This is a genomic window from Hymenobacter sp. B81 (assembly GCF_044628455.1).
Lineage (GTDB): Bacteria > Bacteroidota > Bacteroidia > Cytophagales > Hymenobacteraceae > Solirubrum.
In genome coordinates this window covers 1,219,029-1,334,371 of sequence record NZ_JBIYZW010000002.1, presented here as the reverse complement: position 1 = coordinate 1,334,371, position 115,343 = coordinate 1,219,029, and the positions used below count along the sequence as shown (strand labels likewise).

At 64.8% G+C, this 115,343-nt stretch carries 86 protein-coding genes, 3 tRNA genes and 1 riboswitch (1 of these 90 only partly in view); of the genes, 51 read left to right on the top strand and 38 right to left on the bottom strand.

Features of this window, described 5'->3' with window-relative positions; genetic code table 11:
* Window positions 1-31: 31 nt before the first annotated feature.
* The 9 genes from ACE191_RS16850 to rpmH form a co-directional block, all read right to left on the bottom strand.
* Entirely contained in the window at window positions 32-1,303 is a 1,272-nt protein-coding gene (locus tag ACE191_RS16850; protein WP_400193406.1) for a serine hydrolase, read from the bottom strand.
* Between the two features lie 57 nt (window positions 1,304-1,360).
* Complete coding sequence (locus ACE191_RS16845) at window positions 1,361-2,566, bottom strand: hypothetical protein (RefSeq protein ID WP_400193405.1); 1,206 nt, start codon at window positions 2,564-2,566, stop codon at window positions 1,361-1,363.
* Window positions 2,567-2,664: 98 nt separating this feature from the next.
* Window positions 2,665-3,999 (bottom strand): APC family permease, encoded by a 1,335-nt coding sequence (locus ACE191_RS16840; protein ID WP_400193404.1) that lies wholly within the window; start codon window positions 3,997-3,999, stop codon window positions 2,665-2,667.
* A gap of 154 nt (window positions 4,000-4,153) precedes the next feature.
* Window positions 4,154-4,663: a DUF2480 family protein gene (locus ACE191_RS16835; RefSeq protein ID WP_400193403.1), complete on the bottom strand. Its 510-nt coding sequence runs from the start codon at window positions 4,661-4,663 to the stop codon at window positions 4,154-4,156.
* A 348-nt stretch (window positions 4,664-5,011) separates the two neighbouring features.
* Window positions 5,012-5,701 carry a tRNA (adenosine(37)-N6)-threonylcarbamoyltransferase complex dimerization subunit type 1 TsaB gene (gene tsaB, locus ACE191_RS16830; protein WP_400193402.1) on the bottom strand — a complete coding sequence of 230 codons (690 nt, stop codon included), beginning with the start codon at window positions 5,699-5,701 and terminating at the stop codon, window positions 5,012-5,014.
* A 270-nt stretch (window positions 5,702-5,971) separates the two neighbouring features.
* Window positions 5,972-6,511 (bottom strand): hypothetical protein, encoded by a 540-nt coding sequence (locus tag ACE191_RS16825; RefSeq protein ID WP_400193401.1) that lies wholly within the window; start codon window positions 6,509-6,511, stop codon window positions 5,972-5,974.
* Between the two features lie 75 nt (window positions 6,512-6,586).
* Window positions 6,587-8,293 (bottom strand): S41 family peptidase, encoded by a 1,707-nt coding sequence (locus ACE191_RS16820; RefSeq protein ID WP_400193400.1) that lies wholly within the window; start codon window positions 8,291-8,293, stop codon window positions 6,587-6,589.
* 29 nt (window positions 8,294-8,322) lie between these two features.
* Window positions 8,323-8,757 (bottom strand): ribonuclease P protein component, encoded by a 435-nt coding sequence (locus ACE191_RS16815; protein WP_400193399.1) that lies wholly within the window; start codon window positions 8,755-8,757, stop codon window positions 8,323-8,325.
* 40 nt (window positions 8,758-8,797) lie between these two features.
* A complete protein-coding gene (rpmH, locus tag ACE191_RS16810; RefSeq protein ID WP_151080736.1) occupies window positions 8,798-8,956 on the bottom strand; it encodes a 50S ribosomal protein L34 in 159 nt (52 codons plus the stop codon).
* 165 nt (window positions 8,957-9,121) lie between these two features.
* Between rpmH and ACE191_RS16805 the strand changes: the two genes are divergently transcribed.
* Both ACE191_RS16805 and ACE191_RS16800 read left to right on the top strand, forming a co-directional pair.
* Window positions 9,122-10,852: a M61 family metallopeptidase gene (locus ACE191_RS16805; protein WP_400193398.1), complete on the top strand. Its 1,731-nt coding sequence runs from the start codon at window positions 9,122-9,124 to the stop codon at window positions 10,850-10,852.
* 56 nt (window positions 10,853-10,908) lie between these two features.
* The gene (locus tag ACE191_RS16800) at window positions 10,909-11,733 is read left to right on the top strand and encodes a hypothetical protein (RefSeq protein WP_400193397.1); all 825 of its coding nucleotides are present in this window, start codon (window positions 10,909-10,911) and stop codon (window positions 11,731-11,733) included.
* A 76-nt stretch (window positions 11,734-11,809) separates the two neighbouring features.
* Here the strand turns inward: ACE191_RS16800 and ACE191_RS16795 are convergent, their stop codons facing one another.
* The 4 genes from ACE191_RS16795 to ACE191_RS16780 all read right to left on the bottom strand — a co-directional run bounded on the left by ACE191_RS16795 (window position 11,810) and on the right by ACE191_RS16780 (window position 14,612).
* On the bottom strand, window positions 11,810-12,112 hold the full coding sequence (locus tag ACE191_RS16795) for a hypothetical protein (protein WP_400193396.1): 303 nt from the start codon (window positions 12,110-12,112) through the stop codon (window positions 11,810-11,812).
* A 62-nt stretch (window positions 12,113-12,174) separates the two neighbouring features.
* On the bottom strand, window positions 12,175-13,101 hold the full coding sequence (locus tag ACE191_RS16790; protein ID WP_400193395.1) for a PfkB family carbohydrate kinase: 927 nt from the start codon (window positions 13,099-13,101) through the stop codon (window positions 12,175-12,177).
* 97 nt (window positions 13,102-13,198) lie between these two features.
* Window positions 13,199-13,272: transfer RNA gene (locus ACE191_RS16785), tRNA-His, on the bottom strand.
* A gap of 83 nt (window positions 13,273-13,355) precedes the next feature.
* Window positions 13,356-14,612: a hypothetical protein gene (locus tag ACE191_RS16780; RefSeq protein WP_400193394.1), complete on the bottom strand. Its 1,257-nt coding sequence runs from the start codon at window positions 14,610-14,612 to the stop codon at window positions 13,356-13,358.
* A gap of 128 nt (window positions 14,613-14,740) precedes the next feature.
* Between ACE191_RS16780 and ACE191_RS16775 the strand changes: the two genes are divergently transcribed.
* On the top strand, window positions 14,741-16,162 hold the full coding sequence (locus tag ACE191_RS16775) for a DEAD/DEAH box helicase (protein ID WP_400193393.1): 1,422 nt from the start codon (window positions 14,741-14,743) through the stop codon (window positions 16,160-16,162).
* Window positions 16,163-16,230: 68 nt separating this feature from the next.
* Entirely contained in the window at window positions 16,231-16,812 is a 582-nt protein-coding gene (locus ACE191_RS16770) for a PAS domain-containing protein (protein ID WP_400193392.1), read from the top strand.
* 21 nt (window positions 16,813-16,833) lie between these two features.
* Here ACE191_RS16770 and ACE191_RS16765 read toward each other — a convergent pair whose 3' ends face one another.
* From ACE191_RS16765 to ACE191_RS16755, 3 genes are all read right to left on the bottom strand, one after another.
* Window positions 16,834-17,286 (bottom strand): hypothetical protein, encoded by a 453-nt coding sequence (locus ACE191_RS16765; protein WP_400193391.1) that lies wholly within the window; start codon window positions 17,284-17,286, stop codon window positions 16,834-16,836.
* A gap of 98 nt (window positions 17,287-17,384) precedes the next feature.
* Window positions 17,385-18,062 carry a uracil phosphoribosyltransferase gene (gene upp / locus ACE191_RS16760; RefSeq protein WP_400193390.1) on the bottom strand — a complete coding sequence of 226 codons (678 nt, stop codon included), beginning with the start codon at window positions 18,060-18,062 and terminating at the stop codon, window positions 17,385-17,387.
* Window positions 18,063-18,233: 171 nt separating this feature from the next.
* The gene (locus ACE191_RS16755) at window positions 18,234-18,782 is read right to left on the bottom strand and encodes a YceI family protein (RefSeq protein WP_400193389.1); all 549 of its coding nucleotides are present in this window, start codon (window positions 18,780-18,782) and stop codon (window positions 18,234-18,236) included.
* Between the two features lie 685 nt (window positions 18,783-19,467).
* Between ACE191_RS16755 and ACE191_RS16750 the strand changes: the two genes are divergently transcribed.
* The gene (locus ACE191_RS16750; protein ID WP_400193388.1) at window positions 19,468-20,163 is read left to right on the top strand and encodes a hypothetical protein; all 696 of its coding nucleotides are present in this window, start codon (window positions 19,468-19,470) and stop codon (window positions 20,161-20,163) included.
* 70 nt (window positions 20,164-20,233) lie between these two features.
* Here the strand turns inward: ACE191_RS16750 and ACE191_RS16745 are convergent, their stop codons facing one another.
* Window positions 20,234-20,782, bottom strand: a complete 549-nt coding sequence (locus tag ACE191_RS16745) for a hypothetical protein (RefSeq protein WP_400193387.1) — start codon at window positions 20,780-20,782, stop codon at window positions 20,234-20,236.
* 214 nt (window positions 20,783-20,996) lie between these two features.
* Window positions 20,997-22,943 carry a 1-deoxy-D-xylulose-5-phosphate synthase gene (dxs, locus tag ACE191_RS16740; RefSeq protein WP_400193386.1) on the bottom strand — a complete coding sequence of 649 codons (1,947 nt, stop codon included), beginning with the start codon at window positions 22,941-22,943 and terminating at the stop codon, window positions 20,997-20,999.
* A 252-nt stretch (window positions 22,944-23,195) separates the two neighbouring features.
* Here dxs and ACE191_RS16735 point away from each other — a divergent pair, with 252 nt between their 5' ends.
* Entirely contained in the window at window positions 23,196-24,269 is a 1,074-nt protein-coding gene (locus ACE191_RS16735; protein WP_400193385.1) for a lysylphosphatidylglycerol synthase transmembrane domain-containing protein, read from the top strand.
* On the opposite strand, the gene ACE191_RS16730 is transcribed toward ACE191_RS16735, so the two are convergent.
* Entirely contained in the window at window positions 24,256-26,730 is a 2,475-nt protein-coding gene (locus tag ACE191_RS16730) for an erythromycin esterase family protein (protein ID WP_400193384.1), read from the bottom strand. The two genes, ACE191_RS16735 and ACE191_RS16730, sit on opposite strands and share 14 nt — an antisense overlap.
* Window positions 26,731-26,952: 222 nt before the next feature.
* Complete coding sequence (locus tag ACE191_RS16725) at window positions 26,953-27,366, bottom strand: hypothetical protein (RefSeq protein ID WP_400193383.1); 414 nt, start codon at window positions 27,364-27,366, stop codon at window positions 26,953-26,955.
* A 192-nt stretch (window positions 27,367-27,558) separates the two neighbouring features.
* Between ACE191_RS16725 and ACE191_RS16720 the strand changes: the two genes are divergently transcribed.
* From ACE191_RS16720 to ACE191_RS16700, 5 genes are all read left to right on the top strand, one after another.
* A complete protein-coding gene (locus tag ACE191_RS16720) occupies window positions 27,559-27,855 on the top strand; it encodes a LysM peptidoglycan-binding domain-containing protein (protein ID WP_400193382.1) in 297 nt (98 codons plus the stop codon).
* 228 nt (window positions 27,856-28,083) lie between these two features.
* A riboswitch (SAM riboswitch) is annotated at window positions 28,084-28,204 on the top strand.
* A gap of 417 nt (window positions 28,205-28,621) precedes the next feature.
* Window positions 28,622-30,076, top strand: coding sequence for an O-acetylhomoserine aminocarboxypropyltransferase/cysteine synthase family protein (locus tag ACE191_RS16715; RefSeq protein ID WP_400193381.1), 1,455 nt, complete (start codon window positions 28,622-28,624; stop codon window positions 30,074-30,076).
* Window positions 30,001-30,162: a hypothetical protein gene (locus tag ACE191_RS16710; RefSeq protein ID WP_400193422.1), complete on the top strand. Its 162-nt coding sequence runs from the start codon at window positions 30,001-30,003 to the stop codon at window positions 30,160-30,162. The genes ACE191_RS16715 and ACE191_RS16710 overlap by 76 nt, the downstream gene beginning before the upstream one ends.
* Before the next feature lie 217 nt (window positions 30,163-30,379).
* Entirely contained in the window at window positions 30,380-31,414 is a 1,035-nt protein-coding gene (gene metX, locus ACE191_RS16705; protein ID WP_400193380.1) for a homoserine O-acetyltransferase, read from the top strand.
* A complete protein-coding gene (locus ACE191_RS16700; RefSeq protein ID WP_400193379.1) occupies window positions 31,392-32,657 on the top strand; it encodes a homoserine dehydrogenase in 1,266 nt (421 codons plus the stop codon). Before metX ends, ACE191_RS16700 begins: the two co-directional genes overlap by 23 nt.
* A gap of 291 nt (window positions 32,658-32,948) precedes the next feature.
* Here ACE191_RS16700 and ACE191_RS16695 read toward each other — a convergent pair whose 3' ends face one another.
* Window positions 32,949-34,166 carry a carboxylesterase family protein gene (locus ACE191_RS16695; RefSeq protein ID WP_400193378.1) on the bottom strand — a complete coding sequence of 406 codons (1,218 nt, stop codon included), beginning with the start codon at window positions 34,164-34,166 and terminating at the stop codon, window positions 32,949-32,951.
* 78 nt (window positions 34,167-34,244) lie between these two features.
* The gene (locus ACE191_RS16690; protein WP_400193377.1) at window positions 34,245-34,910 is read right to left on the bottom strand and encodes a hypothetical protein; all 666 of its coding nucleotides are present in this window, start codon (window positions 34,908-34,910) and stop codon (window positions 34,245-34,247) included.
* Between the two features lie 126 nt (window positions 34,911-35,036).
* Here ACE191_RS16690 and ACE191_RS16685 point away from each other — a divergent pair, with 126 nt between their 5' ends.
* Window positions 35,037-35,957 (top strand): LD-carboxypeptidase, encoded by a 921-nt coding sequence (locus tag ACE191_RS16685; protein WP_400193376.1) that lies wholly within the window; start codon window positions 35,037-35,039, stop codon window positions 35,955-35,957.
* On the opposite strand, the gene ACE191_RS16680 is transcribed toward ACE191_RS16685, so the two are convergent.
* From ACE191_RS16680 to ACE191_RS16665, 4 genes are all read right to left on the bottom strand, one after another.
* On the bottom strand, window positions 35,954-37,441 hold the full coding sequence (locus tag ACE191_RS16680) for an alpha/beta hydrolase fold domain-containing protein (RefSeq protein WP_400193375.1): 1,488 nt from the start codon (window positions 37,439-37,441) through the stop codon (window positions 35,954-35,956). The genes ACE191_RS16685 and ACE191_RS16680 overlap by 4 nt on opposite strands.
* Before the next feature lie 137 nt (window positions 37,442-37,578).
* Complete coding sequence (locus ACE191_RS16675) at window positions 37,579-38,907, bottom strand: M28 family peptidase (protein ID WP_400193374.1); 1,329 nt, start codon at window positions 38,905-38,907, stop codon at window positions 37,579-37,581.
* A gap of 235 nt (window positions 38,908-39,142) precedes the next feature.
* Window positions 39,143-40,642, bottom strand: a complete 1,500-nt coding sequence (gene cysS / locus ACE191_RS16670) for a cysteine--tRNA ligase (protein ID WP_400193373.1) — start codon at window positions 40,640-40,642, stop codon at window positions 39,143-39,145.
* A 150-nt stretch (window positions 40,643-40,792) separates the two neighbouring features.
* The gene (locus ACE191_RS16665; RefSeq protein ID WP_400193372.1) at window positions 40,793-41,809 is read right to left on the bottom strand and encodes an endonuclease/exonuclease/phosphatase family protein; all 1,017 of its coding nucleotides are present in this window, start codon (window positions 41,807-41,809) and stop codon (window positions 40,793-40,795) included.
* A 214-nt stretch (window positions 41,810-42,023) separates the two neighbouring features.
* On the opposite strand from ACE191_RS16665, the gene ACE191_RS16660 reads away from it, so the two are divergent.
* The 10 genes from ACE191_RS16660 (at window position 42,024) to ACE191_RS16615 (ending at window position 57,125) form a co-directional block, all read left to right on the top strand.
* Window positions 42,024-45,530 (top strand): gliding motility-associated C-terminal domain-containing protein, encoded by a 3,507-nt coding sequence (locus ACE191_RS16660; RefSeq protein WP_400193421.1) that lies wholly within the window; start codon window positions 42,024-42,026, stop codon window positions 45,528-45,530.
* A 102-nt stretch (window positions 45,531-45,632) separates the two neighbouring features.
* A complete protein-coding gene (rimP, locus tag ACE191_RS16655; RefSeq protein ID WP_400193371.1) occupies window positions 45,633-46,106 on the top strand; it encodes a ribosome maturation factor RimP in 474 nt (157 codons plus the stop codon).
* Between the two features lie 119 nt (window positions 46,107-46,225).
* Window positions 46,226-47,521 carry a transcription termination factor NusA gene (gene nusA / locus ACE191_RS16650; protein ID WP_400193370.1) on the top strand — a complete coding sequence of 432 codons (1,296 nt, stop codon included), beginning with the start codon at window positions 46,226-46,228 and terminating at the stop codon, window positions 47,519-47,521.
* Window positions 47,522-47,667: 146 nt separating this feature from the next.
* Window positions 47,668-50,730, top strand: coding sequence for a translation initiation factor IF-2 (gene infB / locus ACE191_RS16645; protein WP_400193369.1), 3,063 nt, complete (start codon window positions 47,668-47,670; stop codon window positions 50,728-50,730).
* Window positions 50,731-50,881: 151 nt separating this feature from the next.
* Window positions 50,882-53,938: a 7TM diverse intracellular signaling domain-containing protein gene (locus tag ACE191_RS16640; protein ID WP_400193368.1), complete on the top strand. Its 3,057-nt coding sequence runs from the start codon at window positions 50,882-50,884 to the stop codon at window positions 53,936-53,938.
* Between the two features lie 263 nt (window positions 53,939-54,201).
* The gene (locus ACE191_RS16635; RefSeq protein WP_400193367.1) at window positions 54,202-54,666 is read left to right on the top strand and encodes a hypothetical protein; all 465 of its coding nucleotides are present in this window, start codon (window positions 54,202-54,204) and stop codon (window positions 54,664-54,666) included.
* Between the two features lie 273 nt (window positions 54,667-54,939).
* The gene (locus tag ACE191_RS16630; RefSeq protein WP_400193366.1) at window positions 54,940-55,722 is read left to right on the top strand and encodes a hypothetical protein; all 783 of its coding nucleotides are present in this window, start codon (window positions 54,940-54,942) and stop codon (window positions 55,720-55,722) included.
* Window positions 55,723-55,753: 31 nt separating this feature from the next.
* A complete protein-coding gene (locus tag ACE191_RS16625) occupies window positions 55,754-56,371 on the top strand; it encodes a hypothetical protein (RefSeq protein ID WP_400193365.1) in 618 nt (205 codons plus the stop codon).
* 54 nt (window positions 56,372-56,425) lie between these two features.
* A complete protein-coding gene (locus tag ACE191_RS16620; RefSeq protein ID WP_400193364.1) occupies window positions 56,426-56,944 on the top strand; it encodes an OmpA family protein in 519 nt (172 codons plus the stop codon).
* Between the two features lie 31 nt (window positions 56,945-56,975).
* Complete coding sequence (locus tag ACE191_RS16615) at window positions 56,976-57,125, top strand: hypothetical protein (RefSeq protein ID WP_400193363.1); 150 nt, start codon at window positions 56,976-56,978, stop codon at window positions 57,123-57,125.
* A 224-nt stretch (window positions 57,126-57,349) separates the two neighbouring features.
* Here the strand turns inward: ACE191_RS16615 and ACE191_RS16610 are convergent, their stop codons facing one another.
* From ACE191_RS16610 to mscL, 3 genes are all read right to left on the bottom strand, one after another.
* Window positions 57,350-57,793 carry a hypothetical protein gene (locus tag ACE191_RS16610; RefSeq protein ID WP_400193362.1) on the bottom strand — a complete coding sequence of 148 codons (444 nt, stop codon included), beginning with the start codon at window positions 57,791-57,793 and terminating at the stop codon, window positions 57,350-57,352.
* Window positions 57,794-57,894: 101 nt separating this feature from the next.
* Window positions 57,895-58,863, bottom strand: coding sequence for a DUF3078 domain-containing protein (locus ACE191_RS16605; RefSeq protein ID WP_400193361.1), 969 nt, complete (start codon window positions 58,861-58,863; stop codon window positions 57,895-57,897).
* Between the two features lie 116 nt (window positions 58,864-58,979).
* Window positions 58,980-59,408 (bottom strand): large conductance mechanosensitive channel protein MscL, encoded by a 429-nt coding sequence (mscL, locus tag ACE191_RS16600; RefSeq protein ID WP_400193360.1) that lies wholly within the window; start codon window positions 59,406-59,408, stop codon window positions 58,980-58,982.
* Between the two features lie 289 nt (window positions 59,409-59,697).
* Here mscL and ACE191_RS16595 point away from each other — a divergent pair, with 289 nt between their 5' ends.
* The 9 genes from ACE191_RS16595 to ACE191_RS16555 all read left to right on the top strand — a co-directional run bounded on the left by ACE191_RS16595 (window position 59,698) and on the right by ACE191_RS16555 (window position 70,249).
* Window positions 59,698-61,116 (top strand): MBOAT family O-acyltransferase, encoded by a 1,419-nt coding sequence (locus ACE191_RS16595; RefSeq protein WP_400193359.1) that lies wholly within the window; start codon window positions 59,698-59,700, stop codon window positions 61,114-61,116.
* Window positions 61,117-61,129: 13 nt separating this feature from the next.
* Complete coding sequence (locus tag ACE191_RS16590; protein WP_400193358.1) at window positions 61,130-62,086, top strand: hypothetical protein; 957 nt, start codon at window positions 61,130-61,132, stop codon at window positions 62,084-62,086.
* 113 nt (window positions 62,087-62,199) lie between these two features.
* A complete protein-coding gene (locus tag ACE191_RS16585) occupies window positions 62,200-62,988 on the top strand; it encodes an enoyl-CoA hydratase/isomerase family protein (protein WP_400193357.1) in 789 nt (262 codons plus the stop codon).
* A gap of 37 nt (window positions 62,989-63,025) precedes the next feature.
* On the top strand, window positions 63,026-64,537 hold the full coding sequence (locus ACE191_RS16580; protein ID WP_400193356.1) for a polysaccharide biosynthesis C-terminal domain-containing protein: 1,512 nt from the start codon (window positions 63,026-63,028) through the stop codon (window positions 64,535-64,537).
* A gap of 36 nt (window positions 64,538-64,573) precedes the next feature.
* Window positions 64,574-65,011, top strand: coding sequence for a dUTP diphosphatase (gene dut, locus ACE191_RS16575; protein WP_400193355.1), 438 nt, complete (start codon window positions 64,574-64,576; stop codon window positions 65,009-65,011).
* A gap of 141 nt (window positions 65,012-65,152) precedes the next feature.
* The gene (locus ACE191_RS16570; protein ID WP_400193354.1) at window positions 65,153-66,163 is read left to right on the top strand and encodes a sugar phosphate nucleotidyltransferase; all 1,011 of its coding nucleotides are present in this window, start codon (window positions 65,153-65,155) and stop codon (window positions 66,161-66,163) included.
* A 109-nt stretch (window positions 66,164-66,272) separates the two neighbouring features.
* Window positions 66,273-68,105: a tetratricopeptide repeat protein gene (locus tag ACE191_RS16565; RefSeq protein ID WP_400193353.1), complete on the top strand. Its 1,833-nt coding sequence runs from the start codon at window positions 66,273-66,275 to the stop codon at window positions 68,103-68,105.
* Window positions 68,098-68,877: a DUF4292 domain-containing protein gene (locus ACE191_RS16560; protein WP_400193352.1), complete on the top strand. Its 780-nt coding sequence runs from the start codon at window positions 68,098-68,100 to the stop codon at window positions 68,875-68,877. Before ACE191_RS16565 ends, ACE191_RS16560 begins: the two co-directional genes overlap by 8 nt.
* Window positions 68,855-70,249: a murein hydrolase activator EnvC family protein gene (locus ACE191_RS16555; protein WP_400193351.1), complete on the top strand. Its 1,395-nt coding sequence runs from the start codon at window positions 68,855-68,857 to the stop codon at window positions 70,247-70,249. The genes ACE191_RS16560 and ACE191_RS16555 overlap by 23 nt, the downstream gene beginning before the upstream one ends.
* Window positions 70,250-70,505: 256 nt before the next feature.
* Here ACE191_RS16555 and ACE191_RS16550 read toward each other — a convergent pair whose 3' ends face one another.
* On the bottom strand, window positions 70,506-71,459 hold the full coding sequence (locus ACE191_RS16550) for a LytTR family transcriptional regulator DNA-binding domain-containing protein (RefSeq protein ID WP_400193350.1): 954 nt from the start codon (window positions 71,457-71,459) through the stop codon (window positions 70,506-70,508).
* A 320-nt stretch (window positions 71,460-71,779) separates the two neighbouring features.
* On the opposite strand from ACE191_RS16550, the gene ACE191_RS16545 reads away from it, so the two are divergent.
* From ACE191_RS16545 to ACE191_RS16525, 5 genes are all read left to right on the top strand, one after another.
* Complete coding sequence (locus tag ACE191_RS16545) at window positions 71,780-71,974, top strand: twin-arginine translocase TatA/TatE family subunit (RefSeq protein ID WP_400193349.1); 195 nt, start codon at window positions 71,780-71,782, stop codon at window positions 71,972-71,974.
* 16 nt (window positions 71,975-71,990) lie between these two features.
* On the top strand, window positions 71,991-72,401 hold the full coding sequence (gene tatA, locus ACE191_RS16540) for a twin-arginine translocase TatA/TatE family subunit (protein WP_400193348.1): 411 nt from the start codon (window positions 71,991-71,993) through the stop codon (window positions 72,399-72,401).
* Window positions 72,402-72,417: 16 nt separating this feature from the next.
* Window positions 72,418-73,863, top strand: coding sequence for an Asp-tRNA(Asn)/Glu-tRNA(Gln) amidotransferase subunit GatA (gatA, locus tag ACE191_RS16535; RefSeq protein WP_400193347.1), 1,446 nt, complete (start codon window positions 72,418-72,420; stop codon window positions 73,861-73,863).
* Between the two features lie 6 nt (window positions 73,864-73,869).
* Window positions 73,870-75,879, top strand: a complete 2,010-nt coding sequence (locus ACE191_RS16530; RefSeq protein WP_400193346.1) for a LysM peptidoglycan-binding domain-containing protein — start codon at window positions 73,870-73,872, stop codon at window positions 75,877-75,879.
* Between the two features lie 481 nt (window positions 75,880-76,360).
* Complete coding sequence (locus ACE191_RS16525) at window positions 76,361-76,960, top strand: hypothetical protein (RefSeq protein WP_400193345.1); 600 nt, start codon at window positions 76,361-76,363, stop codon at window positions 76,958-76,960.
* Window positions 76,961-77,075: 115 nt separating this feature from the next.
* Here ACE191_RS16525 and ACE191_RS16520 read toward each other — a convergent pair whose 3' ends face one another.
* On the bottom strand, window positions 77,076-79,049 hold the full coding sequence (locus tag ACE191_RS16520; protein ID WP_400193344.1) for a hypothetical protein: 1,974 nt from the start codon (window positions 79,047-79,049) through the stop codon (window positions 77,076-77,078).
* A gap of 262 nt (window positions 79,050-79,311) precedes the next feature.
* On the opposite strand from ACE191_RS16520, the gene ACE191_RS16515 reads away from it, so the two are divergent.
* From ACE191_RS16515 to ACE191_RS16490, 6 genes are all read left to right on the top strand, one after another.
* Window positions 79,312-81,582, top strand: coding sequence for an NADP-dependent malic enzyme (locus ACE191_RS16515; RefSeq protein WP_400193343.1), 2,271 nt, complete (start codon window positions 79,312-79,314; stop codon window positions 81,580-81,582).
* A 230-nt stretch (window positions 81,583-81,812) separates the two neighbouring features.
* A complete protein-coding gene (gene ruvA / locus ACE191_RS16510) occupies window positions 81,813-82,418 on the top strand; it encodes a Holliday junction branch migration protein RuvA (protein WP_400193342.1) in 606 nt (201 codons plus the stop codon).
* 36 nt (window positions 82,419-82,454) lie between these two features.
* Entirely contained in the window at window positions 82,455-89,957 is a 7,503-nt protein-coding gene (gene sprA / locus ACE191_RS16505; protein WP_400193341.1) for a cell surface protein SprA, read from the top strand.
* Window positions 89,958-90,164: 207 nt separating this feature from the next.
* Window positions 90,165-90,545, top strand: a complete 381-nt coding sequence (gcvH, locus tag ACE191_RS16500) for a glycine cleavage system protein GcvH (RefSeq protein ID WP_400193340.1) — start codon at window positions 90,165-90,167, stop codon at window positions 90,543-90,545.
* A 15-nt stretch (window positions 90,546-90,560) separates the two neighbouring features.
* Window positions 90,561-90,971: a VanZ family protein gene (locus ACE191_RS16495; protein WP_400193339.1), complete on the top strand. Its 411-nt coding sequence runs from the start codon at window positions 90,561-90,563 to the stop codon at window positions 90,969-90,971.
* 13 nt (window positions 90,972-90,984) lie between these two features.
* Complete coding sequence (locus ACE191_RS16490; protein ID WP_400193338.1) at window positions 90,985-92,286, top strand: M28 family metallopeptidase; 1,302 nt, start codon at window positions 90,985-90,987, stop codon at window positions 92,284-92,286.
* A 99-nt stretch (window positions 92,287-92,385) separates the two neighbouring features.
* On the opposite strand, the gene ACE191_RS16485 is transcribed toward ACE191_RS16490, so the two are convergent.
* Window positions 92,386-92,931: a hypothetical protein gene (locus tag ACE191_RS16485; protein WP_400193337.1), complete on the bottom strand. Its 546-nt coding sequence runs from the start codon at window positions 92,929-92,931 to the stop codon at window positions 92,386-92,388.
* Window positions 92,932-93,241: 310 nt separating this feature from the next.
* Window positions 93,242-94,135: a YicC/YloC family endoribonuclease gene (locus ACE191_RS16480; protein ID WP_400193336.1), complete on the bottom strand. Its 894-nt coding sequence runs from the start codon at window positions 94,133-94,135 to the stop codon at window positions 93,242-93,244.
* A 163-nt stretch (window positions 94,136-94,298) separates the two neighbouring features.
* Between ACE191_RS16480 and ACE191_RS16475 the strand changes: the two genes are divergently transcribed.
* The 4 genes from ACE191_RS16475 (at window position 94,299) to ACE191_RS16460 (ending at window position 102,125) form a co-directional block, all read left to right on the top strand.
* Window positions 94,299-97,091 carry a TonB-dependent receptor domain-containing protein gene (locus tag ACE191_RS16475; RefSeq protein WP_400193335.1) on the top strand — a complete coding sequence of 931 codons (2,793 nt, stop codon included), beginning with the start codon at window positions 94,299-94,301 and terminating at the stop codon, window positions 97,089-97,091.
* 123 nt (window positions 97,092-97,214) lie between these two features.
* Window positions 97,215-98,858, top strand: coding sequence for a T9SS type A sorting domain-containing protein (locus tag ACE191_RS16470; RefSeq protein ID WP_400193334.1), 1,644 nt, complete (start codon window positions 97,215-97,217; stop codon window positions 98,856-98,858).
* A gap of 780 nt (window positions 98,859-99,638) precedes the next feature.
* On the top strand, window positions 99,639-100,871 hold the full coding sequence (locus ACE191_RS16465) for a glycosyltransferase (RefSeq protein WP_400193333.1): 1,233 nt from the start codon (window positions 99,639-99,641) through the stop codon (window positions 100,869-100,871).
* A gap of 3 nt (window positions 100,872-100,874) precedes the next feature.
* On the top strand, window positions 100,875-102,125 hold the full coding sequence (locus ACE191_RS16460; protein ID WP_400193332.1) for a lipopolysaccharide biosynthesis protein: 1,251 nt from the start codon (window positions 100,875-100,877) through the stop codon (window positions 102,123-102,125).
* 82 nt (window positions 102,126-102,207) lie between these two features.
* Here ACE191_RS16460 and ACE191_RS16455 read toward each other — a convergent pair whose 3' ends face one another.
* Window positions 102,208-103,026 carry a class I SAM-dependent methyltransferase gene (locus tag ACE191_RS16455; protein ID WP_400193331.1) on the bottom strand — a complete coding sequence of 273 codons (819 nt, stop codon included), beginning with the start codon at window positions 103,024-103,026 and terminating at the stop codon, window positions 102,208-102,210.
* A gap of 286 nt (window positions 103,027-103,312) precedes the next feature.
* Window positions 103,313-104,299 (bottom strand): AAA family ATPase, encoded by a 987-nt coding sequence (locus tag ACE191_RS16450; protein ID WP_400193330.1) that lies wholly within the window; start codon window positions 104,297-104,299, stop codon window positions 103,313-103,315.
* A gap of 357 nt (window positions 104,300-104,656) precedes the next feature.
* Here ACE191_RS16450 and ACE191_RS16445 point away from each other — a divergent pair, with 357 nt between their 5' ends.
* The 5 genes from ACE191_RS16445 to ACE191_RS16425 all read left to right on the top strand — a co-directional run bounded on the left by ACE191_RS16445 (window position 104,657) and on the right by ACE191_RS16425 (window position 114,297).
* Window positions 104,657-110,947, top strand: coding sequence for a fibronectin type III domain-containing protein (locus tag ACE191_RS16445; protein ID WP_400193329.1), 6,291 nt, complete (start codon window positions 104,657-104,659; stop codon window positions 110,945-110,947).
* A gap of 78 nt (window positions 110,948-111,025) precedes the next feature.
* The gene (locus ACE191_RS16440) at window positions 111,026-111,226 is read left to right on the top strand and encodes a PID-CTERM protein-sorting domain-containing protein (RefSeq protein ID WP_400193328.1); all 201 of its coding nucleotides are present in this window, start codon (window positions 111,026-111,028) and stop codon (window positions 111,224-111,226) included.
* The gene (gene xrtX / locus ACE191_RS16435) at window positions 111,183-111,863 is read left to right on the top strand and encodes an exosortase X (protein WP_400193327.1); all 681 of its coding nucleotides are present in this window, start codon (window positions 111,183-111,185) and stop codon (window positions 111,861-111,863) included. Before ACE191_RS16440 ends, xrtX begins: the two co-directional genes overlap by 44 nt.
* Window positions 111,864-111,876: 13 nt before the next feature.
* Complete coding sequence (locus ACE191_RS16430) at window positions 111,877-112,362, top strand: XrtX-associated membrane protein (RefSeq protein WP_400193326.1); 486 nt, start codon at window positions 111,877-111,879, stop codon at window positions 112,360-112,362.
* Between the two features lie 324 nt (window positions 112,363-112,686).
* Window positions 112,687-114,297, top strand: a complete 1,611-nt coding sequence (locus ACE191_RS16425) for a T9SS type A sorting domain-containing protein (RefSeq protein ID WP_400193325.1) — start codon at window positions 112,687-112,689, stop codon at window positions 114,295-114,297.
* Window positions 114,298-114,364: 67 nt separating this feature from the next.
* Here the strand turns inward: ACE191_RS16425 and ACE191_RS16420 are convergent.
* The 3 genes from ACE191_RS16420 to mutS all read right to left on the bottom strand — a co-directional run.
* A tRNA-Leu gene (locus ACE191_RS16420) sits at window positions 114,365-114,447 on the bottom strand.
* Between the two features lie 61 nt (window positions 114,448-114,508).
* Window positions 114,509-114,584 (bottom strand) — tRNA-Gly (locus tag ACE191_RS16415).
* Between the two features lie 195 nt (window positions 114,585-114,779).
* Window positions 114,780-115,343: the end of a DNA mismatch repair protein MutS gene (gene mutS / locus ACE191_RS16410; protein ID WP_400193324.1), read on the bottom strand. 2,181 nt of this gene lie beyond the right edge of the window; 564 of the gene's 2,745 nt are visible here — the last part of the coding sequence; its start codon lies off the right edge, out of view; the stop codon is at window positions 114,780-114,782.

Genomic DNA, 115,343 nt, shown 5'->3' with positions numbered 1-115,343 from the left:
TAGCGAGTCATATTATTTTAAACATTTTCCATCACGGTTGCGCCATTCGGCTTCTTTGCTGCTCATAGCGGTAAAAAGCCTGTCCTAAGTGCGCCAGGAAAGGGAGCCCGACTGTGTCATACTCATAGTGGCCGTCGTTGATAATCCCGTCGGAGTTGACGTAAACAACGGCGCTAAGTAGGAACTCCACTCCTGCTGACTCGTCGATAAAATAGGCGCAGTCGGACAGGTAGCCGTGCGACATGCCTACTATATTATACAGGCGCAGATTTGGCTGCGGTGCGATTTGCGGGGAGCGGCCGTAGTACAGGTACTTTTTATAGGCCGCGAAATAGCGTGGAGCAGCATAAAGGTTGAAGCCCGATTCCGACGGAGTAGCTCCCAGATAGTAGCGCAGGAACGCATAATCGGTTGGGGCCAACCCGAGCTTGTTACTGAGAGTAGAGTTGTCGGGTAGTACGATGGCCGATAGCAGGTCGTGTACGCTTTGCAGGGGCAGGTAATTAGCTGTGGTGAAGTCGTAGGGCCTCGGTACTACTTTCCCTACGACCTGATGGGCCCGTCCTTTCAGCACGCGGCCGATGGGGGGGCGCAAGACCTCCTGATTGCAGGCGGCCGGCTGCTTATATATAATAGTACCGGCGCCGTCGTGAAAGGTAATGGGATTGGTGCAGCGGTTGGCCGCGGTGTCGCAGGGGGCAAAGCGGCGGGTGATGCGCACTTGCGGCAGATCCAGCTGGCGCAGGCGCTGGTGCAGGTATTCTTGGCCCAGAAACTCGTAGAGGCGGTTGTAGGCTTGGTTGTCGCTGACCAGCAGCATGCGCTTGATATAGTTCCCCACGCTGGCTACCCGATCCGAGTCGGCAGGGGCGGCGAAGGGTGCGACGGTCTGGCAGCGGCCGGCAGCGCCGGTAGCCATAATGGTGTTGCGCGTGAGTTGCGGCACCTGGGCCCGCAGGCGGTTCAGCTTTTCCAGAGCCAGTACCGCTACGGGCAGCTTCACCAAGCTGGCCGGGTTGAAGTAAGCTCGCTCGTCTAGCCGGTAGCTGTACTGGGTGAGGTGGGCACGCCGTTGCGCGTCGCGGTCGATGCGGGTGTAGATGACCTGCAGCTCGTAATGGGCCGCCCGGCTGACCACCGGCGCCAGAGCCGGGGTGCGGCGCAGAATGCTGTCAAGGGGGTTGGCAAACTGCGGCGCCGGGCGGCCGAGCTCCGGGGAGGCAGGCTGCTGCAAGGGCGCAAGGCTCTTGAGGGCAATCAGCCCCAGCAGCTTCCACGCGTTCCAGCCCAGCCCCAGCATCATCTCACGCCTGTTTTATTACTCGTTTGTACTCTCTCAATTGCCTTGTACTCGCTAGGACTATTCAGCGGGGGTTTGCCGCCGCGTAGCGAGCAATAGGTTGGAGGCGTTGACTCGCCAGTTGTAACCCGTGCCGAAGGGCAACGGCCGCGGCTTGCGCACCGAATCCTGGTAGGCTTGGGTGAGAACGGGCTGGTAGTACATGGCAAACATCGGAATCGGCTTCTGGTAGGTGCCGTAGTGCACGAAGCGCCAGTCAGCGGGCTGGAAGTACTTCATGGCAATGCCCGAGTCGTCCTGCAGCACGTAGCGGCTGCGCTCCAGGATGAGGTTACGTACTTGGCTGAAGTAGGGCTTGTGCATGAGGTAGGTAGCCGACTTCACGTAGGTGGTCAGCGGGCCGAGGCTGCGCACGTACTGCAGCACGGCGCCCTTGGTCTGGGTGAGCTTCCAGTCGCCGAGGTCAGCGGAGAAGTAATACACTTTCTTTTCCTGCCCCGCAGCCGAGCGCAGCTGCACCTCTACCCCGGGAATCAGCTTCGAGGCGGCAGCGAGGGAGTCGGCGGGTTGTAGCTGGCCTTCCCGGTCGAGCTGCACGTACTGCACGCCGGTAACCTGGTGCTGGGTGCGGGCGGCAAACAGCAGGATAAGCGGCAGAGCCCCGTCCAGCTCCACCGATTTCAGGTCGACGGCCATGCTGTTGGTGCGGAAGAAATTGAAGTTGAGCACCGACCAGAGCGAGGTTTTCACGGCCGAGAACAGCCGCGGGTTTTGCAGCGAGGCCGCCCCGGGCACCGAGCCCACCGGCTCGAGGCCTACCAAGACATAAGTGCTGCTGCCGGGGAATACAGTGGCCGCGTTCAGAAAATCGGGGCCGCTGAAGGGGTAGAACACCACCGGGCTGAGGCGGCGCACCGAGTCCAGCTCCTGCCGGGCCCAGGTTTCCATCTTATCGGTACGGGTGCCGTGGTACTGCTGCCAGCTGCGGTCGGCATCGGCGGCGAAGCGCTGCCACTCGGGGCCGGCCGTGAGGGCGCGCAGTTCCGAGCCCTGGCTCACGGGCAGGCCGGCCAGAAAAGCGGCCACGTCGTGCACGGCGGTGGTGTCGGGGGCAGGTGGCGGGGTGGGCGCGGCGGGGCGCACTACGGCCGTATCGGCGGCGGGAGCCGGGCGGGCAGTTTCGGTAGCGGCGGGTTGGGGGTCGGAGCAGGCGGCGGTGACCAGCAGGGCGCCCGCCACCCAGTACCGGCGCAGCAGAGCGGGCATGGGAAGGATGTAGCTAATGGGGCTGGCAAGATAGCGAACCACGCGGGCGGCAGCCAGCTTACCCCGGGCCCGCCTCAGCCTACTAGCCCACTACCCCCCTACCCTACCGGCGGCTGCGGGCGCAGCCGACCCACGCCCACCACCAGCCCGTACACCAGCAGGCCCAGCAGCACGGTAGCCAGCCCCAGCACCGACTCCAGGAATTTGTCGCGCAGCAGAAAAAGCAGCGTCCAGCCGCTCAGGGCCAGAAACACCAGCGGCGTGAGCGGGTAGCCCCAGGTACGGTAGGGCCGCGGCAACTCGGGCTGCCGCCAGCGCAGCACAAACAAGCCCAGCACCGTCAGAAAGGTGAACAAGTTCAGCACAAAGCCCGCGTACACGAGCACCTGCTCGAAGGTGGCCGTGATGATGAACAGCACCGTGAGCCCCGATTGCAGCAGCGTGGCCCGTACCGGCAGCCCGCGCCGGTTGCGCCGCCCCAGCCAGCGTAGGGCCGGCAAATCTTCGCCCATGGTCTGGGTGATGCGCGGGCCGGCAAAAATCATGGAGCTGACGGTGGACACCAGCAGCAAGGCAATGACGGCACCCATGAGCTGCCCGATGCCCACTCCGAAAATCTGGTTGGCCGAGAGGTAGCCCACTTCCAGCTGCCCGGCCAGCGTACCCAGCGGCGTGGTGCGCAGAAACACGTAGTTCAGCAGCACGTACAGGGCCACCACCACGGCCGTTCCCACCAGCAGCATGCGGGGCAGGCTGCGCTGGGGCTGCTCCACTTCGCCGGCCAAATACACCGCCGCGTTCCAGCCCGAGTAGGCGTACGACACGTAAATGAGCGACACCGCGAAGGCCGGCGACAACAGCTGCTGCCAATCTACCGCGGTGGGCACGAAGCGCAGGGGCTGCGGCTCGGCCAGCAGCCCGGCCCCGATGAACAACAGCAGCAGCCCCACCTTGAGGGCCGTGGCCGCCACCTGAAAGCGGCTGCCCGCCCGGGCGCTGCGCACGTGCACGGCCGTGATGAGCACCACCACCGCCAACGACAGCCCCCCCGCGTGCAGCCCCGGCCACACGCTGACCGCGTAGCGCCCCAGGGCCATGGCCGCCAGCGCCGTGGGAGCGGCAAAGCCCACCGTGGCCGACACCCAGCCCGACAAAAAGCCTACTGCCGGGTGGTAGATGCGCGACAAATAGTGGTACTCGCCCCCCGAGCGCGGCAGCGCGGCCGCCAGCTCGCCGTAGCACAGCGCCCCGCACAGGGCAATCAGCCCGCCCACCAGCCACAGCATGAGCAAGGCAAAGCCGCTTTCGATGCTGAGTACCTGAAAGCCCAGGCTGGTAAACACCCCCGTGCCCACCATGTTGGCCACCACAATGGCAATGCCGGTGTAGAGGCCGATGCGGTAGACCGGAACGCTGGGCGGGGGTTGATTCATGCGCGCAGGATGGGTGGTAAAGATGCGGGATAAAGAACGGCATCCCGCAACAAAGCCGGAGGACCTTCCCGCTGCCGACTTAGTCGGAGTCACGCACCGGGGGTACGCGGGGAAAGGTCCTCCGGCTTCGCCGCAGGCTCACGACTGGGTTCGGTTACGCCTTGGGGCGCTTGTACAGAGGCACGGTGCTGCACGGCTCGCCGTACATCAGGCTGGCAGCTACCGGCAGCAGCTTCTGCATGATGGCCACGTAGGCGTAGGTGGGCACGGGGTCCTGGCCGCAGCCCTTCACCACCACCTTGGCGTCGCGGTAGTCCTCGGCATTGACGGCGGCAATGGCCTCGTGGAACAGCTCCTGCTCCAGGGCGTCGAGCGAGCCGAACACGTAGCGGTGGGCATGGCCCTGCAGCTTCGAGGCCAGCAGCATGTAGGCCCAGGTGGGCACAATGGCGTCGGCCGAGCAGATGATGGCCACGTTCTTGCCGGCGTACTGGCTCCAGTCGTGGGTTTTCACGAAGTCGCGGAAGTCCTTTTCGCGCAGGATCAAGCCGTGGAAGAGGTTGTCCTTGATGTCGTACACCACCCGCTCGCCGGGGTGCTTGAGGTCTTCGAGGTTGAAGCTGACCAGGGCGCTTTGCGCCACGCGGTTAATGATTTCGTCCATGGTGGTAAGCTGGCTAGCGACGGCCGCCGGGGCCGCTGCCGGTAAAACAACGCCCGGCGGGTTTCGTTCGGTGCCCGGCGCCGCGGCAAAGGTAACCGCCGCGTGCCTGCCCCGCTACGCCCTCGGCGCCGCCGCGGCCGCAGCCCGAAAAATGCTTGCGCTGACGCGTAGGATCTTCGAGCCAACGCCTGGGAGACTCGCGCGCCCCCTCAGGACGCTCGCGCCGCCGCGCAGGATGCTCGCGCTGAAGCCTATGACTTCCGCGCGCCCACTCCGAACCCCGGTGCCGGCCTAGCAAATGCTCGCGCCGGGGTTCCTACCCCTCGCGGGCCAGTTCCTACCGGGCGCTCAGCCCTGCTTGGGGGTGGTGGTGTACACTTCCTTCAAATAGAAGGGCTCGTAGTAGGCCACGTCGCGGAACTCCTGGCGGGCGTAGGCGGCTTCGGCTAGCCGGGCCACGGCAATGGCCGCGGGCTGCACGTCGGCCACGAACAGGGCGTGGGGCTGCCCGGCCACCAGGGGCTCAAACTTGGCCGCGCCGCTGCCAAAAAACACCACCGGCCCCTCGGCCAGTTCGGCGGCGAAGCTCTCGGGGCTGAGAATGAGGGGTGCGGGGGCCAGCAGCTCGGTGCCGTCGGCGCGGTACAGGGCGGCGTACACCTCCATGCGGCGGGCATCGAGCAGGGGCGCGAAGCGGTAGCCGGCGGCGCCGGGTATCTGCCGAGCTACCTGGTGCGCCAGGGCGGGCAGGGTGCCCACCGCCAGCAGCGGCAAGCCCAGGGCGTAGCACAGCCCCTTGGCCGCGGCGGCGCCAATGCGCAGGCCAGTGTAGGAGCCCGGCCCGTCGGCCACGGCCACGGCCGACAGCTGCGCGAGCGTAAAGCCAGTATTCGAGAGCATCTGCTCGATGAGCACGGTGAGGTGCGAGGAGTGCGACTTGTCGAGGCGCAGCTCGGAGGCGGCCAGCAGGGCGCCGTCGTGCAGCAGGGCTACCGAGCAGACGGGCGAAGACGTTTCGAGGGCGAGGATGAGGGGCATGGCGAGCAAAAATACGCCGGTCGGAAGCTTTCTGCGCAGCAGCCCAGCCGTAGAGCCGCGCCCCGTAAGTAGCCTTTGGCCTATGGGAACAACCGAGCGGCCGTGCAGCGGCACCCTCCGGGGCGGAAACGTGCCGCTGCGTGGCCGCTCAGGAATATGCCAAAGCCGGCCTTCTACCATTATGGCGCCGCTACGCGGCTGGGGAATTGGCTGAGGCGCGTTTATACCACACCCTGCAGGGCGGCTTAGGATTCGATGCCTTTTGCTAAGTCAGGAACGAGAATACTCCGGCGAGTCGGCTTGCCGGGCGGCGTAGAGGCGGTTGATGCGGGGCTGAATAAACCAGATGCCGATGGGCCAGTTTGCCAGCAACAGAAAAGGGATGGTGTATTCGCCTAAACTGGGGCGCCGCTTCTGCTCAATGGCAACCAGCAGCGCGGCCGGCAGCCAAACGGTATGCCAACGGGCAAACAGCACGTAGAGCATGGGCAGCATGGCCCAGCCTTTGGCTTTAATGGAAGTACCCGTGACGTGGAAATCGTCGCTTGCCAGCAGCAAGCTGACTGCCAATGCCACTAACACGACTACTACGTCAAACAGAAACCAGGCAACATTGAATTTGTAGCGTGGCCCATCTTCTAGGTACAGGCTATTGCCCAGCAGGCCCAGCCAGATGAGCACCAAACCGCTCGTCAGCAGCGCCAGCACGTCGCTGACCAGTTCGTCGCGTACAAACCAACTGAGCACGGTGGGAGCCGCGAGCAGCAGAAAGATTTGCCAATGTTTGGCTTGCAGGACGGGGTTGGTCATGGACGGAGGAAGGCAACAAAAAAGCAGACCCGCGGTGAGGTCTGCTTTCGAGAGGCAAAGGTAGGGCCCGGCGGGCTACTGCTTGTTGCTGGTGGTGCCGGAGCTTTTCATGGCGCTGGCCGATTTGCCGCCGGGCTTGAGCAGGGAGGCGTAGCGGGGCTGGTCGTTGAGCACCTGCACGGCGGCCAGGATGTTGGGGTCGTCGTCGAACGAGGCCTCGATGCCACCCTTCTGGAAGTAGTAGCGCGACACGATTTCCTGCTCGAGCAGCTCCCGGATTTCGGGCTTGAAGCGCACCAGGTCGTTGCTCTTGTTGGTCGACACCTTTTTGCGGATGGCTTCCAGCTCGGCCTTCACGTCGTCGTAGTGCTTTTCGTCCTTGGCTTCCTTGGAGAGGCTGGCCAGGGCTTTTTCTACGTGGGTGGAGTAGTTGATGTCCTTGCCCTGCAGAAACTGCACGAACTTCTGGTAGTCGGCGTCGCTGAGCTGAAACTCGCGGGCCGGCGCAATGGTGGGGTGCTCGGCCCGGTAGCGGGTGGCGAAGTCGAAGAGGTAGTTTTTCTGGAGCAGCACGCGGGTGATTTCCGCAATTTCGGGGTCTTTCACCTCCACGTCGGGGGCCACGCCGCCGCCGTCGTACACCACGCGGCCGGCCTGGGTTTTGAATGCCGTGCGCAGCGAATCGGGAAACTTGCCCAACGAACCGTCGTCGGCGCGGTGAGCATAGTCGATTTCCTGGATGCAGCGGCCGCTGGGAATGTAGTACTTGGCGGTAGTCACCTTCAGCTGCGAGTTGTAGCTCAGCGGGCGGGTGGCCTGCACCAGCCCCTTGCCGAAGGTCCGCTCCCCAATGATGACGGCGCGGTCGTAGTCCTGCATCACCCCCGTCACAATTTCGGAAGCCGAGGCCGAGCGGTTGGAGGTGATGATGGCCAAGGGAATCTGGGTGTCGAGCGGGGCGTCGAGGGCCTTGTAGGTTTTGTTCCACTCGGTCACCTTGCCCTTGGTGCTCACGATGTCGAGCCCCTTGTCGACAAACAGGTTGGAGATGTTCACCGACTCGTTGAGCAGGCCACCGGGATTGTCGCGAAGGTCGAACACGATTTTCTTGGCGCCCTGCTCCTTGAGCTTGGTCACGGCATTACGCACCTCGCGGGCCGCGTCCACGGTAAAGCCCGAGAGCTGGAAGTAGCCGATGTCGTTGGTGAGCATGCCGTAGTAGGGCACGTTGTCCACCTGAATCTTGTCGCGGGTAATGTTGATTTCGGCCGGCTGCTCCTGCCCGTAGCGGGTCACCATCAGCTTCACGGTGGAGTTGGCCTGGCCCTTGAGCAGCTTGCTGATGTCGGAGTTGGTTTTCTTGTCGAGGCTCACACCGTTGATCGACAGAATCTCGTCGCCAGGCAGCAGGCCGGCTTTTTGGGCCGGGTAGCCCTCGTAGGCCGTTTGCACTACCGTCTTGCCGCCGCGCTTCACCACAATGGCCCCAATGCCACCGTACTGGCCGGTGGTCATGGTGCGGAAGTCTTCGATGTCGTCCTCGGGAATATAGTTGGTGTAGGGGTCCAGCGACTTCAGCATCGCGTCGATGCCGGTCTTCACCATCTTGGCGGGCGTCACCTCGTCCACGTAGTACGTGTTCACCTCCTTGAAGAGGGTGGCGAAGATGTCGAGGTTCTTGGCTATTTCGAAGTACCGCTCGCTGTCGGTCGAAACCGTTTGGGCCGAAAACAGCAGGGTAGCACCGGCCAGCAGGCCGAGGGTAGATTTGCGAACGTTCATAGGGCAGGCAACTGTATCAGGACAGACGCTCAGACCGTTGGCGAAGTTGCGTTGGGGGCCGTGGCTCCGCCGCCGGGGGTGCGTAACAAACGCTCCAGCCCTGAAATTAATTTATTCTCCACGATGGCGAAAGGCTTTTTTTCCTTGCCGGTGTAGATGATGGCCAGCTGGCCCACGCCGTGGCCGCCCGGGGCTTCGAGTAGGCGGTGTTTGTTGAGCCGGTAAGCCTCGCGCAACAGCCGCTTGAGGTAGTTGCGGTCGACGGCCCGCTTGAAGCTGCGCTTGGATACGCTTACCAGTACCTGGGGCGGCTCGGTGGTAGTCAGCTCGGGCCGGGGCCGCCATACCAGGCGCAGGGGGTATAAACCAAAAGAAGAACCCTGGCCGAAAAGCTCGTCGATGAGCTTCTTGCGGCACAAGTGTTCTTCTTTCGGAAATTCGTAGGAGCGCGCACCCGGCGTCATAACGTTCAGCTGGGGCGAGGGGGCAGCAGCCGTCAGCAGTTTAGCGCTTATGACGGCCTTCGTCCGACACGGTCAGGCGCTTGCGGCCTTTTTTACGACGGGCAGCCAGGGTGCGGCGGCCGTTAGCGGTTTCCATGCGCAGACGGAAGCCGTGTTTGTTACGACGCTTGCGCTGCGAAGGCTGAAACGTTCTTTTCATGACGTGGCACGGTTAGGTAAGGCCGGCAAAGGTAAGAACTTGCGCCAACAAAGGCAAGCATCGGCTATTCAGGGGCTAAGAAAGTTCGGGCAGCCGCGCACTTTGCTGCCTTCGCCTGCGTATTCCCCCGTAGCTTTGTAGAGCGTTTCGCGCCCGGTGCCGCCCATGATTCACTACTACGTTTCCTTTCAGAACCCGCTCACGTTCTACCTGCAAGTGCAAATGCAGCTGGCCGTGCCGGCCGACGCCGCCCCGCTGGAGTTGCAATTGCCCGCCTGGCGGCCCGGCCGCTACGAGCTGCAAAACTTCGGGCAGAAAATTCAGCGCGTGGAAGCCTGCGACGCGGCTACCGGGCAGCCCCTGTCGCTGCAGAAACTCACCAAAGACCGCTGGCAGGTGGCCGACGCGGCCGGGCGCACCGTGCGGGTGCAGTACAACTTCTACGCCCACCAGATGGATGCCGGCGGCTCCTGGCTCGACGAGTCGCAGCTGTACCTGAACGGGATTCAGTGCTTCATGTATGCCGAAGGCCGCCGCACCGAGTCCTGCGAGCTGCACCTGGCGTTGCCCGAAAACTGGCAGGTGGCCTGCGGCATGAAGCAATTGGCGCCGCACGTGCTCCAGGCCGCCTCGTTCGACGAGCTGGTAGATTCGCCGCTGATTGCCTCCCCCACGCTGCACCACGCCCGTTACGAGGCCGGGGGCCTGCCCTTCCACGTGTGGATGCAGGGGGAACTGCAGCCGCGCTGGGACGTGATTCTGCGCGACTTCCAGGCTTTCACCGAGGAGCAGTTGCGGCTGTTCGGCTCGTTTCCGGCGCGGGAGTTTCATTTCCTCAACGAAATCCTGCCCTACAAGCACTACCACGGCGTCGAGCACCTCACCTCCACCGTCATCGTGCTGGGCCCGGCCGAGCTGCTGATGACCGAGGGGCTGTACAAGGAGTTTCTGGGCGTGAGCTGCCACGAGCTGTTTCACTGCTGGAACATCAAGACCATCCGGCCCGCCGAGATGATGCCCTACGACTACACCCGCGAGAATTACTTCCGCACCTGTTTCGTGGCCGAAGGCATTACCACCTATTACGGCGAATACCTGCTGGCCCGCGCCGGGGTGCGCGCCGCCGAGCAGTACTTCGACGAGCTGAACACGGTGCTGCGCAAGCACTACGACGACCACGGCCGCTACAACCTCTCGGTGGCCGACGCTTCCATGGATCTGTGGCTCGACGGCTACAAGCCCGGCGTGCCCGACCGCAAAGTGTCGGTGTACCACAAAGGTGCTTTGGCGGCTTTGCTGCTTGATCTGCACCTGCGCCGCCGGCACAACCACCAGCGTAGCCTCGACGACGTGATGCGCCGCCTGTGGCTGGAATTCGGCCAGCCCGGCATCGGCTATACCGAGGACGACTACCGCCGCCTCGTAACGGAAGTGGCCGGTGAAGACATGAGCTGGTACTTCGAGCAGCACATCTATGGCACGGCCGAGCTGGAAGGGCCGCTGGACGACGCACTGCACTTCGTGGGCTGCACCTTGATGGTACAGCCCAACGCCTCGGCTTCCGAGGGCCGGTTCGGCTTCCGCACCATCGTCAAAAACGAGCGTACCGAGGTAACCGACATCTACCCCGATTCGCCGGCCGCCCGCGGCCTGACCGTGGACGACCAGGTAGTAGCCGTGAACGGCCGCCGCGTGGATATGAACCTGCAAACCCTGCTCAGCAGCGGGCAGCCCAGCTACGATTTTACGGTCTTTCGCCAGGATCGGCTGCTGACGGTAAGCATCTCGCCCGAACCAACACCCCGCTACTGGAATAAGGTTACCGTCGACAAGCTGCCCGCGGCTACCCCGGCCCAGCAGGCCAGTTTCCGGCAGTGGCTGAAGCAGGATTTTTAATTTTTGCTCCCGGGCCCGCCACCTTTTCCGCTTCTCCTTTCCACCTTCCCCGCCCTATGTTTCCGCTTCGTCCGCTGCCGGCCCTGCTGGGTTTGAGCCTGCTGACTGCCTGCTCGCTGCGGATGCAGCCGGGGGAGCGTGCCCGCCCGGGCACCGTGCCACGCTCGGCCCCGCCCCTGCCGGGCACGGTGGGTGGCCCCAGTCGCCCCGTACCGCCCACCATCTACCGCTTTGGCACTTTCGACACGCTGCTGGTCAACGGGCGGGTGCTGCGGCTGTACCCGGCGCCGCGCGGCACCTACGAAAAGCTGCCCCTGCAACCCTGGCTGGTAAGTGAGGAAGCGGCTGAAGGCGACGAGTTCGACCCCGAAGCCGAGGAACGCCGCCACCTGCTGCAGGCCGGCGAGCGGGTAAAGCGCCAGGGCTACGCGCTGCAGCTGCGCTGCCAGAACGGCAAAACCGTGCGCCTGGTCAGCAACCCCGTCGAAACCGAAACCGGCAACATCTTCTACCAGTACCTGGCGGCGCTGCCGGGCATTCATAGCTGGCTGGTGGCGGTGCACCTCTACGAAGGCGGCTACTTCCTGCTCATCGACCAGCACACCGGCCGCCAGACGGTGGTCTGGAGCCCGCCTTCCGTTGCACCCGACGGCCGCTACTTCGTGTGCGGCTCCTCCGACGTGCTGGCCCGCTACGAGCCCAGCGGCCTGCAGGTGTGGCGCATGCAGAACGGCCGCCCGCAGCTGCAGTGGGAGCGGCAAACGGAGTGGGGCATGAGTCAGCCGCGCTGGCTGAACAACCACACCATTCTGTTCGAGCAGGACTTTTTCCACAACGGCGACGTGGATACCCGCGTTATGCGCCTGACGTTGCCGGACTAAAGCAGCTTAGTTGAGCGGCTCACAAAAAAGCCCCGCCGGAAACGTCCAGCGGGGCTTTTTTTACGGATTGCCTGGCTTAGTCGCCTTTGCGGCCGGGACCTTTCTGGCTTTTGTCAACCGACATGGGCCAGTTGCCCTGCGGGTTGCTGCGCGGCTTGTTGGTATTGGCCGAGCGCACATCGTCTTTGTTGCCGCCCGGCGTGTTGCCCTTGGTCTGATTGCCTTCTTCGGAAATCGGATTGCGGCTCACGTTCTGCACCTTGGTTCCGCCGCTGTTCGACGAGGGAATCTGGCTGTTTTCCAGGTGGGTCTCCGGGTTAGAGTTCGGAATCAGCTCCTGGTTCTTGTTATGGTTGTGTTTGCTCTGGCTCTGTGACATGGTCGGGACGTTTTAGGGAAAACGAATACCTCTTTTACCCCAAGCCCGGCCCCCGGGTTGCCTTATTGGGCCAATACTTCTTCCACGCGCACCAGGTCGCCGAACTGCTTCTCGCGCTGCTGGATTTCTTCCGGGGTCAGGTTCAGCAGGCGCTCGGTGCCGAATTTCTCCACGCAGAACGAGGCCATGGCCGAGCCGTGAATCACGGCGCGTTTCATGTTCTCGAAGCTGATGTCATCGGTGGCGGCGAGGTGGCCGATGAAGCCGCCCGCGAAGGTGTCGCCGGCGCCGGTGGGGTCAAATACCTCTTCCAGCGGCAGGGCCGGGCAGAAGAAGATCTGTTTTTTATGGAACAGTAGGGCGCCGTGCTCCCCTTTCTTGATGATCAGGAATTTCGGCCCCAGCGCCAGAATTTTGCGCGCGGCCTTCACCAGCGAGTATTCGCCCGAAAGCTGGCGGGCTTCCTCGTCGTTGATGCTGAGCACGTCCACCATCTGAATGGTTTGCAGCAGCTCGTCCAGGGCAATGTCCATCCAGAAGTTCATCGTGTCCATCACAATGAGCTTGGGGCGGTTCACCAGGCGCTGAATCACCAGGCGCTGAATCTGGGGCGTGAGGTTGCCCAGCATCAGATACTTGCAGTCCTGGTAGGCGTCGGGGATGATGGGGTCGAAGTCGGCCAGAACGTTCAGCTCGGTCACCAGTGTCTCGCGCGAGTTCAGGTCGGTGTTGTACTTGCCCGACCAGAAAAACGACTTCTCGCCCTGCTTGATCTGCAGACCTTCGGTGTCCACGCCGTGCTCCTGTAGCGTCATGATGTCGCGCTGCGGAAAGTCGTCGCCCACTACGGCCACCAGCTTCACGTTTTTGGTGGAGTAGGAAGCGGCCAGGGAAACGAAGGTGGCGGCGCCGCCGATGATTTTATCGGTTTTGCCGAAGGGCGTTTCGATGGCATCGAAGGCCACGGAACCAATGACGAGCAGGCTCATAGACGCGGAAAAAGGGTCAGTAAAAAGTGAATGGCGCAGGGTAAACCCGGGCCAACATAAAAAAAGTCCCCGGAGCTGGGCTTCGGGGACTTAAGTGGGTAAGTAATGGGGCTCGAACCCACGACCTTCGGAATCACAATCCGACGCTCTAACCAGCTGAGCTATACCTACCGTGTTGGCTTTAGTGGCGCAAAGATAGAACGGGAATGATTCCCCGCAAAAAAAATCTACGCCCAGCGGGCTGCTTTGGCCGCTTAGTAGTCCTTCAGGGCCACGCGCTGCAGCTCCTGCCAGTTCACCGAGCCGGCGTTGATGGGTGTGTTGCTGCCGTAGTAACGGCCTTGCCCGTCGGTATATACGTGGTTGTAGCCGGCGTCTACTTTCACCCACTCGCCGGTGCTGGGGTCGGCGTATTTTTCTTTTTCCCGGATGGCGTCCACCGCGTACTCGTGCTGGCGGTCCTGGCTGCGCGAGCGGTCCAGGTAGGCGCTGTGCTGCTGGTCCATCTGGTTCATACGGTCCTGGTAGGCGGCCGTGTTGGCCGCGCCCTGCCGCTGAATGTCGGCCATACGGGTTTCGTGGCCGCGCCGGCTGATATCGGCCCAACGCTGCTGATCGGCCAGGTTTTGCTCGCCGGCCTGCAGATTGGCCCGCTGTCCGCGCTGCACCACGTCGCTGTTGAGCCGCTGCCACTCGGGGTTGCGCACGATGGACTCCTGCGCCACCCGGGTATGGGCGTAGCTGGCGGCCAGGTCGCCGCTGGTTTGGGTGATGGAAGGCACCACCTGCCAGGCGTAATAGGTTTCGCCGTTGCTGCGCATGGTTTGCAGGCTCAGGCGGCACTCCACCCGGGCCCTGCGCCCGTTGCCCAGCACGCCGTCGAGGTAGGCGCTGGAGTTGACCACCTGGTTTTCGGCGGGCTTGGGGGGCACGGCGGTTTCGTTTTGCAGGTCGCGCAGCTGCAGGCCGCGGCGGGCCAGCTCGGGCAGCAGCACCCGCTTGATGTACACCAGGGCCGACATGGGCGCCAGTTCGGCGGGGTTGGTATTGGGAATGCCCATGCTTTGCATCTGGGCACGCATGTTGTTCGTCATCGGCCCCTCGCTGTAGGTGTATTCCATGGCCGGCAGGTATTCGATCTGCTGATTGCCATCGGGCGAGCGAAGCGCGAGGTAGATCTGCGGACTCGGCACGGCGCCGTTCCACTTGCGCTTAAACGACTGCTTGGCCTGCCAGTCGCGCGGCACCTTCAGGGCGAAGGCCACCACGTTGTTCAGATCGGGGTCGATGATGCCCAGCAGGCGGTACGGGGCTTCGGCGGTACCCTGGGCGGCCGAAGCCGCGGTGGCGGGAACTGCCGCGTTCTGGGAAGTGGACATGGCCGGGGAAGTTTGGGAAGTGGCAGCCGGAGCGGTGGTGCCGGCGGCGGCTTCGCCGGCGGCGGATTTGGGACTCTCGCAGGCGCTCAGGCAGCAGGCCAGCAGCAGCCCCGGGTAGGCAGGCAGACGCATAACAAAGCCGGAATGGTGTGTTGCTGAATTTCACCATTATTTATCAGATAAGCACTATTGAGCCGGACGAAAAACGCCCCGGCTTAGCTGGTCCAACCATTCGCGCCCCGAAGCGGTACCTTTGCTCTATGAACGAGACTCCCGCCGCTGCTTCCTTCGACGACTTCAAGCTGAACAAGCAGTTGCTTATGGCCGTGGCCGAAGCGGGCTTTACCGAGCCCACGCCCGTGCAGCAGCAAACCATTCCGCTGCTGCTGGCCGGCCACGACGTACTGGGCATTGCCCAGACCGGTACCGGCAAAACCGCCGCTTTCGGCCTGCCGCTGCTGATGAAAGTGAAATACGCCCAGGGTACCCACCCGCGGGCCCTGGTGATGGCGCCCACCCGCGAGCTGGCCATGCAGCTGGAAGCCCACCTGCAGAAGCTGGCCGTGCACACCGACCTGCGCATTTTTGCCATCTACGGCGGGCTGGGGCCGAAAACGCAGATCGAAACCATTGCCCGCGGCGTCGACATTCTCATTGCCACGCCCGGCCGCCTGATGGAGCTGTACCTGAAGGGCGACCTGGTGCTGAAGGAGCTGAAAACCCTGGTGCTCGACGAGGCCGACAAGATGATGGACATGGGCTTCATGCCCCAGATCCGGCGCCTGCTCGAAGTCATTCCGCGCAAGCGCCAGAACGTGCTGTTCTCGGCCACCATGCCCGACAAGGTGACGACCCTCAGCGAGGAATTCCTCGAGTTTCCGGTGCGCGTGGAAGTAACGCCCCCGGCCCAGCCGGCCCAGACGGTAACGCAGACCATGTACCGCGTGCCCAACCTCGTGACCAAGATCAACCTGCTGGGCTACCTGTTCCGCGACCAAGAGACGTTTCACCGGGTGATGATCTTCTGCCGCACCAAGGAGCACGCCGAAAACGTGGCCCACTTCCTGGCGCGCAAAGTCACGGGCGAGGTGCGCGCCATTCACGGCAACAAGGGCCAGAACGTGCGCATCAACAGCATGGAGGCCTTCAAGGCCGGCGAGCTGCGCTTCCTGGTGGCTACCGACGTGGCCGCCCGCGGCATCGACGTGCCCCAGGTGAGCCACGTCATCAACTTCGACGTGCCGCTGGTCTACGACGACTACGTGCACCGCATCGGGCGCACGGGGCGAGCCCAGCACACCGGGGCGGCCATTACCTTCGTCAACGAGGCCGAGGTGCACCACGTCGGGCGCATCGAGGAGCTGATCAAGCAGCAGATTCCCGAGCTGCCCATTCCGCCCGAGGTCAAGATTGCCGAAACCCTGTTCGACGAGCAGCAGGCCATTGCCAAGGAGCTGGACACCCAGCGCCGCCGCCTCGACCCCGACTTCAAGGGCGCCTTCCACGACAAGCAGGAGTGGCTCAAGACCGGCGAAACCATCGACAAGCGCACCGGCAAAACCTACGAGGGGCCGCAGAAAAGCAAGAAGGGCGGCAAGGCCAACCCCTCCAAGCGCAGCGCCTCCAAGCCCTCGGTGAAGGCGGCCAAGGCCGCCCGCGCCCGCAACAGCCGGCGCAAGTAGCCCCCCGGTCGGAGTAGAAGCGGAAATGGGTATCTTCCCCGGGTCCGCTTCACTTCAGCCCCGCCGCCATGTCAACCGGAAGCTCCTCGTCGCCGAATCCCTTTCTGAGCCATGTGCTGAGCGCCTGGCGCACCGTCAATGGCAGCCTCGACGACGGCGAACCAGCCGCGGCGGAGCAAGTGCCCGCACACATCTGGGCGGCGCTGGAGCGCGACTGTTTCGTGTTTGCCTACGACGTGCTGCGCCAGCCCGACGGCTACCTCTACCTCAGCCCCGGCGTGGAAAAGGTGCTGGGCGTTGCGGCCGCCGAGCTGAACATGCGACGCTTCTACGACCGCCTGCACCCTGATGACGCCCCGCTGGTAAGCCGGGCCAGTGAGCTGGCCCTCGCGTTTCTGGCCCGCGAAGGCGTGTCGCTCGCCGGGCTGAGCTACACCGTGGATTTCCGCCTGCGCCACGCCCACGGCCACTACGTGCGGGTGCTGCGCCAGAACGTGGTGGTGGAAACCGCCCCCGACGGCCGCATTGCCGTGCTGGCCGGCGTGGTCACCGATATTTCGGCCCACAAAACCACGGGGCCGGTAGTGGCCGCCCTCTCCTACCCCGGCTTTGACGCCTACCTGCGCGAGCAGGGCTGGACGGGAGAGTAGCCGGCCAGCCTTGCCCGTGCCTTAGCGGTGGAAGATGGGCAGGTGGCTGAACTTGATGCTCAGGAAGGTGAAGGCCGCGCCCCACAGCAGCGCGCTCCAGAACATGTGCAGCAGAATCTGCTGCCGCCGCACGCCCAGCATGGTGGCCAGCACGGTACCGCCGATGGGCGTGAACAGAATGGGCGTGAGAAAGGCAATGCCGCTGATGCCGAAGCGCTGAAACACGCGCACGATGGTGCGGGTGCGCCGGGTGAACACCGGCTGGTGGCGCAGGCGGCGGCGGCGCTGCAGGTGCGCGGCCCAGGCCCGGCCCACCCCCGAAAACACCGCCACGCTGGTCATCATGCCCGCCACCGTGAGGGCCAGGGTCTGCGCAAACGACAGCCCCGCGGCCGCGCCCGTTACGGGGCCGCCGATGAACTTGACCATGCTCAGCAGGAAAACCGAGGCGTATTTGAGAAGGTGCGGTAACACGGAAGCAGCGGGAAAAGCGAACAGCTGCGCAGCTAACGCCGAAGCAGGAGTTTTAATACCCCCGCTTCTACGTTTGGGTTCATTATTACTGGGTTAAATCAAAGCTTGCTGCCGTAGGCCAGGTCGCCGGCGTCGCCCAGGCCGGGCACGATGTAGGCGTGCTCGTTGAGGCGCTCGTCGAGGGCCGCCAGCCAGAGCTGGGCCTCGGGTACCTCCTGCATCACGTGGCGCACGCCCTCGGGCGAGGCAATGACGGCGGCAATGTGCACCTGCCGGGGCCGCCCAAAGCGCAGCATGGCGCGGTAGGTAAGGGCCAGCGACTTGCCGGTGGCCAGCATGGGGTCGGCCAGGATGAGCACGCGGCCGTCGAGGTTGGGGGCCGAGAGGTAGTCGACCTGCACCTCCACCCGCGAGGTGGCCTCGATGCGGTAGGCGGCCACGAAGGCCGAGGGCGACTGGTCGAAGTAGTTCAGGAAGCCTTGGTGAAAGGGCAGGCCGGCGCGCAGCACGGTGGCCAGCACCGGAAAGTCGCTCAGCAGCTCGCCCGTCGACTCGGCCAGGGGAGTCTGCACGGTTTTGTGGGTGTAGTCGAGCTGCGAGCTGATGCGGTAGGCAATGATTTCGCCCAGGCGCTGCAGGTTGCGGCGGAAGCGCAGCGAGTCGCGCTGCACCGTCACGTCGCGCAGCTCGGCGAGGAAGTGGTTGGCAATGCTGGGCTCGGCGCACACAATGTGCACGCGGTCGTTTGAGGTTAGCGCTTCCAGATCGGGTACCACGGGCAGGCAGGTTGGGTGAGGAGGATGGCCAGCCCCGCCAGGGGGCCGTACCGCGCCCCGAAGTTGGCAAAAAACCGCGCAACCCCGGCTATCGGCCCGGGCGAACGGCCCGCAAAAAGGGGTGCCCCGGCCCACGGCCGAAGCACCCCTACGCTGGTAGCAGCGGCGCGCTTAGGCGGCTACTTCCTCTTTTACTTTGTTGAACTGCACGTTGGCGTAGAGCTTCACGTCGTCGCCCACCACGATGGTGCCGGCCTCGGTGATGCCGTTCCAAGTCAGGCCATACTCCTTGCGCGAGACTTTGCCCGTGACCTCGAAGCCCACTTTCTCGTTGCCGTAGAAGTCGGTGGCCGTGCCGCCGAACTCCACGTCCAGCTCCACGGGCCGGGTGGTTTCGCGCAGGGTCAGGTTGCCGCTGAGCTTGTACGTGTCGCCGCCCGTCTTGCGCAGCGCGGTCGACTCGAACACCAGCTGGGGGTGGTTCTCGGCGTCGAAGAAGTCGGCCGACTTCAGGTGCGTGTCACGCTGCGCCTGGTTGGTGTCGATGCTGCTGATGTCGGCCGTGAAGCGCACGCGGGCGGTTTCGAAGTTGTCGCCCTCGGTTTCCACCTGGCCGTCGAAGGTCTTGAACGTGCCCGTAACGGTGGAAATCACCAGGTGCTTCACTTTAAACTGGACCTCGGAGTGCATCGGGTCGATTACCCATTTGGTAGTGGCCATGACGTAGGGGGGTTGGGGTGAAAGGTGAAAAGGGTTGTGTGGCTGAAGGTACTGGTTTGCCGCAACCAGAGTCGGGACCCGTAAGAGGCCACGCTACCGGCTGGGTCAGGCAAATATACGAAATCAATGTACATACATCTATTGTACCTACATATTTTATTCGGGCGGAGTTCCCCGAAACCGAAGCGGGCCCCTGGCTAGCACCTCTACCCTGCTGCCGGTAGGCTGTCCTGGCCCTATGGCAAGAAGACCAGGCGCAAGCCTCGCGCACCGGGCTGAGGGCTATGGCGGCTCGTTCCGGCCGCCCAAAACCGCGGAACCTTATGCCGCAAACCGGTTTCGGCGGGCGGAAAATGGCTTACGAAGCTCCCCAACGGGATTTCCGCAGGTCGAAACCGGGTTGCGGAGCTCTGCAACGGCGTTTCCACCCGTGGAAACCCGTTTGCAGAGCTCCGCAAATGGGTTTCCGCCCGCCGAAAAGGAGTTGCGGAGCTTCACAAATGAGTTTCCGCATGCAGAAACTCATTTGTGAAGGTTTTGCGGGTTCGGTTTAGGTGCCGGGAAAGCCCGGAGCGGCATCCCTGCGCCCCCGGGCTACCCAACCAAGATTATTTCCTGGCACCCGGTGCGTCGATGGCATTATCCGGCTATATTCCAGTACTCTAACCTTCATCCAATCAGTCTTATGGAGCCCACTCCACTTATCAAGCCCCCCGTTGGGAGCCTGCCCCGCAAAACGGCGCTACTGCCCGACAACGACCAACAGCTGGCCGACTTGGCCGTGTTTGCCGCCAATTACTGGCCAACCCAGAGCTGGCTCACGCTGCGCTACACGACGGCGGCCGCGTTTCAGCAGCAGGCCACGGCCTACCACGCGGCGGTGGCCTCGCGCCAGCGCATCGGCAGCGCCCGCCCCATCGACGCCGACGAGCTGCTGAGCCTCGACGCGCAGATCGACGAGCACCTGTACCGCGTCAAAAACCGCCTCATCGACCAGCACGGCAAGCGCCGCGCCCCGGCGCACTACGCGGCGGTGGGCATTATCAAGTACCGGGGCGGCTACATCATCGACCGCGAACGAAGCCGGCGCGCGGCCGCCCTGCAACAGCTGCTGCAAGGCTTGGTGAGCGAGGACATTGCCGACGGCGACTTTGGCACCGCGTTCTGGCAGCCCATTGCCACCCGCTACGGGCAGCTGGTGACCCAACTCACCGACACCAACGGGGCGGTAGCGCGGGCCGTGGGCCAGAAAGACGCCATGCGCGAGGCCGTGGAGCAGGTGCTCTCGAGCCTGGCCAAGGTGCTGGAGGACAACTACCCCGACAAGAAAGCCTACCGCGCCGAGCTGCGCGCCTGGGGCTTCCAGCGCGAGATGTACTAAGCGGGGCTGTTACCTGCGAAACGGCCGTTGTTCCTGCCCGGAGCAACGGCCGTTGGGCTTTATCAGGCCCCTAGTATTGCCAGTTGCCGTAGCGCACCAGCAGGTCTTGGCACTGATACGGCAGCCAGCAGGCATAATCGTACCACAGCATGCCCTGGATGCCCTTGGTTTTGGAAACCACCAGCTTCTGCAGCTGCGACATATGCGAAGCCCGGCCGCTGTAGCTGACGCTGAACACGTACAGGGGCTGCTGCGGGGTACCCTGAACGGTATCGAGGCTTACCCAGTAATACTGCAGACCACCGTTGCGCGTACGGGCAAAGCAGGCCCATTTGTCGCCGATACGGGCGTCGAAGCGCAGGAACACGTTCTCTTCCAGACTGGCTGGGGCATCGGGAAACCACTGAGGGTGCTCCTGATGTAGCTGGCGAATCCACTGCTTTATCTGCCGGCTCTTGACTGAGTCGGCGTCGGGCGCCCACTCGGTCATTTCCGGGTTGATGGCCAACCAGACGGTATCCTCTTGCTGCCGCAGCGTCAGCGCAGAACCAATTTTCTGGTCGTAGTACAGGTAGATTTCCCAGTAGGTCTTGCCGTTGCGCCGAACAGGTTTCGGCAAGATGCGCGCCCGGCTATCCGTCAACCGCCGGTTGCTGGCCTCGGGCAGTTCGCCTTTCACGAGCACCGGGCTAAAGCCTTGCTGCCGGGGCATCCGGGGAAACAGGTTCCTTTTCTCTACCTGCCCCATTGCCCCGAAGCCGCTCAGCCACCCCACAAAAAAGAGCACCAGCCACAGCCGGTGCTCCTTGTACCATAGCCTTGACGCCATCCGTCTACCGCAGCGTCAGCTTCTCGGTTTTCACGTTGGCTACGCGGGCCTGCATGTCGCGCACGGCCTGGGCAATGCCGGCGGCGTCGTAGCCGCACTCCTTGTACAGCTCGTCCTGGGTACCGTGCTCCACCACGCGGTCGGGAATGCCGAGGCGCTTGACGGGCAGCGAGTAGCCGTGGTCGGCCATGAACTCGAGCACCGCCGCGCCGCAGCCGCCCTGCAGGCAGCCGTCCTCCACCGTCACCACGGCGCGGTAGCGGCTGAATACCTGGTGGAGCAGCTCCTCGTCGAGCGGCTTGCAGAAGCGCAGGTCGTAGTGGCCGGTGTCGAGGCCCTCGGTGAGCAGCTGCTGGGTAGCCTTCACGGCGTAGTTGCCGATGTGGCCGATGCTGAGAATGGCCACGTCGCCGGCGCCCTCGCGGATGGTGCGGCCGGTGCCCACGGCCAGGCGCTGCAGGGGCTTGCGCCACTCCGGCATCACGCCCTCGCCGCGCGGGTAACGGATGCTGAAGGGCCCCGCGTTTTCGGGCAGGGTAGCGGTGTACATCAGGTTGCGCAGCTCCTCCTCGTTCATGGGGGCGGCCACCACCATGTTGGGAATGCAGCGCATGAAGGCCAAATCGTAGGCGCCGTGGTGGGTGGGGCCGTCGGCCCCGGCAAAGCCGGCGCGGTCGAGGCAGAACACCACGTGCAGGTTCTGCAGGGCCACGTCGTGCACCACCTGGTCGTAGCCGCGCTGCATGAACGAGGAGTAGATGTTGCAGAACGGAATCAGCCCCTGGGTAGCCAGGCCGGCCGAGAACGTCACGGCGTGCTGCTCGGCAATGCCCACGTCGAAGGCGCGGTCGGGCATGGCGGCCATCATGATGTTGAGCGAGCAGCCCGAGGGCATGGCCGGCGTCACGCCCATCACCTTGTCGTTCTGCTCGGCCAGCTCCACCATCGTGTGCCCGAACACGTCCTGGTACTTGGGCGGCTGGGGCGTGGTGGGGACTTTCTTGTAAATCTCCCCGGTAATCTTGTCGAACAAGCCCGGCGCGTGCCACAGCGTCTGGTCTTTCTCGGCCAGCGCGTAGCCCTTGCCCTTCACCGTCACGCAGTGCAGCAGCTTGGGGCCGGGAATAGACTTCAGGTCGTTCAGAATGCTGGCCAGGTGCTGCACGTCGTGCCCATCCACGGGACCGAAGTAGCGGAACTTGAGCGCCTCAAACAGGTTGCTCTGCTTCATCAAAGTGGCCTTCATAGCCGACTCGACTTTGCTGGCAATGGCCTGGGGATTGGGCCCGAACTTGCTGAGCTTGCCCAGCACGTTCCACAGCTCGTCGCGCACGCGGTTGTAGGTGCGCGAGGTGGTAATGTCGGTGAGGTATTCCTTGAGCGCGCCCACGTTGGGGTCGATGCTCATGCAGTTGTCGTTGAGGATGACCAGCAGGTTGGTGTTGGCCACGCCGGCGTGGTTGAGGGCCTCGAAGGCCATACCCGCGGTCATGGCTCCGTCGCCAATGACGGCAATGTGCTGGCGGTCGAACTCCTTCTTATAGTCGGAAGCCACGGCCATGCCCAGCGCCGCCCCGATGCTGGTAGACGAGTGCCCCACGCCGAAGGCGTCGTACTCGCTCTCCTTGCGCTTGGGGAAGCCCGAGAGCCCGCCGTACTTGCGGTTGGTGTGAAACTGCTCGCGGCGGCCGGTCAGGATTTTGTGGCCGTAGGCCTGGTGGCCCACGTCCCACACCAGCTGGTCGTCGGGGGTGTTGAAGACGTAGTGCAAAGCCACCGTCAGCTCCACCACGCCCAGCGAGGCGCCGAAGTGCCCGCCGTAGATAGACACCGAGTCGACAATGAATTGCCGGAGTTCCTGGCTTAGCTGGACCAGCTGGTCCTCGCGCAACTCTTTCAGATCGGCGGGCGAGTTAATAGCCGCCAGCAAGGGTCCGGGTTCGACAATCATCGGGGAATCAGCAGGCAAAGAAGAGAGGGTAGCGGGTCAACCGGCGCGCAGCCAGATTGTTGTGGCAGCACCTTTGTTGAGTTGATGCCAGCGGGCAAAGTTACGACAAATCCAGACCAGCGGTTCGATTCGCCTCGACCCGCTACCGGGTAAACAACCGGCCGCCCACCGGCCACCCGAAGCAGGGCCAACTTTTAGTCACCCGCCGCGGGCTAACTCCGTATTTTTGCCCGCCACCTTTCCCCTTCCCGCATGAGCAACCCCCAGCAGGATCGTCAGCTGCTCGAAAAACTGTCGCCCTCGCGCATGCTGCTGCCGGTGGTTATTGGCCTGGGCGTGGTGGGCTTTATGTTCTGGCGCAGCTACCGTCCCGGCGACCTGGCCCCGCTGGCCGACGCCCGCCCCTGGTGGCTGCTGGTGACTTTGCTGGTACTGCTGGCCCGCGACCTGGGCTACATCTACCGCATCAAGCACATTTCGGAGAAGGCCCTGTCGTGGAAGCAGAGCCTCGACGTGATTATGATCTGGGAATTTGCCTCCTGCGTGCTGCCCTCGGCGGTGGGCGGTACGGCCATAGCTTCGTTCCTGCTCAACAAGGAAGGTATTCCGCTGGGCAAGTCCCTGGCCTACGTGATGGTCACGGCCATGCTCGACAACCTGTACTTCGTGGTGGCCGTGCCGCTGGTTATTCTGCTAGCCGGCGACCATATCTACCCCCACGAAGCCTTGCAGGGCGGCTTCGTGCTCACGCTCAAGATTGCCTTCGGCCTGAGCTACGTCTTCACCCTGGCCTACTCGGCGCTGATGGCCTACGCCCTGTTCGTGAATCCGCACTCGGTAAAGCGGCTGCTGGTGCGCCTGTTTTCGCTGAAAGGCCTGCACCGCTGGCGCCGCCGGGCCTACCACCACAGCCTGGAGATGGTGCATGCCTCGGCCCAGCTGCGCGGCAACAGCCTGGGCTACTGGCTGCAGGCGGCCTTGAGCACGGCCTTCGTGTGGACGGCCCGCTACCTGGTCATCGGCTGCCTGATTGCGGCGTTCATTCCGGTTTCGGCGGCCACCTTCGGCATCATCTTCGCCCGCAACCTCATCTACAAAGTGGTCCTGCTGGTGGCCGTTACGCCGGGGGGCGCGGGCTTTGCCGAGGGCGCCTTCCCCACCTTCTTCCGCAAGTTCGCCGGCTCCGACACCATGACGAACTTCATCCTGCTGCTCTACCGCATCGTGACCTACTACCTGTACCTGGTGCTGGGCACCATCTTCCTGCCGCGCTGGGTAGGGCGGGTTTTCGGCAAGAAAGCCGTGAAGGAGGTTATGGCTTCGTAGCCTCAAGGGTCGGGGCGGCTGCGGCGGGCGCGGGGCGCTGGTAGGTTTCCCAGAACGCGGCGCGGTACGGCGTCTTCGTCAGCTGCCATATTTCGCCGCGTTTCAGTGCCGGCTCCTTTTCGCTGTCGGGCCGGGCGGCCAGGGCCGCCGGGGGCAGGGGCGTCAGGTACTCCTCGCACGACTTCTGGGTGTAGAACGGCCGCCCGCCCAGCACCCGCCCCACGCTCAGGGCCTGTGCCACGCTGCTTACCGGGTGATAGCGCCCGTTGTCTCCCTTCTCGTAGGTTACCACGTGGGCCGCGCGGTGGTCAGAGTAAACCTGGTTGTAGAGCTTGGCCAGCAGATTCCCGCGCCCCTGGTACTTGCGGGCCGTAGCGTTGTGCTGCACGGTATCGTGCTGCCAGAGGGCTTCGTAGCGCACCACGGCGTAGTCCTGCTCCCGGATATACACCTTGCCGCTGTAGCCCGCCGTGAGGTACATGCCCGTGGAGCGCAGGTTGCCGCGCCGGGCCGCAAAGCGGATAACGTAGTAGGTTTCGCCGCGGCGCTGCTCAATGGTATCGAGCCGCAGGGTGTATTTGCCAAGCTTGCCGGCTTTGAAAAGTGGGGAAATGCGCACCGGGTCGGCACCGGCCGAAAGGAAACCATGCCCGCCCTCGTTGTGCTGATATAGTTTGGCGGCTTCGTCGGCCCCGGTTACCACGCGCTTCTCGAGCACTTTGTGGGTTTGCTTGGCGCCCAGCATCAGAAAACCGCCGTGCCACTCGTCCCGTCCCGCCGGATCGAACACCTGGCTCACATATTCCACCTCGTGGCGGAGCGTGTCGAAGTTCAGCAGCCGTCGGTGCGAGTATACCTGCGCCAGGTAGTCCTGCTGCTCGTAGTTGGTTTCGGCGGCTTTGATGACCTTTTTCATAATGCGCCGCGAGTCCTGCGACTGGGCACTCACGCGCACGTTGGCCAAGGCAAAGGCGGCCGGCGCGAGCGTGATGACCAGGCTGTTGTCGCCAGTTCCCGCTTGCAGCGTGGCCGGCTCGTAGCCGATGCTGCTGATCTGCACGGCTTCGCCCCGGTGCGCGGCTAGCCGAAAGTGGCCGCGGGCGTCGGCTACGACACCTGCGCTGCGGGCGGGCACGGCCACGGTGGCAAAGGGCACGGGCTGGCCGGTTTTGCGGTCGAGCACCGTGCCGTTGAGAGTCAGGGCGGCTCCAGGCTTGGCCGCGAGGAGGGCCGCCGGGTTCAGCCGGCTGGGTTGCCGAACCGGCTCGGCGGCCACGGGCGCGGCGCCTGCTGCTTCGGCGGCGGACCCACTTAGCGCGGCGTGCGGCGGGTTTACGGCTTTCAAAAACAAAAAACCATCGACTGCGTCGCTCCACGGGCCGGTCAGGGGTTTGTATTCGAGGGCGTAGGTTGTGAACTGGCGCCCGGGCAAATCGTGCTTCAGGCTCACGAAGGCGTAGTCATAACCCTGGGTCAGCAGCTCGGCTTCGAGGCTGCCCGCGGCCGGCGTGGGTACCTGCTGCTCGCCGAAGCTCTGGTAGCTCCCGCCGCCGGCCAGCGTACCCAGCACGTACACGGCATCGGCCCCGAGGGCGGCTTTCACAACCTGGCCCATGGGCCGGTAGCTACGCAGCTCGGCATCGGCAAAGCCCGCGAACTTATTGGCCAGATGCGGCAACGCCCCCCAGCACACCACCTTGGCCTGGGGGTGCTGGCGCAGGTACCACAGCAGGTTGTCGGCCATCTGGGCGTCGCGCGGGTTGCTGTCGGCGGCCCTGAACTCGGTGCTGCTTTTGGCGTTCGGATCGTTGTGAACGTAGTCGTGGGCCAAAGCCTGCAGGCTGCGCAGGTTCTGCAGCCAGAAAGCTGACCGGGCGCGACGCAGCGCGCTGGGGCCAGCCGCCACTTTCTCCAGCAGCCTACGCGCCTTGCCCAGCTGCAGCTCAAACAGCGGCAGGTTGTGGGTTGGCGGAAAAATGAAGTTTTCGCCCATCGTGCCCAGGCACTCATCGAGGTAGTCGTAGGCAACCGCGTCGGCCCCCTTCTCGGGTTTCAGAAAGGCCTCCAGCTCTTCCAGCAGGCTTTCCTGGTAATCACCGCTGAGCTGGGCATCGAACCCCATCACGTTCAGCCGGCCGGGACCGAGCAGCGGCAGCACCGCTTGGAACTCCCGCGTACCGGTCCAGATGCCGAACACGCTGCGACCAATGGCTTCGCGGGCGTGCGTGCCGGCTTGCAGTTCCCGCTGCGCCTTGTCGAGCTCGTAGAATCCGCTTTCGAAGCCTAGGGTGGTAAAGCCCAGGCGCTGCTGCAAATACCGCAGCAGACGCGCTTTGGCCTCGAACACGTTGCCTTCGCCGTGCGTGGGCTCGCCCAGCATGACCACCCGCGCCCCGCCGATTTCTTGGGCCAGGAATTCCAGGTCCGCGAAGTTTTCATCGGCGGGGTCAATGGAGCGCACCGCGTGCGCGGGCCACGGCGGGGCGGGTACCGATTGCGCGTGGCCGACAGTAACGGCATTTCCCCACAAACTTATCAGGCAAGTAAAAGCAATGAACCAACGCATACTGGCGCAGCCGACAAAATGAATAGCGCTGCAAGCTATCGGTTTCGGCTAATCCAACGGACAAGAAAAAGCCCTGCCGCGGGGCGGCAGGGCTTTTTCTTGATGAGGGTGCCTCGGCTACTCCGATTCCAGCTGTAGCTCGGCGCCGTCGGCGCTGCGCAGCGTGAGGCGGTCGTCGGTGAGGGTGGCCACGTCGAAGGTATTGGCCATGTTGCCGTTTTCGGGCGTCATGGTGATTTTCTTGTTGGCCTGGTCGAAGCTGTACTTGCCGCTGATGGACTGGGTGGGCGACGACATGTTGTACTGGCCGTTGGCGTAGAAGCGGATTTCCTGGTCTTCCTGCGCGTCGGTCTGGTCAACTTTGTTGCCGGCCGCATCTTTCTCCTTGTGGGTTTTCCAAGCCTTGCTGTCGGTGCCGTACAGCATGTTTACGCCTTCTACTTTGCCTTCCTTGCTGCCGCAGGCGAAGGTGAACAGACCGATAAACAGCAGCAGGCTGGCCAGGTAGTGGAGGGGAGTTACGCGTTTCATGGAAAAGTTCGGTTGAGGTTGTGGGAGGGGTCGGAGTAGACTCGACTACTGGACAGCAGCCTGGTTTCTTACGCGCCGCCCCGCAAAGAGTTAGCCCGCAACCTAACTCCCGGGCCCGGCGTACAGCAAGGCCGGACGGCTGACCTTCAACGGGTTGGCTGCCCCATTCCACACCTCAACCAACGCAACACCATGGGACTGTTTGATTTCCTCAGCAATAAGGGCGAAAAGGAGCCGGTAAAGCCCACGCAGCCGCTCAATCAGCCCGCCGGTAACGTCGGCTCGTTTGGTACGCCCAATGCCGCTCCCACCGCCGCCCAGGCTGATACCTACACCGTGGTCAGCGGCGACTCGCTCTCCAAGATTGCCAAGCGCCACTACGGCGACGCCACCAAGTGGCACCAGATCTACGACGCCAACAAGGCCACCATCGGCAACAACCCCGACCACATCGAAGTCGGCCAGATGCTGAAGCTGCCTAAGCTGTAGGCCGGTAGCCGAACCCAGCTTGCCAAGCCGCTCGACCAACATCGAGCGGCTTTTTTTGCGCATTACAACCTGAAAAACAACACCATAATCAACCAGCCAAGAACCCGCTGGCAATCAACCCGACCGGAAACTCAGCCGGCAAAAAACTTTCCGCCCGATTTGCGCTTTTAGAATCCGGTACTACATTTGTGCCAGCCCCGGCTTCCGGCCGCCGGCTTTTTTTGACGCGTTTTATTCCGAAGAGGCGAGAGAACAGGCTCCGCGACCCTCTGGCAACCACCGGCAATGCACCAGCCGGCAGGTGCCAAGTCCTGCCCCCGACTGACTTGCAGCGGGGGGCAAATAAATGGCGTGCTATGGCTACCAACCCGCTCCCGTACTCCAGTTTCTCGTTGTTCCGCTCGCCAGCGGCGCCCGTCACGGCTATGGCCGTTTCCGCCGCCGTTGTTGCCGAGGGAGCTGCCACCCGCCAGCCGCTTTCCGGCGCGGCGCTGCGAGGCTGTTGTTGCTGTTGTTGGTAATCCCCGCTTAGGGGCACCGCGCGGCCTGTCCGTGCCCTTCCATTTTCCTGCTGATCTGCTGACGTAGCGGCACCGTTTGGCGCGCCGCGGGCGGCCCCCACGCATCCGAAACCCCGATTTTCGGCGCTGAGGCCGCGGGCTCGGCGCATTCCGGCCGCTGCTGGCCACTAGGCCGTTCCGGGCCAACGCGCCGGCTTCTCCCTTCCCCGATTCTTCTCGCTTTCACCCTCTTTCTCAGCCTCATCATGTCCGCACAAGCCCTGCACTTCGAAACCCTGCAACTCCACGCCGGCCAGCAGCCCGATCCCACCACCGGCGCCCGCGCCGTGCCGCTGTACCAGACTACGTCCTACGTGTTCAAGAACGCCGAGCACGGAGCCAACTTGTTTGCTCTCAAGGAGTTCGGCAACATCTACACCCGCCTGATGAACCCGACCACCGACGTATTCGAGCAGCGCATTGCCGCGCTCGAGGGCGGCGTGGCGGCCCTGGCTACGGCCTCTGGGCAGGCGGCCCAGTTCATCGCCCTCAACAACATCCTGCAGGCCGGCGACAACTTCGTGTCGACCTCCTTTCTCTACGGGGGCACCTACAACCAGTTCAAGGTGGCCTTCAAGCGCCTGGGCATCGAGGTGCGCTTTGCCGACGGCGACAACCCAGCCAGCTTTGAGGCGCTGATTGACGAAAACACCAAGGCGCTGTACCTGGAAACTATCGGCAACCCCAGCTTCAGCGTCCCCGACTTTGAGGCCATTGCCGCCATTGCCGCCCGGCACGACTTGCCGCTGGTGGTCGACAACACCTTCGGGGCGGGTGGCTACCTGTTCCGGCCCCTGGAGCACGGCGCCCACATCGTGGTGGCCTCGGCTACCAAGTGGATTGGCGGGCACGGCACCAGCATCGGCGGAGTGATTGTGGACGGTGGCCGCTACGATTTCGGCAACGGCAAGTTTCCGCAGTTCACCGAGCCCTCGGAAGGCTACCACGGGCTGGTGTTCAACGACGTATTCGGCAAAAACGGGCCGTTCGGCAACATCGCCTTTGCCATTCGGGCCCGGGTGGAAGGCCTGCGCGACTTCGGCCCGGCGCTGAGCCCGTTCAACTCCTTCCTGCTGCTGCAAGGGCTGGAAACGCTGAGCCTGCGCGTGGACCGCACCGTGCAGAACACCCAGCAGATTGCCGAGTGGCTCGAAGCGCACCCGCAGGTGGAAGCCGTAAACTACCCCGGCCTGAAAAGCAGCCCCTACCACGCCCTGGCCGCCAAATACCTGCCGCGCGGCGCGGGCGGCGTGCTCACCTTCGCCATCAAGGGCTCCAAGGAAACGGCCACGCAGTTCATCGACAACCTGCAGCTCATCAGCCACCTGGCCAACGTGGGCGACGCCAAGACCCTCATCATTCAGCCCTCGGCCACCACGCACCAGCAGCTCTCCGACGACGAGCAGCGCGCCGCCGGCGTTACGCCCACGCTGCTGCGCCTCTCCCTGGGCCTGGAGCACATCGACGACATCAAAGCCGACCTGCAGCGCGCCTTCGACGCGGTAGCCAACGCAGCCGACCGCACCCCGGCAACCGCANGCAGCTCTCCGACGACGAGCAGCGCGCCGCCGGCGTTACGCCCACGCTGCTGCGCCTCTCCCTGGGCCTGGAGCACATCGACGACATCAAAGCCGACCTGCAGCGCGCCTTCGACGCGGTAGCCAACGCAGCCGACCGCACCCCGGCAACCGCAACCGAGCTGCTGCCCGAGCCGCAGGTATCGCATCCCGCCCCGCTGGAAGTGTAAGGGAGGGGAAAACCGCGGCCGCGCCCGGGTACTGGGCGCGGCCGCACTTCCAGCGGACGGGCCTTGTTCACTGGCCTTTCCACCCACGAAAAGGAGCCTGCCCGCAGGCTCGCCCGCGCCCGGCGCGGGTGCCGGCGAACAAGGAATTTTCTTACCCCCGCGCGCCTCATAGCAGCGCCGCGGGCATTTTTTCACGCTGACTTTGCGGGGCTGACTTATGAACGAACCTGCTGTGCTGCACCTGCCCCAGCCGCTGCCGCTCGAGTGCGGCGGCGCGCTGCCCGGCGTGCAGCTAACCTACCACACCTACGGCACCCTCAACGCCGCGCGCGACAACGTGGTGTGGGTGTGCCACGCCCTCACGGCCAACTCGGCGGTGCTGGACTGGTGGCCGGGCCTGTTCGGCGCGGGCCACTACTTCGACCCGGCCGACTGGTTTATCGTGTGTGCCAACGTGCTGGGCTCGTGCTACGGCAGCACCGGCCCCTGCACGCCCCTGCCCCCACACCAGCGCCCGCTCTACCAGGCTTTTCCGCGCCTCACGGTACGCGACTTGGTGGCCGCCCACGAGCAGCTGCGCCAGCACCTGGGATTGGACAAGATTCACACCGTCATCGGCGGCTCGCTGGGCGGGCAGCAGGCCGTGGAGTGGGCCGTGCAGCAGCCCGCCCTGTTCGAGCACCTGGTGCTGCTGGCCACCAACGCTCGCCACTCGCCCTGGGGCATTGCCTTCAACGAGGCCCAGCGGCTGGCCATTCAGGCCGACTGCACCTACCAGGGCGGCGGGCCTGAGGGGGGCGTGATGGGTTTGCGCGCCGCCCGCGCCATTGCCCTGCTCAGCTACCGCAGCTACGAGGCCTACGGCCGTACCCAGGCCGAGCCCGACGACGATGCGCTGCCGGCCTTCTACCGCGCCAGCTCCTACCAGCAGTACCAGGGCGACAAGCTCACGGCCCGCTTCAACGCCTACAGCTACGTCACGCTTTCCCAGATCATGGACTCGCACCACGTAGGCCGCGGCCGGGGCGGCGTGGCGGCGGCGCTGGCCCGGGTGCGCGCCCGCACGCTGGTGCTGGGCATTTCCTCCGACGTGCTGTTTCCGGTGAGCGAGCAGCAGGAGCTGGCCCGCCTGATTGCGGGGGCCATGTACGCCGAAATGGACTCGCCCTACGGCCACGACGGCTTCCTGATTGAAACCGCGCAAATCGCGCACTTCCTCGACCGGTTCTATGTCCAGACCTTCGCCCACTAGCCCCCTACGCCTGGGCCTTATCGGCTTTGGCTGCGTGGGCCAGGGCCTCTACGATATTCTGCAGCGGCAGCCCGCGGCCGGCTTCGTGGTGCAGCGCATTGCGGTGAAAAATCCCACCAAGCTGCGCCCCCTGCCCGCCGACCGCTTCGAGTTTCACGCCGACGACCTGCTCGACGACCCCAGCCTGGATATTTTGGTGGAAGTCATCGACGACCCGGCCGAGGCGTTTCGGCTGGTGAGCGAGGCCCTGCGCCGGGGCCGCCGGGTGGTCACGGCCAACAAAGCCATGGTGGCCCGCCACCTGCCCGAGCTGATTGCCCTGCAGCGCCGCTTCGGCGGCACCCTGCTCTACGAGGCGGCCGTGTGCGGCAGCATTCCGGTCATTCGCACCATCGACGCCTACTTTGGCCAGGAGGCGCTGCCCGAGGTGAGCGGCATCTTCAACGGCTCGTCGAACTACGTGCTCACGGGCATGACCAGCGCCGGGGCCGACTACGCCACGGTGCTGGCTGAGGCCCAGGCCCAGGGCTTCGCCGAAACCGACCCCACCCTCGACATGGCCGCCTTCGACCCGCGCGCCAAGGCCGTGATTCTGGCCGCCCACGCCCACGGCCGGCTACTCGACCCCGACCAAGTGCTGAACCTGGGCATCGAGCACATCACGGCCGCCGACATTCGCTTTGCCGCCGGGCGCGGCCAGAAAATAAAGGTGGTAGCCTGCCTGCACCGCCTGCCCGGTGGCGGGACCACGGTGTTTGTGGCCCCGCAGCTGCTGGGCCCTGAGTCGCCGCTCTACCACGTCGAGCGCGAATTCAACGGCGTGGAGGTGGAAGCCGAGTTTGCCGGCCCGCACTTCTGGCGCGGGCGCGGGGCCGGCGGCCACCCTACCGGCTCGGCCGTGCTGGCCGACCTGGCCGCCCTGCGTGCCGGCTTCCGCTACGCCTATCCCAAGCTGGGTGCCCTCACTACCACGCTCCCCGCCGACCTGGAAGTGGAAGTCTACCTGCGCAACCTGCCTCAGCCCCTGCAAGCGGCCCTGGCCCTACGCGACGTGAGTGACGCGCCGGCCGCCCCCGACCGCGCCGAAGACTACGTGATAGGCTACGCCCGCCTGAGCCTGCTGCATCGCCACCGCGACGCACTGCGGGCGGCCGGCGCCTTCGTGGCCCGTACCGGCCCGCTGCGCCCGGTAGCCGAAGTGCCCGCCCCCGCCCACCGCGAACCCGCCGTGCTGGCCGGGTAACCGCCGCGTTCGGTGGGTTTTCAGCCGGCAACCGGGGAATACTCCCCGAAGGCGGGATTCAGCTGGGAAGGTCTGTGGCACGTTTGCCTAATCACCAAGCTCGGCTGGTGGGAGCTTTGGCAAGCTTTCCTACCCTCTCCCTGCGCTCAGGGGAAGCTTCGGAAAGGTCACCAACCCTCTTCCTATGGAAAGGGAGAGGGTTGGTGAGTATACCAAACCTTTCTCCACGCGCAGGGACAAGGTTGGGGACTATACCAGCGGCCTCAACCGGGCCCGGCGGCCGATGCCGGCCTACTCCAGCGCCAGCCTCCGGGCGGGCAGGCCCGGGCCGCTCAGGTAGTAGATACCGGCGGGCAGCGCGCCCCGTTCGATTACAAGGCGGGGCTGCGGCCAGAACAGGCGGCGCACCACGCGGCCGGTGGCATCGGTGAGGGTGAGCTGGCTGGGGCGAAACCCGGGCCCGGCGTCGAGGTACACGGCGGCGCGGGCGGGCAGCGGGTAGAGCTGGACATGCTGCCAGAATGTGGGCGCCTGCTGGGTAAGCACCGTGCCGGGCCGGCGCAGCAGGGGCCGCAAAAAGTCGCGCACCGCGCGGAAGGTGGTGTCGAAGTAGGCCACGCTGCCGGGGCTGCTGCCGTTGTAGGGCACGTGGCCGGCGCCGGCCAAGGCTTTCAGCCCGTTGGGAATGCCGACTGCGTCGGCCCGGGGCTTGAGGGCGCCGCTGCCGTAGAGCCGGGGCGAAGTACTTAGTCCGAAGGCCTTGCCCAACAGAAAGGGCACCACGGTATCGGCGGTGCCGTGCACGCTCAACAGCGGCACGTTGCCCGGCTCCAGCCAGCTCAGCGCGCCCACGGCCCCACTCAGGTTGAGCACGGCGGCCACCGCGCTGCTGTAGCCGGGGTTGCCGCTCTGGCCCTCCAGCGTGCCGCCCACCGCGGCCAGCCCCACGTAGGCGGGCACCTCGGCGGGCTTGTCGAGGTAGCCCAGCTGCAAGGCCACGAAGGCCCCGGCCGACGAGCCGCCCGCGAAAATGTAGCCGGGGTGAATGCGGTACTGCCGGGCGGTAGCTGCGTCGCGCCGGAAAAAGCGCACCGCCGCGCGCATGTCCTGGGCGGCCCGCAGCGCGGCGCGGCCCACGTTTACGCTGTCGAAGGGAAAGAAGCCCACCCGGTAGTCGATGCTCACGGCCACGTAGCCCAGCTGCGCCAGCCGGGTGCACAGCTCAGTCATGAACTGGTCGTTGCGGTTGCCGGTCAGGAAGGCGCCTTCGTGGGCCAGCACCACCAGGGGGCGCCGGCGCACGGTGTCGCCCTGGGGCTGGTAGAGGTCGAGGCGCAGAATCTGGTTGGTGCCCGCGCTGTTGACGGCGGCCCCGTACTCCACGTCGCGCACCACGCTTACCTGGGGGAAAACCGGCCGCAGGTAGCGCCCTGCGGTGGTGTCGATCTGGGCGGAAGCTGAGCTCAGCAGGAGCAGCAGGCCGAACGCGGTAAGTAAAAGCTGTTTCATGCGATGAAGCGGCGTGAATGAAGCCCTGCTTACGCAATTGCAAACGAGCTGGCTGCCCCCGGGCTCCCGCGTTCCTCATCAGGGCCGACGCCGCAGCGTCAGGGTGTCGGTGCCCTGGCGCAGCACCAGCCGCTGGGGCGAAACCGATAGCACCCCGAAGGTTTTGCGCGTTCCGGCGGCGTAGGCCTGGTAGGCGCGCGGCGGCAGCTGCACGCGAAATACCGTTGGGACAGCGGGCCTCGGGTGCTGCCAGCGGCGCCAGCCCAGGCCCGCAATTTCCAGGGTCTGCGGGGCGTCGACAGCTCCCAGCGGCAGCTCGGCGTAGCCCGCCGAATCGGTGGTAGCCCCGGCCACTACGCTGCCGGCGGCATCCCGCACCAGCACCGTAAGGCCCGGCAGCGGCTCGCGCCGGCCGGCTTCATCGGCCCGGGCGCTGACGTAAAACCGCAGCTGCTGCTCGGTCGCCGGCAACGTTGCGCGGGTACTATGGGCCGTTGAGGTATCCGGTTGGCCATTCAGGCGCAGCTCCAGGCGGGAGCCCCGCCAGCGGTAGGTACCGCCGCTTTCGCGTCCCAGGCTCGCATCATCGGTGTGCAGCCAATACCGGAGGCGTCCGTCGGGGTACACTTGCAGCTCCCGGCTGGTGAAGAGCGCGGTATGGGGCCGGGTTTCGAGGTAGGTACCGGGTGGCAGCGGATGCAGCGCGACGCAGCCGCTCAGGCCGCTGATGAGGACGGGAATCAATCGGAAGGCTACATGCATCTGCCACTAAAGATGCGGCCGGAATCGGTATTCCATATCGCCGCGTTCCGCTGGTTGGCTGGCCGCGGCGCCGTAGGTTTGCGGCGGCTTTCTCAACCGGCCCAGCTCATGCCCACCACTCCTCCCCCCCTGCGGCCCGGCGACCGGGTTGCCATCGTTTGCACCGCCCGCAAGGCTTCCCACGAAGAGCTGGCGGCCGCCGTGGCCACGCTCCAGAGCTGGGGCCTGGCAGTAGAGCTGGGCGAGTCGACCAACGTAGCCCACCACCAGTTCGGTGGGGAAGACGAACTGCGCCGCCGCGACTTTCAGCACATGCTCGGGCGCCCCGACATCCGCGCCATCCTCATTGCCCGCGGCGGCTACGGCACTACCCGCATCATCGACCAGCTCGACTTTTCCGGCTTCGCCGACAATCCCAAGTGGGTGGCCGGCTTCTCCGACATCACCGCCCTGAACTGCCATTTGCTGCGCCTGGGCCACGAAAGCATCCACGGCGTGATGCCCCTGCTGTTTCACCAGCCCGGCGGCGGGGCGGCCCTGGAAAGTCTGCGGCGCGCGCTGTTCGGTGAGCTGATTACCTACGAAGTACCCGCGCACCCGCTCAACCGCCCGGGCCGGGCCGAAGGCGAGCTGGTGGGCGGCAACCTGAGTTTGCTGCAAACTCTCACCGGCACGGCCTCCGAGGTGAGCACCGCCGGCCGCATTTTGTTTCTGGAAGACATCGAGGAATACCTCTACAGCATCGACCGCATGCTGGTGCACCTGGAACGCACCGGTAAGCTGCGCGACCTGGCCGGGCTGCTGGTGGGCCACTTCACCGCCCCCCAGGACAACGCCATTCCCTTCGGCCAGACGCCCGAGGAAATCATCGATACCTACGCCCGCAAGTACCGCTTCCCGGTGGCCTACGGCTTTCCCGTGGGCCACGAACCCAGCAACCTGGCGCTGATCTGCGGCCGCCGTGCCCGCCTTACGGTGAGCGAAGCCGGCACCCGGCTGGAGTACCTGGAAGCTGAGCCGGCCGGCTAGTATTTCAGCAAGCGCAGGTGGCTGATTTTGCCGTTTGCCACGCAGCGCAGCCCGTAGGTGCCCGGCGGCAGCGCGCCGAGCGTGGGCAGCGGCAGCGGCGACGTACCCGCCGGTAACAGGAGCTGCCGGCTGAATACGACCTGCCCCAGGGCGTTGAGCAGCTGCACCTCTCCCACAGCGGCATTTTCCAGGCTGATTTCGGCGGTGACCTCGCTGCTGAAGGGGTTGGGCCAGGCCCGCAGCTGCCCCGCTGAAGCGGCAAATTCAACCATTCTCGGGCCATACAGGGTTGCGGCGCCGTCGAGGTCGAGCTGGCGCAGGCGGTAGTAGCGCCGGCCCGCTTTGCCCGGTTCGGCGTCGAGAAACCGGTAGCGGTGCCCGGCTTCCCCGGGCTGGCTGGGCACGAAGCTCAGCGGCCGAAAAGCCTGGCCATCGACGGATACTTCCACGCCGAAGCCGCGGCTGCGGGTTTCGGTGGCGGTTTCCCAGCTCAGCAGCGCGTGGGCACCCTGCGGCCGAACCTCGAATCGGGTGAGCGTAACCGGCAGCGGGCCGGGTGTGCCGGGCAGCCCGAGCAGGGGCCGCAGAAAGTCGCGCACGGTGCGGAAAGTGGTATCCATGTAGGCGCTGCTGTTGTTGTAGGGCACGTGGCCGGCGCCCTTCAGCGGCCGCAGCACGTTGGGCACGCCTACCTGGTCGGCGCGGGGCTGGAGGGCGCCGCTGCCGTAGAGCACATTGCCGAACACCACTCCCATCTGGTAGGGCACCACCGCGTCGGAGGTACCGTGCACGCTTACCAGGGGTTCGTCGCCGGCTTCCAGCCAGAGTGGGTTGCCCAGGCCGCCGCACAGGTTGATGACTGCCCGCACCTGGCTGCTGTAGCCGGGGTTGCCGCTGCTGCCTTCGAGGCCGCCCGCTACCCCGGCGTTGAGGGCGGCCAGCTCGGCCGGCTGGTCGAGGTAGGCCGTGTGCAGGGCCGTAATGGCGCCGGCCGACGAGCCGCCCGCGAAGATGTAGCGGGGCTGCAGGTTGTAGGGGTTGGCGCCGAGGGCGCTGCGCCGGAAAAACCGCACGGCGGCCCGCATGTCGTGCGTGGCCTGCACCACGGCCCGCGCGCCCGAGAACGTGAACGGCGAAGGCTCCAGGCGGTAGTCGATGCTGGCCGCGACGTAGCCCAGGCGGGCCAGGCGGCGGCACAGCTCGCTCACGTCGTAGTCGGTGCGGCTGCCGAACAGGAAGGCGCCGCCGTGGGCCAGGATGACCAGCGGCCGCGGGGCCGTGGGGCCGCCCACGGGCTGGTACACGTCGAGGCGCAGAACCTGGGGGGTGCCCTGGGTATCCACCGCTTCGCCGTAGGCCACGCCCTGCTCTACGCTCACGCTGGGGTACAGCGGCCGGTAAAACTTCCCGCCGGTGGTATCGATCTGGGCGCGGGCGGCCCCGGCCAGCAACAGCAGCAAACTCAGCAGTACCGGTACACGCATAGCAAACGGGGTTTGAGCAAGGGGCCTCGGAGTCTGAAACGGATTTCAAGCTACGAGGATGAGCGGCAACGTGGCGCAGCAAAAAGCCCGCCCCACAACGGGGACGGGCTTCGCGGGTTGCGCTCTGCGGCCGGAGTCTATTCCTGGTAGAGGGTGGTCAGCACGGTTTGCCCAACCGCTTTCAGCGTATTGCGGTCGACCATGCTCATGTTGTCCTGCACGGTGTGGTGGTAGGGCGGGAAAAACTCGTCGCCGTAGGGCACGTGGTCGATGATGTCGACGGTGCGCACGCCGGCCTGGTTGGTGAACACGTGGTCGTCGGTGATGCTGCCGATGTCCTGGGCAATGAAGTAGTCGGAGTAGCCGAGGCGGTAGGCCACGTTCCAGATTTTGCCCACCACGTCGCCGGCTTTTTCGCGGGACAGCTGCTCGCGCGAGAACCGGGCACCCTTGGCGCCCACCATGTCGAGCAGGATGCCGTACTCGGGCTTGTAGCCAGGGGGGACCAGGTTTTTGGCCCAGTGCTGGGAGCCCAGGCACCAGCTTTCGACGCCCTGGCCGGCCAGCTGGTTGGCTTTGTCGGCCTGGGTGGAGGAGTCGTAGCCGTAGTCTTCGGCGTCAAACAGGATGAAGTCGACGCCAACTTTGGGCGTGAGCGAATCGGGCTGGGCGGCCAGCTGGCGGGCCATTTCCAGCAGCACGGCCACGCCGCTGGCCCCGTCGATGGCGCCGTCGAGGGCGGCGTTGGGTTGCTGCTTGTCTTTGTCGGCAAAGGGGCGGGTGTCCCAGTGGGCAAACAGGGCTACGCGGCGGGCGGCCTGGGGGGCAAAGCGGGCAATGATGTTGCGGCCGCGCAGCATGGTGCCGTCGAAGGCCATGGCCGTGAAGGGCTGCTCCTGCACCGTGAGGCCGCGGCGGCGAAACTCGCTCACCAGCCAGTCGCCGCAGCGCTGGTGGGCCGGGGTGTTGGGCACGCGCGGGCCGAAGCTGACCTGCTTGGCGATGTAGGCGTAGGCCGAGTCGGCGTTGAAGGCCGGGGCGGGGCGCAGCGGCGTTTCGGCGGGCGCCTCGGTTTCGGTAGCGGCGGGCTTTTTATCGGGGCAGGCCGTGAGCAGCACCGCAGCGGCCAGCAGCGCGGCGGGGCGCCCGAGCAGACGCAGAAGGGGACGAATCATGGAGAAGGTGAACTCGAAGTACAGAAGCCCGGCGGCTCGTCCGCGGCGGCGGCAAACCCGGCCGAAGGGGGTTGAGTCGTTGGCGAGGTCGGGTTTGTCGTTGACGAGGTGGGTATAATCGTTGACAAGGGGTGTTTTGTCGTCGACAAGGTCGTGATAATCGTTGGCGAGGTGGGGTTTGTCGCTGACGAGGTGGTGTTTGCCGTTGACGAGGTCGTGATAATCGTTGACGAGGTGGGTAATGTCGTTGTCGAAAGGTGTTTTGTCGTTGACGAGGTAGGTTTTTGGCAAGTAGACAGGGATAAATGCAATCAGGTGGTGATTTATCCTATTGATGGGGTTGAAGGGGCCGGGCAGGTTGATCAGCAGGCTTTATCGGTGGGGCGAAGTGGTACTACGACCTGGGGTCGTAGTACCACTGTCGTGGCCTGTTGCTCGGCGTCAGCACGCGAGATGCCTCGGCTGCGCTCGGCATGACGTTCCTTTCTCAGTTGACCTGCTAGGCCGGTGTACGCAGGTGGAAACCCTATTCCTCGTAGGCCCAGTCGACGCCGGCTTTGGTGTCTTTCACCAGGATGCCCTGCTCTTTGAGCGCGGCCCGGATGACGTCGACTTTGGCGTAGTCCTTGGCCGACTTGGCTTCCTGGTAGAACTGCAGGGTGAGGCCCAGCAGGGCTTCGGGGTCGGCGCGGGGCTCGTCGTGCAGGCCCAGCACGTCCTGCACCAGGGTGCGGTAGGCGGCAATGGCTTCGTGCAGGGCGGCCTCGCTTACCTGGGCCAGGGTGGCGGGCTGGTTGTAGTAGCCGTTGAACTTGCGCAGCAGGTTAAACAGCGAGGCAATGGCCCGGGCCGTGTTCAGATCGTCGTTCAGGCCGGTGTAGCAGTCGGCCACCAGCTTGCGCAGCTCGTCGTCGGCGGGCTGGGGGCCGGCGGCGCGCTCGGTGCCCGCGGGCAGCTGCAGGCGCTCGATCTGGCGCAGGCCGTTCATGAGCTTGCGGTAGCCCTTGGCGGCGGCCTTCAGGGCGTCGTCGGTGATGTCGACGGTGGAGCGGTAGTGGGCCTGCAACAGGAAGAAGCGGGCCGTCATGGGCGAGTAGGCCTGCGTGAGCAGCTCATGCTCGCCGCTGAACAGCTGCGAGACGGTGATGTAGTTGCCCACCGACTTGCTCATCTTCTGGCCGTTCACCGTAATCATGTTGTTGTGCAGCCATACCCGGGCCTCGTCGGTGTGCGAGTGGCTGGCCCGGCTCTGCGCGATTTCGCACTCGTGGTGCGGAAACATCAAATCGAGGCCGCCGCCGTGGATGTCGAACTCGGCGCCGAGGTACTTGCGGCCCATGGCCGAGCACTCGAGGTGCCAGCCGGGGAAGCCTTCGCCCCAGGGCGAGGGCCAGCGCATGAGGTGGCGCTCGTCGGCGCGCTTCCACAGGGCAAAGTCCAGGGGGCTGCGCTTTTCGTCCTGGCCGGCAAGGTTGTCGCGGGTGCCGGCCAGCAGCTCTTCCACCACCCGGCCCGAGAGCTTGCCGTAGCTGTGCTGCTCGTTGTAGCGGGGCACGTCGAAGTACACCGAGCCGTTGACCTCGTAGGCGAAGCCGTTGGCCAGGATTTCCTCGACCATGGCAATCTGCTCGGTGATGTGGCCGCTGGCGCGGGGCGTGATATCGGGCGGCAGGCAGCCCAGGGCCTCCATGTGGCGGTTGTAGCGGCCGGTGTACGACTCGGCTACCTGCATGGGCTCGAGCTGGCGGGCGCGGGCCATCTTGCTGATTTTGTCTTCGCCCTCGTCGGCGTCGCCTTCGAGGTGGCCCACGTCGGTGATGTTGCGCACGTAGCGCACCGTGTAGCCCAGGTGGCGCAGGTAGCGGCCCAGCACGTCGAACACCACCGGCCCGCGGGCGTTGCCCACGTGGGCTTCGCTGTACACCGTGGGGCCGCAGAGGTACATGCCCACGAAGGGTTCATGAATGGGCACGAAGGCTTCTTTGCGGCGCGTGAGCGTGTTGTAGAGCGAAAGCGGGTGTTGCATGGAGCAAAGGTAGTGAGACGGGCAATGAGTGAATGGGGGAATGGGCGAATGGCTGAGTGAGGTTGATGCTCGGGAGGAGCAAGCGGCGGCGCGCCGTTTGAACACCGAATTCTGCCTCTCAGTTATTCACTCATTCACTCCTTTACCCATTCACCGCGGGGGCAGGCGGTAAACGGCTTCCAGGGGAAAGTGGTCGGAGTAGGGAATGTCGCGCCGCACCCGCACCGACTCGACCTGCCAGCGGGGGCTGGCAAACTGGTGGTCGATGCGCAGCAGGGGCAGCTTGCCGTTGTAGCTGGCCCCTACCCCGGTGCCGGCCGTGGCCCAGGCGTTTTGCAGGTGGTCGGCCAGCTGGTCGTAGGCGTAGCTGTAGGGAAAGTCGTTCAGGTCGCCGCACAGCAGCACCGGGTGGGGGCTGGCCTCGATGCGCCGCACGAGGGTATCGACCTGGGTGCTGCGGGCCACGAAGCCGCGGCGGAAGCGTCGCAGCAGCCCGCGCCCCTTGGCCTGCAGCCCCGACTTGCTGGAGTAGCTGTCGACGATGTCGCGCTCGTCCATGCTCATGCTCTGCAGGTGCATGTTGAATACCCGTACGGTGTCGCCCTGGGGCAGGCGCACATCGGCCCACATGGCGTGGTTCTGGGTGAGCTTGCCAAAGCGGATGGTGCCGCGCCCCAGAATGGGGTAGCGCGTGAAAATGGCCATACCGAACTCACCACCGATGCCGTTGACCAGGGTTTTGGACACGAACACCTGCCGCTGCCGGCTGGTGCCCACGTGGCGCACGGCGTTGAACACGGTGCCGTCGCGGGTGGGGCGGGGCTCGTTGTAGAACTCCTGCAAACACAGGATGTCGGCCGGGTGCTCGGCCAGCCACTGCATAAAGTCGCGCGAGGACTGCAGGCCCTCGTTGCGCAACTGGGGGTACACATTGAAGATACGCACGTTGGCGCTGAGCACCCGCAGCTGCGGGCCGGAGCCGGCCTCGGCCTTATAAAGCGGGTGCAGGGCCAGGCCGCGCATCAGCTGGGGCCAGGTGAGCACGGCCACCACCAGCGGCAGCAGCGCCACCGGCCAGCGCCGCAGCAGCCAGTAGCCGGTCAGCAGCAGGTTCAGGCCCAGGGCCAGCGGCAAGCTCAGCGCCCCGAAAGCGGCGGGCCATGCCAACCGGGGAGGCACCTGCGCGCATCCTATGGCTATGAACAGCCACGCAAAGACCAGCAGGGTGAACTTGAAAGCCAGCGAACGACGCACCACGGAGCAGAAACAGCCTTACCAGCCGCAAACCTACGCAATTTGCCCCCGCTCACATGAGCATGTGAGCCGTGCAATTCCGCCCCGGTTTCGCCGTACCTTCAGGGTCCTATTTGCCGACTTCGTGATGCCTACGTTTACTCCTGGCCGCCTGGGCCACTTTTTCTGGAGCCTGCTGCTGGTGCTGACTGCCCCTGCCGCGGCCTGGGCCGGCGCCCCGGCGCGCAGCCTGGAATTCATTGAAAACCGGGGCCAGTGGGACGCCCGCGCCCGCTACGCCGCCCTGCTGCCGGCCGGCCGCCTGTTCCTGGAAGCCGACGGCTTCACCTACACCATGTTCGACCCGGCCGCCATCCGGCGCTTCAACGAGCACGGCCACGGCCCCGACCCGGCCCGCGACGCCGGCCCGGAGCTGCCGGCCGGGCAGCTGCGCGGCCACGCCTACAGCATGCGCTTCGTGGGGGCGCGCAACGGCGTGAAGCTGCTGCCCATTGAGCCCACCGGAGAGGTGCGCAACTACCTGCTGGGCAACGAGGCCAAACGCTGGGCCAGCCAAGTGGGTGGCTTCCGCCAGGTGCAGTACGACGGCCTGTGGCCCGGCATCGACGCCCGCGTGTACGAAAACGCCCAGCAGCGGCTCGAATACGACTTCAACCTGCGCGCCGGTGCCGACCCCAAGCGCATTCGCCTGCGCTACGACCACGCCGAGGCCCTGCGCCTCACGCCCGAGGGCAGCCTGGAAATCAGCACCAGCGTGGGCCGCATTACCGAGCTGGCGCCCCAGGCCTGGCAGCTCGACGCCACCGGCCGCCGCCAGCCCGTGGCCTGCCGCTACGTGCTGCGCGGCCGCGAAGTCAGCTTCGAGCTGGCCCGCTACGACGCCAAACGCCCCTTGATCATCGACCCGACGGTGGTGTTTTCCTCGTTTACCGGCTCGACGGCCGACAATTGGGGCTTCACCGCCACCTACGACGCCGACGGCAACATGTACTCCGGCGGCGTGGCCTTCGGCCCTGGCTACCCTACCTCGCCCGGCGCCTTCGACACCTCGTTCGGGGGTGTGACCGACATGGCCATCATCAAGTTCATCACCACCGCCAACGGCCCGGCGGCCCGCGCTTGGGCCACCTACGTGGGCGGCAGCGGCTCCGAGGCGCCGCACAGCATGGTGGTCAACAGCCGCAACGAGCTGCTGATTCTGGGCACTACCTCGTCGGGCGACTACCCCGTTACGCAGGGCGCCTTCGACCGCAGCTTCAACGGCGGCAGCCGCTTCGAGCCGCTGAGTGGCGTGCTCTACGCCAACGGCTCCGACCTGGTGGTGACGGCCCTGAGCCCCAACGGGGCCGGGCTGGTGGCCTCGACGTTTCTGGGCGGCAGCAGCAACGACGGCCTGCTGGCCACTGGCTCGTCGCTGGTGCGCAACTACGGCGACCAGTTCCGCGGCGACATCACCGTGGACCCGGATGACAACGTGTACCTGGTGTCGAGCACTAACTCGGGCGACTTTCCTACCCGCAGCGGCTTCGACGGCGGCTACGGCGGCGCGACCGACGCGGTGGTGGTCAAGCTGAATCCCAACCTGAACGATTTGCAGTGGAGCAGCTACTTCGGCGGCACCGGCCCCGACGCCGCGTTTTCGGTGCAAGTGAATGCGGCCCGCGAGGTGTACATCGCCGGCGGCACTACCAGCCCGGTGCTCTACAACACTGCCGGGGCCGTGATTCCCTCGCTGCAGGGCGGCGTCGATGGCTTCGTGGCCCGCATCAGCCCCGACGGGCGCTCGGTGATGCGCATGAGCTATATCGGCACCTCGCAGTACGACCAGGCCTACTTCCTGCAGCTCGACGACCAGGGCGGCGTGTATTTGCTAGGTCAGACCAAGGGGCCCATGCCCATCACGCCCGGCGCGGTGGGCAACCTGGGCGGCAAGCAGTTCATTCAAAAGCTCAGCCCGGGCCTCGACGCGCTGCTGATCAGCACCGTGTTTGGCACAGCCCGCAGCGGCTCCGATATCTCGCCCACCGCTTTTCTAGTGGACCAATGCGAGCGGATTTACGTGTGCGGTTGGGGGGGCGGCGCCAATGAGCGCATCGACTACAACAACGAGGACGTGCGCGGCATGTATACCACGCCCAACGCCTTGCAGCGCACCAGCGGCGGCGACGACTTCTACCTGATTCAGTTTACGCCCTACGCAGCCGGGGTGGAGTACGCGACCTTCTTCGGGGGCAACGCCGAGGAGCACGTCGACGGCGGCACCTCGCGCTTCGACCGGCGCGGCTTCGTATACCAGGCGGTGTGTGGCGGCTGTGGCGGCTCGTCGAGCTTTCCGTTTCCCCCGCACGCCGGCAACTACACCACGCGCAACGGCAGCAGCAACTGCAACAACGCCGCCTTCAAGATCGACTTCGGCATTCAGGCCGCCGTGGCCGGCCCCAACCAGCGCGTGTGTGCCGACGCGGCCCCCATGCGCCTGGGCGGCCAACCCGCCGGCGGCACCTGGACGGGCACCGGTGTGAGCGGCTCGGCCGCCACGGGCTTCACCTTCACACCCACTCCGGGCCTGGTAGGCCAGCACCGCCTCACCTACTCGGCAGCCAGCACGGGCACCTGCGTCACCACCAGCCAGCTCACCATGACGGTATTGCCGGTGACGCCGGTGTCATTTCCGCCCGTGGATACGCGCTGCGCCAACGACGGCGCCGTAGCCCTGGTGGCGTCGCCGCCCGGTGGCACCTTCAGTGGCCCGGGCGTGCAGGGCAACCTGTTTCGCCCCGGCGTGGCCGGCCCCGGCACTCACACGCTTACCTACACCCTGCCGCCAGACCAGTGCGGCGTGGCCACGCAGCAGGTGCAGGTGAATGCGCCGCCGCTGGTAAATGCCGGCCGCGACACGGCCCTGTGCTCGTTGCAGCGCACGCCCTACCAGCTCACGGGCTTCAGCCCCGCCGGCGGTACCTGGCGCGGCCCGGGCTGCACGCCGGCCGGGATGTTTACGCCGCCCCTGGGCCAAAGCGGCCGCATCACCCTCACCTATAGCTACACGGCCGGCAACGGCTGCACCCAGCAAGACAGCCTGTACGTGGTGCTGGTGCCCGCCAACCGCACCAACCAGCCGCTGACGCTGCCCGAATGCCTGGTGCGCCCGCGCCGCAGCGAAAACCTGCCCCAGTACACCGGCCTCGCGCCCTTCACCCACACCTTCGACCACGACCTGCTTTTTGCCAGTCGCTACGAGTGGGATTTCGGCGACGGGCAGGGCAGCAGCAACGAGCAATTTCCGACGCACACCTTCACCAAGCCCGGCACTTACCTGGTGCGCCTCACGGCCATCTACAACAGCACCTGCCAGGCCAGCTCGGTTTTCCTGCCGGTGTACGTGGGCGACCCATTTATTCCCAACATCATCACGCCCAACGGCGACAGCGTCAACGATGTGTTTGAGCAGCGCCTGAGCTGCCTGCCGGTGGAGCTGCAGGTGTTTTCGAAATGGGGCAACCAGGTGTTTGAGGCCCGGGACTACCGCAACAACTGGGGCGGCCAGGGCTTGCCCGACGGGGTGTACTACTACCACCTGCGCGACACCGAAAACCGCCGGGCCAAGGGCTGGCTGGAAATCCGCCACCGGTAGCGGCTTGCACCGCGCCCGGCAATAGTGTATCTTTGTCGCAGTAAAACGGTATTGAAAGAGGGGACGGTGTACGTCCCCTCTTTCTGTTTAATCCCTTCAGCCATGCATTTCGACCGCACCCGTATCCAGCAGATGCTGGACCAGAGCCTGCCCGGCCCGGCTTATTTCGTGGTGGACCTGACGGTGAGCGACTCGGCCGTGCGCCCCAAGATTACGGCCGTGCTCGACGGCGACGAGGGCATCGGCATCGACGAGCTGGCCAGCACCAGCCGCCGCCTGGCCCGGCAGATCGACGAGCTGTACGGCGAAGAAGCCACCTACTCGCTGGAAGTAACCTCACCCGGCGCCGACCAGCCCCTGGTAAGCCCGCGCCAGTATGCCCGCCACGCCGGCCGCACCCTCAGCCTGAAACTGGCCGACGGCGCCGAGAAAACCGGCGTCTTGGAGGAATTCACTCCCGACGGCATCATGTTCAGCGAAGAAGTGAAGGAAAAGAACAAGAAGAAAACCCTGCCCCCGGCTTTCGTGCCTTTTGCCGAAATTGGCGAAGCTAAGGTGGTTATCTCGTTTAAGTAAACCCCTGATTGCTGCATGGTTGCGTGGCTTGATGGCGACAGCCCCGGCGGCTAACCCGCCCCGCAGGCGCCATTGACAGGCAACATTTTGACAGTTTAACCATCAACCCATCAACCTCCATGAACAGCAACGTCCTGATCGAGTCGTTCTCGGAATTTGCCAAGTTCAAGAACATCGACCGGCCCACCATGATGAGCATCCTCGAAGAGGTGTTCCGCACGATGATCCGCAAGAAGTACAACGATGACTCCAACTTCGACGTCATCATCAACCCCGACAACGGCGACCTGGAAATCTACCGCAACCGCGAGATTGTGGACGACGACTCGGAGGATATCTGGGACCACGACAAAATTCCGCTGTCGGAAGCCCAGAAGATTGAGCCCGACTTCGAAATCGGGGAGGAAGTATCGGAGCAGGTGAAGCTGGAGGATTTCGGCCGCCGCGCCGTGCTCATGGCCCGCCAAACGCTGATTCAGCGCGTGAAGGACCTGGAGCGCGACAACCTCTACCAGAAGTACAAGGACATGGTCGGCGAAATCATTGCCGGCGAGGTGTACCAGGTATGGGGCCGCGAAACCCTCGTGCTCGATCAGGAAGAAAACGAACTGAGCCTGCCCAAGCCCGAGCAGATTCCCAAGGACCGCTACCGCAAGGGCGACACCATCCGGGCCGTGGTGCACCGCGTGGACGTGATTAACGGCGCGCCGAAAATCATTCTGTCGCGCGCTGCCCCGGCTTTCCTGGAGCGCCTGATGGAGCAGGAAGTACCCGAAATCTTCGATGGCCTGATCACCATCAAGAACATCGTGCGCGAACCGGGCGAGCGGGCCAAGGTGGCCGTGGAAAGCTACGACGACCGCATCGACCCGGTGGGTGCCTGCGTGGGCATGAAAGGCTCGCGCATTCATGCCGTGGTGCGTGAACTCGAAAACGAGAACATCGACATCATCAACTACACCGACAACCTGGAGCTGTACATTCAGCGCGCGTTGTCGCCGGCCAAAATCTCATCGATGAAAATCAATGAACAAACCGGCCGGGTTTCGGTGTTCTTACGTCCCGACCAGGTTTCGCTGGCTATCGGCCGCGGCGGCGCCAACATCAAGCTGGCCTCGCGGCTGGTGGGCATGGAAATCGACGTATTCCGCGAAGCCGATTCGTACGAAGAAGACATTGCCCTCGATGAATTCTCGGACGAGCTGGAAGCCTGGATTATCGACGAGCTGAAAAAAATCGGCCTCGACACCGGCCGGGCCGTATTGGCCGTCAACAAGGAAGACCTTGTGCGCCGCACCGAACTGGAAGAGGAGAACGTGGAAGAGGTATTCCGCGTAATTCAGGCCGAGTTTGACGGCGACAACGACGCCGAAGAGGAAGCTGCCGAGGAAGAATCGGAAGCCCCCAAAGAGTAGTTGAGCGAAGTCGGCCGTGCGTCGGTTGACCGGAACTCTCCCATACACAGGCGGAAAACGGGCCTCCCCGGGCCAGTTTTCCGCCGTTTGGCAATAATTAAATCGTACTTTTGCACCAAACTACGAGTATCGAGCGCGACCAAAGAATGGCGGAAGCAGCAAGCAAACGGCTAAAACAAGCGGCCACTGACCTTAACGTCGGAACCCACACCATCGTGGACTTTCTGGCGGGCAAGGGCATTTCTATTGAAAATAAACCCACCACCAAGCTTTCGCCCGACCAGGTAGCGCTACTCAATAAGGAGTTTGCATCGTCGGCCCAAGACAAGGTGGAGGCGGCGAAGCGTGGCCAATCGCTGCGCCACACCGAGCTGGAACAGGCCGCCCAGGCCAAGGAAGCCGAGCGGACCAAAGCCGCCGCGGCGGCGGCTGCAGCCGTCAAGCCGGTGGAAGCTCCCAAGCCCGCCGAGCCGGCAGCCCCTGCTCCCGCCCCGGTGACCCCGCCCCCCGCGGCGCCCGACAACGGTCGTTCGGTGCCGGGCCTGAAGGTGCTGGGTAAAATTGAGCTGGATGCCAAGGGCCGCCCCGTGCCGCCCAAGCCCGCTCAACCGGCTCCGGCTCCCGTGGTGGAAGCTCCCAAGCCGGCACCCGTAGCAGAGGCTCCGGCACCCAAGCCGGTTGAGCCAGCTGCGGCACCTGTAGCAGAAGCCCCCAAGCCCGCACTGGCCCCGGTGGCCGAAGTAAAGCCCGCTCCCGAACCGGTTGCTCCGGCCCCGGCTCCCGTGGTGGAAGCTCCCAAGCCGGCACCCGTAGCAGAGGCTCCGGCACCCAAGCCGGTTGAGCCAGCTGCGGCGCCTGTAGCAGAAGCCCCAACCGCTGAAGCTCCGGCTACGGAAGCCAAGTCGGCCGAAGGCAGCACCGATGCGCCGGATGCGTCCCAGGGTGACCAGGGAACCATCGTGGCCCGCGGGGAGCAGCTGAAAGGCCTCACGGTACTGGGTAAAATCGAGCTGCCCGTCGACGCCTCGCGCCGCGGTGGGGGCCGTGGCGCCCGGCCGGTGGCTTCGTCGGATGTGCGCAAGGCCGGCATCGGCGACAAGAAAAAGCGCCAGCGCATTACCGTACCCGGCAGCGGTCCGCAGGGCCAGACTGGTGCGCCGGGCAACCGCCCCAGTGCTCCTGGCACCGGCAACGACCGCCCCGTGCGGCCGGCCAACCAGAACCGCCCCGGCGGTGGCCAGGGTCGGCCGGGCGACAACCGTGGCCCGCGCCCCAACGCGGCGCCCGGCACTCCCGAGCAGAACGACAAGCAGATTCAGGACCAGATCAAGGCTACGCTGGCCAAGCTCAGCGGCGGCCGTGGCGGTCAGCAGAACCGCGCCAAGTACCGCCGCGACAAGCGGGCCGGTATTGCCGAGGCTACCGAGCTGCAACGTCAGCAGAACGAACTAGCCTCTAAGACCCTGAAGCTGACCGAGTTTATCTCGGCCAACGACCTGGCTTCGCTGATGAACGTATCGGTGAACGAGGTTATCAAGGTCTGCCTGAACATGGGCATGTTCGTGTCCATCAACCAGCGCCTCGACGCCGAAGCCATTACCGTCATTGCCGACGAGTTTGGCTACGACGTGGAGTTTCTCTCGGCGGAAGACGAGCAGGACGTGGTTATCGATGCCGACGAGGATCCGGCCCTGCTGCAGGACCGCGCCCCCATCGTAACCATCATGGGTCACGTCGACCACGGCAAAACCTCGCTGCTGGACTACATCCGCAACGCGCAGGTCGCCAAGGGCGAGGCCGGCGGCATCACCCAGCACATCGGCGCCTACGAGGTAAAAACCGAGTCGGGCAAGCGCATCACCTTCCTGGATACCCCGGGTCACGAAGCGTTTACCGCCATGCGTGCCCGCGGCGCCAAAGTCACCGACATTGCCATCATTGTGGTGGCGGCCGACGACTCGGTGATGCCGCAGACGAAGGAAGCCATCAACCACGCGCAGGCGGCGGGGGTGCCCATCGTTATTGCCCTGAACAAAATTGACAAGCCGGGTGCGAATCCCGACAAGGTCCGCGAGGAACTGTCGGCTATCAACATCCTGGTGGAAGAGTGGGGCGGTAAATACCAGTCGCAGGAGGTTTCGGCCAAAACCGGCGCGGGTATCGACGACCTGCTCGAGAAAGTGCTGCTCGAAGCCGAACTGCTGGAGCTGAAAGCCAACCCCGACCGCCGGGCCGTGGGTACGGTTATCGAAGCCTCGCTCGACAAGGGCCGCGGCTACGTAACCACCATCCTGGTGCAGACGGGTACGCTGGAAATCGGCGACATCGTGCTGGCCGGCCCGCACTTCGGCCGCGTGAAAGCCATGACCGACCACCGCGGCAAGAAGATGAAAGTGGCTGGTCCTTCCACGCCGGTTCAGCTGCTGGGTCTGCAAGGCGCGCCACAGGCGGGCGACAAGATTCAGGTGATGGAAACGGAGCGTGAAGCCCGCGAAATTGCCACCCAGCGTCAGCAGCTGCAGCGCGAGCAGTCGATGCGCACCAAGAAGCACATCACCCTCGACGAGATTGGTCGCCGCCTGGCTATCGGTTCGTTCAAGGAGCTCAACATCATTGTGAAGGGCGACGTGGACGGCTCGGTGGAAGCCCTGTCGGACTCGCTGCTCAAGCTCTCGACGCCGGAAGTGGCCGTGAACATCCTCTCGAAAGGGGTGGGCGCCATCTCCGAATCGGACGTGCTGCTGGCCTCGGCTTCCGACGCCATCATCATCGGCTTCCAGGTGCGTCCCTCGCTGGGGGCGCGCAAGCTGGCCGAGCAGGAGCAGATCGATGTGCGCCTGTACTCGATCATCTACAACGCCATCAACGAGGTGAAGGATGCCATGGAAGGCATGCTGGCCCCGACGGTGCAGGAGGTGACCGTGGCCACGGTGGAAGTTCGCCAGGTGTTCAACATCACCAAAGTGGGCACCATTGCCGGCTGTATGGTGACGGACGGCACCATTACCCGCAACACCAAGGTGCGGGTGGTACGCGACGGCATCGTGCAGCATACCGGCAACGTTCAGGCGCTCAAACGCTTCAAAGACGATGTTTCGGAGGTGCGCCAAGGCTACGAATGCGGTATTTCGATCAAGAACTTCGATGACCTGCGCGAAGGCGACATCATCGAAGGCTTCGAAGAGAAAGAGGTTAAGCGTACCCTCTAATTGGTTACGCCCGCCAAGTCCCGAAAGCCCCGGTCCGCAACGACCGGGGCTTTTGGTTTTATGTAGCCTGCGCCAGCGGCCCCGCGTAGCGGGCTCATTACCCATTCATTCGGTATATTTCGGCTGGCGAAACCGGGCAAACTCCTAGCAGATGAAGTATTTGGCGTGTATATGGCTGTGCTGGCTTACGGCCTGGACGGCCGTAGCCGCGCCCGGCAGCCCGGCCCCCACGCTGGTGCTGCGCGACACCCTGCAAACTCACCGCCTCAACCCGTTTCTGGAAGAGCTACGCGGCGGCTCCCCTGCCGCCATTGCCCAGCTGACGTTGCGCCAGGTGCAGCAGCCGCCCTGGTCCGATCGGTTCGTGCTCGACAACGTGCGCCGCTCGGGGCAGGGCCGGCCGGGGCAGGTGCGCTGGCTCCGCGGCCAGCTGCGCTCCGAAACCACCGCCGGCACCCATTGGCTGCTGTTGCTGCAAACCCAGGCTACGGCAAGCTTCGACGTGTACGCCGTGCGCGCCAACGGTCAGCGGCAACAGTACCGACTGAACTCGGTGCTGCCCTCGGCCCAGACCCACGCCGTACCGCACCGCCACTACAACGTGCGCCTGGAGCTGCCGCCCGGTGAAACCGTTACGCTCTACATTCGCGCGCCTAACGACGAAGCCCTGTTTGTGGGCGTGAGCGAGCAGGCCTACCTGCTGCAGCAGGCCCGGCAGGGCGACCAGGTCATGGGCCCCTACTTCGGGATTCTGCTGGCGCTGCTGGCCTACAACCTGCTGCTGTTCGTGTCGGTGCGCGACCGGAGCTACCTGCTCTACAGCCTGTACGCAGCCTGCTTCATCCTGCTGCAGCTCGACATGACGGGTTATCTGCGGCAGTTCTGGAGCGAGGGGCTGAGCGGCTACGTGCTGGAAGTGCGCCAGAACCTGCTGCTGAGTTTGTGCATTTTCTTCGGAACCCTCACGGCCCGGGCCTTTCTGGAAACGCCCCGCCTGCTGCCCCGCTTCGACCGGCTGCTGCGCCTGACGCTGGCGGTAGCCTGGGTCCCGGTAGTGGTGTCGCTGCTCAGCGCCAACCCTACGCTGGGGCTGCTGGGGCCGGTGTGCGCGGCTTTGTGGACCAGCGCAGTGCTGCTGGCGGCGGGCGTTCTGGTGCTGCTGACCGGCTACCGCCCCGCCCGCTACTATATGCTGGGCTGGACGCTGCTGCTGCTGGCCATTGCCAACTTCTACCTAGGGCTGGTGGGCATCACCCCGCGCAACAACTTCTGGGCCTTCCACGGCGTGCACGTAGCCTCGGCGCTGGAAATGATTCTGCTTTCGCTCGGTCTGGCCGACCGCATCAACCTCACTAAGAAGGAGCGGCAGCAGGCCCAGGATGCCGCCCTGGCCGCCCTGCGCGACAAAGAAAACGCCCAAACCCAGGCCCTGGCGGCGTTGCGCGAAAAGCAGCTGGCCCAGGAGCAGGCCCTGGCCATAGCCCGCGAAAAAGAGGAGGTCCAGCATTCGGCCAACCAGGCCCTGGCCGAGCGGGCCAACGAGCTGCAGCAGGCCTACCAGCAATTGCAGGAAAGCATCCGCACCTCGCACAAGCTGCAGGAGCTCGACGAGCTGAAAACCCGCTTCTTCACCAACATCTCCCACGAGCTACGCACCCCGCTCACTCTTATCATCAGCCCGCTGGAGCAGCTGCTGAGTGAGGAGCGCCCGGAAACCGGGGCCGCGCCGCGCCCCGAGTACGCGCTCATGCACCGCAACGCCCGCCGTCTGCTGCAGCTCATCAACCAGCTGCTCGACATTGCCCGGCTGGAAAGCGGCCAGCTGCAGCTGGCTGCGGCTCCGCTGGATATGGTGCGGGTGGTGCGCACGGGCATGGCGGCCTTCGAGTCGCTGGCCGCCAGCCGCGACGTAGCCTGGGTGTTTGAGTCCGAGGTTGAGGCGCTGGAAGTGTACCTCGATGCCGATCAGTTCGACAAGATTCTCTACAACCTGCTGGGCAACGCCCTCAAGTTTACGCCCGCCGGGGGACAGGTGCAGGTGAGCGTATCGGCCGACAATGGGCGGGCCGCGCTGCGCGTGCGCGACACCGGCATGGGCATTCCGGCCGAGCACCTGCCCCTGATCTTCGACCGCTTTCACCAGGTCGACGGCCAGCTCACCCGCCTGCACGACGGCACCGGCATCGGGCTGGCGCTGGTGAAGGAGTTGGTAGCGCTGCACCACGGCACGGTACGGGTGATGAGCACGCTGGGCCAGGGTACCACCTTTGTAGTGGAGCTGCTGCTTGGCAAAGACCATCTTGACAGTCGCGAGATAAGCACTGCGCCGGCTGAAACTTCCCTCGCGCCGGTGCCCGCGCTGCGCGCCCCGCGCCTGCCGCTGCCCGACGCCGAACCGGAGGGCAGCAGCGAGGATGCCCGCCCGCTGGTGCTGGTGGTGGAGGACAACCCCGAAATGCGCGACTACCTGCGCAGCTGCCTGGCCACCGACTTCCGCGTGCTTACGGCCGCCGACGGCGAGCAGGGCCTGCGCCGCATCACGGCAGCCGTGCCCGATCTGGTGGTATCGGACCTGATGATGCCCGGGCTCGATGGCCTGGAGCTGTGCCGCCGCCTGCGCGCCGACGAGTGTACCAGCCACATTCCCGTGGTGCTGCTCACGGCGCACGCCGAGCAGGAAAGCCGGCTGCAGGGCCTCGACCTGGGCGCCGACGACTACCAGACCAAGCCCTTCCGCCCCGACGAGCTGCGCGCCCGCATTCACAATCTCATCCGCCAGCGGCAACTGCTGCGGCAGCGCTTCGGCCGGGAGCTGAAGCTAGAGCTAAGCGAGGTCAGCGTAACCTCGGCCGACGAGGCCTTTCTGAACCGTGCCATCGGCGTAGTGGAGGCTCACCTGGCCGATGCGGACTTCAGCGTTGAAGCCTTTGCCGATGCCATGGCGCTGAGCCGGGTGCAGCTGCACCGCAAACTCAAGGCCCTCACCGACCAGTCGACCTCGGAGTTTGTGCGCACGCTACGGCTGCGGCGGGCGGCGGCGCTGCTCCAGGCGCAGTCGGGCACCGTAGCCGAAGTAGCCGACGCCGTGGGGTTTGCCAACCTCTCGTACTTCGCCAAGTGCTTCCGCGAACTGTACCGGATGACTCCCTCGGAGTACGCCGCCGGTCAGGCGGCCGCGGTTTCCGGACCGGTCGACCAAGGCAGTTAAATCCGCTCAGCAAGCAGTTAAGCCGTTAAACACCAAAATTCAAACATCTATAAATCAATTACATACGAGCAAGGTAACATCTGTGCTATTCTTTGAAACATTTGTATTAGCACTTCCGCAGCAACGAGGCACACCTTTGTTCAGTCGCTATCGATACCCGCTACTTACGGCCGTCGATTGGTGACTTACGGTCCGTACCGTCGTGGTAATCGGGATGGGCCGCCAGGTTTTTTACCGAACACGCCAACCGTTTGCTAAGTCGTATGCTTGCTCTGGGAAGAAAGATTACGGATGACAACCTGCTGCGCTGGAGCAGCCGCGTGAGCAGCTGGCTGGGCGATTTCGACCAGGTGGGTATGAGCAGCACTTGGGCGCTCGACCAGCGCCCGGCCGAGGCGCACCAGCTGGACCGCAAGCTGTCCATTATGTGTTACCTCTCGGTATTTGGCTGGCTGCTGGCTTACCGCACTCCGCGGCCGCAACGCTCGGCCCTGGTCAACTTTCACCTGCGCCAGATGACGCTGCTGCACCTCATTACCGTGGTGTGCCTGGTAGCCCAGGTGGGGCTGCTTTCCACCTGGGGCTGGAGCAGCCTGATGGTGTCGGGCGTGGGCATCGGGGCCATCATGCTCATGCGGATGCTGGGCGTTATGGCGGCTATCAGCGGTTCCTGCGAGCCACTGCCGCTGGTAGGTCGTCTGGCCCAGTGGCTGCTACGCGACCTGTAATCAGCCGGCCGCACCGGGAAAACCCAGCCCGGGCGGCCCAATTGCATCTATCCCAACAAATGTTGCGCTCCGGCGCGGCTAGCAGCTCCCCGCTTCGGTCACCTGACCGGGGCGGGGATTCTTATTTAAAGAACTGAATATCAATTAACTAAAGCAGAAAAATATCATTCTCACATCATCATGCGATTGACGCCGCAGGGGGGTAGAGGTAGTTTTGTATCAGCCAATTGGCTCTGCTCCGTCAGTTGTTCCCTTCTTTTTTGCCCGACTACTATGAAAACGCTTAGCCTCTCCGCCCTGCTGCTGCTGCCGACCTTGGCGGCCTCGCCGGTTCTGGCCCAAACCAAACCCGCCGCCAAAACCACGACCACCAAAACCAGCAGCACGGCCAAGCCGACGGCTACGGCGGCTCGCCCCGCCACCAAGCCGGCTACTGCTGCTAAACCAGCGGCCAAGCCGGTAGCCGTTGCTCAGCCCGCCGCCGAGCCTACGCCCGCCGCCCCTGCTTCTACTGCCACGCCCAAAGCAGCCCCCAAAGCCACCAGCAGCGCTACCGGCTTCGTGAAAGGCAGTACGGCCGTCAACCTGGGCATCGGCCTGGGCCTGGGCTACGGCTACCTGGGCAACGCCAGCATGCCGGCCCTGAACCTGTCGGTTGAGCGGGGCTTTATTGAAGGGGTCGGCCCCGGCACCATTGGCATCGGGGGCTTGGTGGGCTACAAGTCGTACCGCTACGACTACCCCGGCACCAAATACAAAGCTACCTGGACCAATATGTATGTGGGCGTACGTGGCACCTACCACTACAACTTTACCGATAACCCCAAGGTGGATACCTACGCCGGTATCAGCCTCGGTGCCCGCATCGAGTCCTACAAGAATACCTACGTCGACGACGTGCTGGGCAAAGACTACTACGACAACTACGGCGGCGCCTACATGTACTCGGGCTTCTTCCTGGGGGGCCGCTACTACTTCACCGACAACATCGGCGCCTTCGGGGAAATCGGCTACGACGCTTCATACCTGAAGCTGGGCCTCTCGGCCAAGTTCTAGCCTGTCAGCCTCTCTCCCGCCCCCGCCTGCCATGTTTCTCCGCTCACGTCTTTTCCCCGGCGGGCTCCTGATGCTGTTGCTGAGCAGCTGCGCGCAAGCACCCGATAGCCGCGCCACGGTGGAGGCTACTGCGGTGGCCTCCGCCATTGCGGAACTGCCCCTGGACGCGGCCCGCAGTTCGCGCCGCAGCCTCGCCGACACGCTGTCGTTGCCCTACGGCGAGCTGGCCAAGTTTCTGCCCGAAACAGTGGGTCAGTTTGTGCGCGACGGCGTTCCGCAGGGCGAATCGGTGAACATTGGCGGGGTGAGCTATTCCACCTGCGAGCAGTACTACCGCTGTGGCAAACAGCGGCTCAAGGTGCAGCTGGTAGACTACAACGGCGCCAACGCGCTGTACGCGGGAGCCACGGCCATGATGGCCGCGGGCTTCTCGCAGGAAAACGACGAGCACCTGATGCGGGGCTGCGACCTGGGCATTCCCAACGTGCAGGGCTACGAAACCCTGCAGAAAAAGGAGCGCCGCGCCTCAGTGGCCCTGGGCGTCGGCGACCGGTTTTTCGTCTCTGTCGAGCTCGACCAGCAGCACAACACCGACCTGGTGCGCGACGTGGCCAAGACCATGGATCTGCAGACGCTGGCTAAGCTTTAGCCGCCTGGTTTGCCTGCCTCTAATGCAACCCTTACCTCTTACTGCCTACCACCGATGAAAGCCATTCTGCTCGCCCTCTTATGCTGCCTGCCGCTGGTGTCGCAGGGCCAGCTTTACCTGCTCAACCGCGCGGTGGAGCGCGCTGCCAGCCGCGTGGCCGAACGCAAGATCGAAGAAGCCGTTGACCGCAAGGTGGCCGAGAAAACGGCTGACTACTACTCGGCCCTGCTCGAAGAAGGCCGCCTGGTGTCGCACGCCATCCACTTCGAGGAAGGCACGGCCACGCTGGCCGCCGATGCTCAGCCCTTCGTGAAAGGAATTGCCGATGTGCTGCGCCGCGAGCCGACCGTGAAGCTGCGCATCGAGACGCACACCCTGCTGGCCGGCGAAGCCCCCGACAACCTGCGCCTGTCGCAGCGCCGGGCCGACGCAGTGCGCGCCGCCCTCATCACGGCGGGCATCGACGGCAGCCGACTTTCGGTGAAAGGCCTGGGCGAAACCCAGCCGCTGTACACCGACCCCGAGGACGACTACGCCCCGCTCAACCAACGCGTGGAGTTTATCAAGCTTTGACCCACTTTTTGGGCTACCGCCGCGCAACGTTATGCTTACTGCTCCTGACTTTGGGTTGTGGCTGCGCCGCTCGGCCGGCCTCTTGCTGGCCGGCCTGTTAGCCCTGGCCCTGGCTCGCGCATCCCGCTCCGAGCCGCCCGAGAGTTTCCGAGGCGCCGCTGCCTCCGCCACTCACGGCTAGCACCCGCTTCCACTTCTCGCGTACCGTTTCAGGCCGGCTCACTACCCAGCCGTACCGGCTCACATAGATTTTTCGTGCTGGCTGCTCAGGCACCGCACAACGACACTTTTTCCAGTAGCTGGGGGCGAACGGTGGCCCCGGTCCAACGAAAAAGCAAAAAACCCCGGAGCTTTGCGCCGGGGCTTTTTTATGCTCTGCTGAATTAGCTCGGAGTCGGCTGCTGCTTAAAACAGCAGGAATTTCTTGTCTTTCTTGTGCTTCAGCGGCTTGCCCTTGGGGTCGATGCCGGGCGCGGGGCGCGACTGGCCGCGCTTCTGCATGGCGGCGCTGTTCTTGTCGCGGAAGCGCTGCACGGTGAAAGCCCCGTTCCCCTTCTCGTAGCTGCGCTTGCCCGAGCCACTGGAGTAGCTGCTCACCCCCGACCGGGCCTCCAACACTTCCATCTGCTGGTCGCGCTTCACCTCGTCGGGGTTCATGCTCATGCGGCGCTGCATGCGGGCCAGATCATCGGGCGAGCTTTTGCGCTTGCGCAGGCCGGCTTCGTTGGCCTGCTTGGCTTGCTCCTCGCGCGAGGTCGAAGCTGTAGAAGCCGTGGTTTGCGCCTGGGCGGCGGGCGTCGAGAGCAGCGTTACGCCGGCCAGGACCGCGGCGGCCAAAAAAACTTTCATGGGTGATGGTTGGGTGGGGTTGAAGAAGCAAGCAAGTCCCGGCAAACCATGTGCCATAGCTTGCGGGCCGAACGGGTGGGTGAGCAAGTTAGTTCCTATTTTTAAAACTTGTATGTCAGGCCGATACCCAGCGTTTCCTTGAACTGGATGCGCCGGCCTCGGGCATCGGGCTGCCCGTCTTCGTTGCGGTCAATGGGTACCAGAATATCGTCGTCGTACACGAGCACGGTAGCTACGCTGGCACTAATAAACTTGTTGACTTTGAAGTCGATCAGGTTTTCCCAGTTCACGTCTACGTTCTGGGGGTTGTGGAAGTAGTTGCTGAACAGCTCCAACTTGGTCTGATAGGTGATATTGGTGAGCAGCGGGCGGCGGTAGCGCGCATTGAGGTAGGCGCCCACTTCCTCGCGCAGCCGCTCACCGGTATTGGCCACCGGCCGGCCCAGTTCGTCGCGGCGGGCGGCGCGCACGCCAAACGCGCCCGCGTCGGCCAGGCCCTGGTCGGCTACCACCGTGAACTTGCCGGTGATGGGCGACAGGAACAAGGAGAAATCCTCGTTGGGGCGGTAGTCGATACCAATGGAAGCCAGAACATAGGCCGGGGCGAAAAAGCGCGACAGCAGCGAATCGGGCCGCACCAGGTCCTTGGTAGGCGTGAGCTGGGTTTTGAGGTTGAGCTGCGCGGCGTACGACAGTTTGTTGGTCAGGAACCGGCCGTAGCGGGCGTTCAGCTCCAGCCGGTCGTCGTTTTTGCGCAGGCGCGCCTTGCCCGGCTTCTGCAGGCCATACACCAGGTCGGCGGCCAGATCGAAGGTGTGCTCGGCGCCGCGGAAGTGGGCGTAGGCGTTGCCGATGGCCAGCAGCGACAGGGAGCTTTGCCCGCCCGGTGCCCAGTTGTTCAGGCTCACCTGGCTGAAGTTGAAGGTGCCTATGCCGCCCCGGCGCCAGCCCCGCGCTGTATCGACCTCGGCCGAAATTTTGTAGGCCGCGGGTGGCAGCGGCGCCCGGTTAGGCACGGGCTCCTGCGCGGCGGCCGGCAAGGTCCATAGCAGCCCGGCAGCCAGGCTCAAGCGGAAAAGAAAACGCGGGTTCATAGCACCAGTCGGCTTAAAAGGAAATACCAAGGCCGGCTCCCGGTGCTCCCGCCGGGGGTGCTCCGAAAGCCAGACAGCGTGCTTGCAGCCGCCTAAACGGTCCGGTTCCGCAGCGCGTCGCGGATTTCCATCAGCAGGGCCTGATCCTTGGTTGGGCCCAGGTCGGCCACGGGCACCACTTCCTGCGGCCGCTTGAAGCGGTTGGCCAATTTTACCAGCCAAAAGATGGCGAAGGCAATAATGACGAAGTAAATGACGGCGTTGATCAGGTTGCCGTAGTTGAGCGTCGCTGCCCCGGCTTCTTTGGCCTTCTCTATGGTTTCGTAGCGGTTGCCATCCAGGGCTACAAACCAGTTCTTGAAGTCGATGCCGCCGGTGAACACGCCCAGAATGGGCATCAGAATGTCATCGGTCAGCGACGCAACGATTTTGCCGAATGAGGCCCCAATGATGACGCCCACCGCCAGATCGAGCACGTTGCCCTTGGAGATAAACTCTTTGAATTCGGAGACGAAGCCCATACAGTGGTGTGTTGGAGTGGAAGGGAGTAAGCAGACAGCTCCCGGGAGCTGAAAAAGGGCTACTGGATACCGTTCCGGACCCCGGCAAGGGCCGCCTGGCACATGTCCCGACCTCGCGCAGCAGCCGTGGCCGCTACCGATCGAGCCCGGGCATGGCTGTAAGTAAGGAAAAATAATTTCTGAACTCATCCTTAAAAATATAGTTATAGTATTTCTTTATAAAGTAGAATATTTAACATTAATTAGTGCGGCGGCCCCTTTGCTGCCACCTCCCTTATGCTCCCCGGTTATGTTGTTCAACAGCTTTGAGTTTCTGGCCCTGGTTGTGGTCACGCTGCTCCTATATTACCTGCCGGTCCTGCGCCGCTGGCAGGTGTGCATTCTGATTGCCAGCAGCCTGTTTTTCTACGCCTGGACTACGCCCTGGCTGCTGCTGCTGTTTCTGCTCTCGGCAGCGGTGAACGTGGCTACCTCCTACCAGGTGGTGTACAGCGCGCCGCGGCAGCGGTTTTTCTACGCCGCGCTGGGCGTGGGTGTCAACCTGGCCATCCTGGCGTTTTTCAAGTACAGCCCGCTCATCGGCAACTCGCTCTTCGCCTCTACCAGTGAGGTGGGGCTGTTTCTAACCCAGATTCCGCTGCCCATCGGCATTTCGTTCTACACCTTCGAGGGCATTTCCCTGCTGGTCGACTCCTACCGCGAGCGGGACCGGCACGAGGCGCAGGCACTGGTGCCGCGCTCCATGCTGCAGCACGTGCGCAACACCACGCTATTTGTGGCCTTCTTTCCCCACCTCATTGCCGGGCCCATCCTGAAAGCCCACGACTTCATTCCGCAGATCAAGCCCAAGTACCTGCACGACATCGACTGGGACGCCTTTTTCCGGGCCGTGATAGTGGGCTACTTCCTGAAAATGGTGGTGGCCGACAACCTCAAGGAGCAGACGTTCTGGATTGCCTACCCCTACTTCGAGCGGCAGAGCAGCGCCATGCTGGTGGCCATGCTGTTTGGCTACTCCATGCAGATCTTCGCCGACTTCGCGGGCTACTCGCTCATTGCCATTGGCGTGGCCCACCTGTTCGGCTACCGCCTGCCCGACAACTTTAACTTTCCCTACATCAGCCGCTCCATCACCGAGTTCTGGCGGCGCTGGCACATTTCGCTCAGCTCGTTTCTGCGCGAATACCTGTACGTGCCCCTGGGCGGCAACCGCCGCGGCGAGCTGCGCACCTACCTGAACCTGATGATTGTGATGTTTCTGGGTGGGCTCTGGCACGGCGCCGCCTGGAGCTACGCGGTGTGGGGCTCGTTTCACGGCCTGGCGCTGGCGGCCGAGCGGCTGGGCAAGCGCTGGGTACCGGCCCCCACTTCGTTTGCGGGCCAGCTCGCGGCCACGTTGCTGACCTTCTCGCTGGTGTCGCTGGCCTGGCTGCTGTTCCGGCTGCCCAACTTCGAGCAGGCCCTGAGCTACCTCTCCCACATGGGCAGCAACGTGGGCTACGCCGTGACGGGCCTGGAGGCGCTGACCATTGCCTGCATCCTGTTCTACTCGCTGCCGGTGGTGCTTTACCACGTCTGGTACCTCACGCGCGACTCCTACGCGGGCCTGAGCATCCGCCGTATCGACTACGCCTGGTACGCAGCCATGCTCTTTCTCATCATCACCAATGCCGGCCCGGCGGGCAGCTTCATCTACTTCCAGTTCTAACCGCTCGTTTGCCATGACCCTGATCATCCGCTCGCTGCTGGTTACGGCGCTGCTGCTGGCTGGCTACCACTTCCTGCTGCCCCAACTGCCGGGTCAGGTGGTGATTCCCCAGGGCATCAACCAGGACAATCAGATCAAGATGCAGGAGTTCGTGTACGCCCGCGCCACGGGCTACCCAGTGGTCATCGTCGGGTCGTCGCTGGCGGCCAAGCTGCGGCCCTACGCCCTGCCGGCCAACACCTACAACCTGGCTTTCCGCGGGCAGAGCGTGTTCGAGGGGCTGGAAATTCTGAAGCGCACTGGCCAAGCACCCAAGCTGATTCTGGTAGAAGTCGATGTGCTCGACCGTGCCCCGAACGCGGCCACCACGGCCACCTTGTTCAACCCCGTGATGCACCCGCTGCGCACGGCCCTGCCCCTGCTGCGTGAGCGGCATCAGCCCCTCAACCAGCTGTTTGGGCTGGGCTTTGCCGCGCTGGAGCGCCTGCGCCCTGCCGCGGCGGCGCGCATCCGCGAGAAAGTGGGCGCGCAGGCGGCCACGCCGGCGCCGGTCAGCGCCGCGGCTTTCCAGGAGGCGCCGGCTTCGGCCCAGGACGCGGCCCTGGCCCTGAAAATTGAGCAGTCGATGCGGCAGGAGTTTGCCCAGCTGCCTGACGCGGTGTTTACCCGCAACATCGGCGCCCTGCGCGGCTACGTCGACTACTTTGCCGGGCGCGGCAGCCGGGTGGTGTTTTTCGAGATGCCCATCAGCGCCGCTGCCTGCCAGAGCCCGCGGCTGCAGTACATGCGCCGGCAGCTGCAGGGCGCTTTTCCGCCCGCCCGGTTTGCCTACCTACCGCAGCCCGACTGCCAGGCCTACACCACCACCGACGGCATGCACCTCTCCGACGCCAGCGCCCTGCGCTACTCCCACGAGTTGACCCGGCAGCTCAGCAGCCTGCTACCCCCGCCGCTGGTGGCGCAACGCTGAATCAGGGGCCCCAACGCAAAAAAGCCGGTCTGCAGCCCGCTCGGGCCGCTCCAACGGTCGGGCGCGCAATGTCTCTATCTTTGCCGCCACCTTTGGAACTAGCCTCCCTGTCTATGCTCCCCCTGCTGGAGAACCTGGCCCTCGACCGCACCGACGATGGCATCCTGACCATCACCCTGAACCGCCCCACCAAGCTCAACGCCCTGAACTCGGCCACCATTGCCGAAATCCGGCAGGCCATGCAGCTGGCGCTGGACGACGAGCGGGTGCGCGGCATCATCATCACCGGCAGTGGCGACAAAGCCTTCGTGGCCGGGGCCGACATTGCCGAGCTGACCGGGCTCAACGAGGTAAACGGCCGCCGCTTCGCCGAGCAGGGTCAGGAGGTGTTCTGCCTGATTGAGGAAAGCCCCAAGCCCGTCATTGCGGCCGTCAACGGCTTTGCCCTGGGTGGCGGCTGCGAGCTGGCCATGGCCTGCCATATGCGGGTGGCGTCTGAAAATGCCCGCTTCGGTCAGCCCGAAGTAAACCTGGGCGTGGTACCCGGCTACGGTGGTACCCAGCGCCTTACCCAGCTGGTGGGCAAGGGCAAGGCCCTGGAGTTGCTCATGACCGGCGACCAGGTGAAAGCCGACGAGGCCCTGCGCCTGGGCTTGGTAAACCACGTGGTGCCGGCTGCCGAGTTGCTGAGCTTCTGCCGCCAGCTGCTCACCCGCATTCTGGCCAAGGCCCCGCTGGCCGTGGGCATGGTTATCGACTGCGTGAATGCCTACTACTCGCCCGAGAAGAGCGGCTACCAGACCGAGGCCAACTCCTTCGGTCGGTGCTGCGGCTCGGCGGACTTCCGCGAGGGCACCCAGGCGTTCCTGGAAAAGCGCCCGGCGCAGTTTACCGGCGCTTAATGGCGCCCCTTTCTCTGACGGCAACTACCCGGAACAGGTGAGCGGACTGGCCAAAAAGCTAGCTGGCCAAACGGCCGTGTACGGCGTGAGCAGCATTGTGGGGCGCATGCTCAACTTTCTGCTGGTACCCCTGTTCACGGCCCGCTTCGGGGCTGCTGACTACGGCGTGGTTACCGAGCTGTACGCCTACGTTGCGTTTCTGAACGTGGTGTTCACCTACGGGATGGAAACGGCGTTTTTCCGCTTTGCCAACCGCCCGGGTGCCAACCGCCGCCTGCTCTACGGGCAGGTACTGAGTTTGCTGCTGGTGAGCAGTCTGCTGCTCGGCGGCCTGCTCATCCTGCTAGCCGGCCCCCTGGCCGGGGCGCTGAATTACAGCGGCCAGGAAAAGTTCTTCGTGTGGCTGGGCCTCATCATGGTTATCGACGCGGTGGTCAGCATCCCGTTTGCCCGGCTACGGCTCGAAGGCAAGGCCCGCAAGTTTGCCGGGTTGCGCCTGCTCAACGTGGTGGCCAATGTGGGGCTAACCTTGTTTTTCGTGGTGTTCTGCGCCGACGTGTGGCAAGGCAAATACCTGCCCGAGCTGCGCCCCCTAGTGGCGGCCGTGTACGACCCTACACTGGGCGTGGGCTACGTATTCTGGGCCAACCTGCTGGCCAACGCCCTCTTCATTCCCCTGCTCTGGCGTGAGCTGACGGACTTTAACTTCCGCATTCACTGGCCCTCGGTACCCGCGCTCTGGCGCTACGGCTACCCCATTATGCTGATGGGCCTGGCGGGCATGGTCAGCGAGATGTTGTCGCGCATTCTGCTCAAGTACTGGCTGCCGGTGGGCTTCTACCCGGGCCTGAGCAACCAAGCGGCGCTGGGCATTTTCGGGGCCTGCTACAAGCTCAGCATCTTTATGCAGCTGGTCATTCAGGCCTTCCGCTACGCCGCCGAGCCATTCTTTTTCGCGCAAGCCAGCGAGAAAAACTCCCCCGCCACCTTTGCCCTGGTGCTGAAGTGGTTCACGCTCTGCTGCGCGCTGATTTTCCTGGGCGTGAGCCTCAACCTCGACTGGCTGGCACCGCTGCTGCTGCGCCGCGCCGAATACCTCGACGGTCTGGTCGTGGTGCCCATTCTGCTGCTGGCCAACCTGTTTCTGGGCGTGTACTACAACGTGTCGGTGTGGTTTAAGCTCACTGATAAGACCCACGTGGGCACCTACATCAGCGTGGGCGGCGCCCTGCTGACGGTGGTACTCAACTTCCTGCTGATTCCGGTGCTGGGCTACGTGGGCAGCGCCCTGGCTACGCTGGCCTGCTACCTGCTCATGGCCCTGGTGTGCGGCTGGCTGGGGCAGCGTCACTTTCCGGTGCCCTACCCCGTGGCGCGGCTGGCCGGCTGGCTGCTGGTGGCGGTGCTGCTGGTGGCGGGCTTCGCCTACCTGCCGGCGGGCTTGCTGCGCTACGCGCTGGGCGTACTGCTGCCGCTGGCCTACGCCGGGGCGGTGCTGCTGCTGGAAAGGCAACCCGCGGCGGCATTACGAGTGCCGGGCAAGCCGTAGCTTTGCCCGTAGCCGCCCGAGTGCGGCCCTTCGCCTATGCTTTCCATCAACATCATCAACCGCTCGGGGCACCCGCTGCCGGCCTACCAAACCGACCACGCTGCGGGCATGGACGTGCACGCCCACCTGGCCGAGCCGGTTACCCTGGCGCCCCTGCAGCGCGCCCTCATTCCCACCGGGCTGTTTCTGGAAATTCCCGAGGGCTACGAGGCGCAGGTACGCCCGCGTAGCGGCCTGGCCTACCGCCACGGCATCGGCATTGTCAACAGCCCCGGCACCATCGATGCCGACTACCGCGGCGAGTTGAAGGTGCTGCTGGTGAACCTCTCCGACGCGCCCTTCGTGGTGCAGGACGGCGAGCGGGTAGCCCAGCTGGTGGTGGCCCGGCACGAGCGCGTGCGGTGGCAGGCCGCCGAAGCACTGAGCGAAACCACCCGCGGCGCCGGGGGCTACGGCAGCACCGGCACCAAGTAAACTGCCCCGGTTTATTTCGCCGGAGGCCGGCGAAAATATCGCTGAAGCCCTAGATATTACTTTCTCAAGAGCGAATTTTGCGCGGCATTTTGCGTCTCGTTACGTACATGCCCCAAACCATTCTTTTCTCCACGACCTCCTATGAAAATCATCGTCCCGATGGCCGGTATGGGCAAGCGCATGCGCCCGCACACGCTCACCGTTCCCAAGCCCCTGATTCCCATTGCCGGTAAACCCATCGTTCAGCGCCTCGTCGAGGACATTGCCAAGGTGGTGGGCCAGCAGGTGGAGGAAGTGGCGTTTATTGTGGGGCGCTTCGGGACCGAAGTGGAACAAAGCCTGCTAAAAATTGCCGAGTCGGTGGGCGCCAAGGGCACCATTGTGTACCAGGACGAGCCGCTGGGCACCGCCCACGCCATCATGTGCGCCAAGGATTCGCTTAGCGGCCCGCTGGTGGTGGCCTTCGCCGATACCCTGTTCAAGGCCGACTTCACCCTCGACACCTCGGCCGACGGCACCATCTGGGTGCAGCGCGTGGAAGACCCCCGCCCCTTCGGCGTGGTGAAGCTCGACGAGCAGGGCCGCATTACCGAGCTGATTGAAAAGCCCCAGGAGTTCGTCTCCGACCTGGCCATCATCGGCATCTACTACTTCCGCGACGGCGACTACCTCAAGCGCGAGCTGCAGTACCTGCTCGACAACGACATCAAGGAAAAAGGCGAGTATCAGCTCACCAATGCCCTGGAGAACATGAAAAACCAGGGCGCCGTGTTCATTCCGGGCCGCGTGAACGAGTGGCTGGACTGCGGCAACAAGGACGCTACCGTGTACACCAACCAGCGCTACCTCGAGTACCTGCGCGAAGCTGGCGAAGACACCGTCGCAAAGTCGGCCAAGCTGACTAACAGCGTGATTATCCCGCCCGTGTACATCGGCGAAAACGTGGTGCTCGAAAACAGCATCGTGGGCCCGCACGTGTCGGTGGGCGACAACTCGGTGCTGCGCCACTCGGTGGTGGCCAACAGCATTGTGCAGAAGTCGGCCACGGTGCAGCACGCCAACATCAGCAACTCCATGGTGGGCAGCTTTGCCACGCTCACCGGCACCCCGGCCGACCTGAGCGTGGGCGACTACAACGCCCTGAAACTGTAGCCGGCCGCCGCGGGTTTTGGGGGGAATGCCGTATCTTTTGAAACGTGCGGCAATTCCCGCCCCAATGCTCCGTTACCTTCTTTTTCCGCGCTTCGGCGCTTTCGTTGCCATGTTTCGCGCCGCTGTTTTTCCGCTTCTGCTTTCCGGTCTGCTGCTGACCGCGCCGAGTTATGCCCAGCAGTCGGGGCCGGGCAAGCCGGCGCAGGAGCAGGCCGCGTCTCCCAAGCCGAAAAAGGAAAAACCGAAGAAGCTCACCCGCAAGGAGCGCAAGGAAATGCAGCGGCAGGCGGCCCTGGAAGCGGCCAAGCAAAACCGCCAGCTCACCGAGAAAGACCGGGAGCTGAGTGAGGCCTACTTCGTCGACGGCGTGAAGTTCCTGCTGCTCGAAGACTACAACAAAGCCCAGGAACGCCTGCTCAAGGCCTACCAGCTCGACCCCAACAACGCGGCCATCAACTACAAGATTGCCGAAACCAACCTGCTGATCGGCAACCTCAAGGACGCGGGCAACTTTGCCCAGGCCGCCCTGCGCCTCGACCCCAAGAACCCCTACTACTACCTGCTGCTGGCCCAGGTGTTCAGCACCCAGAAGCAGTACGACGAGGCCGCCAAGGTCTACGTGAGCTTGGTGCACGACGTGCCCGACTCCAAGGAGTACCTGTTTAACCTGGCCGATCTGTACCTGGCCCAGGGCAAGCTCAATGAGGCGCTGGCCACCTTCAACGAGGCCGAAAAAGAGTTCGGCCCGCTCGACGAGGTGTCGTTCAAGAAGCAGCAGATTTACCTCAAGCAGAACAACCTCGACAAGGCCCTGCAGGAAGGCGAGGCGCTGATTGCGGCCAACCCCGACGAGGTGCGCTACGTGCTGGCCCAGGCTGAGATGTACGCGGCCAACAACCGCCTGCCCGACGCCATCCGGGCGGCCCAGCAGGCCCTGCGCCAGGACCCCGACAACCCCCAGGCGCACATGATTCTGGCCGACGCCTACCGCCAGCAGGGCAACACCGGCGAATCGGAAACCCAGATCAAGCAGGCCTTCCAGAGCCCGGGGCTGAACATCGACCAGAAGGTGCGCATCCTGATTGACTACCTCAAGCAGCTGCCCAACCCCGCCATCGAGCAAACCGCGCTGGAGCTGGCCGACATCACCACCCGCGTGCACCCGCGCGACCCCAAGGCCTACTCGGTAGCCGGCGACGTGCAGCTGCTCGCCAACAAAAAGGAGCTGGCCCGCGGCAACTACCTGCGCGCCCTGCGCCTCGACAACTCCCACTTCAAGATCTGGCAGCAGGTGGTGAGCATCGACGCCGAGCTGGCCCAAACCGACTCGCTGCTGCGCCACACTTCCCAGGCCCTGGAGCTGTTTCCGAACCAGGCCGTGTTCTGGTTTTACAACGGCGTGGGCCACACGTTCGCCAAGCAGCCCCAGAAAGCCGTCCGCTCGCTGGAGCAGGGCCGCAAGCTGACCACCGACAACCCCGAGCTCAGCGCGCAGTTCGACGTCCAGCTGGGCGACGTGTACCACGAGTTGAAGGAGTTCGAGAAGTCGGATGCCGCCTACCAGGCCGCGCTGACCTTCGACGCCAACAACGCGCAGGCCCTCAACAACTACAGCTACTACCTCTCGCTGCGCGGCAAAGACCTGCCCCGGGCCAAGGAAATGGCGGGCAAGCTGGTGAAGCAGTTTCCCGACAACGACACCTACCTCGATACGTACGGGTGGGTGCTGTACAAGCTGAAGGACTACGCCGGGGCCCGCCAGCAATTGGAAAAAGCCGTGCGCACTTCCAAGGATGGCACTGTATTGGAGCACTACGGCGACGTGCTTTTTCAGCTGGGCGACGCGGCCGGAGCCCTGGAGCAGTGGCAGCGGGCCCGCAAGGCCGGCGGCACCACCCCGCTCATCGACCGCAAAATAAAAGACCGCAAACTCTATGAATAGACGCTGGCCGCTGTTGCTCGTGCTAGTGGGCAGCCTGAGCCTGGGCGCCTGCCACCGTCGGCTCGCCCCGACCCAATCGACGGCTGCCCCGGCCACGCCCCCGGCCCCCGCGGTAATGGCCCGCAACCTGGACTTCACCTACCTCTCGGCCAAGGGCAAAGCCCAGATCGACGCCAACGGGGAGAAGTACTCGGCCAACGTGAACCTGCGCATGCGCAAAGACAGCGTCATCTGGCTGTCGGCCTCGCTGCTGGGCATCGAGGGCGTGCGCGCCATCATCACGCCCGACTCGGTGCAGGTCATCAACAAGCTGGAGAAAACCTTCTACGCGGGCAACTTCACCTACCTGAGCCGGCAGTTCAACGTGCCCGTGACGTTTGCGCAGGTGCAGGCCCTGCTGCTGGGCGACTACCTGCCCGCGCTCAACGGCGCGACTCCCCGCGTGGAAAACGACGGCCCGGTGCAGAAGGTGAATTACCAGCAGGCCAGCGTGCTGGTGGAGCAGCTCATCGACCTGAGCCGCTCGCGGGTCCAGAAACTCAGCGTGCAGGACGTACAGACCAGCAACAGCGTGAAGGTCACCTACGCCGACTTTCAGCCCCTGGAAGGCAACGGGCAGCTTTTTGCCCACGGCACCCTTATCGAAGCCCAGCAGCCGGGCCGCCCGGCGGCGCTGATTTCCATCAGCTACCGCAGCGTGGAGCTGGACAAGAGCAAGCTGGACTTCCCGTTTAGCGTACCGGCCGCGTATGGGCGTAAAAACCGCAAGTAGCCGCCGGTGGCTGCTCTGGCTGCTGGCCGGGCTGCTATTGGCCGCTCTGCCCGCGCCCGCGCAGCAAAAGCGCAAGCTAGCGACCAGGACGACGGTCAAAACCAAGGCTCAGCTGGAGCGGGAGCGGCGCAACACCCTGCGCCGCATCCGCGAAACCAGCCGCATTCTGGAGCAGACCCAGCAGAAAAAGCAAACCTCGCTGGGCCAGCTCAACGCGCTCAAGGAAAAGATTACCGTGCAGCAGGAGGTGATTAAAAGTACCTCCTCGGAACTGCGCTACCTCGACTCGGACGTGCGCCAGACGGAAACGCAGGTCAAGGTGAAGCAGACAGCCCTGGAGCGGCTCAAGGCCGAATATGCCCAGCTCATCTACGCCTCGTCGAAAACGGCCAACTCCTTCAACCGCCTGATGTTTTTGTTCGCCGCCGATTCCTTCAACGAGTGGGCGCGGCGGCTGAGCTACGTGCGCCAGTATTCCGAAGCCCGCCGCCAGCAGGTGGCCGTGATTCAGCGCACCCAGCAGGAGCTGAACCAGCAGCTGACGGGCCTCACCCAGAAGCGCCAGCAGAAAACCGTGGTGCTGGGCACCCAGCTCAACGAGAAGCGCAGCCTGCTCACCATGCGCGAGCAGCAAGACCAGGTGGTGCAGCAGCTCAGCCAGCAGGAAGAACAGCTGCGCCGGGAGCTGGCCGAGCGCCAGCAGTCGATTCGCCAGCTCGACAACCTGATTGCCCAGCGCGTGCGCGAGGAAATTGCCCGCGCCGCCCGCGCCGCCGCCGCCCGCGCCGCCGCCAAAGCCGCCGCCGCCAAAGCCAGCGCCGAGCGCGCCGAAAGTCCCACGGCCACCGCCGCCGAACGCACCACCGCCCGGCGCGAAGCCGCCGAAGCCGCCGAGGCGGCCACCGCCGCTACCACCCGCACCGACCGCGTTTCGCTCACGCCCGAAACGGCCGAGCTGTCGTCGTCGTTTGCCGACAATCGCGGCCGGCTGCTGTGGCCGGTGGCCCGGGGCTTCATTTCCCAGCGCTTCGGCCGCCACGCCCACCCGGTGCTGAAAAACGTGACGGTGGAAAACCGCGGCGTCGACATTCAGACGGCCGCCGGCGAGCCGGTGCGGGCCATTTTCGAGGGCAAGGTGCTCACGGTGGCCAACATTGCCGGCATGAACAACGTGGTGATGGTGCAGCACGGGGAGTACTTCACGGTGTACGCCAAGCTGCGTTCGGTGAGCGTGAGCGAGGGCCAGACTGTGAAGATGCGCCAGGCCATCGGCACGGTTTATACCAATGCCGAGGGCACTACGGAGCTGCAGTTTCAGCTCTGGCGCAACAGCACCAACCTCAATCCGGAGTCCTGGCTCGGCCGCAAGTAGCCCTGGCCCAAGTAGGCTTTTTCTTAGCTGAGCTTAACGAATAGACATAAAAAAACACCGTACAGCGTACGGTGCCTTTCTGAGCTATGAAAACAAACTTAGCTATCAGTTAATCCCTCCCTGGCCAAAGCCAAGGGACTAATCCCCCGATAACAGGTTCAAAGATACGGTTCTTATGGGCTATGGGATATACTTTTCGCCCAATGCCGCTATTTTCTCGACCAAGCCGCTGGTTATCGGGACGATATTCGTGTACCTACACCAGATTGAGGCGCCCCATCAGGTCGGCTTTGTACGAATTTCCGATTGGGACTCCCACGCCCCGACCCGAATCGGCGGCCGGCCGCGAGCTGTCGATCAGCACCGCGTCGCCCTCGATGGCGACGATGCGGTCGAGGCGCACGATGTACTTGCGGTGCACGCGCACGAAGTCGCGGGCCGGTAGCCGGGCCACCATGTCCTTCATGGTGGTGTATACCGTAAAGCGCTCCTGCGCCGCGTAAATGTTCACGTAGTCGCCCAGCGCCTCCACGTAGCGGATGTCGGCCGTGTTGATGCGCACCAGCTTGTGCTCCTGCTTGACGAAGATTTCGGTGCGTCCGCCCGAGTACAGCGTTTCGGCGGCGTTGTTGGCCATGCGCAACAACCCTTCCAGCTTCTGTTGCTCCTGCTCCAGCTGCAGGCGGGCCCGCCGCAGCTCCAGGTGCGACACCACCTCGCGGGCTAGCGTCTGCAGGGCATCGCGCTGCTCGTCCGTAAGGTGGCGGGGGCGCGTATCGATGGCGCAGAGGGCCCCCAGGGGCTGTCCCGAGGGCGTTACCAGGGGCGCCCCGGCGTAGAAACGGATGTTGGGGTCGCCCTGCACCAGCGGGTTCTGGCTGAACAGTGGGTTTTCCGTGGCGTCCTCTACCTCATAGACTCCGCCCGACACCATAGCGTACTGGCAGAAGGAGTATTCACGCGGGGTTTCCTGTATACCCTCCAAGCCGAAGTTGGCCTTGAACCACTGCCGCGACGAGTCGATGAGCGACACCAGGGAAATGGGCGTGCCGCAGATGTAAGCCGCTAGCCGGGTCAGCGCGTCAAAGTCCTCATCGGGGCTGGTGTCCAGAATCTGGTACGCCCGCAGTGCCTCTAGGCGCTCCTCCTCCAAGGAGCGGGGAGCAGGAGTGGCAAGATCGGGGGCGGAACTAGCGGAACGAAAGGGCATGACAGCAAGCAGTTAAAGCGCTGGCCGCGGACGGCTGCGCCGAATTATTCGGAAACAAAAGTACGCGGCAAACAAGATACTTACGGTCCGGCAACAAAACCCGGATTTGGCCGACGAATAAAAAGTATTTGCCGCCCAACGTGTCATTTCCCTCGCCCAATGCCGCGGCCCAACGACCGGATTTACGGGCTTACGCTCCCCGCAGAAGGCGGTTTCGGGCCCGGGCATTTAGAAATTATGGGGTACCTTTACAATCCCGATGGCCGGCGCATTCGTACGCCTTCCTTTACCCGCAACTTTCATTCGACCTCATGCAACCGATGTTTTTGCTCATAGGCGGCCTTGGCACTACGGAAGTACTGCTGATTGTTCTCGCCATCATTCTGCTGTTCGGCGCCAAACGCATTCCGGAGCTGTTCCGGGGCATGGGCCAGGGTATCCGCGAGTTCAAGGATGCCTCCAAGGACTCCAAGCCGGAGTACCGCGACAACAACCCGCAGCCGCCCCGCGCTTAATCTTCCCGTTACTGCCATGCAAACGCCATTTTTGCTGTTTCTAGGCGACCTGGGCGGGGGTGAGATTATGCTCATCATGGTCGTCATCCTGATTTTCTTCGGGGCCAACAAGATTCCCGAGCTGGCCCGCGGCCTGGGCAAGGGCATCCGCGAGTTCAAGGATGCCTCGCGCGAGATTCGCAGCGAAATTGAAAACGCCGGCACCTCCCCCGACCCGCAGCGCCCGGCGCCGCACCCGGGCTACCAGCAACCGCCTACCGGCTATCAGCAGCCGGGCTACCAGCCGGCCCCGCCCGCCCCGGTAGCCTACCAGCCCACCGCGCTCGACCAGCCCGAAGCCCCGGTAGCAGCTCCCGAGCAGCCCACGGTGACGCCCGCCGGCCTGCCCCACGTTCCCGCTTCCGACGACAAGCATCCGACCACTTGATCTAACCCACGCTCCCTTGAGACGCTTCAACTCCCTCACGGAAGTTCGCCACGAGCTGGCGGCCGGTACTCTCACCTGCCGCCAGCTCGTGGAGTATTACCTGGATAACATTGCCCGCAAGCCGCACCTGAACGCCTTCCTGGAGGTGTGGGCCGACGAGGCCCGCCAGCAGGCCGAGGCCGTGGACGCCAAGCTGGCGGCCGGCACCGCCGGCAAGCTGGCCGGCATGGTCATCGGGCTGAAGGACGTGCTGGCCTACCAGGGCCACGCCCTGCAGTCGAGCAGCCACATCCTCGACGGCTTCAAGTCGCTCTTCACCGGCACGGCCGTGCAGCGCCTCATTGACGAAGACGCCATCCTGATTGGGCGGCAGAACTGCGACGAGTTTGCCATGGGCGCCTCCAACGAAACCTCCTACTTCGGCCCCGTGCGCAACGAGCTCGACCCCGAGCGCGTGTCGGGCGGCTCGTCGGGCGGCTCGGCCGTGGCGGTGCAGGCCGACCTGTGCCTGGCCTCCATCGGCTCCGACACCGGCGGCTCGGTGCGCCAGCCGGCGGCATTCTGCGGCATCGTGGGCCTGAAGCCAACCTACTCGCGCGTGTCGCGCTACGGCCTGGTGGCCTACGCCTCGTCGTTCGACCAGATTGGCCCGCTCACCCGCTCGGTGGACGACGCGGCCCTGCTGCTGGAAGTCATGGCCGGCCCCGACGAGTTCGACGCCACCGTGAGCCAGGAGCCCGTACCGGCCTACAGCCAGCTGCTCGAGCCCCAGCCACACTACCGCGTGGGCTACATCCGCGACACGCTGGAGCGCCCGGGCCTGGCCGCCGACATTCGCCAGGCCACCGAAAACGTGATTGAGCAGCTGCGCGGCCAGGGCCACGTGGTGGAGGCCGTGGACTTTCCCTACCTCGACTACATGGTGCCCACCTACTACATCCTGACCACGGCGGAGGCCAGCTCCAACCTGGGCCGCTTCGACGGGGTGAAGTACGGCTACCGCGCCGCCGATGCCACCGACCTGGAGTCGCTCTACAAGAAAAGCCGCAGCCAGGGCTTCGGCCCCGAGGTGCAGCGGCGCATTCTGCTGGGCACCTTCGTGCTGTCGGCCGACTACTACGATGCCTACTACACCAAGGCCCAGCGCGTGCGGCGCCTCATCAAGGAGCAAACCGACGAGCTGCTGCGCCAGTACGACTTCCTGATTCTACCCACCACGCCCACCACGGCGTTCCGCATCGGCGAAAACACCAAGGATGCGCTGGCTATGTATCTGGCTGATATCTTCACGGTTCAGGCTTCGCTGGCCGGGGTTCCGGCCATTTCGCTACCCGTGGGCCAGGACCAGGATGGCCTGCCCATCGGGCTGCAGGTAATGGCCGGTGCGTTCCGCGAAGCCGAGCTGCTGGCCTTTGCCAAACACGTGTCCGAAAACGTCCCGGTTTCCGTCCCCACCCCCTAGCCTGGCATGAAACGACCGATTCGCGCTTCCGCTTTGCTGTTGTTGGCAGCTGCCTTTGCCCGCCCCGCCGCGGCTCAGACGCAACTTCCGCCCACGGTACAGCCGGGAGGCGAACTGGTCGACACGGTACAGGTGCAGCTCGAGCTGCAGCCCGATTCGCTGGTGGCCGAGCCGGTGGAAATCGACTCGGTGCGCCTGGCTTGGCTGATGGAAGCGCCCAAGCTCAGCGACTTGGTCTGCGACCGGATTGGCTGCTTCGAGACGGACGTGCCCCACACGTTCAACAACACCGTGATGGCGCACGTGACCTACTTCACGCAGCGCAACCGCGGCTACCTGCAGCGCGTGCTGGAGCGCGAAAACCTGTACTTCCCGCTGTTTGAGAAGTACTTGGCCAAGTACGGCCTGCCCCAGGACCTGAAGTACCTGGCCGTAGTCGAGTCGGCGCTGATTCCCACGGCCAAGTCGCGGGTGGGGGCTACCGGCCTGTGGCAGTTTATGGGCCCCACCGCCGGCGACCTGCGCCTGCGCCGCGACGAGTGGGTGGACGAGCGCATGGACCCGGAGAAGTCGACCGAGGCGGCCTGCAAGCACCTGCGCTACCTCTACGGCATGTTTCACGACTGGGAGCTGGTGCTGGCGGCCTACAACTGGGGCGGCGGCAACGTGCAGCGCGTGATGCGGCGCACCGGCAAGCGCAACTTCTGGGAGATGTATCCGCACATGCCCAAGGAAACGCGCAACTACGTGCCCAGCTTCACGGCCATTATGTACGCCATGAAGTACGCCCAGCAGCACCAGCTACACTCGCCCGAGCTGCGCTACCAGTACGCCGAGCCGCTGGATACCCTGCACCTGGGCGGCCGCGCCTTCGACGTAACCCGCCTGAGCCAGGCCTGCGGGCTCGATTCGGCGGCCCTGCTGCGCCTGAACCCCGAGCTGCGCAAGCATTACCTGCCGGCCGGCTACCGCCCCTACGCCGTGCAGTTTCCGGCCACGGCCCGCCCGCTGCTGCGCGAAGTAGACCGCGCCACCCTGTTCGATTACTGCCGCCCGGCGGCTACCCTGCCCCAGCCCATTCGGCCGCTGCCGCCCCGCCTGGCGGGTTTTGAAGCAGTTCCGCTGCTGGCTTCTTCGACGAACGCGGCACCGCCGGCCCGCAACGATGAGGCGCCGCGCACCCAGCGCAAGGTGCACACCGTGCGCCGGGGCCAGTCGCTGGCCGAGCTGGCCAGCTGGTACGGCGTGAGCCAGAGCCAACTGCGCCGCTGGAACAACCTGCCCAAGGGTCGGGCCCTGCGGCCGCAGCAAAAGCTGGTGGTATTCCTGCCGGCCAAAGAGGGCACCACTACCGGTCAGGCCGTAGCCACCCGGCCCGTAGCGGCGCCGGCCGTGGCCGCTGCCCCGCGCACGCCCGCTGAAATGGGCGTCAAAGTCACCAAACGGCCCGTCACGGCGGCGGTAGCTAAACCGGCCGCCGAGCAACCCACTGTCCCGGCCCCGGCACTGGCGGAATCCAAGCCCGAAGTAGCCAGCGCCCCGCAATCGGCCGCGGCGGTGGCCGAGCGCAATCCGGCAGCCGCCGATAATTCCGCCGATGCAGTTGCGGCCCAGGCCCAAACGCAGGTGGCAGCCGCTACCGAGTACGTGGTTCGCCGGGGCGACTACCTCACCAAGCTGGCCCGCGAGCAGGGCGTATCGGTGGAGCAGCTCGTGGCCTGGAATCAGTTGAAATCGGAAATCGTGACGCCCGGCCAGAAGCTGCGCCTCACCGCTCCCGAGTTGACCGCGGAAGCCGGGGAACCGGAACCCAAGGCTACAACTCAGGCCGCGGCCCGGCCCAAGCCGCGGACGAATCTGCCCGCCCTGCAGCGCGTGCACGTGGTGCAGCCCGGCGATACGCTCTACAACATCTCGCGCCGCTACCAGGGCCTGACGGTGGAGCAATTGCGCAAGCTCAACAACCTCAAATCGGATGAGGTGAAACCCGGCCAGAAACTGGTAGTAGCCAGCTAGGCCAGATAGGCTGCAGCCAGCCCCATTGCCCGATACCATTCCCCAAACGCTGACCTAAACAATTCGGCTCAAACAATTTCGGATTGTTTTGGCCGAATTGTTTAGGTCAGCTTCGGGCCGAACGCGGAGCCAGCAGAACGACCATGCTTTATCCGGCGTCCGCGAAGTCTACCCGTAGGTCGGCGTAACCAAGCTTCTCGAAACCTTCCACGGCACCCTCCAAAGAGAGGAATGCCAGGTGAAGCGGGAGAAATGCTTCGCCCGGGGCTCAGCATGACGTTCTGTTGGCTCGGCAGGGCGACCGGCCAGGTACCCTAGCTGGTCGCATTTTCTTCGGCCATAACACCCAGCAGCCCGCGAGTCAATCACATGTTTTGTGTGAACTGAAAATCAGCACCTTTCGAATTTTTCATCGGTTGCTGCGTGGAAGGCAAGCGGGCTGGCATTGCGTTGGCAATGGCGCCGCCAAACCTCATCCGATATGAAAACCTTTCCTCTGCTCCTGCTGGCCGCTGTTCTGGGCTTTACCACCGCCTCCTGCGACGACCAGCCCGAAGCAACTCCGCAGCCCCAGTCCGCTCCCGCGGCCGATTTCAACCTGTCGCGCTCGTTTTACTACCCCGGCACCACCGTATTCAGCGGTGTGAGCTACCCGACGCCGGATCTGCGCGGCCATAGCAGCCTGAACGCCGACGGCCTGCACTTGCAGTTCAACACCCTTGACCGGCGCGAAGGCCTGGCCCTGAGTGTAGACCGCTCGCGCCTGGGAGCCGACTTGCTGGGAACCTACACCCTGCGCTCGGCCTCCGACAGCCGCCCCGCCGCCACCGTCGGCTACGGCTACAACTACCGGGTAACCGACAGTGGCACCTCGGGCAGCTACTACGCCAGCAGCTTTTCCGAGCTCGAAGGTCAGGTACGCATCACCGCCTACGACGCCACCCGCCGCCTGGTCAGTGGTAGCTACGAGGTGCGCCTGCCCGACGTGAGCGACCCTACCGACTCGGTGCGCACCCGGGCCAATCAGCTGCGCTGCCGCGTTACGCTCGGCGGCAGCTTCGAAAACCTTTCGGTAGAATAGCCTTCTTCTGACAAGCGTCAGGCGCCCCTCCCCCACCAGTTCGGTTGGGGAGGGGCGCCTGCATTTTGCCCCCGACGACTATCACCAATTCCTAGTGCCGCCTCGACGCTGAAGCTTACTTCACCTCAACGCGCAGTTGGGTTGGCCGCGCGCCGCCATTGTGCACCCGTAGCAGGTAGGGCCCGGGCGCCAGGTCCCGAGTGCTTATTTCCCCGTCGAGCCAAGCGCCGGCAGTGGGCAGCGTACTGGTCCGCTGCACCCGCCCGAGCATATCTGCCAGCTCCACCCGCACCTGCGTAATTTCGACCGACACTGCCCCGCTAACTCTCACCCAACCCTCCGAAACAGTAGGATAAGCCGTCAGTGCTGGCTCCCCAAAGTGGTCGGGCGTAGTGGCGCGGCCCGGGTTATTGGGACCGGGGGCCGAGGCCGGCGTGGGTGAAGCGCCGAACCCGGCCGGCGTTTCTACCACGCCGTAACCGTACGATGCCAGCCCGGGCGGGGTCGTGCCCGTGAGGCGGGTACCATTGGCGTCGACGGTCACGTTGCTGAGCGGCCGGCCGCCTACCCAGGCTTGCTGGGCCCCGCTCAGATTGAGGCCGGTAAAAGTGAAGGTGACCGTGCCGGCCGTAATGCGCCGCACCACGCTGGCAACCAGCGGCGGTGTGCCTAGGGTGGCCCCGTAGAGCAGGGTGTTGCCGGGCACTCCGGGCCGGGTGGTAAGCTGGGCCGGGCTAAACCGCAGCAGCGAGCCGGGTGGGGTATCCACCACTACACTGAGTTGATCGGGGGCATCGACGGTGAAGCTCTGCGGGATGAGCGCACCGCTGCCGGCCGTGCCGGTGCGCACCCAGCGCAGCTTGCCGGCGGGCGTATAGCAAGCCGCCACCACGTACACCCCACCCGGGTCGGGCAGGGTGATGGGCCCGAATCCGGTGGCACGCCGGCAGCGCAGCACCTGATAAACGTTACCCCCTGGATCCGTTTTGATGCTCAGAATATCGGCGGAGCTGAACAGCGGGGCGTAGGGCTGCTGCGCATACTGCACGGTGCCGCTTGGGTCGGTGCGCAGCCAGAAGTCCTGCTGCCCATTGAGCGGGGTGCCGCCCAGCCAGAAAAAAGGAAAGAGGCTGGCACTGCGGCCCACTACGTAGTAGGCCCCGGGCTGCTCGGGAGCGGCCTGCACGCTCTGCGTCACCACGCCGGGCAGAATATCGACCCGCCGCACCGCCCCGGAGTGTTCCAGTACAATGACGGCGCTGTTGACCCCGGCGCGGTTGTAGGTAACCTGGCCTACCTGAATGGCGTTGCGGAAGGAGGCTGTAACGTAGGCTGCGCCGGTCGGGTCGAGCGACACAGCGTAGTGGTCGGGCAGGCGCAGCTGTTCGCTGGCCAGGCGCAGCCACCACGTGCCGTACGGACTGATGAAGCGGTGGCCCGCTATGGCGGCCGATTGCCGGTTGGGCACGGCCGTCAGCGGCCCTACTGCCCCGACAAATTCACTGGCTACTACGGTGTACAGCTGGGCGGGCATCAGGTCGTAGCCGCGCAGCGTCACGGGCTGGTCGATGGCCTTTGGCAGTCCGAATCCCCAGAAGTCGGAACCGGGGCCCAGGCAGTTGTTTGGCGACTCCCGGGACAAGTCGCCGTGACACATCAGGGCTGCCGCTTTGCGCGGCACGTGAAAATCGGGGTTTTCGGGCCCAGGGGAACCGGGGGGCGGCGTGAAGGGAATACCAAAGTAATTGACGGGCCCCATCACCCGGGCCGCGGTGCGCACATTCCCGAAGTTGTCCAGCACGGCCCCGATAAACCGGGTGTCGGAGCCGAAGCCACTGTCGTCGCGAAACAAGTCGTTGTTGGCCGCGTCGGCTTTCTGAATCACCAGCGTGTTGGTGGCCTGCCCGGCCACCAGCTCGTGCCCCACTCGGTATTGATTGCCGGCTGCATCGTGCAGCCACGCCGTCATGAAGTAGCGCGGCTGGCTGGAAAAGCTGCTCAGGTCGACCAACTGGGTCTGGGCTTGAGCCGATAACACCACCCCCAGCAGGGCAGCCAGCGTGGTTGACAGAAGTGGGGGTTTCTTCATAGCGCAACGGGTTTGGTGCAGTCGCGGACCCGCCCCGTGCCGGCCCGCCAGCCACAGCGTGACTGGAATAGAAGGTAGGGCCGGCACTTCCCTCGCCGGATTGCATCTTTCAGGGCTGGCTATACTCTGCGAAAAATTCCGGCGCCCCGGCCCCGCTGCCCTTCAATCCGCGTTGGGCTTTCATTTCCTTTTTTTTCGCCCCAACTTGCTTAACGGCCGCGCCCCGACGCGGCCGTTTGTTTGTTTGCACCCACTGCCACCCATGCTGAAGATCAATAAGGAAGAGGCGCTTAACTACCACTCGCAGAATCCCCCGGGCAAAATCGAAGTCGTGCCCACCAAGCCCGTCAGCACCCAGATCGACCTGGCACTGGCCTACTCGCCGGGCGTGGCCGAGCCCTGCAAGGAAATAGCCAAGAACCCCGAGGACGTCTACAAGTACACCGCCAAGGGCAACCTGGTAGCCGTCATCAGCAACGGCACCGCGGTGCTGGGCCTGGGCAACATCGGCCCCGCCGCCTCCAAGCCCGTGATGGAAGGCAAGGGCGTGTTGTTCAAGAAGTTCGCCGGCATCGACTGCTTCGACATCGAAATCGACGCCAACGACCCCGACGAGTTCATTCGGGTGGTAAAGGCCCTGGAGCCCACCTTCGGCGGCATCAACCTCGAAGACATTAAGGCCCCCGAGTGCTTCCGCATCGAGACGGCGCTGCGCGAGCAGATGAACATTCCGCTCATGCACGACGACCAGCACGGCACGGCCATCATCTCGTCGGCGGCCCTGCTGAACGCGCTGGAAGTGGTGGGCAAGAAAATCGACCAGATTCAGCTCGTCGTCAGCGGCGCCGGCGCGGCGGCCATCAGCTGCCTGCGCCTGTACCTGGAGCTGGGCCTGAAACGCGAAAACGTGGTGGTCTTCGACAAGGACGGCGTCATCAACGAGCAGCGCACCGACCTGGCCCCGCTGCAGCTGCAGTTTGCCACCCACCGCCCCGTGACCTCGCTGGCCGAGGCCATGGAAGGCGCCGACGTATTCCTGGGTCTTTCGGCCGCCAACGTGCTGCCCGCCGAGCTGCTGCTGCGCATGGCCAAGGACCCCATCGTGTTTGCCCTGGCCAACCCCGACCCGGAAATTGCCTACGAAGTGGCCATGGCCACCCGCGAAGATTTGATCATGGCTACCGGGCGCTCCGACCACCCCAACCAGGTCAACAACGTGCTGGGCTTCCCCTACATCTTCCGCGGGGCCCTCGACGTGCGGGCCACGGAGATTAACGAGGCCATGAAGCTGGCGGCGGTGCACGCCCTGGCCGAGCTGGCCAAGGAGCCGGTGCCCGACATCGTCAACAAGGCCTACGGCGACAACACCCTGGCCTTCGGGCGCGCCTACCTGATTCCCAAGCCGCTCGACCCGCGCCTGATTACCACCGTGAGCCCGGCCGTGGCCAAGGCGGCCATGGAAAGCGGCGTGGCCAAGCACCCCATCAACGACTGGACGGCCTACGAGGACGAGCTTCGCTCGCGCCTGGGCGTCAACCAGAAGCTGATGAACCGCATCACCTCCCGGGCCCGCTCGGCGCCCAAGCGCGTGGTGTTTCCCGAGGCCGACAACTACAAAATCCTCAAGGCCGCGCAGATCGTGTGCGACGAGGGCATTGCCCAGCCCATTCTGCTGGGCAACCGCGAGAAAATCGAGCAGATTGCCCGCCAGAACAACCTCGACCTCGACGACTGCCAGATTATCGACATCCTGAAGGAAGACCAGAAGCGCGACGAGTACGCCGAGCTGCTGTTTCGCAAGCGCCAGCGCAAGGGCATGACGCTCTACGAGGGCAAGCGCCTGATGCGCGAGCGGAACTTCTTCGGGGCCATGATGCTCGACAGCGGCGAGGCCGACGCCTACATCACCGGCCTTACCAAGGACTACGGCAAGAGCATCGTGCCTTCGCTGCAAATCATTGGGGTGGAAGACGGCGTGCAGCGCGCCGCGGGCATGTACATCATCCTGCACCGCAAGGGCCCGTTCTTCTTTTCCGACACCACCGTCAACATCGACCCCACGGCCGAGCAGCTGGTCGACATCATCGGGCTGACGGCCCGGGCCGTGCGCTTTTTCGACACCGAGCCGCGCATTGCGGTGCTGAGCTACTCCAACTTCGGCTCGAACCAGGGCCCGCTGCCCGACAAGATGCGCCGCGCCACCGAGCTGGCCAAGCGCCGCTTCCCCGATTTGATTCTGGACGGCGAGATGCAGGCCAACACGGCCCTGAACCGCGGGCTGCTGCGCGAGCATTACCCCTTCTCCGAGCTGGCCGAAAAAGGCGCCAACACGCTTATTTTCCCCGGCCTCACCTCGGGCAACATCGCCTATAAGGTGCTGCAGGAAATCGGCGGGGCCGAGGTCATCGGCCCGGTGCTGATGGGCATGCGCAAGCCGGTGCACATTCTGCAGCTCGGCGCGAGCGTGCGCGACATCGTGAACATGACCGCCATTGCCGTGGTCGACGCGCAAACCTACAACCAGCCGCTGTAGTGGGAGCTTGGGGGCTTAGGGTTTCGAAACGCTAAGCCCCAAGCCTAAAAAAAGCGTTTGGCGCTATATAGGCGCGGTTTTTTGCAGCCGGTCTTCGGGCGGAAAAAGTTATTTTCGGGGATAAATACGGCGGAGTTTACTGTTGGCTCTATTACCCCCACTGACTTGGCGCGGGCCCGACCGCCAAGCAGCCAAGTCCCCTAGATCCTCAGTTCCCAAGACCTCAATCCATGATTGCCTACCTCGACGCCAAGCTCGCCTATAAAGACCACGCGCAAGCCATTCTCGACGTGAACGGCGTGGGCTACGAAGTCCGCATTTCGCTGGCCACCTACTCCAAGCTGCCGGCCGAGGGCGAGCGGGCCAAGCTCTACACCTACCACCACGTGAAGGAAGACGGGCAAACGCTCTACGGCTTCCTCGACCCCAACGAAAAGGCCCTGTTTATGCACCTGATTTCGGTGTCGGGCATTGGGCCGGGCACGGGCATCGTCATCGTGTCGTCGATGTCGGTGGGCGAAATCCGCCAGGCCATCATTCAGGAAGACGTGCGCTCGATTCAGGCCATCAAGGGCGTGGGGCCGAAGACGGCGCAGCGCATTGTGCTGGATTTGCGCGACCGGCTGCGCAAGGACGAGCTGCTGGCCAAGGCCGGCGTGGAAGTGGTGCCGCTGGCCAAGCAGCACAATACCAACCGCTCGGAAGCGTTAGCCGCCCTGGTGACGCTGGGCTTTGCCCGCGCCGCCGCCGAGAAGACTCTGGACCAGATTCAGCACCGCCATGGCCAGGAATTGAGCGTGGAGGAATTAATTAAATTTGCTCTTAAGTCAAACTAGCTTCTTGCTGCTGCCCGCCCTTTACGCTCTCGTTTCTTGAAATCCGGTAAGAAGTCCTTCACCGCCCTCTCCGTCGTTACGGCGTCGCTGCTGGCCTGGTGGTCGCAGGCTGAACCGGCCGGCGGCAGTCGCGCTTTCGCCTTTTCGCAGCTCTGGAGCTGGCTGGAGTCGGGCCCCACGCGGCCGTGGCTGCTGGCCCCGCCCGATACCATTCGGCCCGCGGCCGGCGACACGGCGCGCTACCGGCCCAGCCGCCGGCCCCGCGTGGCGCCCCAGGACCGGCCCGGCAACTTTCTGTCGGAGCGCCGCCGCTCCCCGCTGATTCTGCCCCTGCCCAGCAACGTGCAGCGCCAGGTAACGCTGGGCGACTCGCTCGACTTCGTGGACGTGGAGGAAAACATCGGCCCCGAGCTGGACTACCGCGACCCGGCCCGCCTCAGCTACGCCGAGTTTCAGCGCCTGCAGCAGCAACAGGCCGTGCGCAACTACTTCCGCACCAAGTCGGAGGGCAGCATTGCGGGCGAGGGCGGCACGGCCGCGGCCCGGCGCCTGGTGCCCAAAATGTACCTCTCGCCCACCCTGGGCCGCATTTTCGGCGGCGACTTCATCGACATCCGCCCCAACGGCGCGGTGACGGTGATGCTGGGCTGGCGCCAGAACTTCAACGACAACCCCACCCTGACGCTGCGCCAGCGCCGCAACGGTGACTTTCAGTTTCAGCAGAACTTCAACCTGAACCTGACCGGGCAGATCGGCGACAAGCTGAAGATTCTCTTCAACTACGACACGCGGGCGGCCTTCGACTTCGAAAACCAGATCAAGGCCGACTTCACCGGCTACGACACCGACATCATCCGCGACGTGGAGGTGGGCAACGTGAGCTTGCCGCTGAACAACTCGCTGATTCAGGGCGGGCAGAATTTGTTCGGCGCCAAGGTGCAGATGCAGTTCGGCAAGCTGGCCGTGACCAGCGTGGCCGCCACCCTGCGCGGCACCGCCGACGAAATCCGGGTGCAGAACGGCTCCCAGAGCCGCAACTTCGAAATCAAGGCCTCGCAGTACGAGGCCAACCGCCACTTCTTCCTCTCGCAGTTTTTCCGCGACCGGTACGACGGCGTGCTGCGCAACCTGCCCACGGTGCAGAGTGGCATTGAAGTGCGCCGCCTGGAGGTGTATATCACCAACGACAACCGCACCACCGAAAACCTGCGCAACGTGGTGGCCCTGCAGGATTTGGCCGAGCCTACGCGCCTTTACCGGGGCCGCTTCGCCAAACCCCTCTCGACGGCACGCACGCCCGCGGCCAACGGCGTGAATACGCTGTTTGAAAGCATTCTGCCGGCCCGCCCCGCCCCCACGCCCGCCGACCGCCGCGACGAGCTGCAGGTCGACAACTTCCTGCAGAACACGCTGCAGCTGGAGAAAACCATCGACTACGAACGCGTGCGGGCCCGCAAGCTCGACCCGCGCGAGTACAAGTTCAACCCCCAGCTGGGCTACCTCTCGCTGAACACGCCGCTGCTGCCCGAGCAGGTGCTGGCCATTTCCTGCGAGTACATTTTCAACGGGCGCACCTACAAGATTGGCGAGCTGGTCGACGACTACGCCAACGTGCGCGAGAACGAGGTCATCTACCTCAAACTGCTGCGCGCCACCAACCCCGGCGTGGGCTTGGCCGACCCGGCCGAAAACCCGCTGAACCCGCGGCTGAGCACCCGCAACCTGCCGGTGTTCGACCTGATGATGAAGAACGTGTACCCGCTGAACGCCACCCAGCTCAGCCGCGACCAGTTTCAGCTCGACATCGTGTACAAGGACGACGCGACGGGCGTGGACCTGCTCTCGCTGAAGGAAGGCGGCGACATTGCCAACCTGCCGCTGACGCAGGTGTTCAACCTCGACAACGTCAACCCCAACAACGACCGGCCCTCCGACGGCAACTTCGACTTTCTGCCCGGCCTGACCATCGACCCCGAGCTGGGCCGCGTGATTTTCCCGGTGGTGGAGCCCTACGGCAGCTACCTGCGCGCCCGCCTGGCCCAGGCCGACACCACGCTCAAGCAGAAGTACGTGTACCAGGAGCTCTACAACCTGGTGCAGAGCGACGCGGCCCAGGTGCAGGAGAAAGACAAGTTCTTCCTGAAAGGCCGCTACGCCGCTACTGCTACCGACGAAATTACTTTGCCCGGCATCCGGGTACCCGAGGGCTCGGTGCGCGTGTACTCGGGCTCAACCCTGCTGCAGGAGGGCACCGACTACCAGGTGTACTACGACCAGGCCAAGGTAAAAATCCTGAACCAGAGCTACCTGAGCTCGGCCGCCGAGCTGCGCGTGCAGTTCGAGCGCGACGCCGTGGTGCAGGTGCTGCCGCGCCGCCTGGTGGGCACCCGCCTCGACTACAAGCTCTCCGACGACATCAACTTCGGCGGCACGGTGCTGCATCTGCTCGAAAACCAGGCGCCGGGCATCAACCGCGTGAACCTGGGCGAGGAGCCGGGCAACAACACCGTGTACGGCCTGGACGTGAGTTTGCGCCGCGACTCGCGGGTGCTGACCAAGTACCTCGACATGCTGCCCTTCGTGAACACCAAGGCGCCTTCGTCGGTGGCGTTCAGCGGGGAGTTTGCCCAGCTGCTGCCGGGCCGCTCCAAGCTGGGCCGCGGCGAAGACGGCGTGTCGTACCTCGACGACTTCGAAAACGCCCGCACGCCCTACTCGCTCGGCGGCCTGGCCTCGTCGTCGACGTGGCGGCTGGCCAGTACGCCGCTGCCGATTGGTGGCACTCAGCAGGGCCTGGCCGCCAACTACCGCCGCGCCAAGCTGGCCTGGTACACCGTCGACCAAACCTACTACACCAGCGGCCCGAGCAAGCCCAGCAACATCGGCCTCGACGATGCCTCGCTGAAAAACCACTACACCCGCGGCGTGCCGCGCAACGAGGTGTTCCCCAACCGCGACAACGGCGCGCTGGGCAACAGCTACGAGAACACCTTCGACATTGCCTACTTCCCCAACGAGCGGGGTCCCTACAACTTCAACCCCAGCGTGTCGCCCGACGGGCGGTTGCTGAACCCGGGCAACCTGCTCAGCAACCGCAACAACTACGGCGGCATCTCGCGCGAAATCACCTTCGACACCGATTTCGACAACGCCAACGTGGAGTACCTGGAGTTCTGGATGATGGACCCCTTCATTCAGAGCCGGGTGACGGGCCAAAACGTTATCGACGACTCGCAGAACCCGGCCCGCCCCAACACCAGCGGTGGGGAGCTGATCTTCAACCTGGGTTCGGTATCGGAAGACGCGCTCAAGGACGGCGTGTACGAGTTTGAAAACGGCCTGCCCGACGGCAGCGAAGACCCCTCGGCCCCGCCTATTACCCGCGAAACGCCCTTCGGCGTGGCCCCGCGCCAGCAGTTTCTCACCGACGCCTTCAGCACCGTGCCCGGCGGCCGCGCCCGCCAGGATGTGGGCCTCGACGGCAAGACCTCGACCGAGGAGCAGCAGTTTTTCCAGAGCCTGCCCACCTACGCCAGCCTGCCCGACCCCGCCGCCGACGACTTTCGCCACCACCTCGACGAGTCGTACACCCAGGCCAACGTGAAGATTCTGGGCCGCTACAAGGACTTCAACGGGCTGGAAGGCAACTCGCGCGAGAGCGGCACCCAAAGCTCCACGGCCTTCCCCGACAAGGAAGATCTGAACCGCGACAACGTTATCAGCGACACCGAGCGCTACTACGAGTACCGCGTGCCCCTGCAGGCCGGCCAGCTGCGGGTGGGCGAGAACTACGTCATCGACAAGGTGACCAACACGGTGAACGGCGACGAGGTATCGTGGTACCAGTTCCGCATTCCCATCCGCACGCCCTCGGGCATCGTGGGCAACAACAACCAGGAGTTCGGCTTCAAGTCCATCCGCTTCATGCGCATGTACCTCACGGGCTGGCAGGAGCCGGTGGTGCTGCGCATGCTGCAGTTCCAGTTCATTGCCAACCAGTGGCGCCGCTACCTGGGCGTGCTGGCCCAGTCGGGCACCCAGGGCATCGGCATCACCGACGCCGACGCCTTCGCCGTGTCGACGGTGAGCGTGGAGGAAAACGGCCTGACCGCCGGCAGCAGCGACGCCATTCCCTACCTGGAGCCCCCGGGAATCCAGCGCGACCGGGAATATGGCTCGAGCACGGTGAACCGCCGCCAGAACGAACAGTCGCTGCGCCTGTGCGTGGACGGGCTGGTGGACGGCTACTCCAAGGCCGCCTACAAGAACGTGAACCTGGACATGCTGCGCTACAAGCGCCTGAAGCTGTTTCTGCACGCCGAAAGCGAAAGCAACGTGCAGGACTACGAGGTGCGCGGCTTCATTCGCCTGGGCACCGACTACACCCAGAACTACTACGAGTACTCGCTGCCGCTGAAAATGACCCGGGCCGGCTCGGGCTTGACCCAACGCGACATCTGGCCCGAGGAAAACGAAATTGACCTGGCCCTGCAGGACTTCATCGACGCGAAGGCCCGCCGCAACGCGGCCCGCGCCAGCCTGCTGCTGCCCTTCGTGGTGAACATGCCCAACGGCGCCACCATCACGGTGGTGGGCAACCCCGACCTGAGCGCGGTGCAGGGCGCCATGATTGGCGTGCAGAACCCGCTGGACTTCGGCGGGGGCGGCGGCCCGAGCAAGTCGGTGTGCCTCTGGGCCAACGAGCTGCGCGTAAAGGACTTCGACCAGACCTCGGGCTGGGCCGCCACGGCGCGCTTCAACACCAAGCTGGCCGACGTGGCCAACGTGACGGCCACCGGCTCGTTCACCTCCATTGGCTTCGGCTCGATTCAGGACAAACCCTCGCAACGCTCGCTCGAAAACGTGGCCCGCGGCGACGTCAACGCGGCCATTGCCGCCGAGAAATTCCTGCCCGAGAAGCTGAACCTGCGCGTGCCCATGCTGCTGCAGGCCGGCCAGGAAAGCCGCTCGCCGCGCTACGACCCGCTCGACCCCGACACCCGCCTCGACCAGTCGCTGCAGAAGTTCGAGACCGACGAGGAGCGCCGCAACTACCGCCGCGAGGTCACCACCCAGATTCGCAGCCGCTCCATCAGTTTGCTGAACGTGCGCAAGGAACGCTCGCCCACGGCCAACCCCGACCGCAAGCCCAAGCCCTACGACCCCGAGAACCTGGCTCTGAGCTACTCGCTCACCGAGCGCCTGTACACCGACATCCGCACCGACCGCGAGTTCACGCGCACCTACACCGGCGCGCTGGCTTACACCTACCAGCCCACGCCCAAGAGCTTCGAGCCGCTGAGCAAGGTGCAGGCGCTGAACTCGCCTTACCTGAAGTTCCTGCAGGAGCTCAACTTCACGCCCCTGCCCTCGCGCTTCGCCTTCCGCGCCGACCTGGACCGCCGCTACAACGAGCGGTACCTGCAGCGCACCCTGGTGCCGGGCCAGGTGCCCGAGCGCGGCAACATTCCGGGCGTGTTCCAGAAAAGCTTCTTCATTAACCGCATCTACGACCTGAAGTGGGATTTGACGAAGAGCCTGATTCTGGACTACACCGCCACCAACCGCAGCAGCGTGGACGAGGGCCCCGGTCCCACCATCGGCGACGACCTCGTGGCCCAGCAGAACCGGGCGGCCATCAAGCGCAACCTGCAGCGCGGCGGGCGCACCACCAACTTCAACCAGACCATTGCCCTTACCTACCGCCTGCCGCTCGACAAGTTTCCGCTCACCGACTGGCTGAGCGCCGACACCCGCTACGCGGCCAACTACACCTGGCAGGCGGCTTCGACGGCCATTCGCGCCCCCGCCCCGCTGATTCCCGGCGACTTTACCGACACGACCACCACGGCGGTGAACCTGGGCAACACCATCCAGAACAACCGCGACCTCAGCGTGAACGGCCGCATCGACCTGGTGAAGCTTTACAACAAGGTGCGCTTCCTCAACATCATCAACAACGCCCCGCCGCCCGGCCAGAAGCCGGCGCAGGGCAGCGCCATGGACCGCCTGCGCCAGGGCCGCCCGGCCGCGGGTGGGCTGCGCGGCAATGCCGCCGCCGATGCCGCCGCCAACGCCCAGCCCGACTCGGCCCGCAAGCCCGAGTTGCGGGTGCTCAAGGCTGTGCTGCGCTCGTTGATGACGGCCCGCTCGCTGAACTTTACCTACACCAACACGGCCGGTACGCTGCTGCCGGGCTACCTGCCCAAAACCCGCTTTTTCGGCCTCGACGATGACTTCAACGCCCCGGGCATTCCTTTCATCCTGGGCGAGCAGTACAGCCTGAGCACCCTCTACGACCGCGCCAGCCGCAACGAATGGTACACCGGCCGCAGCGACCTGTTGAACACGCCGCTCAGCTCGCTCGAAACCGAAAACCTGAACCTGCGCACCGCTCTGGAGCCCTTCCGCAGCTTCAACATCCAAATCGACGCCCGCCGCCAGAAAGTGCGCAACCGCGAGGTGTTCTACCGCCTGTCGGTCGACTCCAGCACGCTAGCGCCCTTCCCCGACCGGCGCCTGGCGCCGCAGCTGCCGCTGGGCTCGGGCTCGTTCAGCTCGTCGTTCTTCTCGCTGCAAACCCTGTTTGGCGACTGGAACGACGCCAAGGAGTCGGCGGCCTTCAACGAGTTCGTGCGCAACCGCGACATCGTGCGCAGCCGGTTGCAGTCGGCCAATACCCGCACCGGCGTGTACGGCTACAACTCGCAGGACGTGCTGGTGCCCGCCTTCCTCGACGCCTACCAGGGCCGCTCGTCGGCGGGCTACAAGGCCAAGCGCTTCAACCCTTTCGCCGTGATTCCGCTGCCCAACTGGCGCATCGACTACAACGGCCTGAGCGAGCTGCCCCTGGTGCAGCAGTACTTCCGCTCGGTGTCGCTCACCCACGCCTACTCCTCCGACTACCGCATCATCAACTACACCACGGCTTCGCAGTACGTCTCGGAGCCGCAGGGCCTGGCCGAGGAAACCAACCGCGACGGGCAGTTCATCCCGTATTATGTGGTGAACCAGGTGAGCATCGTGGAGCGCATGGCCCCGCTGGTGGGCGTGAACTTCCAGACCACCGAGAAGTTCAACGGCCGCGCCGACTACTCGCTGGAGCGCCAGGTAGTGCTGAACACGACCAACGCCCAGATTACCGAGCAGCGCTCCAAGAGCATCACCATCGGCATCGGCTACACCACCAACCGCTTCCGCATTCCCTTCCGCATCGGGGGCGAGCAGCGGGTGCTGCGCAACGAGTTGAACGTGCGCCTCGACCTGTCGGTGCGCGACAACTCCACCGTGCAGCGCAGCATCCTGGATGTGGAGGAGCCTACCTCGACCACTGCCGGCCGCCCCGGTACACCCGAGCAGCGCGAAACCAACGGCAACCGCCAGGTGCAGCTGCGCCCCACCATCGACTACATGGTGAACCAGCGCCTGAACCTGCAGTTCTTCTTTACCCGCAACGTGTCGGAGCCCCGCGTGAGCGGCTCGTTCCGCAACATCACCTCCGAGGGCGGCCTGCAGCTGCGCTACAGCTTGTCGCAGTAGCCCCGCTACGCCAGTGAGCCACACAAGAAGCCCGGGCAGCGGAAACTGCCGGGGCTTCTTGTGTGCTTGGCACCTCCATTTTACCGGTCCACAATTTCACTATCTCCCCATTTCCGCACCCTACCATTTCGGCTATTGCCTTACCTTTGGCCCGCGCGGCTGCAAGTGGCCGCGGTAGTGGTTTTCTCCCCTGTTTTTGCTCTTCTTATGAATCTGCCCAGCGAGCTGAAGTACACGAAAGAACACGAGTGGGTGCGCATCGAAGGCGATGTAGCCTACATTGGCATCACCGATTTTGCTCAGAAAGAGCTGGGCGACATCGTGTACGTCGACATCGATTCCGTTGACAAGGAAGTAGCCCAGGACGAAGTGTTTGGCACGGTCGAAGCCGTGAAAACGGTTTCCGACCTGTTCAGCCCGCTTTCCGGCACGGTGCTCGAAGTAAACCCCAAACTCGCTGACGCCCCCGAATCGGTGAACTCCGACCCCTACGGTGAAGGCTGGATGATCAAGCTCGCCATCGGCAACCAGGCCGAGGTTGCCGGCCTGCTCAGCGCCGAAGCCTACGGCGAACTGGTGGGCGCCTAGCCCCACCCCGCGCTGATGAGCGGCCCGGCCTCAACCCTTGCCCCGCGGCGACCGGCCTGGCCGGTGCTGCCGCTGGCCTGGACGCTGATCATTGCCTGGCTCACGCTCACGCCCATCGACGGGCTACCGCCCATGCCGCACTGGGAGTTGCTGTCGTTCGACACGGCCGCTCACGCCGGTGTATTCCTGGTGCTGGCCGTGCTGGCCGTCTTCTCCGCCCGGCGACAACAACGCTTCCCGCGTTTGCGTCGCCGGGCTTTTTGGTGGGTACTGGTGGCCGGCACGCTCTACGGCGCCCTCATCGAGCTGCTGCAAACCCACATGGCCCTGGGCCGCATGGGCGAGTGGAGCGACGTTATCAGCGACACTCTGGGCACCGTGGTGGGCCTGCTGCTGATGCGTCTCACCCAACGTTACTGGCTCTGATGCCGCGGCTGCTATGAAAGCTTCCCTGCGCGTACTCGGGCTGGCGGTGCTGGGCCTGGGCTTCGGTTTGCCGGCTTCGGGGCAGGACATGGCCCGCGTGCGCCGCACCATCGACTACTTGGCCAGCCCGCGCCTGCACGGCCGCGGCTACGTGCGCGGCGGCGACGCCAAGGCTGCCGACTTTCTCGTCCGCCGCTTTGCCGAGCTGGGCCTCGAGCCGCTGGCCCCAAACTTCCGTCAGCCGTTTACGCTCACGGTAAACACCTTTCCCGACCGCCTGATCTTGCGTGTCGATGGCCAAACGCTGCGCCCCGGCTACGATTTCATTGCCGACCCTATTTCGGGCGGGGGCCGCATCGAAGGCCCGGTCACGCCGCTCGACAGCCTGATCTTCACCGACGAAGCCGCCGGCCGGCGTTTCCTGGCTCAGCCGCTGGAGCGCCACATCGTGGTGCTGCGTCAGCGCGATGCCGACCGCCTGCGCACCTTACCCGACGAGTTTGCCCGCCATCTGGCCCAGGCCGCGGCCCTTATCACGCTGGTTCCCGACAAGCTCACGGCCTCGGTGGCCGACCGGCAGGCGCCCCAGCCCCAGTTGCGGGTACTGGCCAGCCGGTGGCCCGCCACTGCCCGCCGCGCCAAGCTCGACGTCACGGCCCGCCTGGCCCGGAATTACCGCAGCCAGAACGTGCTGGGCCTCGTGCGCGGCAGCACCCAGCCCGACTCCCTACTGGTGATTACGGCGCACTACGACCACCTGGGCCGCATGGGCGGCCGCACCTACTTTCCCGGCGCCAACGACAACGCCAGCGGCACGGCCCTGCTGCTGGAACTCGCCGCCCATTTCGCCCGCCCCGAAAATCGCCCGGCGTACTCGATTGCCTTCATGGCTTTCGGCGCCGAGGAAGCCGGGCTGCTGGGCTCGCGCCACTTTGTAGCGCAGCCACTGGTTGCGCTGCCGCGCATCCGTTTCCTGCTCAACTTGGATCTGGCCGGCACCGGCCAGGACGGCCTTACCGTAGTCAACGGCCGTATTCACGAGCGGGCCTACCAGCAGCTGGTCAGGCTCAATGATCAGGGCCGCTACGTGCCCAGCATTGCGGCCCGCGGCAAGGCCGCCAACTCCGACCACTACCCGTTCTCGGAAGCCGGCGTGCCGGCGTTTTTCGTGTATCAGCGCGGCACGCCCAGCTTCTACCACGACGTGCTTGACCGCGCCGCCACCCTGCCGTTGACGGGGTTTCCCGGAGCCTTCCAACTCCTTACCGCCTTCCTGCGGCTGCAGGGAGGCGCACCGGCCGGGGCGGCACGCTAAGCGGCTCCTACTGGGCAAAAACAAATCATCCCGGAACTGTCTGAGGTGGATCAGACAATTCCGGGATGAATTAAAAACGGCGGGTTGGCGACTCGCCGCTTAGCTGTTGGTCCGGAACGAACCCATTACCTGCTTGGCTACCGTTTCCCACTCCGGCTTCTGACGGTCGGGGCAGGTGAAGGTGCACATCAGCAGGCGGTTCTCCACATCAGTAAAGAAAATCAGGGTGTAGACCTGGTGGCCCAGCTCGGGCTTCATCATTTCGATAAAGCCTACCTGACGGCCGTTTACTTCCTTCACGCCATCGGCAAAGAACTGAGCATCAGGGTATTGCTTCTTGTACGTCTTCAGAAAGTTCTGGGCGTACATCGGGACCATGTCCTGATCAGCAGTGTTGTCGGTGTAGGTGAACGAGAGGCTGGCGTGGGAGGCGTTGGTGTAGATTACGCTCGGACGGCTCTGCGCTTTGGCGTAGAGAAAGTCCATCTGCTGCTCGCTCATCACTTCGAAGCCCTTGGGAATCAGGATTTCCACCCGCTCGCTAAGGACGCGCTTTTTGACCAGCTCCACTTCGGCAAAAGGCCGGGCAGCCATCAGTAGGACTGCTACCAGGCAGAACACAGGGGCGAGTAGAACGTTTTTCATGGTCGTAACCGGAAAGAGGTGAAAATTAATCTTGGTAAGCTACCCAAACGCCGGAGGGCATTCTGTTTGGATAACACAATTTAGGCAGAAAAAGCGAACCGCCAAGGGTTTGTTTAAAAAATTAATTCTGCACGGGTATCTGCGTCAGCGAAATACGGGCCAGGAGCGTCGAAAGCCGGTTTTAGAGCTGATGTTACGCTGGCGTTGGACGGGCTGAAGCCTAACCCAACATCGGCGTAAGCCTATACCAAAATTTATGCAGAATGTTCTATTTCCCTATCTACGGCGCCAGGCCGTAGCCGGTTTGCACTTACAGAATATTATTGAGCTGCTCCTTAATTTTCTCCAGCTCTTCCTTCATGTTCACCACTAGGTGCTGAATCACCGAATCGTTGGCCTTAGAGCCAATGGTGTTGATTTCACGTCCTATTTCCTGGGCAATGAAAGCCAGTTTTTTACCGGTGGGCTCGGGCAGATGTACGGTTTCGGTGAAGTAGTGCAGATGACTGACCAGGCGTACTTTTTCCTCGGCAATGTCCAGCTTCTCGATGTAGTACAAAAGCTCTTGTTCAAAACGGTTGGCATTGAACTGTTCGCTTTGCGCCATTTCGCCCAAATGCTCCCGCAGGCGCTGCCGCACGTACTCCAGCCGGTTGGGGTCGTGGCGCTCCACATCGGCCAGCAGGATGCGAATGCGGTCGATGTAGCCCAGCACTTCGGTGGTTAGGGCCTGGCCTTCGGTGCGGCGGAACTCCAGGGCCCGGTCCAGGGCCTCCTGCACCAGTGGCAGCAGTTCGGTCCAGGTCAGCGGGGACTCATCGTCGGCGGGGGCAGCGGCCTCGGTGGGCGACTGCACCACGCCGGGCAGGCGCAGGGCCAGCTCCAGCAGGTTGCCCGCCTCGGCGCCCAACTCGGTAGCAGCGGCTTGTAGTTCGTGGTAGGCTGCCGTGAGGGCTTCGCGGTTGAGCACGGCACGGGCGCGGGTGCCCACGGCCCGGGTCAGGTCGACGTTCAGGTTGACCTTGCCCCGCACGAGCTGGCGGGCAATCAGGTTGCGCACTTCCAACTCGTGGGCGGCCAGGGTACGCGGCAGGCGCAGCGTCAGATCCAGGCTTTTGGAGTTGAGCGAGCGGACTTCAACCGTCAGGCTATAGGAATCGGTTTCGCGCTGGGCGACGCCGTAGCCGGTCATGGACTGGAGCATAGTGGCAGGTATCAGTAACAAGGATAGCCGAAAGGCCGCGCAAAAGTACGGCCCCGCCGCAGAATTTCAGCTGGTTAGCCCCCAGATAACATAAGATTAATCGGGACGTCACACTGGCGTAACAGGCTCAAAATAGCTTTGCAGCGCCAACCAACCTACGTGTATGCGCCGCGCTTTTCTACTGTTTTTCAGCATCTTAATCAGCACCGCAGCCTGGGCTCAGCAGGGCTCGATAGTCGGGCAGGTGAAAGACCAAAAAACCGGGGAGGCCGTCATCGGCGCCACGGTGGTGGTGAGTGGCACCACGCAGGCCGCGCCGGTCGACGTGGATGGCCGCTACGAGCTGAAGCTGCCCGCGGGCAGCTACAACATCCTGATGACTTACCTGGGCTACAAGCCGCAAACCTTCCCGGGCATTGTGGTGCGGGCCGGGCAGCAAACCACCCTGAACGCCACTCTACAGGAAAACACCACCGAGCTGCGGGAGGTAACGGTGACGGGCCAGAAGCAGACCGGCACCGAGGTAGCTCTGATTCAGGATTTAAAGAAAAGCGAAGTGGTGGTCAGCGGCGTGTCCAACGACCAGATCGTGAAGTCGCTGGACCGCGACGCGGCCGAGGTAGTGAAGCGCATTCCGGGCGTCACCATTCAGAACAACAACTTCATCGTCATCCGCGGCCTGGCCGAGCGCTACAATACGGTGCTGCTCAACGACGCGCTGACGCCCTCGGCGGAGGTCGATACCCGCTCGTTCTCGTTCGACGTGCTGCCCTCGTCGGTTATCGACCGGGTGCTGATTTTCAAGGCGGCCTCGCCGGAGCTGCCGGGTGAGTTCGGTGGCGGCGTGGTGAAGGTGTACACCCGCAACTCGGTGCTCGACAACAGCACCAGCCTTACGGCCTCGGGCTGGGCCCGCTCGGGCACCACCTTCCAGGGCGGCTACCAGCAAAGCAACCCCAGCCGCACCGACTGGCTGGGCTTCGACAGCGGCGACCGGCAGTTGCCCGGCAACCTGGGCGAAACCTCGGCCCGCCTGCGCAACCAGTGGACGCCCACCCTCTCGACGGCCCGCCCGGATGTGCGCCTGTCGCTGGGCCTGAACCGCCGCTTCGAAATCGGCCAGGCCTACCTGAGCAACGTCACCTCGGTATCGTACTCAAACACCCGCGAGCAGTACAGCCAGCGCCGGCAGCGCGCCCTGGCCTACGACTCGCTCAGCAGCACCTACCCGCTGCAGTACGACTACCAGGATTTGCGCTCGGTGACGGCCGTGCGCCTGGGCGTGATTCACAACTGGCAGGTGCGCCTCAACGACCAGCACCGCCTGGAGTTTCGCAACTTCCTGAACCAGTACGGAACCGATGAGGTGATTCAGCGCCAGGGCGAGGACTTCGTGGACCAGCAGCAGCGCCAGGACCATGCCCTGCACTACCAGAGCCGTACCATTTACTCGGGCCAGCTCCAGGGCACGCACGAGGTGGGCGCCCGCCGCAACAACACCTTCACCTGGTCGGGCGGCTACAACTACGTGTTCCGCGACGAGCCCGACTACAGTCGCTACCGCAGCGTGCGCGCCACCGGCTTCGACCGGCCCTACACCGTGGTGGTGCCTACCGGCGGCAACCCCTTCGACGCCAGCCGCTTTTTCTCGGAGCTGAAAGAGAATACTTACATGGGCAGCGGGCAGTGGGAGCACCGCCTGCAAGGCCGCGACACCACTCGCGCCAACGAGTACAAGCTGCGCGTGGGCTTCTACACCGAGCGCAAGGAGCGCAGCTACCAGCAGCGCTACTTCTCCTACGTGCTGGGCAACGCGGGCACCTTCTACCGCGACCAAGACCGCGCCAACCGCATCCTGTCACTGCCCATCGAGCAGATCTTCGCCCCGGAGAACCTGCACCCCGAAACCGGCTTCAAGCTGGAGGAAGGCAGCGACAACGAATCGTACCGGGCCGAGAACAGCTTGCTGGCCGGCTACGTGGGCGTGGTGGCCCCGATTTCCGATAAGCTGAACCTCTCGGGCGGGGTGCGCCTGGAAAACAACCGCCGCTACCTCTACAACCCCAAGGGGCTGCAAACCTACCGCGAGGTGAAAACCCTGCCGCTGCCCTCGCTGAACGCCACCTACAACTTCTCGCTCCGCTCCCTGCTGCGCCTGGGCGCCAGCATGACGGTGAACCGCCCCGAATTCCGCGAAATTGCCGACCTGAGCTACTTCGACTTCAGCAACAACGCCATCATCTCGGGCAACCGCAACCTGCGCACGGCCACCATCTACAACACCGACCTGCGCTACGAGTACTACCCCACCAAGTCGGAAATGCTGTCGGTGGGCGTGTTCTACAAGCAGTTCCGCAACGCCATCGAGCAGGTTACCCAGTCGGTGGGCACCTCGGCCCTGTACCTGGAATACAAGAACGCCGACCGCGCCTACGACCTGGGCGTGGAAGTCGAAGCCCGCAAAGGCTTTGCCGAGCTCACCGAGCAGCCCTTCCTGCAGAAGCTGGGCGTGGTGCTGAATGCCTCGCTGATTCGCAGCCGGGTGAACCTGCCCCGCGACTCGAGCACCGTGGGCTTTGCCCTATTCGACCGCCCGCTGCAGGGCCAGGCGCCCTACGTGGTGAACACCGGCCTGTTTTACCAGGACGACGCCCGTAAGCTGCAGGTATCGGCGCAGTACAACGTGGTGGGCCAGCGCATTGCCTTCGTGGGCGACCAGACCCAGAACTACTCGGCCATTGAGATGCCGCGCCACGTGGTGGACCTGGCTTTGACCAAGGGCCTGGGCCGGCACCTGCAGCTGCGCGCCGGCGTGCAGGACGTGCTTAACCAGCGCTTCCGCTACTACTACGACCTGAACCGGGACGGCAAGATTACCAAGGACGAGCCGCGCGTGTCGTTCAACAACTACCTGCGGGGCCGCTACTCCACCCTGGGCCTGACCTACAATTTCTAGCCCTCAACAATAACGTAACACCCGCCTAACGAAAGCATAACGCCTACCCTGCCGGGGTGGGCGTTTTGCTTTCGGACCTTCGCAGCGTCAAGAACGGACACCTTTTTTCACTGCGACACGACCATGAAAAAGCTTCTACTTCCTGCCCTGCTGGCCTGCGCCGCCGTTGCCACTCCCGCCGCCCGAGCCCTGGCCCAGACAACCTGTCCAGCTGCCCCGGCCGCCGTGGTGGTTTCGGGCTCGATTACCAGCAACACTACCTGGACGCGCAACAACGTGTACCTGCTCAGCGGCTTCGTGTACGTGGAAAGCGGCGCCGTGCTGACCATCGAGCCGGGCACCATCATCAAGGGCGAGAAAGCCAGCAAGGGTACGCTCATCATCAAGCAGGGCGCCCGCATCGAAGCCAACGGCACGGCTGCCCAGCCCATCGTGTTTACCTCCAACGAGCCGGCCGGCTCCCGCGCCCGCGGCGACTGGGGCGGGGTGATTCTGTGCGGCCGGGCCCCCGTGAACCAGGCCGGCACGCCCACCATCGAGGGTGGCGTGGGCGCCGTGTACGGCGGCACCGACCCCAACGACAACTCCGGCACGCTGCGCTACGTGCGCATTGAATTCCCCGGCATTGCCTTCCAGCCCAACTCCGAAATCAACGGCCTGACCATGGGCGGCGTGGGCGCGGGCACCACCATCGACTACGTACAGGTATCGTACTGCGGCGACGACTCCTTCGAGTGGTTCGGCGGCACGGTCAATGCCAAGCACCTAGTGGCCATTGCCGCGACCGACGACGACTTCGACACCGACTTCGGCTTCCAGGGCCGGGTGCAGTTTGCCGTGACCCTGCGCGACCCCAACTCGGCCGACGTATCGGGTTCCACCGCCTTCGAGTCGGACAACGACGCGACGGGCTCGACGCTGACCCCGCGCACGGCCCCGATCTTCTCCAACGTGACGGCCATTCTGCCCAACCCCATCGGGGCCACGGCCAACTTCACCCGGGCCATGCACCTGCGCCGCAACACCCAGATTTCCATCTTCAACTCGGTGCTCACGGGCTGGCCCCAGGGCCTGACGCTGGACGGCGCCACCACCCAGGCCAACGCCACCGCCGGCTCCCTGGTGCTCAAAAACAACGTGATGGCCGGCATGAGCACTCCGTACTCGCAGCAGTCCGGCGGCACCTACGACGTGGCCGGCTTCTGGACCCGCAACGCCAACACCACCTACGCCACCGCCGCCGAGCTGAACCTGAACGCCGACAACTACCAGTTCCGCCAGAGCGCGGCCCCCACGTTTACCCTGCCCGCCGGCTCGCCCCTGGTGAGCGGCGCGGCCTTCACCGATGCCAAGCTGGCCGGCTCGTTCTTCGACAACGTAGCCTACCGCGGCGCCTTCGGCCCGGCCGGCACCGACAACTGGACGGCCGGCTGGACCAACTTCGACCCGCAAACCACCTGCTACAACCGCCCGGGCCAGACGCTGAGCGCCAAGCCAGCCTCCGACCAGGTGCAGGGCCTGAGCGTGTACCCCAACCCCACCCTCGGCGAGGCCACGTTGCACCTGGAGCTGCGCCGCGCCGCCACCGCCACCGTGCGCGTGCTCGATTTGACCGGCCGCGTGGTAGCCACCGTAGCGGTGCAAACCAAGCTGGCGGCCGGCACCCAGGAGCTGGCTCTGCCCGCCGGGCTGCCGGCCGGCCTGTACACGGCCACCGTGCAAACCGAGGAAACCACCCAGGCCGTGCGCTTCGTGGTAGCCAAGTAAGCGCCGCGACCAGCCGATTTCACCAACCCGATCTATCCTTATCCACTATCCAGCGTCCTGCTCCCCAACGGGGCGGGCCGCTGCCGTTGCGGGCCGGGGCACGGCCGCTACCTACCCGGCCGATGGCGCCGGGTAGGCGCGGCCTTAGGCCGGGTTGCCGGCGGCCGCTGCGGGCAGCGTCAGTGGGCTTGACGCAACCCGTCGGCACGAGTTACCCGGGACATCGGCACGAATGGCTCGTGACATTACTATGTCATGAGGAAAAGACTGCAGTCTTTTACCCGAAAGACTGCGGTCTTTTATTCGAGACGATACTACGTCTTTGGCAAGATGACCTATCGTTTTGCGAAAGACATAGTATCGTCTTCAGTAAAACGATAGGGCGTTTCACTGAAGACGAGGCTGTTCAGGAAATCTGAGAAAACAACCAGAGCGTCATGCTGAGCTTGTCGAAGCATGACAAAACCAGGCTTGTCAAACAGATTCGACGATAGGTCGATTCAAGCAAGCCGGCCGGTTAGTTGGGAGCTATCGACAGGAGGCGTGGCCTGAACCCGTTCGCGAGCTGGCCGAATCAGTGGGTTGATTTGACCTGGATGGGCAGGCGTTCGACCGGCGGCGGCCGGTCGATTGGCTCGGCGCGAGGCGGCCATCGGGCGGCCGCGCCGGGCCGAAGGGCAGCCGGCGCGGGTACCTGGTGGGCCGGTTTGGCCCCGGCCAATGCCCGAATGCCGTAGCTTGCGCGTTCGAAGCCCCCTTCCCCGGTTGCTCCCCCGCCCCATGTCGTCGTCGCTGCCCCGCGTGCTGATGCTGCCCAAATGGTACCCGAATCGTTACGACGACCTCGACGGCGACTTCGTGGAGCGGCACATCGCCGCCATCGCGCCCCATGCCCGGGCGGCGGTGCTCTACGCCACCGTGGCGCAGGGGCCCCAGCCGCGGCTGGTGGAGTACGTGGCCGACTGGGCGGCCGCCGTGCCCACCCTGCGCTACTACTACCGCGCCCGCCCCACCGGCCTGCCTCCCCTCGACAAGCTGCTCAAGCTGCTGCTGTACTTTGGCTGCCTGCTGCACGGCTACGGGCGCCTGCGCCGCCGCTGGGGCCGCCCGCAGCTGGTGCACGTGCACGTGCTGCTGCGCACCGGCCTGGCGGCGTGGGGGCTGAAGCTGCTCACGGGCATTCCCTTCGTAATTACCGAGCACTGGACGCTGTACCTGCCGCCTAACGCCCACCGCATCGGGCGACTGCGGCGCTGGCTCACGGCCCGGGTGGTGCGCGCCGCCGCGGCCCTGCACACCGTTTCGGCCGACCTGCGGGCTGCCCTGGCCCGGCTGGGGGCCGTCAACCCCCAAAGCTTCGTGATTCCCAACGTGGTCGACACCGAGCTGTTCCGCCCCGATCCGGCCCCAATCGTACCGTCGATTGACGAGCAGCAACGCGGCGGGCGGCTGCTGCACGTGGCGGCTTTCAACGAGCAGGCCAAGAACCTGAGCGGGCTGCTGCGCGTGGTGGCCCGCCTGCGCCCGCGCCGCCCCCAGCTTACCCTGCGCGTGGTGGGCTACGGCCCCTACGACGCCCAGCTGCGGGCCCTGGCCCGGGAGCTGGGGCTGATGGAGTCGGGCGCGGTAACGTTTCTGGGCAAGCTCGACCACGTGGCGGTGGCCGCCGAGATGCGCCGGGCCGGGGTGTTCGTGCTCTTCAGCAACTACGAGAACCTGCCCTGCGTGCTCATCGAGGCCCAGGCCAGCGGGCTGCCGGCCGTGGCTACCCGGGTGGGCGGCGTACCCGAGCTGCTGCCCGGCCACGACGCCCGCGGCCGCCTGGTGATGCCCCGCGACGAAGCCGCCCTGGAACAGGCCCTCGACGAGCTATTGAGCCAGCCCCTCCCCCAGCCCGAGGCCTTGCGCACGCCGGCCGTGGCCCGGTTCAGCTACCCGGCCGTGGGCCGGCAGTTTGCCGAGCTCTACGCGCGGGTGCTGGGTGCTGCTTCCGCCACTGCCGCCGCCCGTTAGATTATGCTGGGCCGCCTGCTGCACACATTTGCCACCCGCCTCGGCATTGCCCTGCTCAACTTCGCGGTGGTGCTGCTGACGGCCCGCTTTCTGGGCGCCGCCGGCCGCGGGCAGGTCAGTTTGTTTATCACCGACGTGTCGCTGCTGCTGCTGTTTAGCGGGCTGCTGGGCGGCTCGTCGCTGATTTACCTGGGCGCCCGGCGCAACCCCTGGCAGCTACTACTGCCGGCCGCGGCCTGGGCCACGGTGGTGAGCGTGCTGGGCACCGCGGCGGTGTGGCTGTGGCGGCAGCCCGGCCCCACCTACACGGCGCACCTGCTGGGCATCACCTGGCTGCAGGCCGCCTTTTCCATTGTCACCCTACTGCTGCTGGCCCGCCGCCGCGAACCGGCCTTCCACTGGCTGAACCTGGGGCAGGCGGCGGTGCTGGCGGGCGGGCTGTGGGCGGGGCTGGCGCTGCTGGCCGAGCGCAGCATCGCGGCCTACTGGTGGGCCAGCTACCCGGCCTACGCCCTGCCGCTGCTGCTGGCGCTGGAGCTGCTGCTGCGGGCCACTCCCGCCGCACCCGCCGCCGCGAGCTGGCGCGAGACCCTGCGCGAGCTGGCTCGCCACAGCCGGGGCGCGCACCTGTCCAACATCTTGTCTTTTCTTAACTACCGCCTCGGCTACTACTTCGTGGCGGCCTGGGCCGGCACCGGGGCCGTGGGCGTGCTGTCGGTGGGCACGGCGCTGGCCGAGGCCATCTGGCTGATTCCCCGCTCGGCCGCCCAGGTGCAGTACCTCGACCTGGTGCACTCGGCCGACCCGCAGGCCGGGGCCCGGGCCACCGCCCGCACGGCCCGGCTGGCCTTGCTAGCCACGGCCGCGGCGGTGCTGCTGCTGGTGCTGCTGCCGACCTGGGCGCTGGCCGGCATCTTCGGCCCCGAGTTTGGCGCGGCTCGTCCCATCATTGGGCTGCTGGCACCGGGTACGCTGGCCATCAGCCTGAGCATTGTACTGAGCAGCTACTTCGCCGGCCTGGCCCAGTACCGCGTCAACAACCTGGCCCAGCTGACGGGCATTGCGCTAACCCTGCTGGCCGGGGCGGTGCTCATTCCGCGCTACGGCGCCCGGGGCGCGGCCCTGGCTACCACGGCTTCCTACCTGGCTTCGGCGCTGTTCCTGGTGCTGCGGTTTCGGCGCGCTACCCAACTCCCGCTGCGCGAGCTGCTGCCCCGCTGGCAGGACCTGCGCCGCTGGCGCCGGCCAAGCTGAAGGCCCGCCCTAACCGCCCGTACGTTTGCGGGCTGTCGGGGCGGAGCTTGGGCCGAAGCCCGCTCAGTCTTTGGGCAATCAATCAGCCGAGCAGGGGCTGCACGTGCACGCGGAAGGCCGGGTCGGGCACGGCGAAGGGCTGGTGCGCGGCCGACGGCAGCGGCAGCGGGCTGTAGAGGGCGCAGAGGGTGTTGCGCACGGCGTACAGGTGGCCGCCGGCCGCGGCGGGCAGCCCGTCGAGCAGGCCGGCCAGCACTTCCCAGCGGGGCTGCCCCGGCTGCCGGCTGGCATCGTGCCACACCACCACCGACTGCGGGTGCAAGAGCTCGGCAAATACGCGCTCGGTGTCGCGGCGCACGGCCTCGTAGCGGTGGTCGCCGTCGATGAACACCACGTCGAAGGGCCCGAGGCCGGCGAAGTCGAATTGGGCGGAGTTGCCGTGCAGGTGCGTCACGTTGGGTAGGGGCCGCGAGAAGTGCCCGTGCAGGTCGATATAGGGCTGGCTCAGGCCCAGCCCGTGCATTTCGGCGGCCGAGAGGTTGAGCGTGTGCACGCTGGCCGCTACTGCGGCCACAGCCGCTGCGCTTTCGCCCCGCCAGGTACCAATCTCGAAGTAGCGGCACCGGGGCTGCCGGCGGGCCAGGGCGCGCAGCAGCAGCAAATCGGTGGGCAGCGAGCCGCCGCCGCCGAAGGCAAAGGGCTGCACGGCGTCGCCGCCGGGCGGCAGCAGCTCCGTCAGCGGGGTTTCGGGCAGGCCGTACTCATTCAGCTGCCAGCGCGGCGCGTGTTGCCGGGCGCGGGTTTGCCAGTCGGCTTCGTCGGCCGCCAGCACGTGGTTCAGCAGCCAGGGGTTGCGCACGAGGCTGCCCAGGGCCCGGAGGGTTTTGGAAAAGCGGGACAAGGGAATGTGAGGGAATGTGGGGCGCTGCGCGCGAATGTGGGTCGCTTCGCTAGTGTGATTGAATGTGGTTCACTAACGTGGAGAATGTGGAAAATGTACTTGAATGTGCCCAGGGGCTAATGGGGCGCTGCGCCGATGTGCTGCTGGGGAATCGGCAGTGCCTGCGGAGCCGACGGGCTAACCTGAACGGCATCATCATATTCGCAACTCAGCACATCAGCGCAGCGAAGCACATTTTCCACATTCAATCACATCAGCGCGCAGCGCACCACGTTACCAAAGCACCTTAACTGATGGGCACCTTGCGTAGCATGGCCTCGATCAAATCCTGGGTGCGCACACCGTCGGCCTCGGCTTCGTAGGTGAGCATGATGCGGTGGTTGAGCACGTCGGCGGCCACTTCCTTGATGTCTTCGGGCAGCACGTAGTCGCGCTCGTCGAAGAAGGCCACGGCGCGGGCGGCGCGGTGAATGGCAATGCTGGCGCGCGGGCTCACGCCGTACTGCACGTAGGGCGCAAAGTCGGCCAGGTCGTACTCGGCGGGCTTGCGCGTGGCGAAGATCAGCTCGATGATGTACTTCTCCAGCGTGTCGGAAATCTGTACCTGGTTGATGAGGTTGCGAATGCCGAACACGTCTTCCTTGCTGAGCACGGGCTGCACGTCGCTGGTGTAGGAGAGGTTGGCCATGCGGCGCATTACCTCCAGCTCCTCGGTTTTCTTGAGGTAGTCCACGTACACCTTCATCATGAAGCGGTCGACCTGGGCCTCGGGCAGCGGGTAGGTGCCCTCGTGCTCCACCGGGTTCTGGGTGGCCAGCACCAGGAAGGGCAGATCGAGCGGGTAGGTGGTTTCGCCGATGGTTACCTGTTTTTCCTGCATGGCCTCGAGCAGGGCGCTCTGCACCTTGGCGGGCGAGCGGTTCACCTCGTCGGCCAGCACCAGGTTGGCGAAGATGGGCCCCTTCTTGACTTCAAACTCCGACTGGTTCTGGTTGTAGATCATGGTGCCCACCAGATCGGAGGGCAGCAGGTCGGGCGTGAACTGCACCCGCTGGAAGTGCAGGCGCAGCACCCGGGCCAGCGTGCTGATGGTAAGCGTCTTGGCCAGGCCGGGCACGCCCTCGAGCAGGATGTGCCCGCCGGTGAAAAGCCCGATCAGCAGGCGGTTGAGCATGTACTGCTGGCCCACCACCACCTTGCCCACCTCGGTCGAGGCCTGCCGGATTTTCTGCTGGTAGTGCTGGGTGAGGTCGAGGGCGGAAGAATCGGACATGAAGCGGGGCTGGCAGGGGGCTAAAGGTACAATGCGGAACCGGAGCCCTTCAAGGCCGCGTCCAAATTGGACAAACATAGCCGCATATCTATCAACGCATAGTACCAGCAGGCATTCGCGCGGGCTGCCCAGTCGATTCAATATGGTTTATCCAAGACATACGATTTCAAAATCCACCGCCTGCGTCCAAATGCAAGCAAAAAAATATCAACAAGCTATTGTTTATCAAAGCATAAATCTGGAAATAGGCCATAAGCCGGCATTGCATTATCCAAAGTATCTTTTCCTATAAAAAGGTTGCTTGCCGGCTCCCTGCTTTGCATCCGTTCCTTTTTTCCACTTCCAAATCCACACCATATGCCCCAACAATTACACGCTGGTCGGGCCCGAACAACGCGCGGGCCTTCCCTCCGACCCCGCCTGAGCTGGCTACTGGCCCTGCTGACGCTGCTGGCTCCGCTGAGCCTGCGGGCGCAGGTAAACCTGTACACCTTTGCGCAAAGCACCGGCACCTACGCGCCCCTGACGGGCGGCACGGCCGTGGCTACTGCCGTAGCCGGCGCCACCTCCGATCCGGGGCTGCTCGACGACGCGGTGTTCACCCTGCCCGATGGCACCATTCCGTTCGGTTTTAACTTTGGTGGCAGCAGCTACACCGGCTTCCGCGTCAGCACCAACGGCTTTATGACGTTCGGCGCCACGGCGCCCGCGGGCACCACCTACACGCCCCTGTCCTCGGCCACGGGCTACGCCGGCGCCATTGCTCCCCTGGGGCGCGACCTGTCGGGCTCTCTGGCCACCGGCAGCCTGGGCGAAATCCGCTACGAAACCCTGGGCAGCGCGCCCAACCGCACCTTCGTGGTGCAGTGGCGCAACTTCCTGCGCTACGACGGCGGCTACCGCGCCGACAACCTGAACTTCCAAGTGCGCCTGAGCGAGGGCAGCAACCAGATTACCTTCGCCTACGGCACCAACTCGGTGAACTCGGCCGTGGCCAGCACCACCCAGGTGGGCCTGCGCGGCGCCAGCAACACCGTGTATTACAACCGCACCAGCACCACCAGCTGGAGCGCCACCGCGGCCGGCACGGCCAACACGGCGGTGATGACGCTCAGCAGCACGGTGCGCCCGGCCAGCGGCCTGCAGTACACCTTCACGCCGCCCGTACCCTGCACGGCCCCGCCGGTGCCCGGCACCGCCGTGGCCTCGGTTACCACCGGCTGCGGCACGGTAGCTTCTACCACGCTGTCGTTGTCGGGCGCCGCGCCGGGCACCGGCGTTACTTACCAGTGGCAGCAGTCGGCTACCGGGGCTCCGGGCTCCTACAGCAACGTGAGCGGCGTGGGTACCAACCCCACCTACACGGCCACCAACCTGACCAGCAACACCTACTTCCAGGCCGTGGTAACCTGCTCGGGTCAGGCCGTGGCCTCGGGCGCGGCCCTGGTGCGCGTATACCCCGCCGCCGTGGCCTACGCCTCGCTGCCGGTTACGCAGGGCTTTGAAACCTGGCCCGGCCGCTGCGGCAACAGCGAAGTGCCCGGCGACAACTGGCGCAATACCCCGCTGACCGGCGACAACTCCTGGCGCCGCAACGACCAGGGTTTCGCCACCAGCGCCTGGCGCTACATCAACGACGAGCCGGCGCCCTACATGATGGCCGCCAGCCAGGGCAGCTACTCGGCGCGCTTCCACACCTACGGCACGGCCGCCGGCGGCATCGGCTCGCTCGACCTGTTCGTGGATCTGAGCGACCCGGGCACCAAGACCCTGACCTTCGACTACATCAACCCCACCGGCACTGACAAGCTGGACGTGCTGCTGAGCACCGATGGCGGCCTGACCTTCGACGCGACGCCCCTGCTCAGCCTGGGCACGGCCGGCGCCTTCGGGGGCCGCTCGGTGACGTTTGCGGCCAACTCGGCCACCAGCGTCATCCGCTTCCGCGCCACTTCCGACTTTGGCGCCGACGACCTGGGCTTCGACAACCTGAAGCTGGAAGTAACCCCGGCCTGCCCGGGCGTGGCCTTCGGCCCGACGACCAACATCACCAGCACTGCGGCCACCCTCAACTTTGCCGCCGCGCCGGGCGCCACCAGCTACACGGTCACGTATTCGCCCGGCGGCTCGCCGCAGACGGTGACCAGCGCCGACTCGCTGCGCCTGACCGGCCTGACGCCCTACACGGTGTACACTGTGACGGTAACCACCAACTGCGGCGGCGGTCAGACGGCTACGGCCACCACCAGCTTCCGCACCGGCATCGGCAACGATGAGTGCAGCGGGGCCATTGCCCTGACGCCCGGCGCCCCCGGCGCCAGCTGCACGGGCGCCACCTACACCACCGCGGGCGCTACCTCGTCGGGCGTGACCAGCCCCTGCACCGCGCTGGCCGACGGCGACGTGTGGTTCTCGTTCGTGGCCACCGGCGCGCGCCACTCCATTTCGGTAACGCCGGTGTTCGACTTCGACGCCGTGATTGAGCTGCGCACGGGCGTGGCCGGCTGCACCGGCACCAACATCAGCTGCCAGAACGCCTCGGCCAGTGGCGGCGGCGCCGGGGCCGAAACCCTGGTGGCTACCGGCCTGACGCCCGGCGCCACCTACTTCGTGCGCGTGTACAGCGCCGTGGCCGGCTCGGGCTCGGGTAACTTCGACATCTGCATCACCACCCCGGCCAACCTGCCCTGCGCGGCGGTTACCAACGCCGCCGTGGCCAACACCGGCTCGACGGCTACGGCCAGCACGGCCCAGCTCACCTTCGACGCCGCCCCCGATGCCGACAGCTACTTCCTCACGCTGACGCCCACCGCCGGCGGCCCCGTGAGCACGGCCACGCTCAGCGGCAGCCCGGTAAACCTGACCGGCCTGACGCCCAGCACTTCCTACACGGTGACCATCACCACCAACTGCAGCAACGGCGGCGTGTCGAGCACCGTAACGGTAGTCTTCACCTCGGCCGCGCCGCCCGCCGTGCCGGTCAACAACGAGTGCAGCGGGGCCATTGCCCTGACGCCCGGCGCCGCCGGGGCCAGCTGCACCGCCACGGCCGGCACCACGGCCGGCGCTACCGCCTCCACCGGTTCGCTCGGCACCTGCGTGGGCACCGCCGATGACGACGTGTGGTACTCCTTCGTGGCCACCGCTACCCAGCACACCGTGTCGGTGACGGGCAGCAGCAGTTTTGATGCCGTGCTGAACCTGCGCTCGGGCGCCTGCCCCGGCACCAACCTGGTAGCCTGCGCCGATAACTCCGGCGCGGCCGGCACTGAGTCCATCACGGCCACGGGCCTGACGGTGGGAGCCACCTATCTGGTGCGCGTATTCGACTACTTCACCGGCTCGGGCTCGGGCAACTTCACCATCTGCGTGACCACGCCGGCTCCCTGCGCGGCTCCCAGCAGCATCAGCTCGACGGCGGTAATGGCCAATTCGGCCAACATCACCTTCGTGGCCGGCAACGGGGCCACCAGCTACACTGTGACGGCTACCCCGGCTTCGGGCCCGGCCATTACGGCTTCGGGCCCGGCTTCGCCGGTCGCCCTGACCGGTCTGGCGGCCAACACCCAGTACGCGGTGACGGTGACCAGCAACTGCGGCGGCGGCCAGACGGCCACCTCGACGCCGGCCTACAGCTTCACCACCATGCCCCTGCCGCCGACCAACGACAACTGCGCCACGGCCACGGCCCTCACCGTCGGTGCCCCCGGCGCCGCTTGCTCGACTACCGCCGGCACCACCCGTGGTGCCACGGCCTCGGCCGGCGCCAACCCCTGCGGCGGCAATGCCGACGATGACGTGTGGTACTCGTTCGTAGCCACGGCCACCCAGCACACCATCACCGTGGCCGGCGCCACCGGCTTCGACGCCGTAGTGAACCTGCGCGGCGGCAGCTGCGCGAGCGGCGCCAGCCTGCAGTGCGTCGACAACACCTTCGGCGGCGGCACCGAAACGCTGGTGGCCACCGGCCTCACGGTGGGCAGCACTTACTACGTGCGCGTGTTCGACTACTACGCCACGACCTACGGCAACTTCACCATCTGCGTGACTTCGCCCGCCAATGCGCCCTGCGCCGGCGTTACCAACGCCGCTGCCGGTAGCATCACCGAAAACACCGCCTCGCTCAGCTTCACGGCCGCTGCGGGCGCTACCAACTACAGCGTCACGCTCAGCGACACCACGCTGCTGGCTACTGGCACGTTCACTACCTCGCCCATCAGCCTGACCGGCCTGCAGCCCGGCACGCAGTACACGGTGACCATCACCACCAACTGCAGCAACGGCGGCATCTCGCAGCCGGTGGTAGTGACATTCACCACCACCGCACCGCCCGCCGCCCCGGCCAACGATAACTGCAGCGGCGCCGTGGCCCTGACGCCTTCGGCCCCGGGTGGCAGCTGCTCGGCTACCAACGGCACGGTGGCCGGCGCCACGCAGTCGCTGGCGCCCATCGTGTGCGGTGGCTTCACGGGCACGGCTCCCGCCCAGGACGTATGGTACCGCTTCGTAGCCACTAGCACGGCTCACACCATCTCGGTTACCGGCACCTTCGACGGCGTGCTGGACGTGCGTAGCGGCAACTGCGCCAGCAGCACCAACCTGGCCTGCGCTGATGCCAGCGGCAACAACGAGACGCTGAATCTGAGCAACCTGACGGTGGGCACGCAGTACTACCTGCGCTACTACCCCTACTCGCCCAACCCCGCCAGCAAAACCTTCAGCATCTGCGTGACCACGCCGGCGCAGAACCTGGTGGTGGACAACACCCGCTCGGTGCAGGGAACCTACAACAACGTAACCATCACCGGCAGCGGAGTGGCTACTCTGAGCGACGAGCTGGTGGTAACCGGTACGCTCACGGTGCAAAACGGCGGCGTGCTGAACACCAATTGCCAGACCATCAGCGGCCCGGGCAGCTTCGTGCTGCAGGCCGGCGGCCAGCTCAGCATCTGCAGCCCGGCCGGCATTGCCCCCACCGGCAGCACCGGCGCCATTCAGGTGAGCGGCGCCCGCAGCTACAGCAACGACGCCACCTACGTGTACGCGGGCAGTGCGCCCCAGTCGACCGGCCCGGGCCTGCCCAGCCGCGTGCGCAACCTGACGGTGAGCAACGCCGCCGGCCTGACCCTGAGCAGCGGCCTGAGCGTGGCCCAGGTGCTGCGCCTGAGCAGCGGCAACCTCACCCTCAACAGCCGCGTGCTCACCCTGCTCTCCTCGGCCGATGGCACGGCGCTGGTCGACAACACCGGCGGCACGGTCAACGGCGCGGCCACGGTGCAGCGCTACATCAGCCCCGCCCTGAACGCCGGCCCCGGCTACCGCCACTACTCTTCGCCCGTGAGCAACACCCCGGTGAGTGACCTGACCACGGCCGGCTACGCGCCGGTGGTGAACCCGGCCTACAACAGCTCGGCCACGCCGAACCTGGTCACGCCCTTCCCCACCGTGTTCGGCTACGACGAGAGCCGCCTGACCAGCAGCCCGGCCACCACCCTGTCGGTCTTCGACAAGGGTTGGTTCTCGCCCGCCGCGCCCAGCAGCCCGCTGGCGGTGGGCCAGGGCTACACGGTGAACATCCCGGCTTCGCAGACGGTGGACTTCGTGGGCACCCTCAACAACGGCCCCGTGAGCCGCAGCCTGGCGCGCACCACCCCGGCCGGCGGCTGGCACCTGGTGGGCAACCCCTACCCCGCGCCCCTGGACTGGAGCCAGGTAGCGGTGCCGGCCGGCCTCGACAACGCCATGTACGTGTTCCAGAGCACCTCGCAGTACGGCGGCAGCTACCGCAGCTACGTCAACGGCGTGGGCAACCCGCTCATCGGCCTGGGCCAGGGCTTCTTCGTGCGCGTCAGCCAGGGCAGCACCCAGGCCACGCTCACGCTGACCAACGCCGCCCGCCTCACCGAGTTTGCGCCCCAGCCCACGTTCAACCGCGGGGGCGAGACGCGCCCCCTGGTGCAGCTCGCGCTGCGCGGCAGCACGGGGCTCAGCGACGAGGCCTTCGTGTACTTTGAAGCCGGCGCCACCGCCGGGGTCGACACCCGCTACGATGCGCTGAAGATTCAGCACAACACCGGCGGCGCCCCCTCGCTCTACGCGCTGGCGGCCGGGGCCGAACTGGCCATCAACGGCCTGCCCCAGCTCACGGCGACTACCGTGGTGCCGCTGGGCGTGGACGTACCGCGCGCCGGCACCTACACCTTCGAAGCCAGCCAGCTGCTGAACCTGGCCAGCGCCGACGCCTTCCTGCACGACGCCGTGACGGGCCAGACGGTGAACCTGCGCCAGCAGCCCAGCTACAGCTTCGCGGCGACGGGCGCGGCCCTGCTCAACGGCCGCTTCACGCTGCGCTTCGAGGCCGCCCGGCCCCTGGCCACGCACACCGGCCTGACGGCCGCCGCCGTGGCCCTGTTCCCCAACCCGGCACAGCGGCAGGCCACCCTGCTGGTGCCGGCCGTAGCCGGCGCGGGTAAGGTGCAGGTCACGCTCTTCAACAGCCTGGGCCAGCAGGTGCTCACGCAGACGGCTGCCTTGCCGGCGGCCGGCGCCCAGCTCACGCTCGACGTGCAGCCCCTGGCCACCGGCGTGTACACCGTACGCGTGCAGGCCGGCGACGCCCAGGTCACCAAACGCCTGGCCGTCGAATAATTCCTCCGCGGGCGGCGCAGCGCGGCCTTGGCTACGCCGCGCCGCCCTTTGGTTTTCCTTCACTCATTTGCTTTTTCTATGCAATACTCTCGTTTCTGCTTCCTGACGCTCTCGCTGGGTTTGTGTCTTCTCTCGGGTTCGGCCCTGGCCCAAGGCAACCCCGGTTCGGGCGGCCCCGAGCCCGGCCAGCCCACGGCCGTGCCCATCGACGGCGGCGCTTCCCTGCTGCTGGCCGGTGGCGCCGCCTACGCCCTCGCGCGCCTGCGCAAGCGCCGCTGACGGGTTGCTTGCCTTCGGTAGTTTACCCCGCAGCTCCGCCCCCGGCGGAGCTGCTTTTTTTGGCTGCCTCCCCGTTGGGTTTGTATCTTCCGGCTTCGCTATACTTTTCACGCTTACCATGTCGATTTCCCTACCCGCCCCCGCCCTACGCCGGTTCCTGTTCGTTGCCGGGGCGCTGTACCTCGTCTGGTTTTTCGGCTACGAGCAGTGGCTGGCGCCCGACGGCCGGCTCGACGAAGTGCTCTGCGACCATATTGCGCGCAGCGCCGCCGTGGTACTGCGGGCCTTGGGCTTCGATGCGAGCATAACGGCCCCGCGCGTAATTGCCCTCAACGGCACCGACGCCGTCATTGTGGGCACTCCCTGCAACGGACTGGTGCTCTACGCGCTGTTTACCGGCTTTATTCTGGCGTTTCCGGGCCCCTGGCGCCATAAAGCGGCCTACATCCCCCTGGGCATCGGCCTGATTTACGTGCTCAACATCGGCCGCGTGATGGCGCTGGCCCTCAACCACCGCTATTCGCAGGAAACGGTCGATTTCAACCACCACTACACCTTTACCTTCGTGGTCTACGGCTTCATTTTCCTGCTGTGGATGACCTGGGCCCGCCGCTATTCCCCGGCCGTAGCCGCCTAATCCCCTCCACCCCGTGCCTGCTTCCGCCCCCGCTTCTGATTCCCTGCGCTGGGTAGGCGTAGCCATGCTGGTAGCTGCCCTGTTTCTGCTCGGCCAGTACGACAACCCGGTTTTTGCGGCCCTGACGGCCGGCTGGCACGCCCTGTTCACGGCGCTGGGGCTCGAAACCCTGGCCCAGCGCCTGCAAAGCGGCGTGAGCGGACAGGTAACCACCCGCAGTTTGCCGGCCATGCTTAGCTATGGCCTGCTGTACTCGGGTTGCTGCCTGCTGCTGCTGGCCCTGGTGCTGCGCACCGCCGCTCGCATGCGGATGGTAATACTGCTCTACGCCGCTGTGTTTGGGGCCTGTGTACTGTTGCTGCTGGGCGGCAAGCTGGCCGGTGATGTTACTTGGAGCTACCGCCTGGGCCGCCGCCTTATCGAGTTTATCGTGTCGCCGCTGCCGGTGGTGATGCTGGTGCCCCTGCTCTGGCGCTACCAGCCGCCCACCCACTCCTGAGCCCGCCAAATCAGTCCTAACCACCCAGCCCCCGCCACCCCAGCGGGGGCTTTTTTGGGTACTACTGCACTGAACTTAGTTGATATAACTTATCATTTTTAATGTAGGTTATTACAAATCAACTGGATATATTCGAAATGTTGGTCCCTCCTCACCATCCTCCATTGACCGTTTTACAGGCAGTGATGGTCGGCTCCCGGTTGCCTGGCGACCGGTAGTAATGTGTTGCAAGCGTGTGTTGACTTTTCTGGCTCTTACCTACAGGCTGCGTTGTACGCAGCTCCGACGGCTGGATTTTGCTTCTCCCCTTCACTTCCCCACCTTATGAAGGCCCTTTTCTCCCTCGCGTTTTTTCTGTTCGATCTTATTGCCCTCAGTTATGCCCAGCCCACCTGGCAATGGGCCCGCCAGGCCCCGATAACCTACACCGGCGTGGCCACCGACCCCACCGGCCACGTCTACGTTACCGGCAGCTTCAGCGGCACTATTACCCTGGGCAGCACCACGCTCACCAGCCACGGCTACTCTGATTTGCTGGTGGCCAAGTTTGCGCCCGACGGCCGCCTGCGGTGGGCCCGGCAGATGGGTGGTACTCAGGCCAGTGCCCGCGGAGCCGCCTTAACCCTGGACGCTATTGGTAACTGCTACCTGACCGGCAGCTTCCAGGGCCGGCTCGACCAAAACACCGCCGGCAGCGTGCTCACCAGCCCCGAAGGCTGGCCGCACATTCTCGTCGCCCGGTTTACCCCGGAGGGCAAGCTCAGCTGGGTGCGCCAGGCCGGCGGCGACGGCTACGCCAACGACGCCCGGGCCATTGCCGTCGATGCGCTGGGCAACTGCGTGATTACCGGCACACTTAGCGGCACGCAGGTACGCTTTGGGCAGCTGAGTTTCTCGTTTCCGTTGCGTCAGCAGCTGTTTGTGGCCCGCTACAATACTCAGGGAGTGCCGCAATGGGTTAATGTGGTTCGCTCCAACGGCTTCACCAGCGGCAGCGGCATTGGCCTGGATGCCCTGGGTGACTGCTACGTGGTGGGCAATACTATAGCTCCCATTACCATCGACGGTGTAACCTACGGCGGCCCCAACCAAGGCCGCACGGTGGTGGCCAAGTTCGGCCGGCAGCAGGGACGCGCCCAATGGGTGCGGCTGATCGGCAGCCCAGCGGGCGCCGGCACCGGCGAAAGCATCAGCGTGGACCCGGGTGGCACTTGCTACCTGAGCGGCTCGTACACCGGCGCGGCCACCTTTGGTGCGCTCAGCCTGAGCGGCGGCGACAATGAGCGGAATTACGTGGCGCGCTACACCCGTGACGGACAGGCCAGCTGGGTCCAGGAGCTGAGCACCGCTACTGCCGGAGCTGCCAGCCGGGTGCAGCTAGCGCCCGACTACCGCAGCCTGGTGGTGCTGTCTACCGCGGGCAGCTCCGCCCAAACGCGCGTAAGCGGCTTGCAGACCGACGGCACGCCTACCTGGTCGACGGCGGTGACGGGTGCCGGACAAAGCTGGGGCTACTGCCTCGCCGTGGGCCTGAGTCAGCAGGTGTACCTGGCCGGAGCGCTCATGAATACCTGCCAGTTTGGCTCCCAGCAGCTCACGGGCACGCCCGACGGCTCCTTTCTGGCTCGCCTTAGTCTGGCCGGGGCCAACACGCGCGCCAACCCGGTAGCTGGCTCCACTCAGCAGTTGGCGGCACTCTACCCAAACCCGGCGCGCCAACAGGTTACGCTTACTACGCCCAGCAGCCTGAGTGGACAAGCTTTGGAGGCGACGCTTTACAACCGCTTCGGGCGGGCGGTGCTCACCCAGCGGCTCAGCCCGGCGGAATCGGCTCGTCCGGTGAGTTTGGCACTGACCGGACTGCCGGCCGGGCTCTATACCCTGCGGCTGAGCGGTGGCGGGCAGCTGCTTAGCCAGCAACTGGCGGTGGAATAGGCCTTCGGCGGCAACAGTTGTATCCAAGCAAAAGGCCCGGCAGCGCTGCTGCCGGGCCTTTTGCTTGTACCAGAGACGGGACTCGAACCCGTACTTCCTTGCGGAAAAGGGATTTTAAGTCCCTCGTGGCTACCATTACACCACTCTGGCGGATGTGAAGGGGACCTGCACAAAAGTAAAAAAGGACGCTGCCGGGGCAACGTCCTTTTCTTGGAGCGGGAGACGAGGTTCGAACTCGCGACCTCGACCTTGGCAAGGTCGCGCTCTACCAACTGAGCTACTCTCGCTTGAGGTCTGCCACCGTGGTGGCGAATGGTGATACAAAGGTAAAGCAGAAATTTAGTTTGTCAAGAACCCGGGCTAAAAAAAATCAGATAAAACCGCTTCTACTTCATTATCAGGCACATTTTTTTCAATTAAGCCCCGTGCCAGCAACGCGGAAAAGTCCACCAGGCCCGAAATAAACTCAGACGCTCGCCCACTCAGCGGGGCAGATTTTTGCTCAGGGCCAGCTTTAGCTCGTTGAGCTTGAGCAGAGCTTCGATGGGGGTAAGGGTATTCACATCAAGGTGCTGCAGCTGTTCGCGCAGGTGCTCCAGCACCGGGTCGGCGGGCTCGAACATGCTGAGTTGCAGGGCCGGGCGCGGCGCCGTGGCGGTGGCCACCGGCCGGGCCTGCGGCGTGGCTTTGCGGCCGTTTACCGCGGCCGGGGCTGCTTCGGCTTCCACCAGATCGGCTTCCGACTCGTCGGCTACCTGGGCGCGCTCTTGCTCCAGGTGGTGCATGATTTCGTTGGCGCGCAGCACCACGGCCGGCGGCATGCCAGCCATGCGGGCCACGTGAATGCCGAACGAGTGCTCGGAGCCGCCTTCCTGCAGCTTGCGCAAAAACAGGATGCGGCCGTCGGCTTCCTTCACGGCCACGTTGTAGTTGCGCACCCGCTCGCACTGCTCGGCCAGCTGGTTCAGCTCGTGGTAGTGGGTGGCGAAAAGCGTCTTGGCCCGGGCCTTGGGGTGATTGTGCAAATGCTCCACTATGGCCCAGGC

What these genes read in the sequence shown, in the direction of transcription:
- ACE191_RS16685 (WP_400193376.1), top strand. Translation starts at nt 35,037, where the DNA reads ATGCCCACCACTCCTCCCCCCCTGCGGCCCGGCGACCGGGTTGCCATC.
- ACE191_RS16610 (WP_400193362.1), bottom strand. Translation starts at nt 57,793, where the DNA reads ATGAAAGTTTTTTTGGCCGCCGCGGTCCTGGCCGGCGTAACGCTGCTC.
- ACE191_RS16530 (WP_400193346.1), top strand. Translation starts at nt 73,870, where the DNA reads ATGAAACGACCGATTCGCGCTTCCGCTTTGCTGTTGTTGGCAGCTGCC.
- ACE191_RS16735 (WP_400193385.1), top strand. Translation starts at nt 23,196, where the DNA reads ATGAGCAACCCCCAGCAGGATCGTCAGCTGCTCGAAAAACTGTCGCCC.
- ACE191_RS16840 (WP_400193404.1), bottom strand. Translation starts at nt 3,999, where the DNA reads ATGAATCAACCCCCGCCCAGCGTTCCGGTCTACCGCATCGGCCTCTAC.
- nusA (WP_400193370.1), top strand. Translation starts at nt 46,226, where the DNA reads ATGAACAGCAACGTCCTGATCGAGTCGTTCTCGGAATTTGCCAAGTTC.
- ACE191_RS16495 (WP_400193339.1), top strand. Translation starts at nt 90,561, where the DNA reads ATGAGCGGCCCGGCCTCAACCCTTGCCCCGCGGCGACCGGCCTGGCCG.
- mscL (WP_400193360.1), bottom strand. Translation starts at nt 59,408, where the DNA reads ATGGGCTTCGTCTCCGAATTCAAAGAGTTTATCTCCAAGGGCAACGTG.
- ACE191_RS16450 (WP_400193330.1), bottom strand. Translation starts at nt 104,299, where the DNA reads ATGTCCGATTCTTCCGCCCTCGACCTCACCCAGCACTACCAGCAGAAA.
- ACE191_RS16805 (WP_400193398.1), top strand. Translation starts at nt 9,122, where the DNA reads ATGATTCACTACTACGTTTCCTTTCAGAACCCGCTCACGTTCTACCTG.
- rimP (WP_400193371.1), top strand. Translation starts at nt 45,633, where the DNA reads ATGCATTTCGACCGCACCCGTATCCAGCAGATGCTGGACCAGAGCCTG.
- ACE191_RS16425 (WP_400193325.1), top strand. Translation starts at nt 112,687, where the DNA reads ATGAAGGCCCTTTTCTCCCTCGCGTTTTTTCTGTTCGATCTTATTGCC.
- ACE191_RS16590 (WP_400193358.1), top strand. Translation starts at nt 61,130, where the DNA reads ATGACCCTGATCATCCGCTCGCTGCTGGTTACGGCGCTGCTGCTGGCT.
- infB (WP_400193369.1), top strand. Translation starts at nt 47,668, where the DNA reads ATGGCGGAAGCAGCAAGCAAACGGCTAAAACAAGCGGCCACTGACCTT.
- ACE191_RS16565 (WP_400193353.1), top strand. Translation starts at nt 66,273, where the DNA reads ATGTTTCGCGCCGCTGTTTTTCCGCTTCTGCTTTCCGGTCTGCTGCTG.
- ACE191_RS16660 (WP_400193421.1), top strand. Translation starts at nt 42,024, where the DNA reads ATGCCTACGTTTACTCCTGGCCGCCTGGGCCACTTTTTCTGGAGCCTG.
- tatA (WP_400193348.1), top strand. Translation starts at nt 71,991, where the DNA reads ATGCAAACGCCATTTTTGCTGTTTCTAGGCGACCTGGGCGGGGGTGAG.
- ACE191_RS16445 (WP_400193329.1), top strand. Translation starts at nt 104,657, where the DNA reads ATGCCCCAACAATTACACGCTGGTCGGGCCCGAACAACGCGCGGGCCT.
- ACE191_RS16470 (WP_400193334.1), top strand. Translation starts at nt 97,215, where the DNA reads ATGAAAAAGCTTCTACTTCCTGCCCTGCTGGCCTGCGCCGCCGTTGCC.
- ACE191_RS16615 (WP_400193363.1), top strand. Translation starts at nt 56,976, where the DNA reads ATGCTTACTGCTCCTGACTTTGGGTTGTGGCTGCGCCGCTCGGCCGGC.
- ACE191_RS16795 (WP_400193396.1), bottom strand. Translation starts at nt 12,112, where the DNA reads ATGTCACAGAGCCAGAGCAAACACAACCATAACAAGAACCAGGAGCTG.
- ACE191_RS16825 (WP_400193401.1), bottom strand. Translation starts at nt 6,511, where the DNA reads ATGACCAACCCCGTCCTGCAAGCCAAACATTGGCAAATCTTTCTGCTG.
- ACE191_RS16625 (WP_400193365.1), top strand. Translation starts at nt 55,754, where the DNA reads ATGTTTCTCCGCTCACGTCTTTTCCCCGGCGGGCTCCTGATGCTGTTG.
- ACE191_RS16520 (WP_400193344.1), bottom strand. Translation starts at nt 79,049, where the DNA reads ATGAAGAAACCCCCACTTCTGTCAACCACGCTGGCTGCCCTGCTGGGG.
- ACE191_RS16800 (WP_400193397.1), top strand. Translation starts at nt 10,909, where the DNA reads ATGTTTCCGCTTCGTCCGCTGCCGGCCCTGCTGGGTTTGAGCCTGCTG.
- ACE191_RS16820 (WP_400193400.1), bottom strand. Translation starts at nt 8,293, where the DNA reads ATGAACGTTCGCAAATCTACCCTCGGCCTGCTGGCCGGTGCTACCCTG.
- ACE191_RS16545 (WP_400193349.1), top strand. Translation starts at nt 71,780, where the DNA reads ATGTTTTTGCTCATAGGCGGCCTTGGCACTACGGAAGTACTGCTGATT.
- ACE191_RS16490 (WP_400193338.1), top strand. Translation starts at nt 90,985, where the DNA reads ATGAAAGCTTCCCTGCGCGTACTCGGGCTGGCGGTGCTGGGCCTGGGC.
- ACE191_RS16815 (WP_400193399.1), bottom strand. Translation starts at nt 8,757, where the DNA reads ATGACGCCGGGTGCGCGCTCCTACGAATTTCCGAAAGAAGAACACTTG.
- ACE191_RS16560 (WP_400193352.1), top strand. Translation starts at nt 68,098, where the DNA reads ATGAATAGACGCTGGCCGCTGTTGCTCGTGCTAGTGGGCAGCCTGAGC.
- ACE191_RS16480 (WP_400193336.1), bottom strand. Translation starts at nt 94,135, where the DNA reads ATGCTCCAGTCCATGACCGGCTACGGCGTCGCCCAGCGCGAAACCGAT.
- ACE191_RS16680 (WP_400193375.1), bottom strand. Translation starts at nt 37,441, where the DNA reads ATGCGTGTACCGGTACTGCTGAGTTTGCTGCTGTTGCTGGCCGGGGCC.
- ACE191_RS16465 (WP_400193333.1), top strand. Translation starts at nt 99,639, where the DNA reads ATGTCGTCGTCGCTGCCCCGCGTGCTGATGCTGCCCAAATGGTACCCG.
- ACE191_RS16635 (WP_400193367.1), top strand. Translation starts at nt 54,202, where the DNA reads ATGCTTGCTCTGGGAAGAAAGATTACGGATGACAACCTGCTGCGCTGG.
- ACE191_RS16585 (WP_400193357.1), top strand. Translation starts at nt 62,200, where the DNA reads ATGCTCCCCCTGCTGGAGAACCTGGCCCTCGACCGCACCGACGATGGC.
- ruvA (WP_400193342.1), top strand. Translation starts at nt 81,813, where the DNA reads ATGATTGCCTACCTCGACGCCAAGCTCGCCTATAAAGACCACGCGCAA.
- ACE191_RS16640 (WP_400193368.1), top strand. Translation starts at nt 50,882, where the DNA reads ATGAAGTATTTGGCGTGTATATGGCTGTGCTGGCTTACGGCCTGGACG.
- ACE191_RS16550 (WP_400193350.1), bottom strand. Translation starts at nt 71,459, where the DNA reads ATGCCCTTTCGTTCCGCTAGTTCCGCCCCCGATCTTGCCACTCCTGCT.
- ACE191_RS16440 (WP_400193328.1), top strand. Translation starts at nt 111,026, where the DNA reads ATGCAATACTCTCGTTTCTGCTTCCTGACGCTCTCGCTGGGTTTGTGT.
- ACE191_RS16460 (WP_400193332.1), top strand. Translation starts at nt 100,875, where the DNA reads ATGCTGGGCCGCCTGCTGCACACATTTGCCACCCGCCTCGGCATTGCC.
- ACE191_RS16845 (WP_400193405.1), bottom strand. Translation starts at nt 2,566, where the DNA reads ATGCCCGCTCTGCTGCGCCGGTACTGGGTGGCGGGCGCCCTGCTGGTC.
- ACE191_RS16695 (WP_400193378.1), bottom strand. Translation starts at nt 34,166, where the DNA reads ATGAAACAGCTTTTACTTACCGCGTTCGGCCTGCTGCTCCTGCTGAGC.
- dxs (WP_400193386.1), bottom strand. Translation starts at nt 22,943, where the DNA reads ATGATTGTCGAACCCGGACCCTTGCTGGCGGCTATTAACTCGCCCGCC.
- ACE191_RS16555 (WP_400193351.1), top strand. Translation starts at nt 68,855, where the DNA reads ATGGGCGTAAAAACCGCAAGTAGCCGCCGGTGGCTGCTCTGGCTGCTG.
- ACE191_RS16700 (WP_400193379.1), top strand. Translation starts at nt 31,392, where the DNA reads ATGTCCAGACCTTCGCCCACTAGCCCCCTACGCCTGGGCCTTATCGGC.
- ACE191_RS16750 (WP_400193388.1), top strand. Translation starts at nt 19,468, where the DNA reads ATGGAGCCCACTCCACTTATCAAGCCCCCCGTTGGGAGCCTGCCCCGC.
- ACE191_RS16515 (WP_400193343.1), top strand. Translation starts at nt 79,312, where the DNA reads ATGCTGAAGATCAATAAGGAAGAGGCGCTTAACTACCACTCGCAGAAT.
- gcvH (WP_400193340.1), top strand. Translation starts at nt 90,165, where the DNA reads ATGAATCTGCCCAGCGAGCTGAAGTACACGAAAGAACACGAGTGGGTG.
- ACE191_RS16570 (WP_400193354.1), top strand. Translation starts at nt 65,153, where the DNA reads ATGAAAATCATCGTCCCGATGGCCGGTATGGGCAAGCGCATGCGCCCG.
- ACE191_RS16835 (WP_400193403.1), bottom strand. Translation starts at nt 4,663, where the DNA reads ATGGACGAAATCATTAACCGCGTGGCGCAAAGCGCCCTGGTCAGCTTC.
- ACE191_RS16850 (WP_400193406.1), bottom strand. Translation starts at nt 1,303, where the DNA reads ATGATGCTGGGGCTGGGCTGGAACGCGTGGAAGCTGCTGGGGCTGATT.
- ACE191_RS16630 (WP_400193366.1), top strand. Translation starts at nt 54,940, where the DNA reads ATGAAAACGCTTAGCCTCTCCGCCCTGCTGCTGCTGCCGACCTTGGCG.
- ACE191_RS16755 (WP_400193389.1), bottom strand. Translation starts at nt 18,782, where the DNA reads ATGGCCACTACCAAATGGGTAATCGACCCGATGCACTCCGAGGTCCAG.
- tsaB (WP_400193402.1), bottom strand. Translation starts at nt 5,701, where the DNA reads ATGCCCCTCATCCTCGCCCTCGAAACGTCTTCGCCCGTCTGCTCGGTA.
- dut (WP_400193355.1), top strand. Translation starts at nt 64,574, where the DNA reads ATGCTTTCCATCAACATCATCAACCGCTCGGGGCACCCGCTGCCGGCC.
- cysS (WP_400193373.1), bottom strand. Translation starts at nt 40,642, where the DNA reads ATGCAACACCCGCTTTCGCTCTACAACACGCTCACGCGCCGCAAAGAA.
- ACE191_RS16725 (WP_400193383.1), bottom strand. Translation starts at nt 27,366, where the DNA reads ATGAAACGCGTAACTCCCCTCCACTACCTGGCCAGCCTGCTGCTGTTT.
- metX (WP_400193380.1), top strand. Translation starts at nt 30,380, where the DNA reads ATGAACGAACCTGCTGTGCTGCACCTGCCCCAGCCGCTGCCGCTCGAG.
- ACE191_RS16775 (WP_400193393.1), top strand. Translation starts at nt 14,741, where the DNA reads ATGAACGAGACTCCCGCCGCTGCTTCCTTCGACGACTTCAAGCTGAAC.
- ACE191_RS16790 (WP_400193395.1), bottom strand. Translation starts at nt 13,101, where the DNA reads ATGAGCCTGCTCGTCATTGGTTCCGTGGCCTTCGATGCCATCGAAACG.
- ACE191_RS16780 (WP_400193394.1), bottom strand. Translation starts at nt 14,612, where the DNA reads ATGCGTCTGCCTGCCTACCCGGGGCTGCTGCTGGCCTGCTGCCTGAGC.
- ACE191_RS16620 (WP_400193364.1), top strand. Translation starts at nt 56,426, where the DNA reads ATGAAAGCCATTCTGCTCGCCCTCTTATGCTGCCTGCCGCTGGTGTCG.
- ACE191_RS16525 (WP_400193345.1), top strand. Translation starts at nt 76,361, where the DNA reads ATGAAAACCTTTCCTCTGCTCCTGCTGGCCGCTGTTCTGGGCTTTACC.
- ACE191_RS16475 (WP_400193335.1), top strand. Translation starts at nt 94,299, where the DNA reads ATGCGCCGCGCTTTTCTACTGTTTTTCAGCATCTTAATCAGCACCGCA.
- rpmH (WP_151080736.1), bottom strand. Translation starts at nt 8,956, where the DNA reads ATGAAAAGAACGTTTCAGCCTTCGCAGCGCAAGCGTCGTAACAAACAC.
- ACE191_RS16720 (WP_400193382.1), top strand. Translation starts at nt 27,559, where the DNA reads ATGGGACTGTTTGATTTCCTCAGCAATAAGGGCGAAAAGGAGCCGGTA.
- ACE191_RS16595 (WP_400193359.1), top strand. Translation starts at nt 59,698, where the DNA reads ATGTTGTTCAACAGCTTTGAGTTTCTGGCCCTGGTTGTGGTCACGCTG.
- ACE191_RS16485 (WP_400193337.1), bottom strand. Translation starts at nt 92,931, where the DNA reads ATGAAAAACGTTCTACTCGCCCCTGTGTTCTGCCTGGTAGCAGTCCTA.
- ACE191_RS16770 (WP_400193392.1), top strand. Translation starts at nt 16,231, where the DNA reads ATGTCAACCGGAAGCTCCTCGTCGCCGAATCCCTTTCTGAGCCATGTG.